The 112,416-nt window shown below is 58.9% G+C and carries 109 protein-coding genes and 11 pseudogenes (1 of these 120 only partly in view); 71 read left to right on the top strand and 49 right to left on the bottom strand.

Features of this window, described 5'->3' with window-relative positions; all coding sequences use genetic code 11:
- From NKH59_RS17425 to NKH59_RS17415, 3 genes are all read right to left on the bottom strand, one after another.
- Window positions 1-613, bottom strand: partial view of an OmpA family protein gene (locus NKH59_RS17425; protein ID WP_353022561.1) — the 5' end (the start) only. The gene continues 1,451 nt to the left of window position 1, outside the view; the window shows 613 of its 2,064 coding nt (coding positions 1-613); it begins with the start codon at window positions 611-613; the stop codon falls past the left edge of the window.
- A 577-nt stretch (window positions 614-1,190) separates the two neighbouring features.
- A complete protein-coding gene (locus tag NKH59_RS17420; RefSeq protein ID WP_353022559.1) occupies window positions 1,191-2,372 on the bottom strand; it encodes a S1 family peptidase in 1,182 nt (393 codons plus the stop codon).
- Window positions 2,372-3,550: a branched-chain amino acid ABC transporter substrate-binding protein gene (locus NKH59_RS17415; protein WP_353022557.1), complete on the bottom strand. Its 1,179-nt coding sequence runs from the start codon at window positions 3,548-3,550 to the stop codon at window positions 2,372-2,374. The genes NKH59_RS17420 and NKH59_RS17415 overlap by 1 nt, the downstream gene beginning before the upstream one ends.
- A 93-nt stretch (window positions 3,551-3,643) precedes the next feature.
- Between NKH59_RS17415 and NKH59_RS17410 the strand changes: the two genes are divergently transcribed.
- The 16 genes from NKH59_RS17410 (at window position 3,644) to NKH59_RS17335 (ending at window position 19,472) form a co-directional block, all read left to right on the top strand.
- Window positions 3,644-4,894 carry a S8 family serine peptidase gene (locus NKH59_RS17410; protein ID WP_353022555.1) on the top strand — a complete coding sequence of 417 codons (1,251 nt, stop codon included), beginning with the start codon at window positions 3,644-3,646 and terminating at the stop codon, window positions 4,892-4,894.
- A 1,238-nt stretch (window positions 4,895-6,132) separates the two neighbouring features.
- Window positions 6,133-6,306: a Y4oE-related protein gene (locus NKH59_RS17405; RefSeq protein ID WP_167434551.1), complete on the top strand. Its 174-nt coding sequence runs from the start codon at window positions 6,133-6,135 to the stop codon at window positions 6,304-6,306.
- A gap of 139 nt (window positions 6,307-6,445) precedes the next feature.
- Window positions 6,446-8,710 (top strand): ParB/RepB/Spo0J family partition protein, encoded by a 2,265-nt coding sequence (locus tag NKH59_RS17400; RefSeq protein WP_353022552.1) that lies wholly within the window; start codon window positions 6,446-6,448, stop codon window positions 8,708-8,710.
- Complete coding sequence (locus tag NKH59_RS17395) at window positions 8,676-8,933, top strand: hypothetical protein (RefSeq protein ID WP_353022550.1); 258 nt, start codon at window positions 8,676-8,678, stop codon at window positions 8,931-8,933. The genes NKH59_RS17400 and NKH59_RS17395 overlap by 35 nt, the downstream gene beginning before the upstream one ends.
- Window positions 8,934-9,417: 484 nt before the next feature.
- A complete protein-coding gene (gene repC / locus NKH59_RS17390; protein WP_353022549.1) occupies window positions 9,418-10,686 on the top strand; it encodes a plasmid replication protein RepC in 1,269 nt (422 codons plus the stop codon).
- The gene (locus NKH59_RS17385) at window positions 10,686-11,201 is read left to right on the top strand and encodes a thermonuclease family protein (RefSeq protein WP_353022548.1); all 516 of its coding nucleotides are present in this window, start codon (window positions 10,686-10,688) and stop codon (window positions 11,199-11,201) included. Before repC (NKH59_RS17390) ends, NKH59_RS17385 begins: the two co-directional genes overlap by 1 nt.
- 397 nt (window positions 11,202-11,598) lie before the next feature.
- On the top strand, window positions 11,599-11,931 hold the full coding sequence (locus tag NKH59_RS17380; RefSeq protein ID WP_292412976.1) for a DUF736 family protein: 333 nt from the start codon (window positions 11,599-11,601) through the stop codon (window positions 11,929-11,931).
- A gap of 119 nt (window positions 11,932-12,050) precedes the next feature.
- Window positions 12,051-12,257: an antitoxin VbhA family protein gene (locus NKH59_RS17375; RefSeq protein WP_353022546.1), complete on the top strand. Its 207-nt coding sequence runs from the start codon at window positions 12,051-12,053 to the stop codon at window positions 12,255-12,257.
- A gap of 69 nt (window positions 12,258-12,326) precedes the next feature.
- Window positions 12,327-12,971 carry a Fic/DOC family protein gene (locus tag NKH59_RS17370; RefSeq protein ID WP_353022544.1) on the top strand — a complete coding sequence of 215 codons (645 nt, stop codon included), beginning with the start codon at window positions 12,327-12,329 and terminating at the stop codon, window positions 12,969-12,971.
- Window positions 12,953-13,381: a hypothetical protein gene (locus NKH59_RS17365; RefSeq protein ID WP_353022542.1), complete on the top strand. Its 429-nt coding sequence runs from the start codon at window positions 12,953-12,955 to the stop codon at window positions 13,379-13,381. Before NKH59_RS17370 ends, NKH59_RS17365 begins: the two co-directional genes overlap by 19 nt.
- A gap of 226 nt (window positions 13,382-13,607) precedes the next feature.
- The gene (locus NKH59_RS17360) at window positions 13,608-14,495 is read left to right on the top strand and encodes an ArdC family protein (protein ID WP_353022540.1); all 888 of its coding nucleotides are present in this window, start codon (window positions 13,608-13,610) and stop codon (window positions 14,493-14,495) included.
- A gap of 342 nt (window positions 14,496-14,837) precedes the next feature.
- Window positions 14,838-16,043, top strand: coding sequence for a plasmid partitioning protein RepA (gene repA / locus NKH59_RS17355; protein ID WP_353022598.1), 1,206 nt, complete (start codon window positions 14,838-14,840; stop codon window positions 16,041-16,043).
- A gap of 79 nt (window positions 16,044-16,122) precedes the next feature.
- Window positions 16,123-17,109, top strand: a complete 987-nt coding sequence (repB, locus tag NKH59_RS17350) for a plasmid partitioning protein RepB (protein ID WP_353022538.1) — start codon at window positions 16,123-16,125, stop codon at window positions 17,107-17,109.
- A gap of 157 nt (window positions 17,110-17,266) precedes the next feature.
- Window positions 17,267-18,472 carry a plasmid replication protein RepC gene (gene repC / locus NKH59_RS17345; protein WP_353022597.1) on the top strand — a complete coding sequence of 402 codons (1,206 nt, stop codon included), beginning with the start codon at window positions 17,267-17,269 and terminating at the stop codon, window positions 18,470-18,472.
- A gap of 89 nt (window positions 18,473-18,561) precedes the next feature.
- The gene (locus tag NKH59_RS17340) at window positions 18,562-18,993 is read left to right on the top strand and encodes an Xre family toxin-antitoxin system antitoxin (protein WP_107652811.1); all 432 of its coding nucleotides are present in this window, start codon (window positions 18,562-18,564) and stop codon (window positions 18,991-18,993) included.
- Window positions 18,990-19,472 carry an RES family NAD+ phosphorylase gene (locus tag NKH59_RS17335; RefSeq protein ID WP_353022536.1) on the top strand — a complete coding sequence of 161 codons (483 nt, stop codon included), beginning with the start codon at window positions 18,990-18,992 and terminating at the stop codon, window positions 19,470-19,472. Before NKH59_RS17340 ends, NKH59_RS17335 begins: the two co-directional genes overlap by 4 nt.
- 29 nt (window positions 19,473-19,501) lie before the next feature.
- Here the strand turns inward: NKH59_RS17335 and NKH59_RS17330 are convergent.
- From NKH59_RS17330 to NKH59_RS17320, 3 genes and pseudogenes are all read right to left on the bottom strand, one after another.
- Window positions 19,502-19,722 (bottom strand): annotated as a pseudogene (locus NKH59_RS17330) (integrase); the annotation flags it as partial.
- A gap of 65 nt (window positions 19,723-19,787) precedes the next feature.
- A complete protein-coding gene (locus NKH59_RS17325; RefSeq protein ID WP_353022534.1) occupies window positions 19,788-20,972 on the bottom strand; it encodes a site-specific integrase in 1,185 nt (394 codons plus the stop codon).
- 352 nt (window positions 20,973-21,324) lie between these two features.
- Window positions 21,325-22,425 carry a tyrosine-type recombinase/integrase gene (locus tag NKH59_RS17320; RefSeq protein WP_353022532.1) on the bottom strand — a complete coding sequence of 367 codons (1,101 nt, stop codon included), beginning with the start codon at window positions 22,423-22,425 and terminating at the stop codon, window positions 21,325-21,327.
- A gap of 127 nt (window positions 22,426-22,552) precedes the next feature.
- On the opposite strand from NKH59_RS17320, the gene NKH59_RS17315 reads away from it, so the two are divergent.
- Both NKH59_RS17315 and scpB (NKH59_RS17310) read left to right on the top strand, forming a co-directional pair.
- Window positions 22,553-23,566, top strand: a complete 1,014-nt coding sequence (locus NKH59_RS17315) for a DUF1403 family protein (protein ID WP_353022595.1) — start codon at window positions 22,553-22,555, stop codon at window positions 23,564-23,566.
- 3 nt (window positions 23,567-23,569) lie between these two features.
- Window positions 23,570-24,310: an SMC-Scp complex subunit ScpB gene (gene scpB / locus NKH59_RS17310; RefSeq protein ID WP_353022530.1), complete on the top strand. Its 741-nt coding sequence runs from the start codon at window positions 23,570-23,572 to the stop codon at window positions 24,308-24,310.
- Here the strand turns inward: scpB (NKH59_RS17310) and NKH59_RS17305 are convergent.
- Both NKH59_RS17305 and NKH59_RS17300 read right to left on the bottom strand, forming a co-directional pair.
- On the bottom strand, window positions 24,252-24,749 hold the full coding sequence (locus tag NKH59_RS17305) for a hypothetical protein (RefSeq protein ID WP_353022528.1): 498 nt from the start codon (window positions 24,747-24,749) through the stop codon (window positions 24,252-24,254). The genes scpB (NKH59_RS17310) and NKH59_RS17305 overlap by 59 nt on opposite strands.
- Window positions 24,750-24,989: 240 nt before the next feature.
- Window positions 24,990-25,691, bottom strand: a complete 702-nt coding sequence (locus NKH59_RS17300) for an IS6 family transposase (protein ID WP_353022526.1) — start codon at window positions 25,689-25,691, stop codon at window positions 24,990-24,992.
- 159 nt (window positions 25,692-25,850) lie between these two features.
- Between NKH59_RS17300 and NKH59_RS17295 the strand changes: the two are divergent.
- Together NKH59_RS17295 and scpB (NKH59_RS17290) are read left to right on the top strand one after the other, a co-directional pair.
- A pseudogene (locus NKH59_RS17295) lies at window positions 25,851-26,139 on the top strand (DUF1403 family protein); the annotation flags it as partial.
- A gap of 47 nt (window positions 26,140-26,186) precedes the next feature.
- Window positions 26,187-26,806 (top strand): annotated as a pseudogene (gene scpB, locus NKH59_RS17290) (SMC-Scp complex subunit ScpB); the annotation flags it as partial.
- Between the two features lie 114 nt (window positions 26,807-26,920).
- Here the strand turns inward: scpB (NKH59_RS17290) and NKH59_RS17285 are convergent.
- Window positions 26,921-27,157 (bottom strand): annotated as a pseudogene (locus tag NKH59_RS17285) (TniB family NTP-binding protein); the annotation flags it as partial.
- 80 nt (window positions 27,158-27,237) lie between these two features.
- On the opposite strand from NKH59_RS17285, the pseudogene NKH59_RS17280 reads away from it, so the two are divergent.
- The 3 genes and pseudogenes from NKH59_RS17280 to NKH59_RS17270 all read left to right on the top strand — a co-directional run.
- Window positions 27,238-27,854, top strand: a pseudogene (locus NKH59_RS17280) (aldehyde dehydrogenase family protein); the annotation flags it as partial.
- A gap of 519 nt (window positions 27,855-28,373) precedes the next feature.
- Window positions 28,374-29,375: a dihydroxyacetone kinase subunit DhaK gene (locus NKH59_RS17275; protein WP_353022524.1), complete on the top strand. Its 1,002-nt coding sequence runs from the start codon at window positions 28,374-28,376 to the stop codon at window positions 29,373-29,375.
- An 11-nt stretch (window positions 29,376-29,386) separates the two neighbouring features.
- Window positions 29,387-30,091: a dihydroxyacetone kinase family protein gene (locus tag NKH59_RS17270; RefSeq protein ID WP_353022522.1), complete on the top strand. Its 705-nt coding sequence runs from the start codon at window positions 29,387-29,389 to the stop codon at window positions 30,089-30,091.
- Window positions 30,092-30,466: 375 nt separating this feature from the next.
- Here NKH59_RS17270 and NKH59_RS17265 read toward each other — a convergent pair.
- From NKH59_RS17265 to NKH59_RS17250, 4 genes and pseudogenes are all read right to left on the bottom strand, one after another.
- Window positions 30,467-30,847 (bottom strand): annotated as a pseudogene (locus tag NKH59_RS17265) (transposase); the annotation flags it as partial.
- Window positions 30,820-31,324: pseudogene (locus tag NKH59_RS17260) on the bottom strand (IS4-like element ISMmg3 family transposase); the annotation flags it as partial. The pseudogenes NKH59_RS17260 and NKH59_RS17265, both read right to left, overlap by 28 nt.
- 227 nt (window positions 31,325-31,551) lie before the next feature.
- The gene (locus NKH59_RS17255) at window positions 31,552-32,388 is read right to left on the bottom strand and encodes an IclR family transcriptional regulator (protein ID WP_352641326.1); all 837 of its coding nucleotides are present in this window, start codon (window positions 32,386-32,388) and stop codon (window positions 31,552-31,554) included.
- A 52-nt stretch (window positions 32,389-32,440) separates the two neighbouring features.
- Window positions 32,441-33,790 carry an MmgE/PrpD family protein gene (locus NKH59_RS17250; protein ID WP_353022520.1) on the bottom strand — a complete coding sequence of 450 codons (1,350 nt, stop codon included), beginning with the start codon at window positions 33,788-33,790 and terminating at the stop codon, window positions 32,441-32,443.
- A 147-nt stretch (window positions 33,791-33,937) separates the two neighbouring features.
- Between NKH59_RS17250 and NKH59_RS17245 the strand changes: the two genes are divergently transcribed.
- The 9 genes from NKH59_RS17245 (at window position 33,938) to NKH59_RS17205 (ending at window position 42,119) form a co-directional block, all read left to right on the top strand.
- The gene (locus tag NKH59_RS17245) at window positions 33,938-34,255 is read left to right on the top strand and encodes a (2Fe-2S)-binding protein (protein WP_353022518.1); all 318 of its coding nucleotides are present in this window, start codon (window positions 33,938-33,940) and stop codon (window positions 34,253-34,255) included.
- The gene (locus tag NKH59_RS17240; protein ID WP_352641333.1) at window positions 34,245-36,761 is read left to right on the top strand and encodes an FAD-dependent oxidoreductase; all 2,517 of its coding nucleotides are present in this window, start codon (window positions 34,245-34,247) and stop codon (window positions 36,759-36,761) included. Before NKH59_RS17245 ends, NKH59_RS17240 begins: the two co-directional genes overlap by 11 nt.
- A 33-nt stretch (window positions 36,762-36,794) precedes the next feature.
- Window positions 36,795-37,685: a substrate-binding periplasmic protein gene (locus NKH59_RS17235; RefSeq protein ID WP_353022516.1), complete on the top strand. Its 891-nt coding sequence runs from the start codon at window positions 36,795-36,797 to the stop codon at window positions 37,683-37,685.
- A 79-nt stretch (window positions 37,686-37,764) separates the two neighbouring features.
- Complete coding sequence (locus NKH59_RS17230) at window positions 37,765-38,550, top strand: amino acid ABC transporter ATP-binding protein (protein WP_352641336.1); 786 nt, start codon at window positions 37,765-37,767, stop codon at window positions 38,548-38,550.
- Window positions 38,547-39,194: an amino acid ABC transporter permease gene (locus tag NKH59_RS17225; RefSeq protein WP_352641339.1), complete on the top strand. Its 648-nt coding sequence runs from the start codon at window positions 38,547-38,549 to the stop codon at window positions 39,192-39,194. The genes NKH59_RS17230 and NKH59_RS17225 overlap by 4 nt, the downstream gene beginning before the upstream one ends.
- 1 nt (window position 39,195) lies before the next feature.
- Window positions 39,196-39,930 carry an amino acid ABC transporter permease gene (locus NKH59_RS17220; RefSeq protein WP_353022515.1) on the top strand — a complete coding sequence of 245 codons (735 nt, stop codon included), beginning with the start codon at window positions 39,196-39,198 and terminating at the stop codon, window positions 39,928-39,930.
- A 112-nt stretch (window positions 39,931-40,042) separates the two neighbouring features.
- Window positions 40,043-41,434 carry an amidase gene (locus NKH59_RS17215; protein WP_352641342.1) on the top strand — a complete coding sequence of 464 codons (1,392 nt, stop codon included), beginning with the start codon at window positions 40,043-40,045 and terminating at the stop codon, window positions 41,432-41,434.
- A 66-nt stretch (window positions 41,435-41,500) separates the two neighbouring features.
- A complete protein-coding gene (locus NKH59_RS17210; protein ID WP_353022514.1) occupies window positions 41,501-41,818 on the top strand; it encodes a dihydroxyacetone kinase subunit DhaK in 318 nt (105 codons plus the stop codon).
- 13 nt (window positions 41,819-41,831) lie between these two features.
- Window positions 41,832-42,119: a dihydroxyacetone kinase subunit DhaK gene (locus NKH59_RS17205; protein ID WP_353022512.1), complete on the top strand. Its 288-nt coding sequence runs from the start codon at window positions 41,832-41,834 to the stop codon at window positions 42,117-42,119.
- A 462-nt stretch (window positions 42,120-42,581) separates the two neighbouring features.
- Here NKH59_RS17205 and NKH59_RS17200 read toward each other — a convergent pair whose 3' ends face one another.
- Together NKH59_RS17200 and NKH59_RS17195 are read right to left on the bottom strand one after the other, a co-directional pair.
- Entirely contained in the window at window positions 42,582-43,406 is an 825-nt protein-coding gene (locus NKH59_RS17200) for an IclR family transcriptional regulator (protein WP_352641346.1), read from the bottom strand.
- A gap of 235 nt (window positions 43,407-43,641) precedes the next feature.
- Complete coding sequence (locus tag NKH59_RS17195) at window positions 43,642-44,799, bottom strand: hypothetical protein (protein ID WP_353022510.1); 1,158 nt, start codon at window positions 44,797-44,799, stop codon at window positions 43,642-43,644.
- Between the two features lie 231 nt (window positions 44,800-45,030).
- Here NKH59_RS17195 and alr point away from each other — a divergent pair, with 231 nt between their 5' ends.
- From alr to NKH59_RS17180, 3 genes are read left to right on the top strand one after another with little or no spacing between them, the layout of a single operon-like run.
- Window positions 45,031-46,284 carry an alanine racemase gene (gene alr / locus NKH59_RS17190; protein WP_353022509.1) on the top strand — a complete coding sequence of 418 codons (1,254 nt, stop codon included), beginning with the start codon at window positions 45,031-45,033 and terminating at the stop codon, window positions 46,282-46,284.
- On the top strand, window positions 46,284-47,255 hold the full coding sequence (locus tag NKH59_RS17185) for a DMT family transporter (protein WP_353022507.1): 972 nt from the start codon (window positions 46,284-46,286) through the stop codon (window positions 47,253-47,255). Before alr ends, NKH59_RS17185 begins: the two co-directional genes overlap by 1 nt.
- A gap of 28 nt (window positions 47,256-47,283) precedes the next feature.
- On the top strand, window positions 47,284-48,144 hold the full coding sequence (locus NKH59_RS17180; protein ID WP_353022505.1) for a TIGR01459 family HAD-type hydrolase: 861 nt from the start codon (window positions 47,284-47,286) through the stop codon (window positions 48,142-48,144).
- Between the two features lie 87 nt (window positions 48,145-48,231).
- Here the strand turns inward: NKH59_RS17180 and NKH59_RS17175 are convergent.
- Window positions 48,232-48,411: pseudogene (locus NKH59_RS17175) on the bottom strand (IS3 family transposase); the annotation flags it as partial.
- Between the two features lie 454 nt (window positions 48,412-48,865).
- Here NKH59_RS17175 and NKH59_RS17170 point away from each other — a divergent pair.
- From NKH59_RS17170 to NKH59_RS17160, 3 genes and pseudogenes are all read left to right on the top strand, one after another.
- Window positions 48,866-49,075 (top strand): annotated as a pseudogene (locus NKH59_RS17170) (winged helix-turn-helix transcriptional regulator); the annotation flags it as partial.
- Window positions 49,076-49,171: 96 nt separating this feature from the next.
- A complete protein-coding gene (locus NKH59_RS17165) occupies window positions 49,172-50,104 on the top strand; it encodes a helix-turn-helix domain-containing protein (protein ID WP_353022503.1) in 933 nt (310 codons plus the stop codon).
- Window positions 50,101-50,649 (top strand): ATP-binding cassette domain-containing protein, encoded by a 549-nt coding sequence (locus tag NKH59_RS17160; RefSeq protein WP_353022501.1) that lies wholly within the window; start codon window positions 50,101-50,103, stop codon window positions 50,647-50,649. The genes NKH59_RS17165 and NKH59_RS17160 overlap by 4 nt, the downstream gene beginning before the upstream one ends.
- Here NKH59_RS17160 and NKH59_RS17155 read toward each other — a convergent pair.
- Window positions 50,591-50,875 carry a hypothetical protein gene (locus NKH59_RS17155; protein ID WP_352625640.1) on the bottom strand — a complete coding sequence of 95 codons (285 nt, stop codon included), beginning with the start codon at window positions 50,873-50,875 and terminating at the stop codon, window positions 50,591-50,593. The genes NKH59_RS17160 and NKH59_RS17155 overlap by 59 nt on opposite strands.
- A 50-nt stretch (window positions 50,876-50,925) precedes the next feature.
- On the opposite strand from NKH59_RS17155, the gene NKH59_RS17150 reads away from it, so the two are divergent.
- Together NKH59_RS17150 and NKH59_RS17145 are read left to right on the top strand one after the other, a co-directional pair.
- Window positions 50,926-51,057: a hypothetical protein gene (locus NKH59_RS17150; RefSeq protein WP_352641367.1), complete on the top strand. Its 132-nt coding sequence runs from the start codon at window positions 50,926-50,928 to the stop codon at window positions 51,055-51,057.
- Between the two features lie 97 nt (window positions 51,058-51,154).
- Window positions 51,155-52,318 carry an RHE_PE00001 family protein gene (locus NKH59_RS17145; RefSeq protein ID WP_502908707.1) on the top strand — a complete coding sequence of 388 codons (1,164 nt, stop codon included), beginning with the start codon at window positions 51,155-51,157 and terminating at the stop codon, window positions 52,316-52,318.
- Between the two features lie 222 nt (window positions 52,319-52,540).
- Here NKH59_RS17145 and NKH59_RS17140 read toward each other — a convergent pair whose 3' ends face one another.
- Window positions 52,541-53,284: a hypothetical protein gene (locus NKH59_RS17140; RefSeq protein WP_353022497.1), complete on the bottom strand. Its 744-nt coding sequence runs from the start codon at window positions 53,282-53,284 to the stop codon at window positions 52,541-52,543.
- A 309-nt stretch (window positions 53,285-53,593) separates the two neighbouring features.
- Between NKH59_RS17140 and NKH59_RS17135 the strand changes: the two genes are divergently transcribed.
- Genes NKH59_RS17135 through NKH59_RS17120 form a run of 4 tightly spaced genes read left to right on the top strand, consistent with a single transcriptional unit; the run spans window position 53,594 to window position 58,545 of the window.
- On the top strand, window positions 53,594-54,433 hold the full coding sequence (locus tag NKH59_RS17135) for a hypothetical protein (RefSeq protein ID WP_353022496.1): 840 nt from the start codon (window positions 53,594-53,596) through the stop codon (window positions 54,431-54,433).
- A 2-nt stretch (window positions 54,434-54,435) separates the two neighbouring features.
- Window positions 54,436-55,755 (top strand): ParB N-terminal domain-containing protein, encoded by a 1,320-nt coding sequence (locus tag NKH59_RS17130; protein WP_353022494.1) that lies wholly within the window; start codon window positions 54,436-54,438, stop codon window positions 55,753-55,755.
- Window positions 55,752-57,644, top strand: coding sequence for a DEAD/DEAH box helicase (locus tag NKH59_RS17125; RefSeq protein ID WP_353022492.1), 1,893 nt, complete (start codon window positions 55,752-55,754; stop codon window positions 57,642-57,644). Before NKH59_RS17130 ends, NKH59_RS17125 begins: the two co-directional genes overlap by 4 nt.
- Window positions 57,637-58,545 carry a protein NO VEIN domain-containing protein gene (locus NKH59_RS17120; RefSeq protein WP_353022490.1) on the top strand — a complete coding sequence of 303 codons (909 nt, stop codon included), beginning with the start codon at window positions 57,637-57,639 and terminating at the stop codon, window positions 58,543-58,545. Before NKH59_RS17125 ends, NKH59_RS17120 begins: the two co-directional genes overlap by 8 nt.
- Window positions 58,546-58,665: 120 nt before the next feature.
- Here NKH59_RS17120 and NKH59_RS17115 read toward each other — a convergent pair whose 3' ends face one another.
- The 4 genes from NKH59_RS17115 to NKH59_RS17100 all read right to left on the bottom strand — a co-directional run bounded on the left by NKH59_RS17115 (window position 58,666) and on the right by NKH59_RS17100 (window position 62,526).
- Window positions 58,666-59,211: a hypothetical protein gene (locus NKH59_RS17115; RefSeq protein WP_353022489.1), complete on the bottom strand. Its 546-nt coding sequence runs from the start codon at window positions 59,209-59,211 to the stop codon at window positions 58,666-58,668.
- On the bottom strand, window positions 59,208-60,779 hold the full coding sequence (locus tag NKH59_RS17110) for a hypothetical protein (RefSeq protein WP_353022488.1): 1,572 nt from the start codon (window positions 60,777-60,779) through the stop codon (window positions 59,208-59,210). Before NKH59_RS17110 ends, NKH59_RS17115 begins: the two co-directional genes overlap by 4 nt.
- 498 nt (window positions 60,780-61,277) lie before the next feature.
- Window positions 61,278-61,694, bottom strand: coding sequence for a hypothetical protein (locus NKH59_RS17105; RefSeq protein ID WP_353022486.1), 417 nt, complete (start codon window positions 61,692-61,694; stop codon window positions 61,278-61,280).
- 406 nt (window positions 61,695-62,100) lie between these two features.
- Window positions 62,101-62,526, bottom strand: coding sequence for a very short patch repair endonuclease (locus NKH59_RS17100; RefSeq protein WP_353022485.1), 426 nt, complete (start codon window positions 62,524-62,526; stop codon window positions 62,101-62,103).
- A gap of 96 nt (window positions 62,527-62,622) precedes the next feature.
- On the opposite strand from NKH59_RS17100, the gene NKH59_RS17095 reads away from it, so the two are divergent.
- From NKH59_RS17095 to NKH59_RS17075, 4 genes are all read left to right on the top strand, one after another.
- Window positions 62,623-63,825: a DNA cytosine methyltransferase gene (locus tag NKH59_RS17095; RefSeq protein ID WP_353022483.1), complete on the top strand. Its 1,203-nt coding sequence runs from the start codon at window positions 62,623-62,625 to the stop codon at window positions 63,823-63,825.
- Window positions 63,755-64,534: a GIY-YIG nuclease family protein gene (locus NKH59_RS17090; protein WP_353022482.1), complete on the top strand. Its 780-nt coding sequence runs from the start codon at window positions 63,755-63,757 to the stop codon at window positions 64,532-64,534. The genes NKH59_RS17095 and NKH59_RS17090 overlap by 71 nt, the downstream gene beginning before the upstream one ends.
- A 572-nt stretch (window positions 64,535-65,106) precedes the next feature.
- Window positions 65,107-67,443 carry a Z1 domain-containing protein gene (locus tag NKH59_RS17080; RefSeq protein WP_353022480.1) on the top strand — a complete coding sequence of 779 codons (2,337 nt, stop codon included), beginning with the start codon at window positions 65,107-65,109 and terminating at the stop codon, window positions 67,441-67,443.
- A gap of 485 nt (window positions 67,444-67,928) precedes the next feature.
- The gene (locus NKH59_RS17075) at window positions 67,929-70,520 is read left to right on the top strand and encodes a 3'-5' exonuclease (RefSeq protein WP_353022479.1); all 2,592 of its coding nucleotides are present in this window, start codon (window positions 67,929-67,931) and stop codon (window positions 70,518-70,520) included.
- 381 nt (window positions 70,521-70,901) lie between these two features.
- On the opposite strand, the gene NKH59_RS17070 is transcribed toward NKH59_RS17075, so the two are convergent.
- The 4 genes and pseudogenes from NKH59_RS17070 to NKH59_RS17055 form a co-directional block, all read right to left on the bottom strand.
- The gene (locus NKH59_RS17070; RefSeq protein WP_353022477.1) at window positions 70,902-71,432 is read right to left on the bottom strand and encodes a hypothetical protein; all 531 of its coding nucleotides are present in this window, start codon (window positions 71,430-71,432) and stop codon (window positions 70,902-70,904) included.
- A gap of 48 nt (window positions 71,433-71,480) precedes the next feature.
- On the bottom strand, window positions 71,481-72,287 hold the full coding sequence (locus NKH59_RS17065; RefSeq protein WP_353022475.1) for a hypothetical protein: 807 nt from the start codon (window positions 72,285-72,287) through the stop codon (window positions 71,481-71,483).
- Between the two features lie 99 nt (window positions 72,288-72,386).
- Window positions 72,387-73,502: a DNA polymerase IV gene (gene dinB / locus NKH59_RS17060; RefSeq protein WP_353022474.1), complete on the bottom strand. Its 1,116-nt coding sequence runs from the start codon at window positions 73,500-73,502 to the stop codon at window positions 72,387-72,389.
- Between the two features lie 239 nt (window positions 73,503-73,741).
- Window positions 73,742-75,059: pseudogene (locus NKH59_RS17055) on the bottom strand (DUF2130 domain-containing protein).
- A gap of 749 nt (window positions 75,060-75,808) precedes the next feature.
- On the opposite strand from NKH59_RS17055, the gene NKH59_RS17050 reads away from it, so the two are divergent.
- The 3 genes from NKH59_RS17050 (at window position 75,809) to NKH59_RS17040 (ending at window position 80,193) form a co-directional block, all read left to right on the top strand.
- Window positions 75,809-76,885, top strand: coding sequence for an AAA family ATPase (locus tag NKH59_RS17050; RefSeq protein ID WP_353022472.1), 1,077 nt, complete (start codon window positions 75,809-75,811; stop codon window positions 76,883-76,885).
- A complete protein-coding gene (locus tag NKH59_RS17045) occupies window positions 76,878-79,145 on the top strand; it encodes a S8 family peptidase (protein ID WP_353022470.1) in 2,268 nt (755 codons plus the stop codon). Before NKH59_RS17050 ends, NKH59_RS17045 begins: the two co-directional genes overlap by 8 nt.
- A 490-nt stretch (window positions 79,146-79,635) precedes the next feature.
- The gene (locus NKH59_RS17040; RefSeq protein WP_353022468.1) at window positions 79,636-80,193 is read left to right on the top strand and encodes a hypothetical protein; all 558 of its coding nucleotides are present in this window, start codon (window positions 79,636-79,638) and stop codon (window positions 80,191-80,193) included.
- A 67-nt stretch (window positions 80,194-80,260) separates the two neighbouring features.
- On the opposite strand, the gene NKH59_RS17035 is transcribed toward NKH59_RS17040, so the two are convergent.
- The 4 genes from NKH59_RS17035 to NKH59_RS17020 all read right to left on the bottom strand — a co-directional run bounded on the left by NKH59_RS17035 (window position 80,261) and on the right by NKH59_RS17020 (window position 82,583).
- Window positions 80,261-80,758 carry a helix-turn-helix domain-containing protein gene (locus NKH59_RS17035; protein WP_353022593.1) on the bottom strand — a complete coding sequence of 166 codons (498 nt, stop codon included), beginning with the start codon at window positions 80,756-80,758 and terminating at the stop codon, window positions 80,261-80,263.
- A gap of 282 nt (window positions 80,759-81,040) precedes the next feature.
- Window positions 81,041-81,406, bottom strand: coding sequence for a hypothetical protein (locus NKH59_RS17030; protein ID WP_353022466.1), 366 nt, complete (start codon window positions 81,404-81,406; stop codon window positions 81,041-81,043).
- A gap of 30 nt (window positions 81,407-81,436) precedes the next feature.
- The gene (locus NKH59_RS17025) at window positions 81,437-81,877 is read right to left on the bottom strand and encodes a hypothetical protein (RefSeq protein ID WP_353022464.1); all 441 of its coding nucleotides are present in this window, start codon (window positions 81,875-81,877) and stop codon (window positions 81,437-81,439) included.
- The gene (locus NKH59_RS17020; RefSeq protein ID WP_353022591.1) at window positions 81,870-82,583 is read right to left on the bottom strand and encodes a ParA family protein; all 714 of its coding nucleotides are present in this window, start codon (window positions 82,581-82,583) and stop codon (window positions 81,870-81,872) included. The genes NKH59_RS17025 and NKH59_RS17020 overlap by 8 nt, the downstream gene beginning before the upstream one ends.
- A 713-nt stretch (window positions 82,584-83,296) precedes the next feature.
- On the opposite strand from NKH59_RS17020, the gene NKH59_RS17015 reads away from it, so the two are divergent.
- Genes NKH59_RS17015 through NKH59_RS17000 form a run of 4 tightly spaced genes read left to right on the top strand, consistent with a single transcriptional unit; the run spans window position 83,297 to window position 86,595 of the window.
- Window positions 83,297-83,698: a MobC family plasmid mobilization relaxosome protein gene (locus NKH59_RS17015; RefSeq protein WP_353022462.1), complete on the top strand. Its 402-nt coding sequence runs from the start codon at window positions 83,297-83,299 to the stop codon at window positions 83,696-83,698.
- Between the two features lie 3 nt (window positions 83,699-83,701).
- Window positions 83,702-86,149, top strand: coding sequence for a relaxase/mobilization nuclease domain-containing protein (locus tag NKH59_RS17010; protein WP_353022460.1), 2,448 nt, complete (start codon window positions 83,702-83,704; stop codon window positions 86,147-86,149).
- Between the two features lie 6 nt (window positions 86,150-86,155).
- Window positions 86,156-86,362 carry a hypothetical protein gene (locus NKH59_RS17005; RefSeq protein WP_352631075.1) on the top strand — a complete coding sequence of 69 codons (207 nt, stop codon included), beginning with the start codon at window positions 86,156-86,158 and terminating at the stop codon, window positions 86,360-86,362.
- Window positions 86,363-86,406: 44 nt separating this feature from the next.
- The gene (locus tag NKH59_RS17000) at window positions 86,407-86,595 is read left to right on the top strand and encodes a hypothetical protein (RefSeq protein WP_353022458.1); all 189 of its coding nucleotides are present in this window, start codon (window positions 86,407-86,409) and stop codon (window positions 86,593-86,595) included.
- Window positions 86,596-86,626: 31 nt separating this feature from the next.
- On the opposite strand, the gene NKH59_RS16995 is transcribed toward NKH59_RS17000, so the two are convergent.
- A complete protein-coding gene (locus NKH59_RS16995; protein WP_292328535.1) occupies window positions 86,627-86,848 on the bottom strand; it encodes a hypothetical protein in 222 nt (73 codons plus the stop codon).
- Between the two features lie 450 nt (window positions 86,849-87,298).
- Here NKH59_RS16995 and NKH59_RS16990 point away from each other — a divergent pair, with 450 nt between their 5' ends.
- Window positions 87,299-87,766 carry a Ros/MucR family transcriptional regulator gene (locus NKH59_RS16990; protein ID WP_353022456.1) on the top strand — a complete coding sequence of 156 codons (468 nt, stop codon included), beginning with the start codon at window positions 87,299-87,301 and terminating at the stop codon, window positions 87,764-87,766.
- 34 nt (window positions 87,767-87,800) lie between these two features.
- Window positions 87,801-88,091, top strand: coding sequence for a hypothetical protein (locus NKH59_RS16985; RefSeq protein ID WP_353022454.1), 291 nt, complete (start codon window positions 87,801-87,803; stop codon window positions 88,089-88,091).
- A gap of 137 nt (window positions 88,092-88,228) precedes the next feature.
- Here NKH59_RS16985 and NKH59_RS16980 read toward each other — a convergent pair whose 3' ends face one another.
- Both NKH59_RS16980 and NKH59_RS16975 read right to left on the bottom strand, forming a co-directional pair.
- Window positions 88,229-88,408 (bottom strand): hypothetical protein, encoded by a 180-nt coding sequence (locus NKH59_RS16980; RefSeq protein WP_353022452.1) that lies wholly within the window; start codon window positions 88,406-88,408, stop codon window positions 88,229-88,231.
- Complete coding sequence (locus NKH59_RS16975; protein ID WP_352486530.1) at window positions 88,405-88,698, bottom strand: hypothetical protein; 294 nt, start codon at window positions 88,696-88,698, stop codon at window positions 88,405-88,407. Before NKH59_RS16975 ends, NKH59_RS16980 begins: the two co-directional genes overlap by 4 nt.
- Window positions 88,699-88,791: 93 nt before the next feature.
- Between NKH59_RS16975 and NKH59_RS16970 the strand changes: the two genes are divergently transcribed.
- From NKH59_RS16970 to NKH59_RS16950, 5 genes are read left to right on the top strand one after another with little or no spacing between them, the layout of a single operon-like run.
- Window positions 88,792-89,070 (top strand): hypothetical protein, encoded by a 279-nt coding sequence (locus tag NKH59_RS16970; RefSeq protein ID WP_353022450.1) that lies wholly within the window; start codon window positions 88,792-88,794, stop codon window positions 89,068-89,070.
- A 9-nt stretch (window positions 89,071-89,079) separates the two neighbouring features.
- Window positions 89,080-89,784: an SOS response-associated peptidase gene (locus NKH59_RS16965; RefSeq protein WP_353022448.1), complete on the top strand. Its 705-nt coding sequence runs from the start codon at window positions 89,080-89,082 to the stop codon at window positions 89,782-89,784.
- An 18-nt stretch (window positions 89,785-89,802) separates the two neighbouring features.
- Window positions 89,803-89,988, top strand: a complete 186-nt coding sequence (locus NKH59_RS16960) for a hypothetical protein (RefSeq protein WP_353022447.1) — start codon at window positions 89,803-89,805, stop codon at window positions 89,986-89,988.
- Window positions 89,985-90,185 (top strand): hypothetical protein, encoded by a 201-nt coding sequence (locus tag NKH59_RS16955; RefSeq protein WP_352486534.1) that lies wholly within the window; start codon window positions 89,985-89,987, stop codon window positions 90,183-90,185. The genes NKH59_RS16960 and NKH59_RS16955 overlap by 4 nt, the downstream gene beginning before the upstream one ends.
- Window positions 90,182-90,427 (top strand): hypothetical protein, encoded by a 246-nt coding sequence (locus NKH59_RS16950; RefSeq protein ID WP_353022445.1) that lies wholly within the window; start codon window positions 90,182-90,184, stop codon window positions 90,425-90,427. Before NKH59_RS16955 ends, NKH59_RS16950 begins: the two co-directional genes overlap by 4 nt.
- On the opposite strand, the gene NKH59_RS16945 is transcribed toward NKH59_RS16950, so the two are convergent.
- Complete coding sequence (locus tag NKH59_RS16945; protein ID WP_353022443.1) at window positions 90,424-90,651, bottom strand: hypothetical protein; 228 nt, start codon at window positions 90,649-90,651, stop codon at window positions 90,424-90,426. The two genes, NKH59_RS16950 and NKH59_RS16945, sit on opposite strands and share 4 nt — an antisense overlap.
- Window positions 90,638-91,529: pseudogene (locus tag NKH59_RS16940) on the bottom strand (ATP-dependent DNA ligase). Before NKH59_RS16940 ends, NKH59_RS16945 begins: the two are co-directional and overlap by 14 nt.
- A 378-nt stretch (window positions 91,530-91,907) precedes the next feature.
- Here NKH59_RS16940 and NKH59_RS16935 point away from each other — a divergent pair.
- Entirely contained in the window at window positions 91,908-92,405 is a 498-nt protein-coding gene (locus tag NKH59_RS16935; protein WP_352486540.1) for a hypothetical protein, read from the top strand.
- Between the two features lie 156 nt (window positions 92,406-92,561).
- Here the strand turns inward: NKH59_RS16935 and NKH59_RS16930 are convergent, their stop codons facing one another.
- Genes NKH59_RS16930 through NKH59_RS16870 form a run of 13 tightly spaced genes read right to left on the bottom strand, consistent with a single transcriptional unit; the run spans window position 92,562 to window position 105,546 of the window.
- Complete coding sequence (locus tag NKH59_RS16930; RefSeq protein ID WP_353022441.1) at window positions 92,562-94,700, bottom strand: type IV secretory system conjugative DNA transfer family protein; 2,139 nt, start codon at window positions 94,698-94,700, stop codon at window positions 92,562-92,564.
- Window positions 94,697-95,713: a P-type DNA transfer ATPase VirB11 gene (gene virB11, locus NKH59_RS16925; RefSeq protein ID WP_353022439.1), complete on the bottom strand. Its 1,017-nt coding sequence runs from the start codon at window positions 95,711-95,713 to the stop codon at window positions 94,697-94,699. The genes NKH59_RS16930 and virB11 overlap by 4 nt, the downstream gene beginning before the upstream one ends.
- A complete protein-coding gene (gene virB10, locus NKH59_RS16920; protein WP_353022437.1) occupies window positions 95,694-96,920 on the bottom strand; it encodes a type IV secretion system protein VirB10 in 1,227 nt (408 codons plus the stop codon). Before virB10 ends, virB11 begins: the two co-directional genes overlap by 20 nt.
- Window positions 96,920-97,729, bottom strand: coding sequence for a TrbG/VirB9 family P-type conjugative transfer protein (locus NKH59_RS16915; protein WP_353022435.1), 810 nt, complete (start codon window positions 97,727-97,729; stop codon window positions 96,920-96,922). The genes virB10 and NKH59_RS16915 overlap by 1 nt, the downstream gene beginning before the upstream one ends.
- On the bottom strand, window positions 97,726-98,418 hold the full coding sequence (locus tag NKH59_RS16910) for a VirB8 family type IV secretion system protein (protein WP_353022433.1): 693 nt from the start codon (window positions 98,416-98,418) through the stop codon (window positions 97,726-97,728). The genes NKH59_RS16915 and NKH59_RS16910 overlap by 4 nt, the downstream gene beginning before the upstream one ends.
- Before the next feature lie 38 nt (window positions 98,419-98,456).
- Window positions 98,457-99,488, bottom strand: a complete 1,032-nt coding sequence (locus NKH59_RS16905; protein ID WP_353022431.1) for a TrbL/VirB6 family protein — start codon at window positions 99,486-99,488, stop codon at window positions 98,457-98,459.
- Between the two features lie 15 nt (window positions 99,489-99,503).
- Entirely contained in the window at window positions 99,504-99,728 is a 225-nt protein-coding gene (locus NKH59_RS16900; RefSeq protein WP_502908706.1) for a hypothetical protein, read from the bottom strand.
- The gene (locus NKH59_RS16895; protein WP_353022429.1) at window positions 99,718-100,422 is read right to left on the bottom strand and encodes a type IV secretion system protein; all 705 of its coding nucleotides are present in this window, start codon (window positions 100,420-100,422) and stop codon (window positions 99,718-99,720) included. Before NKH59_RS16895 ends, NKH59_RS16900 begins: the two co-directional genes overlap by 11 nt.
- 11 nt (window positions 100,423-100,433) lie before the next feature.
- The gene (locus NKH59_RS16890; RefSeq protein WP_353022588.1) at window positions 100,434-101,459 is read right to left on the bottom strand and encodes a lytic transglycosylase domain-containing protein; all 1,026 of its coding nucleotides are present in this window, start codon (window positions 101,457-101,459) and stop codon (window positions 100,434-100,436) included.
- A gap of 56 nt (window positions 101,460-101,515) precedes the next feature.
- Window positions 101,516-103,930 carry a VirB4 family type IV secretion/conjugal transfer ATPase gene (locus NKH59_RS16885; RefSeq protein WP_353022427.1) on the bottom strand — a complete coding sequence of 805 codons (2,415 nt, stop codon included), beginning with the start codon at window positions 103,928-103,930 and terminating at the stop codon, window positions 101,516-101,518.
- A 3-nt stretch (window positions 103,931-103,933) separates the two neighbouring features.
- Complete coding sequence (locus tag NKH59_RS16880; RefSeq protein WP_353022425.1) at window positions 103,934-104,233, bottom strand: VirB3 family type IV secretion system protein; 300 nt, start codon at window positions 104,231-104,233, stop codon at window positions 103,934-103,936.
- Window positions 104,234-104,235: 2 nt separating this feature from the next.
- On the bottom strand, window positions 104,236-104,583 hold the full coding sequence (locus NKH59_RS16875; protein WP_127241580.1) for a TrbC/VirB2 family type IV secretion system protein: 348 nt from the start codon (window positions 104,581-104,583) through the stop codon (window positions 104,236-104,238).
- A gap of 12 nt (window positions 104,584-104,595) precedes the next feature.
- Entirely contained in the window at window positions 104,596-105,546 is a 951-nt protein-coding gene (locus NKH59_RS16870) for a lytic transglycosylase domain-containing protein (protein WP_353022422.1), read from the bottom strand.
- Between the two features lie 157 nt (window positions 105,547-105,703).
- Between NKH59_RS16870 and NKH59_RS16865 the strand changes: the two genes are divergently transcribed.
- The 6 genes from NKH59_RS16865 (at window position 105,704) to NKH59_RS16840 (ending at window position 108,818) form a co-directional block, all read left to right on the top strand.
- On the top strand, window positions 105,704-106,312 hold the full coding sequence (locus NKH59_RS16865; protein ID WP_353022586.1) for a hypothetical protein: 609 nt from the start codon (window positions 105,704-105,706) through the stop codon (window positions 106,310-106,312).
- Window positions 106,309-106,851, top strand: coding sequence for a thermonuclease family protein (locus NKH59_RS16860; RefSeq protein WP_353022421.1), 543 nt, complete (start codon window positions 106,309-106,311; stop codon window positions 106,849-106,851). The genes NKH59_RS16865 and NKH59_RS16860 overlap by 4 nt, the downstream gene beginning before the upstream one ends.
- Complete coding sequence (locus tag NKH59_RS16855) at window positions 106,848-107,561, top strand: thermonuclease family protein (protein WP_353022419.1); 714 nt, start codon at window positions 106,848-106,850, stop codon at window positions 107,559-107,561. The genes NKH59_RS16860 and NKH59_RS16855 overlap by 4 nt, the downstream gene beginning before the upstream one ends.
- 90 nt (window positions 107,562-107,651) lie before the next feature.
- Window positions 107,652-108,191 (top strand): hypothetical protein, encoded by a 540-nt coding sequence (locus tag NKH59_RS16850; RefSeq protein ID WP_353022417.1) that lies wholly within the window; start codon window positions 107,652-107,654, stop codon window positions 108,189-108,191.
- Between the two features lie 12 nt (window positions 108,192-108,203).
- The gene (locus tag NKH59_RS16845; protein ID WP_353022415.1) at window positions 108,204-108,620 is read left to right on the top strand and encodes a hypothetical protein; all 417 of its coding nucleotides are present in this window, start codon (window positions 108,204-108,206) and stop codon (window positions 108,618-108,620) included.
- Window positions 108,621-108,644: 24 nt separating this feature from the next.
- Window positions 108,645-108,818: a hypothetical protein gene (locus NKH59_RS16840; protein ID WP_353022413.1), complete on the top strand. Its 174-nt coding sequence runs from the start codon at window positions 108,645-108,647 to the stop codon at window positions 108,816-108,818.
- A 255-nt stretch (window positions 108,819-109,073) separates the two neighbouring features.
- On the opposite strand, the gene NKH59_RS16835 is transcribed toward NKH59_RS16840, so the two are convergent.
- Window positions 109,074-109,385, bottom strand: a complete 312-nt coding sequence (locus NKH59_RS16835) for a hypothetical protein (protein WP_353022411.1) — start codon at window positions 109,383-109,385, stop codon at window positions 109,074-109,076.
- Window positions 109,386-109,497: 112 nt separating this feature from the next.
- Between NKH59_RS16835 and NKH59_RS16830 the strand changes: the two genes are divergently transcribed.
- Together NKH59_RS16830 and NKH59_RS16825 are read left to right on the top strand one after the other, a co-directional pair.
- Window positions 109,498-111,111, top strand: coding sequence for an RcgA family putative transporter (locus NKH59_RS16830; protein WP_353022410.1), 1,614 nt, complete (start codon window positions 109,498-109,500; stop codon window positions 111,109-111,111).
- Entirely contained in the window at window positions 111,101-112,108 is a 1,008-nt protein-coding gene (locus NKH59_RS16825) for an RcgR family putative quorum lactone hydrolase (RefSeq protein ID WP_353022408.1), read from the top strand. The genes NKH59_RS16830 and NKH59_RS16825 overlap by 11 nt, the downstream gene beginning before the upstream one ends.
- Window positions 112,109-112,416 lie beyond the last annotated feature (308 nt).

Here is a 112,416-nt window from a genome sequence, read left to right as displayed (position 1 = left end):
CAACACGTCGGTCGGCGGGAATGGGAGGAAGCGAAACGGCCGCCAATTCCATTGTTTCTGCTGTACTTGAGGCGCAGTCGTCGGGGCGGTTGGGCCAGGGATCGAACGTGCTTCTGCCCTCGACCTGGAGATCCAGGCCGATCCTGCCGCCGCCGGCATTGGATATCTTCGCCCGAAGGAGTTTGGCGATGGTGAGAGCCCGCCTGTAGGACAGAGCCGCGTTGTAGTCAGGCATGCCTTCAGGTGTGCGCGAGTCCGCGTGTCCGATGATCCGGATACTGATCGCGCCTCCAGAGGTCCCACTTTCGCGGTTTGCGTCGACAATACGGCGAGCGAGCTCGCCAACAGCGGTTTCAATTAGCGCACGCCTTGCTGCTAGCTGCTTGCGCCCCTGGGGATTCTTGCCCTTTGTCGGATTGGGAAGTGAGTCTTCGTTGGTATCGAAGCAAAGAATCGGGACGGCGGCCGACGCGCCTTCCATCGCCTTGTCGCCATTCAGTTCTGCGACAGTGTCGAACAGATCGGCGACAGGAGCAATCTGCCTGGCTGCCGCGTCGGCGCTCCCTACGGCTATCAGGCACAAAAATACAGCTGCAAGAAATGCCTTAGTCATGACCATTCATCCCCCGAGAAAAGGTCAGGAATCACAACTGGATCAAGGGCTCTAAATACTATCAGGCTTCTGGATGGGTCGCGTGAGCGTCGCGTCAGCCTCGCAGATTCATAGTCCAAGCCACGGCTAACGTAAAGGGCATGCAACTAAGAACTGACAGCCGAAGTAGTAGGATCGAACGAAAGTGTCGCGGAGATCCGCGGTATCTATGCGCAACCAGGCCGGCTCCCTATTGAATTAATTCGACAATGATCGCACCTGGCATATTGCTGTTCGCTAACTAGGCTAGAGTTTGTGCTATCAGTCATGCCAAAAGTGCAGGGTCGATCAACGGCAGGTGTCCAGCTCTTTGCGGCCGCGTGCTATGCCTTCTGGTCAACATGGAGCCATGGCTCCAGGTTGAGATGTTTTTCCTCCCGTCCCGCCCTTCGCAGGCGCAGCGTCGCACGTCGGGCGAACGCCGAACGACCGCATTCTGCCTAGTCGATCCGAAAGCGGACTGTTGGCAACCGGCCAAATCGAGATCAATGATCTGGTCTACGCGACGAGATCCTCGCGTAACACAAGTCAAATCTGCCTAGTGGCAAATTGACGAAGCATTGCCTACGTCGCGGCAAAGTTGATTGCGCTCTCCGTCACAGACGTCTCTGAGGAAACGCTCCATATTCACATCGACTCTATTATTCATCTTTTTCTCGATCCCAGACCAAACTCCCTGATATTGATGATAAAAATTCCATATACGAGGGTAAAGAGCCACACATACTTGGCCGTCGAAGCATAATGATCCGAGAAAGCAATCAGATGCTTTCTCATATATGTTAGCTAGCTCCAGCACATTTTTGAGATTGTCCGGATGTTGCTCCATGAAAGGATAAATATCTTTGCTGAAAGAACCATCGGCTTCCTTGTGTTTATCCAAAAAGTTCTGGCCCGCCGCGCTCAGCCAAAACGCGGTTTCCGCTGTGTCGAGTTTGTCAAAGTTGGGATCCGAAAAAGCGGTCATCATTTGATTGAAAGAGAGCATTCGTTGACCCGTCACGACGCAGGTTGCGACTATGAAAAATAAAGATACGGTCACAATTGCCACTTGAACGGAATTCGAAAATAAAGCTCGTATTCGGGAGCGGAACCACCACGACCACCTGGTAGCAGCTGGTAGTTGATCTAGCTGGTCCGAAATGTGGAACAGCGGGAAGGCTAGCACCGAGTTCCATTGGGGTCCTACCTTGGCCTCAGCGGCCTCGGTTTGGAGCGCGACCACACCACCTTCCTTGATTGAATAGACTGCGCTACCGCTAAAGCCAGGCGCGCCCGCTTGATCCGACTCGAAATGAAACAATCGATTGGCAGAGCTTCCGGCCACATTGATGATTCCCAGAAACTGCCCGTTTGCTGTGCTTTGCTCTCCAATGACGGTCGGATACCCTCTTTCGGACATGGGGCCAGAACAAGTTTTGGGAAAGCGAAGCGAGAGATAGGGGAGAGGTGATGGGGCGGAAGCCTTGCAAATTGCGAGATCCTTTCCCGTCGCACGGTCATATTGAGAGCTGGCTACCATGAGGGGCAGGGGATCCATACCCTGAAATACAATCTGGAAGATATTATCTGGCTTACAATTCGTAAATAGGTGTCCAGCAGTTAAAACATACCCACTAGGCGAAATACAAAATCCGGTACCGAGTGGTTCAGTAGATGTCGCCGATACGACAAATATCTGCCCGGTGGACCGCTCAAGCTCATTTCGGTAATCTAGCATCAGTTTTTCGGACAGCAGCTTCGATTGCCTTCACGACAGCAAGCTGACGGCATCTCGACGATGATATATTTCCCATCATTGTCCTTCCCCCATTCATACATTACGAAGCCCGGCCACGTCGGATCGCCCTTCGCGTCATAACTGATGTCCCCGATCGCGGTCTCCCAAGGGCCGCCCGCCTTGATCTCTGCTGCGACCCTCTGCGCGTCGTCGGTCGAGCCTACCTTGGCGGCGGCGGCGGCGACGATCTGCACGGCAGCGTAAGCGTAGAGCGTGTAGGCTTCCGGCTCGAAACCGGCGGCACGGAACTTCTCGACGAGTTCCTTGGCGTTCGGGTTTTTGCGCGGATCGGGAGCGAACGTCACCATCGTGCCAATGACGGCGTCGCCGGCAATCGAGGCCAGCTCATTCGACACGATGCCGTCGCCGGAAATCAGTGTCGCCTTGAGACCTTGGTCAGCCGCTTGGCGCATGATCAGGCCGGCTTCGGTGTGCAGGCCACCGTAGTAGACGAGGTCGACGCCGGCTTCCTTCATCTTGGTGATCAGCGCCGAGAAGTCCTTGTCGCCGACATTGATGCCTTCATACAAGGCTTCGGTGGCGCCGCCGGCGTTGAGCTCCATCTTCATTTCATCGGCAAGGCCCTGGCCATAAGGCGTCTTGTCGTGGACGACTGCGATCTTGGCGTTCTTGAATTCCGCGGCAAGATAGGCGCCGGCAACCTTGCCCTGCTGGTCGTCGCGTCCGCAGGTGCGGAACACGTTCCACAGGCCGCGCTCGGTGAACTTCGGGTTGGTGGCAGCCGGGGTGATCTCGACGATGTTGTTTTCGGCATAGACTTCCGACGCCGGGATCGAGACGCCCGAGTTGAAGTGCCCGACCACGAACTTGACACCGTCGCCGACGAACTTGTTAGCCACTGAGATGCCCTGCTTCGGATCGGAGACGTCGTCGCCGACCTCCAGCTTGATCTGCTCGCCGTTGATGCCGCCCTTGGCATTGATGTCGGCGACGGCCTGCTCGGCGCCCTTCTGCAACTGGGCGCCGAACGCTGCGTTCGGACCAGTGATTGGGGCTGCGACACCGATCAGTATGTCTGATTGTGCATACGCGGAAGAAAATAAGACCAAGATGGCCGTGCAGATCAGCGTGAAACCCCTCGCTCGATGGGCTTTCATTGCGTTGCCTCGCTGTGCATATTGGGGTAGCATGACAAGATCGACTTAAAATATATCGTGAAAGTTGCTTTGGTACAATGGGAGAGTTGGTGCATGGCGATTGAGTACTTCGTCTTGAAATCTACTCCGGGTGACGGCGGGGTTCGAACGGGATTCAAAAGCCGCAGGTTTAAGACAACCAGTGCCGACGGGGTAGAGACGCTAGATGTAAGTGATCATATGGCAGATATTTCATCTGAACGCCTATCGAAAAAGGAATTTACGGAGGCATTGGCTGACCCGACGCTGCATCTATTTCCGGTTATGCCAGTATCGTTGGTTTCTCCTGTTTCCAAACAAGACTATGGTATACTCGGTGACAAAGATCCCCTTTCAGAAGCCCTGAACCTAAAAGCATCATGGGGCATCTCGGCAATGCTAGATGGCGACGGCGGGGGCGCGACGGGCGCTAACGTAAATGTCGCCGTTCTTGATTCCGGTATTTTACGCGGACATGCTGCGTTCAGCGGCATAAAAAGCTGGATCTGCCAGGATTTCACTGGACAAGGGGGAGAAGATGTCACCGATGAGCAAGGCCACGGTACTCATTGTGCTGGAACTATATTTGGCCAAGACGTCAACGGCACGCGAATCGGCGTGTCCAAAGGAGTACAGACTGCTATAGTTGGCAAAGTAATCGACAGTGCTGGTCACGGAACTGCTTCGTCTCTCTTGAATGGCCTAAAATGGGCAAAAGATAAAGGCGCGAATGTAATCTCGATGTCGATCGGATTCGATTTTCCTCGAATGCAAGAAAATCTTGTAGATGACGGAGTTCCAGCCAAATTAGCGACTTCGATCGCCCTGACGGCATACAGAGAAAATTTGAGGCTCTTTGAAGGTGTGCTTAGCGAGCTGTCGCACGAAAGTTCCTATCTGTCGATGACCGGCCTGGTTGTGGTTGCGGCAGCAGGCAATGAAAGCATGCGGCAGGTCAACGAGCGACTGGTAATCGACTGCAGTTTTCCAGCCGTTTGTTCCCCAGACATTATTGCCGTTGGTGCAGTATCATATGCCGACGACAAATATAAAGTGGCGCCTTTCTCAAACGCAAATCCGACTGTCTGTGCTCCAGGCGTCGACATCGTATCAGCTGGACGCGACCAGCCGCTGTCCGCCATGAGCGGGACTAGCATGGCTTGCCCCCACGTCTCCGGAGTAGCAGCCTTGTGGTGGGAGCGCCTAGGTTCTGCCGCAACCGGACGCAGCGTCAGAGCGAAGATCCTCGCGTCAGCTTCTCGGGCTCGCTTTCCCGAAGACTCCAAGTCATCGGACATTGGGCTAGGTCTGGTCAGTTTTCGTTAAGGCTGAGCAGTTCCGGAAGCTCGATGCAGTTGTTCGCTTCCGGCCCAACCGCAGTCATGCAAGAGCCGATCGCAGTACTGCCCTGAGCGCTCAGTGGGAATTCGTTATTACGCTGGACTTCACCGAACGCGCAAGCATTGCTGTCTGGACCGGGCGACGCACATCGCCTCGGTCAAAGCCCGCCCAATGTGGGCTCCTTTCAAACAGCCATGGCTATGATAATTCAGTTGCCGGTCTGGCATCGGCGATAAGCAGCTTCGAGACCATAGATCCTGCTGCATTGATCCTGCGGCGGTGCTTCCAGGGGGCTTCACCTTCGGAAAACAGCGCCCCACCACGCGGTCCAGGGGCTGGAAAAATCGAGATGCGAGGCCGGCAGCGGCAGCCATTGCGCATAGTCTTCGTATGCGCGCAGACCGTCGAGGAACAACGGCGTACCCTTGGGCGACCTCCGACATCTTTTTGTAACGCTCGATGATTTCCCTGCCGGTATGTCCATCAAGCAGCGGACCGATTTTCTCGTGGATCTCCTCGCCGGTCAGCTTCTATCCCAACGGAGCTGCCATCATCTCAACTATCAATAGGCATGCATTTCTCGTTTGAGAGCTGCAACCTTCAGAGCTTTGATCAGCTCACATACGGAACAAAAGCTCGGCGTGCATCTTGATGCTCTTCGACCCTTTCACCAAGCCCATGTCTAGCTATCGCCCCCAGATATTTGGATACCTAACCAGCAACGACCGAAAAAAAGCTAAATATCCGCTCGCGCCCGCCCTCAGGCGACACCAGATGAACGTTGTACGGCAGCCATGCGGCGTGAAGCCGACGTCTAGGAGGAACCGCGAGCATCGTTTTTGGGCCATGGGCGTGAATTCGGCCGGGGCCGAACGAGCTTCCGCAATGGGTCGCGATTTGCCATTGGAGTTTCCCCCGGAGCGATAGTTTGAAGACCGTCGGAAATGTTCTCTACGCCGGCCGACTAATGCCCAGTCGCCTCACTTTTCCATAAACAGTGGGGCGGCCAAGACTCAGTTGCCTTGCAGCTTCAGCCGGCGACCCTTGGGCGTTGATCAGTTTGATCGCGACCTTGATGTTCGTACTGGTCGGCCTTCATCACGATTGGCGTGACCGTCGAAATGCAGGGGTGACGCAGGACCGCCCAAGCATTAGATTTCCGTGGACAGGTTTGAGAGGTCACCTTGGGAATTCACGGCAGCGTCATTAGAGGATGGGAGTTCTTGGCCGAAGACGAGGCAATTGACGCTGCTATCGACAAATACGGGAAAGGCCCAACGACGTCGGTCGCGTATTGTGCGTTCGAGACGCTTGGCGATCAAGGTGGAGCCGAGTATCGGTTTTGGTTCGACCTGTTTCTAAAGCTCGCAAAATCGGATCACGTGGGTTGGGCGTAGCGCTCAGCCTGCGTCGCCACCAACCCATGGCCCGCGCCGCTGATGGAATACGAAATCCCCGAAGCGCACCCATCGCGGGTATGAAGCTTATCAGGTCGGTCAGGCGGTCCACAACTCCCTGTGCCGCGCCTGCTTCCACATGGCGCGGCCCACAGCCGACCCAGGGATATTCCTGAAAAGAGGGGGAAAGGCGGCTCTGCCCCCTCTCCCCTGCAAGGCGAAAATCGGTCTCCCCGTCCTTCCTCCGCGCGGCCAGGGCCGCGCTTCGTGCAGGATCGACGCAGGTCCGCATGCGCGGATCGGCGCCGACCCTCGGCTTCGCCTTCGGGCGGGTGATCCCCCTCCGATTTGTCCCCTTGCCCCCCTCTCCCCCGCTGTTCCGCACGAGCTCGGGAGCAGGAGCGGGGCTCCTGCCCCTTCGGGCAGGATTTCCGCTTCGCGGGAAACGGGAAAACAGGAGAGAAAAGCCATGACCGAGACAATGATCATTCCCCTTAGCAAGCTGGATTTGGACCCCAAGAACGTCCGTAAAACCTATAGCGCCGAGGGCATCGCAGCGCTGGCAGGGAGCATCAGGGCCGATGGCTACAGGCTGTTGCAAAACCTTGTTGTCAGGAAGGGCGACAAGAAGGGCCGCTATTTCGTGACCGCTGGCGGGCGACGCCGCGCGGCGCTCAATCTGCTGGCCGAGAAGGGAGAGATCGCGAAGGATTTCGCCGTTGAATGCAAGGAGCGCGCGGGCGAGGACGCGAAGGCGACCAGTCTTGCCGAAAACGTCTTGCGCGAGGACATGCATCCGGTCGACCAGTACGAGGCGTTCCGCGATCTGGCGGACGAAGGCAAGTCGGTCCCCGATATTGCCGCACGGTTCGGCACGACCGAAACGATTGTGCGCCGCCGCCTTGCCCTTGGTCGCGTGTCACCGCGCCTCTTGGAGGCTTACCGCAACGAGGACATGACCTTTGATCAGCTTTCGGCCTTCACGATCAGCGACGATCACGAGGCGCAGGAACGGGTATGGAATGAACTGCCAACGTGGAACCGCTACGCATCAAACATTCGTTCCGCACTTGCTGGCGAGGGCGTTCGGGCAAGCGACAAGCGGCTCAAATTCATTGGCGGGCTGGACGCCTACGAGGCGGCAGGCGGAACCGTCAAGCGCGACCTGTTCGATGACAAGGAAGGCGGTTTTGCGGTCGATGTCTTGAAGCTGGATGCCCTTGTCGCAGTCAAGCTTGAAAGCGCGGCCAAGGCCGTAAAGGCGGAAGGCTGGAAATGGGTCGAGATCATGCCCGATGTATCCTATGACACCTTCCAAGCCTACGGGCGGCGCTATCCCGAACAGGTGCCGTTGTCCGAGGCCGAACAAGCCGAACTTGACCAGCTCACCGCAGAATATGACGAGCTGGCGGAGTTGATCGAGACTGAGGCCGTCGATGAAGCGGCTGACGCGAAGATCGAGGAAATCGACAAGCGGATCACCGCGTTGCAGGATCGCACAGAAGTCTATGCGCCGGAAGTTTTCGAGATCAGCGGCGCGATCGTCACGCTGACCAACTACGGCGATGTGCGGATCGAGCGTGGTCTTGTGCGGCCCGAGAATGAACGGGATGACGAGGCCGATGGCGACGACGAGGGCGGCAACGCCGTTGAAAACCCACAGGAGGCCAGACAGCCGAGGGTGACGCATTCGGCGGCGCTCGTCGAGGACCTGACCGCTCAAAAGACGGCGGCGCTACGGGTCGAACTCGCGAACAATCACGATATAGCCTTGGCGGCCGTGGTTCACGCGATGCTGTTGAGTGTGGTCTATGATTACTGCTCGAACGTAGATAGCGCGCTGCAAATCAGGCTGACACATGAGCATATCGAAACCAGCATGAAGCGGCGCGACGCCTGCCGAGCCGTGGCGGAGTTTGAAAGCCTTCGCGAGACATGGGACGATCATATCCCCGGCAACCCTGCCGATCTGTGGGAATGGTGCTTGCAACAGAACCGCGACGAACTGTTGTCGCTTCTGGCTTTTGCGGCGGCTCATTCCGTCAACGCGGTGCGGAAGCTTCACTGCCATGACAGGAAAGGCGCTTTCGAGCACGCAGACCGGCTTGGACAGGCTCTTGCGGTGAACATGACGAAATGGTTCGAGCCGACCGGCGATAGCTATTTCTCGCATATCAACCGCCAGAGCATCGAGGCCGTCATTCGTGAAGCGAAGGGCGCTCAAGCCGCGCTTGCCGTCAAGGCGGCGGGCAAGAAGTCGGAAGCCGTTAGCATTGCAGAGCGGATGGTCACGGATAGCGGCTGGCTTCCTGAGCCTGTGCGGATTTCCGTTCGTGCTGCCGAGACGAAGCGCGACGACGCCGATTTCGATGAAGAAACACCGCATCCCGTTGCGGCTGAATAATCATCATCCGCTTGCCGGTCGCGCTTTCTCCGGCGCGATCGGTTTACCGCGCCCTGCCTGCTGCAAGCTCATCAATGCCTATGTCGAGAACCCGCACATGTCGATTGTGCAGACATTCAGGACGCGCTTACCGTGGCGCTTGAAGCCTTCGGCCTTCCGGGAACGTTCATCGACGGCCGCTGATGCGATCGGGGCCGGATCGATCGGCCCCGATCCGCATTGAGGGAGGCCCCTTCCCCGCCCCTTCCCCCTCCCCTCAAACTCCCCCTTCCCGCCCGCAGAAAAACCGGCTTGGAAACCAGGCCGGTTTTGCTGCCGTTTATATATCCGAAAAGGTATAGCAGATAGAGCGCACAACGGAGAGTGTCGAGCGATGAAGTGCCTGAAAGCCTTTGGAGAGTGGTGTTGTCTGCTACCGGTGGTAGCGCAGTTGTTGCGCCAAAATGGATATTCGGGTTATGGTTCTGCAAATCACCCGGGATCATGATTCCGAGTCACGCGAACTAACGCCTACGACGGAGAAGACGAACCGACCAGAAAAAGAAAACCGCCCCGAAACGAATCCCGGAAGCGGTTTGCGAATAATCATTTTAGCAAAATCTTTGTCGCAAACCTCCCTTCCTCTGTCAACCTGAAAAACACCGTTTCGGTGAACGGGATTGTTTTGTCTGGTCTCCACGACAAAGGAGACGAGAGTGGGAGAACCTATGCCACCGAAGCGGCCGATCGGCCGCCGAATGACACCGCAACGCGCCGAATATCGGCGACTGGCACAGTCCGCCGAGATCGGAGTGGTGACGCGCGGTCAGCTCGCCGTGCTCGCGCACAACCTGCCCTGCACAGGCTTGATCAACGCGACCGAAAGCCATCTTCTGGTCACGCTGATCAACACTGCGCCGGGCGAGGCCTTCGAGAAAGCCGGGAGGCCGATCATCTTCAAGTCCAACCAGCAGCTTGCCTTCGAAATCAATCGTTCGGCCGGCCGGGTGAGCCGCATGCTGTCGAGCCTCTTCGACACCGGCCTTGTCACTATGCAGGATAGTGGCAACTACAAGCGCTATCCGGTGCGCAGTGCCAGCGGCTCGATTGTCGATGGTTGCGGTATCGACCTGCGTATTCTTATCGTCCGCTACCGCGAACTCGACGATCTGGTGCGACAGGCGAAGGCGGAGAAGGCGACCGCCCGCGCGGCGTTGCGGCGATATCGTGGCGCACTGCGCAATCTCCGGTGCGCTTTGGCGACCGTTACCGACCTTTCAGAGCGCGCCCGAGCACGGCAAGAGGCGCGCCTTGAACGGGTCGTTGCCCTGGTCGGCACAGCCGCAAAAGCCTCGAGCGGCGTGTTGCGCCGCGCAACGGCGCTTGTCGAGTGGTTCATCGAGCGGGTCTTGCAGCTTCCACGTCGCCCGCAAGTCGCATCGGAAGCGGAAGAGTCGACATGCACGTATGCCGAAAACGACATGCACAAACAGACTACAACCCCTGATCCCATTGTAAATAGTAATGAGAATCGGCGTTCTGCTGCCGCCGAACAACTCAATCTGTTAGAGGCTGGCTCCGCCAGCCAATGGGCTTATGAAACAAGCCTGGGGCGAGGTTCGTACCAAGTCAACCAGCCGAAGCGCCTGCCACATGTTGTTGTGGCGTTGCAGGACGTTTTGCGGGCGATACCGGCGTTGAGAACTTACGGGTTTGCTCTGCCCCGGACCTGGGCCGATTTGGCGCGGCTCGTGCCCCAAATGTGCTGTATTACCGGCATTTCCGACGACGCACGGCGCTGCGCTGTCGCCCAAATGGGTGAGCAGCAGGCGGCCGTTGCAATTGCGGTGACGTTGCAGAAATTCGACCGGCAGGAAGTTACGTCGCCAGGCGGCTATTTGCGTGCCTTGACAGACCGCGCAGCCGCCGGCGAGCTCCACCTTGCCCGGTCGGTCTTCGGGCTCGCTGCTCGCAATCTCATGGATACGGTGAACTGATGTACCTCCTGCGCTATTTTCTCGCGGCCGTTGTTTGCATCAGCGTCGGCGCGGCCGATGCCGATCCGGCCACCTGGTCTGGCACGGCCCGCGTGATCGACGGAGACACGATCAGCGTGCGCCAGCAGCGCATTCGGATCGCGGCGATCGACGCTTGCGAACTCGACCAGACAGGCCTTCGCGACGGGGAGGTCTGGCAATGCGGCCTTGCAGGTCGGGCCTTTCTTCGGCGAATGATCGACGGGAAACACGTCCGTTGTCGGATCATCGACCGCGACCGCTATCGGCGCCTGGTCGGACAGTGCTTCTACGATGAAACCGACATCGGCCTGGCAATGGTCAGCGCCGGCCTTGCCGAATCCTTGCTTCGATATCTGCCGTCGTCCCATGCGATCAACTTGGTCGAGTATGGCGAGGCCGAGAACAGCGCCCGAGACAGAAGGCTTGGCATCTGGTCGGCCGAGATTGAGAGTCCGCATCTCTATCGGCGCGCCAAGAAGTCTCCGGCGCCTTGAACTCTCATACCCAAATCGGCTACACGACCTTTCAGCAGCAGTGAAGCAATTTGCTTCTCGAATCTTGCGACGAACGGCGTGAATGCGTTGCTTCGCCGCGAAAGATGTATAAAATGAGACCAGCTATTGCCGCTTCAGGCCGCCAGCGAGCCGGTGAGATATAGCCAATGATGTTCATCCATCGCCCCTCCAAGGCGGTTGCTTTTGACGCTCGTTCGCACGTCGACGCGGTTTGCGCAAATCCGGCGTCCGCAAAAATGTCCCCGCCTGCGGCTTCCTCGCGCAGCAAATTTTTCCGGCCTCCGGCTTCCTCCGCTCTCGCTTCGGCCTGCGGTGCGCACCGCTTTCCGCCGTGCCGGTGAACGATCATTGCAACCACCAAAGAGGAGTGACTGACATGACCACCACCAACTTCATCCAGTTCGACACCGACGAGCTGGACGCGGCCAAGGGCAACGGCCTTATCTCCACCATCGATCGCGACCTGGACATCCACGTTGTCCCGTTCGACTCGAGCAACGAGAAAGCCCCGACGCACCGCGTCTATGCCAAGTCGCCGCGCGGCTATGACATCGAGGTCGGCGGCATCTGGAAGAAGACCAGCGAGGCGAAAAAGCCCTACTACACGCTTTCGATCAAGCGCCTCGGCTTCAACGCCAATCTCGGCCGCTACCCCGGCCAGGACGATCCCACCCTGCAGGCGATCATCGAATGGGATCCCCGCGATTGATTGACGTGAAGCGCCCGGCCTCGAGCCGGGCGCATTCCTCACAAGGCCGATAAATGCCGCAAACCGCTCGATTTTCAGCGGTTTTTCTGCTAATGTTTGTCGCTATTGGAGATCTGTTGATGAATATCCATTCGACCCGTCCGGACCGCTCGCCGGAAGCCGTTGCAAAGCGCCGGAAGGCGACAGATCAGGCACGCGCGGCCAATATCCGGCAGGGCTACACTTTCGATCCGGTACTGGAGGAAGCGACGGCGGCCTACGTCGTCGGCGACATTACCCGCGAAGAGTATCGCCTGCGTGTCGTGCGGCCAGCGAAACGGGCATAGCCGAAACACCAACTGTCAAAGGCGAAAGGCCGCCTGCCCTACGCAGGCGGTTTTTTGTTGGCCCCGCCGATGTCCGACAGTCCTGCCCAAGGTTCCTATTTCTATCCGAACACGTTGGACGATCCCGATCGTACCGACGTGTTGCGCAATAGGTTCGGCATCGAGACTCATTCCGAACTCCGCATCGAAGAATACCGCGCCACGGCTTTCCGCATGGCGGAAAGTGCCGAAGGCGACGGTCCGACCGGCCTGTTCGACAAGGCGCATTTGAAAGCCATCCACGGTTATATTTTTCAGGACGTTTACGAATGGGCCGGGCACACCCGCAACGAAAGCCCGATCGTGGACGGGGTGCGCGTCGACCCGATCGGTGGCCTGTCCAAAGGCGGCACGGCATTCCTCCATGGTTCGCGCATCGAAATGGGGCTGGACGAAGCGTTGAAGCTTATCCGTGATCCCGACGTTTTGCGCAATTCAACGCCAGAGCAGTTTGCCGAATGCGCGGGCCAGGTCATGGCCGAACTCAACTATGTGCATCCGTTCCGCGAGGGCAACGGTCGCACCCAGGAGGTGTTCATTGCCGAGCTTGGGCGCAACTACGGCCATGAAGTCGATTTCACGGTCATCTCCAAACCGCGCATGATCGAGGCCTCGATCCAAACCACGAACGACCCGTCAAGTGCGGCCATGAACATGTGCTCGAGGACGCGGTAGACCCGAACCGCCGCGAAGCCCTTCGCTCCGCGTTTTCCGACCTCGAGGCGCGCGGCGAGAGTCCGTTTGAGCATAACGTCCGCACAGCCCGCCCAGGCGAAGAAGTGACCGGCCAGGTGCTCGGGCACGACGACCGTGTCGCCAGCATCGTCTCGGACGAACGGATCATGGCCGTCGATCGCGCGGACCTACCGGAGCGACTGCCCGATGACGAGGCGGAAATCACCTTCACCGCCCGATCCGACTTTTCCCGCCTTGGCCGTGAGCCACAGGCCATCGAGGCGCCCGTGCAGGCCGAAGGAGCCGAAGCGACCCTGCAAGGCACGCCGCCCGTTGAGCTGAAGGCCATCGAGACCGATATCGCGGCGCAGCGAGCGCGTGAGCGCGATAGCGGTGACCGCGAACGGTGACAGCGTCCGCAAGGGGCAAGCTGCTCAGCGACCGTAGTTGACCGGCCAGGCGTGATCGATGCGGCCGGCCGTCTCCATCCGTTGGGTGATTTGACGGACAAGCTACGACAGCCCCTCCCCCATGCAACCGCTGGCGCGGTCCTCCTCTCCGTTGCGGCCCTACGGGTGCATGGGCTCGTTTCGGCTATCTCCGGTCTTTGCCGTCAACCAACGGATGGAGACGGTCATGCAGAGCATCAAGGACACCTACCAGCGCATCACGGACACCATTGTCGAGCAGCTTGAAGCCGGTACCAAGCCGTGGATCCGCCCCTGGCGCGGCAATGCCCGCCGCAGCGCGATCATTCCGCGGCGCGCTACCGGCGAAGCCTACCGCGGCATCAACGTCATCATGCTGTGGGTCGCGGTCCAGACGTTCGGCTACGAGGAAAACACCTGGATGACCTACAGACAAGCGCAGGACTTCGGTGGTCAAGTCCGCAAGGGCGAAAAAGGCACCCTCGTCGTCAAGTACGGCACGTTCACTCCGAAGGATCAGAACGACGACGAAGAACGCGCGATTCCATATCTGAAGGGCTACACCGTCTTCAATGTTGAGCAGATCGAGAACATGCCGGACAGGTTCTTCAGCCCGGCCGAGGAGCTGCCGGGCAATCCTGTTCCGCACATCGAGACCGTCGAAAGCTTCGTCCAGAACACCGGCGCAAGCGTCAGCTACGGTGGCACCAAAGCTTGTTACCGGCCCAGCATCGACGACATCCTCATGCCTGACCGCGGACGTTTCGACAGCGAGGTGCACCTTTACTCGACTTTGCTGCATGAGGTTTCGCATTGGTCCGGCGCAAAGCATCGCCTGGACCGCGATCTGACGGGCAGGTTCGGCAGTGAAGGCTACGCCGTCGAGGAGCTCGTTGCCGAGCTCGCAGCATCGTTCCTGTGTGCCGACCTGGGCGTGGCGCATGATCCGCGCGACAACACAGCCGCCTATCTGGCGAACTGGCTCGCCGTCCTGAAAAATGACAAGAGGGCAATCATCACGGCCGCTGCGAAGGCGCAGGCCGCTGCTGAGTATCTCACGGCCCTGCAGCCGGACGCCGGACAGGAAGCCGCCTAGTCTTGCAGAGGCGAGCAGTTAACCAGAGCGGCCCCGAGGAGGGCCGTCGAGAGCTTGAACCCAAGTTGATCTTTTGACAGCCGTGCAGAATCAGCTTTTATCATTGCAAACCAAAACGATAGCGCATACTGCGCGGGTCCATGCCAGGGGAGCAGCTGCCAATTTGTTCGGACTGGTCGGACTTAGGCGCTCACGCGCATGGTTCCCCCAATGTTTTTTGGACCGGAATGCCGTTAACCTTTCGTTAACTGAAAACTTGTTGCCGGAGCAAAAGAATCAGGCATTATTCACGCTTGCAAAGTGATTTGCGTGAGAAAAGCGTTATTCTGGATTCCGGAAAATATGAATTTGCTACCTGACCACGATCTCGAGTTCGATTTTGACGAGATGATCCTCAAACAGGGGGAGCTTATCTCGGACAAACTGAATTTGCTTCGCTTCGAGCAGTATCCGCCCGACGCCACAAAAGGGCTACGGCAATTCACGCTCGCCGAGGTCGCGGAATATCTCGGGGTCACCCAGAACCACATCAAGAAGCTGCATTTGGAGGGCAAGGGGCCGATCCCGGCGACGACGCCTTCAGGCAGGCGGACATATACTGCCGACCAGATGCTGGAGCTTCGGCAGTACCTAGACAAACACGGACGGGCTGACTTCAAGCGCTATGTGCCGTACCGACGGGCCGGGGAGCCGATGCAGGTCCTGGCCGTCGTGAATTTCAAGGGAGGCTCGGGCAAGACAACGACTGCGGCGCATCTGGCGCAGTACCTCGCGCTCACTGGGCATCGGGTGCTCGCCATCGATCTCGATCCACAGGCATCGCTTTCGGCGTTGCACGGCATCCAGCCCGAACTCGACAAGAACCCGTCACTGTATGAGGCTTTGAGGTATGACGGAGAACGCAAGCCGATCTCCGAAATCATCCAGCGGACGAATTTTCCGGGACTTGATATCGTGCCCGCAAACCTTGAGCTGCAGGAATACGAGTATGAAACTCCGCTGGCCGCTTCGAACAAGAACTCGCCAGAAGGCCGGATGTTCTTCACACGCATAACGACCGCTCTCAGGGAGGTGGACGAGCGCTACGATGTGGTCGTCATCGATTGCCCGCCACAGCTCGGTTACCTCACGCTGACGGCCCTGACGGCCTCGACTTCGGTCCTGATCACCGTTCATCCGCAGATGCTAGACATAATGTCGATGTCTCAGTTCCTGCTGATGCTCGGGAGTATATTGCAGTCGATCAAGGCCGCAGGGGCTGCCGTCAAGCTTAAGTGGTTCCGATATTTGGTCACGCGCTACGAGCCGACTGATGGCCCACAGGCACAAATGGTGGGCTTCATGCAGGCAATGTTCGCGCGCCACCTGCTCACGAACCAAATGCTGAAATCGACGGCAATCTCGGATGCGGGGATAACAAAGCAGACCCTCTATGAGGTCGAAAAGTCGCAGTTTATTCGCACGACATACGAGCGCGCGATGGAAAGCCTGAATGCCGTAAATTCCGAGATCACGGGCCTCATCCACAAGGCGTGGGGGCGCAGATGACGGAGAAATTGACAGCCGTGCAGATCACGGGTTTCGCACGCGAATTCAATGAATTGCGCTTGGATTCCGGAGATAGTTGATGGCTCGGAAAAACCTGCTCACAAGCGTCACGGCCTCGATAGCACCCGCCAGGGACTCGGAAGGCAGGGCCGAATATGCGAAGCGCGGGGCCTCGCGCTCGATGATGCAGTCTCTCGACGAAATGGCCGAGAATTCCATGCGGTTGCTCGACGGCGAGACAGTTGTGAGCCTCGATCCCGCGTTGGTCACCGCGTCATTTGTCTCCGACCGCATCGAGGAAAGTGACGAAGAGTATCGCGATCTGCGAGAGGCAATCCGGACGTCTGGGCAAGCGTCACCCATTCTTGTGCGGCCGCATCCCGAGATCTCCGGTCGCTATATGATTGTTTTCGGGCATCGGCGGGCAAAAGTCGCGCGCGACCTCGGGATCAGTGTCCGAGCTGTGGTCAAGCCTATGGCCGATATTGCTCATGTAATCACCCAGGGGCAGGAGAACACGGCACGGGCGGACTTGTCATTTATCGAGAAAGCCTTGTTCGCCAAGAAGCTGGCGGACAGCGGAATGACAAAGGATACCCTCAAGGCTGCGCTGACCGTGGACGACACGTTGTTGTCGCGGATGCTGTCGGTTGCCGAGACGGTTCCTAGTGCGGTTCTCGACGCCGTCGGTGCCGCCAAGGGTGTCGGGCGCGATCGCTGGGAGGATCTCAAGAAACTCGTTCGGGTGCCGGCGAACGCTGCAACGGCAGTGGAGTTTGTCACGTCTAACGGGTTTGGCGCAGCGCAATCCGACGAGAGGTTCAATCTTCTTCTTAATTCCCTGAGCGTTTCCAAGAAGCCCAAAAAGGGTGGAGGGGATGCCAAGGCCAGAATCTGGGCCCCTCCCGACAAGTCGGTTACGGTTGTCGCAAAAAGTACTGGAAAGGCGTTCTCATTGGCACTGAGGGCCAAGGACGGACCGCGTTTCGGTGGATGGATCTCGGAAAACCTTGAGCAGCTCTACCGAGCGTTCAGGGATTCGGAGAAGACAACAACAGGAGACTGAAACCGCAAAAGAAAAAGGCCCCCGAACGTCACCGTAGCGGAAGCCCTTCTCGTATCTAGACAATCCGAGAATCTCATTTCCGCGAATCAGTGTCAAGAGTTTTAAGCGTCGATTCGGCGGACGGATTTCTTTTGCCTAATTGAAGGCGAAGGAAGAAATGGTCACGGGTATTGCAACGACGCCCTTTGGGCGGCGGCCGATGTCGCTTGCCATGCTGGCAGCGCAAAACGAGTCACGCGAGATCCCCAAAGGCAGGGTTGTCGACAAGTGGCAGATCTATCGCAACCTCTGCGAGGGCAAAAGCATCGTCGGCATCGGCGATCGCGCCCTGGCCGTCCTGAGTGCGTTGCTGTCATTCTATCCTGACAGTGAGCTGAGCGAGGAAAACGGCCTCATCGTGTTTCCCTCGAACGCACAGCTGTCCCTCAGGGCGCACGGCATGCCCGATTCCACCTTGCGGAGGAACCTGGCGGAACTGGTGGCTTGCGGTCTAGTCATCCGTCGGGACAGCCCGAACGGCAAGCGTTATGCACGGAAGGGCAGGGGTGGGGAGATCGAGGAAGCATTTGGCTTCTCGCTGGCGCCGCTGCTGGCCCGTGTTCAAGAGTTCGAGGCGGCGGCCGAGCGTGTTCGCGCCGACAACAGGGCGCTCAGGCTTATGAGGGAACGCATTACGCTACACCGCCGCGATATCCAGAAGTTGGTCGAGGCGGCCGTTGAGGAAGACGTGCCGGGCGACTGGGGAGGCCTGTGGAGGCGTTTCCGCGCCGTTGTGGAGACAATTCCGCGCCGAGCCCGCATTGCCGAGCTTGAACCTATCGTGGCCGATCTGGCCGCGTTGCGTGACGATGTGGATAAGCTGCTGGAAATCCATATGGAATCTACGAATCCGAGCGGCAATGAGTCCCAGAGCGAGCGGCAGCAATCTGATTCAAATACCGACTCCACTTTTGAATTTGAACCTGCTTTCGAAAAAGGCGGGGCGGCGGCCGAGCCACTAACGAGGACCGCAGAGCCGCCGAAAACCTATCCGCTGGGGCTAGTGCTGAAGGCCTGCCCCGAAATCGCGGACTACGCCGTCGACGGGATCGGCAACTGGCGCGATTTCATGATAACCGCCGCCCAGGTGCGGGGATACCTGGGTGTTTCGCCGTCTGCGTATGAGGATGCCTGCCAGGTGATGGGTCAGGAAATCGCCGCGGTGGTGATTGCCTGCATTCTGCAGCGGGCACAGCACATCGAGTCAGCGGGTGGCTATCTGCGCGTGCTGACCGAGAAGGCGAGGGCAGGGGAGTTTTCGGTCGGGCCGATGCTGATGGCGGCATTGCGAGCGAACGGCGCGACTGCAAAGATGACAGGGTAACTGTTGGCGGATCGGTTCGCGCTGATGCCGGGGCTTGTATGTCGCATCATGTGAGGCTATATTTTGCCTCACATGGAATGGAGAGTGAAATGCTAGCGTTCGGAAATGTCGCCGACGTGTTGGGGCTGCCCGTTAAGGAGGTGGCGTCACGGTCGCCTTTCGGGCTGATCTCCCGGATCGAGAATGGACTTCCCATCGGGGCACTCGAGCGCGTTGCGCATCTTCTGGCGCCTGGCGATGCTCAGTTCAAATACCGGCTGATCCCCAAAGCGACCTATGAGCGGCGCAAGACGGTGCATCGTCTCTCGTCGGACGAGGGCACACGACTGGCCCGCGTGGCGCGCGTCTGGGGTCTTGCTGTCGATGTCTGGCAGAACGAAGAGGAAGCGCGCGATTTCTTGTTTCGGCCGCACCCGATGATTGAGGACAAGCGACCGATCGACGTCGTTATCCTGAGCGAGTTCGGCGCCGAAATGGTGGTCGATATCCTCGGAGGTCTGAAGTACGGCAGTGCTGCGTGACGGCGCCGACTCTCGACCGCACGCTATCGTCCTTTCGCATCGGCGATCCGGCCGGCAGCTACCCGATCTTCGACGCGACCGGCTCGACAATCGCGCCAGGGCGATGGAACACGCCCGGAAGTCCTATAATCTACACGAGCGAGCACTATTCGACGGCCCTGTTGGAAAAGCTGGTGCACGGCAGCGGCCGACTACCGCCTAACCAGCACTACATCGAAATTACAATCCCGCGCGGGCTGAGCTACGAGGTCTTTTCCCAGCCGTCACTGCCCGGCTGGGACACGATGCCGGCAACGGTGAGCATGGGATTTGGCGAGACCTGGTGTTTAGAAAGGCGCAGCGTCATCCTGCTGGTGCCGAGTGTCGTGGCGCGTCTCGATAGCAATGTGCTGATCAATCCGGCGCATCCGGAGTTTTCAAGGATCCAGACGAGCCTGCACCAGCCCGTCTATTGGGACCGGCGGCTGTTTGGCGCGTAACAGGGGGACGGGAAGGGGCTTCCTGTCGGCTACAACCCCGAGGCCTTGGTGAGAATGACGCGCAGCCGGTCACGTCGGCGCTGATATTTCGGCGTCATCTCGGCTGAGGCATGGCCGAGATGCTTTTGCACATAGCGCTCATCGACCTCGGCCGCCGAGGCTAGCCCGGCGCGCAGGGAATGGCCGGAGAACTCTTGGCCCCGTTCGCCTTCTGACAGGTCGCCTTGCGCACGCCGGCGGCAAGCGCGGCCGTCTCGGAACCAATAGTCCTGGAGCTGACGCTGCAAACTGTGATGCGTCGGATCGATCTGCGACTCAGACGATTATCCGCGCCGCCCGCCCGAGCGTGCGTTCGGCATCGTTGTAGTAGTTCGACGCCTGCTGCACGGAGCGATGCTGCGACTGCTGCATGGCTTCGGGCAGCGGAATGCCGCGGCGCGCGGTTTCGGTGAGGTAGCCGGAGCGCAGGCCGTGGGCGGAAAACGCAGTCGGGTCGAGCCCGGCCTCGGCGATGCGCCGCTTCAGGATCAGGTTGACCGCCTGCGGCGTCAGCGCGCGTTTTTCCAGATTGCCCCAGCGGTCGACGGCGCGGAAGACGGCGCCTTCCGTGATCGCGGCCCGCTCGAGCCAATCTTTCAAGGCCAGCACCGGCCGGCCGACAAGCAGCACGAAAGCGTCGCTGTCGGCCTGCGTCGTTTTTGTCCGGCCGAGCCGGATCGACCGGCACGGCAGTTTGTCGCCGTCGGGAGCTTTGGGATCGGCCGGCACCGGGTCTTCTTCGATGATCTGCTCGATCCTGAGCGACGCCATCTCGCTGCGGCGGCGGCCGCCGGAGGCGAAGGCGGTGATGAGAAGTGCGCGGTCGCGCAGGTCGACAAGGCGGTCGCCGGCGCAGGCTTTCAGGACGGCGGCCAGAATATCGCCGGTCACCGCCTTTCTGCTCTTGCGTCTGCGGGGACGGGCGCTGGCACGGACCGCCAGTTTTATCGCGCTCTGCAGCCCCGGCGCATTGAATTTTCCCCTAAGACCGCGCCATTTGGTCAGCGTCGACCAACTCGACAGCCGCCGCCGCACGGTGTTGGGCGCATGGGGCCCGTCGCTGCGCAGAAGCCCTTGGGATTTCAGCGTCGCCGCGACGTCAGCCGGCATGCCGTGCGCCGGATCCGTCTCGCGTTTCGCAAAATCCCACAGGTGGTGCGCGACGAATTTGATCAGTAGCGCCTCCGACGCCGGCCAAGGGAGGGGTGAGCTTGTGGCCGCCTGACACCAAGCTTCGAGATAGCCGAGATCGGAGGCCAGCGCGCGGAGGGAATTTTCGCCGATGCCTTCTTTCGCCAGGTGGCGCAGCGTCTCCACGTCGTCGTCGGTTAAAAGCCCGGCCAGAAAATCGCGGCGGTCGAAGGGCAACACGGAATCGAGCGCGTCCAGGGCTTCGGCCCGCCGCGCCACAAGTTCGGTGCTTTGGCGGCCGCCAGTGGGGGCAGGGGTCGTTTTTGGCATTAAGAGATCTTCGAGGCGGGTTTCTATGGCCTTCGCGGCCGTGCTCACGCCGAGTCTAGCGCCTCTTGGCCGCCAGATCCATCACTATCGATAAGAGGTCATTATCGATAGTGAGCTTTGTTCTCAGGATCGTCGCCTGTGGCAGAAGTGAAAGGGAAGATAGCTTCCGTTACGCGAATCGGCTACAAAGGAATCAATGGCTTACGATATTTCCTGCCTGCCCCTGAGCAGCCTGATCGGGCCGCTTGCCCACGCCGATGTCGGTTTTACTTCCCGATTTCAATTGAAGCGCTAAGGTGAAATCCCGTACTCCCTCGACCGTCATTACAGCTTCGGACGGGGGAGGGGGCTTTCAAAGGCCGGAAGCTTTTGTGAGGTTGGTCCGGAACCGATCGCGTCGGCGCTGATACTTGCGGGTCATCTCGGCCGAGGCATGGCCGAGATGCTTTTGGACGTAGCGCTCCTCGATATCGGCCGAGGAGGCAAGGCCCGCGCGCAGCGAGTGTCCTGAAAACAGCAGTTCTCGCTCGCCTTCGGGAAGATCTCCGCGCACGCCAGCAGCGAGCGCCGTCCGCTTCACTAGGCGGGCCACATGCTTGTCGGACAGGCGCTCGACATCGACGGTCTTGTTGTCCTTGAAGATGCGCCGGAAGAGGGGGCCTCGAGCGATGCGGCCGTACCTGATCCAGGTTTCCAGAGCGACGACCGGGCAGGTCTGGTCGGAGGCGCCGCGGCCGACCTCGACCTCGCGCCAGCCGGTCTTGCCGCGTAGCGTCACCAGAACGCCCTGGTCAGGAAAGATCTCGATCCAGCCGGCACCATCACTGTGCTCCTCCCGGGCGACGTCGAGGCCAACGATCTCGGAACGCCGCAGCCCGCCGGCGAAGCCAAGGAGCAAAATAGCGCGGTCGCGCAAGCCCCTGAGATCATGGCCAAGCGTATTGACCATCGCCTTGATGTCGTCCCCAAGCACGGCTTCCTTTTGCCGGGGCGGCTTTGCATGCTTGCGACGGACGCCGGCGAGAACGGTTGAGATATGCCGGTCCGCACGATCCATCGGCTGGCCACGCTGGGTGAAATTCCAGGCGAGGCCGGAGAGGCGGCGCTCGATCGTCGCGACGGAGAGCGATGGCAGGCCGCGTTTTGGATCGCCGGCGGCACAGGCGCCGATGTAGAGGCCGATGACCTGGCTGGAGGGCGGCATCGGGTCGAACCCTTCGCGGCGGCACCAGGAGGAAAAGTGCCGCCAGTCCTTGGCGTAGGCGTCGCGCGTGTTTTCGGAGCTGGCGGCGTTGGCGTAGCCTGTGGCGGTCTCGACGAGGGCTTCCAGACGCGTTGGCGCCCGCGGGGCGGGGGGTGAGGCGCCCATTTCCATGACCAGGTCGACGATGTCCGGCAGATCGTCATGGGTTGGTGCGTCGATTTCGGGCGGGTTTTCCGGGGGATTTTGCATGGTTTGGGAGCCTATCACGATACGTCCGATAATGCAACCTTACCGGACATTATTGTCCCGCGACAGGCGCGGCGGTTTTTGCGGTCATGCCTTGCAAAAAGCGCCGCGTCGATTCATCCTGTCGGGGATGATTCTCCGCCCCAAACCGGCCCCGCGCCACCATGCCCAGTCTCCCGGGCTCGGGCTGTCCGCTCTCGCGGCATCGGTGCCGTCCTGGCTGCGCCGGGCGGTCGCGGCGGCGCAAACCGTTGAAGATGCTGCGATCGCATGCGGCGCCGCGATCGCCGCGCTCGATGCTCTCGTGCGCCGGGACGAAAAATGGGCCGGCGCCTGGCGGCAGCGCCTCGCACTCGGCGCGGCCGCGGCGACGGTGCGGCAGGCGGGCCGCACCGAGGATGAGGCCGCGCTGCGCGACGCCGTGCTGCTCACACGACCGGGCGACAATGCCGGGCCCGCCGGTCTTTTGCTCCTCGCCTGGCGCCGGCTGGCAGCCCGGCCCGCGGCGGAGCTTCTGACGGAGCAAAACCTCGCCGCGGCATTGGAGGAATTCGGCTTTTTTGCCCGCGACGGCGAGGCGCTCGGCGATCTGGCGGATGAGCTTCGGCAGCTCGGCGCCAGCGTCGGGACGCTCGACATGCTGACCGGTGCTTTCGCGAGCGCCGGGCGCCATGGCTTCGGACGCTATTTGGGTTCGTGGCTCGCCGACGCGCTGCTCGCGCAAAGATTGGGATGGCCGCATGCGGTGCCGCTTCTGGGAGCGCAGCCGGGATCGGGCGGCAGCCTGCGTGGCGTGCCTCCGAAAACGACCAGCCTGACGGAGAGGGATCAGGCGCCAGGCGGGGAGAGGGTGCAGAGCCTGCTCGTGGCTCAGGCGCGCGCAGCGCTGCGGGCGATCGATCTCTCGGCCGAGCTCGGCCGCCGCGCCGAGCGGCTCAGTGCCATTGCGCCAAAACTGCGGGCGAAGGGTGCGGACCTTGTCGTCGACCGTTTGCTGAACGACGATGCGCTCGTCGCGTCGCGCGGCGACACAAGCACCGTGATGAGCGACCGCGGCCTGCGCCGCCTGTTCGACCGACTGGTCGATCTCGGCGCCGTGCGCGAGCTGTCGGGCCGCAGCACGTTCCGCATCTACGGGCTGTAGCCGATGGTGGAGGGCGCGCGCACGAGACGTGGCAAAGGCCGATCGGATGACAATCGGTCAGACGGCCGTCGTTCAAATGACCATTTGTTTGACCGCGATCTCGACCACCTGCCACCGGAGGCGCGCTGGCGTGAATGGATGAACCGCGTCGAAGCGACGATTTTCGCGGCCAGCGAGCCGGTGACACGTGACACCCTGGCGCGTATCGTCGGCAAGAGCTGCAATATCGATCTCATCATCGATGATATCCGCGAGGACCTGCGCGGCCGGCCCTATGATCTGGTGGCGGTCGCCGGCGGTTTTCGGCATCTGACGCGGCCGGCCTATGCCGACGCCATCCGCAGTGCATTTGGCACCGCCGTCGGCGGGAGCGGACGCGCGGCAGAGCTAACGCAGTCGGACGTGCTGGTGCTGATGTGCATCGCCTATTTCCAGCCAATTACGCGCGGAGAACTGTCGTCGTTTTTCGGCAAGGAAATCAGCCGCGATTTTATTGGTCATTTGCGCGGCGCCGGCCTGATCGCTTCCGGCCCGCGCGCACCGCAACCCGGGGCGCCGTACACCTATGTCACGACCAAGGCGTTCCTGCTTGAGTTCGGGTTCGACACACTGCGCGATCTCCCCGACATCGAAGCGCTTGAGGATGCAGGCCTGCTGTCGAAGGAGAAGCTGCTGGCGGGCGACATCATGCCGGGGTTTTCCAGTGACTGGGAAGAAGATGCGGGCGTTGCCGGTGATGAATAGCATGCTGCTCACCAGGGATGGGTGGTTCGCGGGCAGCAATCCTATCCGCGTGGGACCGCAAGAACACGGTGACGCTTCGTTTTGATCGCATCGTCAGTGGCGCGCGAATAGGCCTCGAGCAGAGCAGCAAGGTCGGCGCCGGTCGGGGGTGACCGCACAGACCTCGGCGATCCTTGATGCTGTCCATGAAATCCGAGAAGTGCGCAATCAACCGGTCATGGCCGCCTGCAGCCAGGACGTGCCGACGCCGCCGGGCAACAGCATCGTCCTCATCTGTCATCAACCAGCTGACAGGCTTGTCCGCCAGCCATTCGAAGCAGCGGATGCGCGAGGACGTGGACAGGTTCGTGAGCGTCTTCCCCAATGAGACGCCTGCAACGACAGGCGCGCCCAGCAGGCGCGAAGTCAGGTCGCCGATCATCATCGATCCCTTGGCCATCTCCACCTTGCAGATATCGTCGATCGACCGTTCCAGCCGTCATGCCGACGTTTTGACGAAGACCTTCGATGCCGTGCGCAGATCGAAGGCGCATCGGGCGCAGAAGTGCTGCGGCATCAGTTCGGTCTGGTCGAAGGATGCAATCCCGCTTCGACAGGCGGGACATCGATCCCGAAGACCGCGAGGCATCGTAAACTTAAAGAGCGCGAGGCGGTCGTAGCCCGCTTGCCCCACGACGGTTCATGCCCGAGCGATTTTTGCCCACAGGTTCATTGCCTCTGAACGCAGTTCGCGATGATGGCTGGAGGAGATTTCATGGCGGGGGATGTGGAACAGGTTGGCAATCGGATTATGGATGGAGACGAAGCGCTGCAAATGGCGTTGTGACTTGAAGCGTTTCATGATCCGTTCCCGTCGCCGGACTGGCTGATGGGAATTCTCCGCCCGATTGTTCAAGCCTTTATGCGAACGGTGTTCGACCCCCGGCATGATCTCTCGCTTTGCAGCGTCGTAAGACCGAAGCTTGTCGGTGATCATCACGCGCGGCGCGCGGCCTTGGCCCTTCAACAGCTTGCGCATCAGACGCTTGGCGGCCTTGGCATTGCGACGACTTTGCACCAGAACCTCCAGGACGAAACCGTCCTGATCGACGGCGCGCCAGAGCCAGTGCTTCTTGCCGCGGATCGAAACGACGGCCTCGTCGAGATGCCACTTGTCACCCAGCCGACCCGTTGAGCGGCGGCGGATCTCGCTGGCAAAGGTCCGCCCGAATTTCTCTGCCCAAAGCCGGACTGTCTGATGCGAGACAATAATCCCTCGTGCCGCCAGCAAGTCCTCGACCATTCGCAAACTGAGAGGAAAACGGAAATAGAGCCAGACAGCATGGGCGATGATCTCGGCGGGGAAGCGATGGCGGCGGTAGAGTGGGTCACGCTCTGTCATAGCCCGTCATCGCACATCGGTATCCACGCTTCGTTAAGTTGACGATGCCTGCGGTGCCGCTGCTGGGAGGGCAGCCAGGATTCGGGCGGGAACACGCGTGGCGTGCGACCGAGAATAAATAGACTGGCGGAGAGGGACCAGGCGCCAGGCAGGGAGAGCGTTCAGGGCCTCCTTGTGGCTCAGGTGCGCGCCGCGCTGCGGGCCGTCGAGCTTTCGGCCCCGAGCTCGCTCGTCGTGCCCAGCGGCTCATCGCCGTTGCACCGAAGCTGCGGGCAAAGGGATAGGATGCTGTTGTCGAAAAACTGCTGTCCGACGACGCAATTGTCGCGTCCCACCCGTTCGTGGCATGAGCGACCGCGGTCTGCGGCGCCTGTTTGACAGGCTGGTCGACTTTGGCGCCGTGCGAGAATTGTCGGGTCGGCCGACCTTCCGGCTCTATGGGCTGTAGCGATGGCGGACCGGACGGGAACTCAGCGAAAGGAAAATAACCAGCGCATGCTGGTCGATACCGAACTCGAGCACCTGCCGCCGGAGCTGCGCCTGGCGTGAATGGATGGGCCGGATTGAGGCGGTCATCTTCGCCGCCAGCGAGCCCGTCATGCGTGAGACGCTGGCGCGGGTCGTCGGAAAGAGCTGCAACATCGATCTGATCATCGACGACATCCGCGAGGAACTGCGCAACCGGCCCTATGAGCTCGTGTCGGTCGCCGGAGGCTGGCAGCACCGAACCAGAAAAGCGTTTGGCGATGCCATTCGCGGTGCATTTGGCACAGAACGGGCCGGGGTTCGGATAGCGGACCGGGGTCAAAACCCTCTCGCAGTCCGAGGCGCTGGTGCTGATGTGCATCGCATACCTTCCAGCCGATCACCCCTGGCGAGCTGTCATCCTTCTTCGGCAAGGAGGTTTCACGCGATCGCGTACTGCGCGGGCAAGACTTCATCGCCTCGGGACCGCGCAGCCCACAGCCCGGCGCGCCCTACACCTACGTGACGACCAAAGCCTTCATGTCGCATTGGGTCTCGACAGGCTGCGCGACCTGCCGGATTTCGAGGCGCTCGAGGACGCCGGACTGCTCTGCAAGGAGAAGCTGCTGGCGGGCGACATCATGCCGGGCTTTCCAGTGACGAGGAAAAGGAAGCAAGCAGCGTCGGTGATGAATAGAATCTCCTCGCCATGCGTCGGCCGGACTCTATCCATGCAGGATCGCAAGAACACGACGGCGCTTCTCTCTCGCCAGTTTCTCATCGGAGAGATTGGAACCGCGCGCGAGCGGCAGGGCGCCTTCGAGGTTGTCGAGCAGCGTGAGAAACTCCTCGCCATATTGCCATCGTGGCACCGCGAGCAGGTCGAACCGGCTCGCCATTTCGTCGGTCGCGTTGATGAAATCGTAGACGGCGACGTCGCCGATCAGAACAGGAGAGATGTCGTATTGGCGGCCGATCCGTCTTAGGAACGCAAGAACCGCGTTGTCTATCAGGTGAGGAAGCGCAATTAACGGTCATAACACGTCTGACGCCAGCGACATGCGAAGAGATCCAGACCCGCAAGTACCGCAACTCCGGCCAGACCTGCGTCTGTACCAACCGCTTCTTGGTTCAGGCCGGTATCTATGACAAGTTCGTCGAAAAGCTCGCCGCAGCCAGCAACCGGCTGAAGGTCGGTTCGGGCCTCTAAGAAGGCGTCCAGCAGGGACCGCTGATCGACGAGAAGGCGGTGGAAAAGGTCGAGGAACTGATCGCCGATGCTACCTCGAAGGGCGGCAAGGTGGTCGCCGGCGGCAAGCGCCATGCACTGTGCGGCTCGTTCTTCCAGCCGACGGTCATCGCCAACGTGACACCCAAGATGCGCTTCATGAAGGAAGAGATTTTTGGCCCGGTCGCGCTCGTGTTCAAGTTCGAGACCGAAGAGGAAGCAATAGCGCTCGCCAACCACACCGAATTCGGCCTCGCCTGCTATTTCTACACCGGCGATCTCGACCGCGCCTTCCGCGTCATGGAAGGGCTAAAATACGGCATGGTCGGCGTCAATGAAGGCCTCATCACCACGCCGGAGGCGCCGTTCGGCGGCGTCAAGGAACCCGGTCTCGGCAAGGAAGGCGGACATCAGGGCATCGAAATTACCTCGACACCAAATATGTATGCATCGGCGGCCTCGACCTCTAGTGGGGCCGGCTTTGCCAGAGGCCCCCACACCCCCTCCGGCGACCAGCCCGCTTTTTAGGTATCCCCATTTCCTCATACCTTGCCGGACTTGAGTGCCAATTGATCATGAATAGCGACCGCTCGATCCTGCCGAGCGCCTTCGCGAATTAGCTCTCCTTCGGAGACGCTGAGAGCTTCTTCATCATCCCACGCCCCGATGAAATGCGAGCTTCAATTTCGGATCGATTTCCAGGCTTGCGCAGAAAGGAAATCCGTTCGGTCAGCCCGATTCGTGGCTTTGCATGGGCGCTCTAGTCTGAGACTTTTTAACCCACATCGTGGATTAGAAATGGCATTGACATCCATAATGCGGAAGTAGTACTGCTGGCCGCCTGAGGGAGTTGGAATAATGCACGCGCGCCGAAACCTAAGTCCTGCCATGTGCACTCGAATTCGGCGTTCACCATTGTGTCAGTTACCTCCCGCAGCCGGAGGGCTATGCCAGTGGTGGCCAGCGAATTAGGAACTTGGAGGAAGCCCATGAAGAAGTTCCTGAACGATCCCGTTCATTTTGTCGACGAGATGCTACAGGGCATCTACAAGGCGCATCCGGCTGTTACGTATGCTGCGGGCGACATGCACTGCCTTGTGAGTGCAAGGACGAGGGGCGCTAAAGTGGGCATAGTAACCGGAGGAGGCTCCGGACATCTACCACTGTTCCTGGGCTACGTCGGGGACGGTATGTTAGACGGTGCGGCTGTCGGCGGCGTCTTCCAGTCACCGAGCGCCGAGCAGATCTATCAGGTCACCAGCCATATCGATCAGGGCGCGGGCGTCCTTTACATCTACGGCAACTACACTGGCGATATCATCAACTTCGATATGGCGGCAGAACTGGCAGACCTCGACGGCATCGCCGTACAACAAGTTGTTGGCAACGATGACGTGGCTTCCTCGGTCGTTGGCGAGGAGCACAAGCGTCGCGGCGTTGCTGGCGTTTTCTTCGTGTTCAAGGCTGCCGGCGCCGCGGCGGCCGAAGGGCTCTCTTTGGACGAGGTGACGCGGCTTGCCGACAAAGCTCGCTCGCGCACTCGCACTGTCGGTGTCGCTCTCTCGAGTTGCGTCGTTCCGGAAATCGGCCATGCGACCTTCTCAATCGGTGAGGATGAAATGGAAATCGGCATGGGCATACATGGCGAGCCGGGGATCAGCCGAAAGAAGCTGGCATATGCCGACGCGGTCGTCGACGAAATGATGGAGCGAATATTTGCAGAGCAGGCCTACAAGCTGGGTGACAGCGTCGCCGTGCTCGTCAATGGTTTGGGTGGCACGCCAATGGAGGAACTCTATATCCTGTTCCGTCGTGTCTCACAGCTGCTCGAAGCGCGGGGCGTGACGGCCAAGCACGTCTGGGTCGGAGAGTTTGCGACGGCCATGGAGATGGCAGGCGCATCGATTTCTATCCTGCACTTGGACGAGGAACTCGAGCGCCTTGTTGCCGCTCCGGCCAACACTCCCTTCTTCAAGCATCTTGGCGGTTGAGGGTCACTTCCATGCAGACATTGGATGCCGCTAGCCTCATCGATCTCTTCAACAGCTGGAAAGAGCTTTTCGCTGAGCAGAGGGAGTTCCTCATTGCGCTTGACGGTAACGTGGGCGACAGCGACCTCGGGATCACGATGAGCAAATCGTTTGCAGCTGCTGCTGAAGCACTAAAGACGGAAGGCGAAACGGTCGGGCTCGCCAAGCTCCTGCGGACGGCCGGCGCGACGATGGCACGAACTGCGCCCTCCACCATGGGCACCTTGACAGCGACAGGCTTCTTGCGCGCGAGCAAGGCGGTTGAAGGAATCGAAGCACTTGGAACCGCGGAAATCGCTGCTTTTTGGCGCGCCTACCGCGACGGCGTAGCCGAGCGGGGCAAGGCGAAAGTCGGTGATAAAACGCTTCTCGACGTCCTCGATGCGATAGCGGTCATGCTTGAGGCGCAAGTTTTAGTTGATGCTGCCTTACCTGAGGCCATGGCCGCCACCGCCGAAGCGGCCAACCAAGCGCTTGAAGCCACCAAATCCATGCTTGCACAGCATGGAAAGGCAGCCGCGTTTCAGGAAAAGACTGTGGGCCTGCAGGACGCGGGCGCAACAGTAGGTTATTTCCTGATTCAGCGTATGGCCGAATTTGTTGCAACTCCCTGCGATCGCCTGCGGTGTCTCGATCAGCCAGCTAGCTCTTATGACGTGGTCAAGAATGATGAATGACCTTTTCGGCCTATGCCTTTTGCCCCAGGTTTTGTTTGCCATTGATGAGGGCAGCACGGAGACGGGATGGGCCTTGAGACGACGGTTGATCCAGCTTCTCTATTCGGCGGGTTGAGGTCAAGCGCTTTCGAATTTCCGCTTTGCCGGCATCTGACGTCTTTCGCGGGGTCTTGCTTCTCTCCGGGATCGGCGCTCAGACCCTACCTTCATGGGGTAAGAACAATGAGGTGGAACAATCTCTTATGCGTCCTGATCGCGGCAATGCGATCGGTACTGCTTGATCAGCGAACTCACACTCATCCATCGTCCCGCGAAGGACATCTTTTCCACCGGCAAGTGGAACTTTGTTATCTCCTTCTTGGCTTACGGACCAAATCAGGCCGCAACTGGCATGATTTCCTTCCTGGTCCATCGTAACTGTGTACCGTCGCTCCAGATACGATGCATGATCACTGCTAGCCGCCTTGCCAGTGCGACGATCGCTTTTTGCCGGCCGCGCCGCTTGGCGACATTCATCGCCCAGGCTTTCAACCATGACCATTTTTTCACGTTGTTCAGCAGGGCCTGCGCGGCTTCATAGAGCAGCGTTCGCATTATGGTGTCGCCGCATAATGAGATCCGGCCGAACCGTCGGCTTTCATCCGACTCATTGAGCACCGGCGTCAACCCCAAGATCGGTCAGACTGCTTTCGAGTTGCGGAAGCGGGCCGGGATGTCGATCGTCGCGGTATACGCCAGAGCCACAACTGGGCCCACATCACCTGCACTTTCTCAGGCAACAGGGCGGCGACGGCCTCCAGGGCTTGGCGCTGCACGCCAAAGCCGATCGCGCCTAGCGTCTTCTTCATGCGCCAAGCCAGCGGCAGCGCCCGCTCGCCGACGCGCAGCGAGACCATGATCATCTGATGCGCGTCGTTGACCTTGCTCTGGTCGATCATGACGACGATGGTGCGCCCGCCTTGCCCGGCGCGCCTCAGAACCTCGCGCGCGAACGGCGCCATCACTTCATCGACATCGATCAGCTCATTGCCGAGCACGCGGCTGATCCATTGATAGCGCATGTCGAGCCGCTCGGCCGTGCGCGGCAGCGCCGCCGCGAGCTCGATTGACGCTGCGCACCTGCAAGCTCGTGGCCACCAGCAAGGCCAACCCTTCGCGCTGCTTCTTGTTCTGCAACGGCAGCCGTTCAAGCGACGCCGCGATCGTCGCAGCGACCGCTCCAATTCCACCCATGCCAAAATCTCCGCCGAATCAAAGGCGGATTCTCTGAATCACGGCGTGATTCCCCGGCGCAAGATCTTTTTTGATGGGTGGTAAGGTGGCAGGCCGTTCGTAGATCGGCCCGTGCCGCATGACCACGATAGGGTCACACATCGCTTACCTCGACAGCCAGTTCCAAGGGGTGGCGTTTCCGCACTAACAAACTGGTTGGATACGGTCAGCGCGTCTTGTTTCTCTCCTTACACTCGTAGACCTGCCGGTTTGTTGAGCGGAGCTATGCGGTGTCCCTCAAGTGGATTAAGAGCCTCTTCAATTTGCCGGACCTCCGACCGCAACAGACCAAGTAGTTGCTGGAGACGTTCGGGAGGCAGACGAGGGCTGGTCATATTGATTGCAATCGCGGCCACAGCGTCCCTGCCTTGTGGGAGGATGGGGATCGCCATGGCAGCTATGCCCGCGACAAGCTCGTCTTGATCGACGGCATAGCCTTGTTCACGCACCTGCGGAAGCGCTGCCCTGATCCTGTCTGCGGAGAGACCCTTGTACATGTCGTAGCGGCTGGCGTTGGCACAGACAATTGCTTCGGCCTCATCGTCCGGAAGAAACGCCAAAATTGCGAGGCTTGCCGGGCCGACCCCTAGTGGAATTTGCCCGCCAACATACCCGGTAAGACTATCGAGGAAGTAGGTCCCTTCCTGACGATCCACGCACACAGCGTTAAACCCCGCACGCGCCATAAGGAAAAGTGTATCGCTAGTTTCTGCGGAGAGCCGCACGAGTGCCGGCCGGGCGAGGCGCCGCAGACCCGTACCGTCTGCGGCAGTCGCGCCCATGGCGAAAAGCGTGAGCCCCAGCCTGTAGCGCTTTGTGTGGAGTTCGCGATCGATAAGTCCATGCCGTTGAAGCGCTGTAACGATGCGATGAGCTGTCGACTGTTTTAATCCCAGCGCCTCCCCAATCGCTGCCATGGAGGCCCCCTGCTGACCGACATCTCCCAGGTACCGCAAAACAGCAACGGCGCGGTCTAGAAGTTGGGTGCCAGTGGCGCTGTCATTGGCTTCTTTCGTCTCCTGCATTTACCATCCTTTTGGCGAAACTTTCGGGGAAACTGCCCTTGTTCGGGCAACATCATAGCGGAGCACTCGAATCCTGCTTCACTCCAGTTTCCATAGCCTGAAATAGGTGATCCGTCTTCGCCTTGGCGTCAATTGACCAAAGCGCGGACCGGAGACGTTCCGCTGCCGGAGTGGCCATCCGGCCTTGTGCGATCGACATGAATTTATCGTGGAGATCCTCATCCGACAGTGGGTTAGATGGATCGCCCCTAGGTGCCGATATATCCATATGGGCGGTTCGACCTGCGTGGCGTATGCGGATGCTGGCCGGTGTCATTGCAGGAAACGACTGATCCATATCGGATCGGTGCACCAGTCTAACCCGAGTTGCCAGGGACGTCACACGCGGATCGTGAAGGTATTGATCTGTGACCGGCAAGAGAGCTTTCGCCCCGTGTACCATCGCAAGCGCAACCGAGAAAGGAGTACTGTATTGTGCTGCGGCAGTCGAGTCCGGGTCCGTTTTGTTGAGCAGAGTTAGCCCACGCGCAAACAAGCCGATCTCGATCTCCTCGATTTCGTCAAGCTTTATGCGGTGTTCAGTCTGAAGGGCAAGTGCGGCATCAATCGGGGCGTGGATCCACCTGCATGCGCTATAGATCTTGAAGTATCCGCTTTCTATTTCCCACTTCGTGCCGAGGTTCGAGGTGAGGCGGCCCTGGTCGAAACGATCAGCATCATCCAGGAGGTCGAGCGGCCCCGTATAACCAACCCGGGCAAGATCAACAGCCATGAGGGCACCAGCTGTTGCGAATGGGATACCCTCCTTGACAGTGTGGCCAAGTTTCGTCCATCCGGTAGCGGATTGACCACTGGCTGTGTGCCCGGCAATCGCCATAGCTTCGGCGATAGTTGTGGTTGGTAGCTGTTTCAACCAGCCCGTGGCCGCGGCCACGCCGTAACCGCACCATTTGCCTGTATCGGTAGTCCGGATCGCGTTGATATCTCTCGCCGCAGACACGCGCAATGCCACCTCATAGCCGACCGCAATCGCGGTAAGAACGCGGTCGGGAGTGGCTTTCACTATGCGGGCAATTGTCAATACTGCGGGAACAATTGCAGCGCCGGGGTGGCCGGCAGCTGCCCGATGCCCGTCATCGAGGTCCAGCATCGAGGCATAGGCCGAATTAACGAAGGCCGCTCCTGCAGGTCTCAGCCGTTCGCTGGAGAACCACACGGCGCTTTCGCCTTCGCCCCAGGACGTTTTAGCCCCTTGCAGAGCGGCCGCGCCTCCCTGGGTGGCGACGCCGGCGATACCCGCGCCGACAGTGTCAAGAAGTACGCGTTTGGCGGCTCGTTTGACCGTCGAAGGCACATCGGTGACGGATGAGACGAAAGAGGCCAATTCAAGTGTGCGGTGCATAGTAATCCTCTCATATGAAGTTGCGTCGGTCCTAGCACGAAACCCACAATGTGGGAATATAATATTATTGACTTCCACATTGTGGGATAATAATGTGCGAGGTAATAAGACGCGGGGATCCACACTCGCGAGATAATAAAAGCGGGAATGAGAGTTATGGGCATGGTCCATCAGTTTCAGAGACTGCAGTTGCCTGCGCGTGAGGTTGTCCGCTGTGCGGTGGATGACATGCCCCTGGAGGTCTTCGCCGGAGACACAGTGCTGACTGCTGTTTTGACTCATCGGCGCAATCTTCGGCCATTCGAATTCGCGGATGCGGCGCGAGCTGGCTTCTGTCTGATGGGCGCCTGCCAGGACTGCTGGGTTCACCTAGAGACTGGCGAGCGCGTTCGAGCCTGCTCGACGCAAGTCGTCGAAGGGATGCGCATCGCCACCAATCTGGGGAGGTGCTTCCATGCGAAATGAGAAAAGAACCGTTATTGTAGGCGCCGGTCCGGCAGGGATGAGGGCTGCTCTGATGCTGGTTGCCAATGACGCAAGCCCTGTTGTCATCGACGAAGGCTTCAAGGGCGGCGGCCAGATCTACCGCCGACCGCCAGCTGGCCTCGATGGCGTGAGAGAGCCTGAGAAGCTTTACGGTTTCGAAGCAGCAAAGGCGACGCGGCTTCACCGCGCCTTTGACGCCCTCCATGGGAAGATTGAATACCGGCCGGCTGCAACCATCTGGTCTGCCGACGAAAGCCGGATTTCGTTCATTTCGAATGGCCATGCCACGCACATCGAGTGGGATCGACTTATCCTGGCAACAGGGGCGATGGATCGGATCATCCCGGTCAAGGGCTGGACCCTGCCGGGGGCCTATTCGCTTGGCGCCTCACAGATTGCACTGAAAGCGCAAGCGGTTGCCATCGGCAGCGAAGTCGTCTTTTTCGGCACGGGCCCGTTGCTTTATCTCGTCGCTTATCAGTACGCCAAGGCCGGGATCCGTGTCGTGGCGGTTCTCGATACCTCGCCGCTTCCTCCTCTTCGTGTCACGCTTGCCCTGTTTCAGGGCCGCACCACCTTCGCCAAGGGGCTCTACTACCTTGCTTGGCTGACAGCGCACGGCATCAAGATCGAGCGCGGAATCAGGCCTCTCGAGATCGTCGAAGGACCGGATGGGGCGGTCGCCGGTCTTCGATACACCAGTGCCAGCGGCGGGGAGAAGGTCGTTGATGCGCCCGCAGTGGCGTTCGGCTATGGCCTGAAGGCCGAGACGCAGATTGCGGATTTGCTGGGTCTCGATTTCACTTTTGACACTCTCCAACGCCAATGGATTCCAGTTCAAGACTCAGATGGCCGCAGTTCCCATCCGCATATCTACCTGGCTGGTGACGGCGCCCGCATCCGCGGAGCCGATGTCGCGGAACTGACCGGAGAACGCGCCGCGCTGACCTTGCTCGCGGATGATGGAAAGCAAGCATTGCGCCCACGCGTAGAGGCCCTGAATAGACAGATCGGCCGTGCCGGTTCGTTCCGGAGAGCGCTGGAAAGAGCCTTTCCGTTTCCAGCCAATTTGGCTCGCGACGTTTCCGATGACGTCATGCTCTGCCGCTGCGAGGGCCTCTCCGCAGGTTTTATTCGGGCGGCAGTCGCGGAATCGGGCGAATTCGAGATCAACCGGCTCAAGGCTTTCACACGTCTTGGTATGGGGCGTTGTCAGGGGCGCGTTTGCATGCCGGGCGCGCTGGAAGTGGCCGCCGCAGCGGGCGGCGTTTCAATCGAAGGTGCAGGTCGCATTCGGGGCCAGGCACTGATTAAGCCGGTGCCGCTCTCTCAACTGGCGGGATCCGGTACGATGAGGCGCTACGATGTTGCGATTATCGGAGGCGGGTTGGCGGGTTGTTCGGCCGCGCTTCACATCGCCAAGCGTGGAGCGTCCGTTGTCCTCTTTGAGCGAGGCCGTTGCGGCGCCCAGGCGAGCGGTGTCAATTTTGGTGGTGTTCGGCAGCAGGGCCGGCATCAGGCGGAATTGCCCCTGTCACGACGCAGCCGGCTTCTTTGGGACCGTCTTTCGGAGATCGTCGGTTCGGATTGTGAATTCGTCGCGACCGGCCATTTGAAGCTGGCACGCACAGACGCAGAGATGGCAGAACTGGAAGCCTATCGGGCCATGGCACAAGGTTTCGGTCTCGACCTTGAACTCGTCAGCCCAACGGAGATTCGGCAGCGGTACCCGTACCTGGGAACCGGTCTTGCAGGTGGATCGCTTTGCCGCGAGGACGGACAAGCCAACCCTCGCCTCGTCGCGCCTGCCTTCTCCCGAGCTGCGCGCCGGGCCGGAGCCGACATTCGCGAAATGACCGAGGTGAAAGGGGCTCATCAAAGCGGTGAAGAATTCGAGATTGATGCAGTTGGAGAGACCATCAAGGCCGGCAAGCTGATCAATGTGGCGGGCGCGTGGGGAGCCAAAGTCGCCTCCTGGTTCGGCGATCAAGTCGAGGAAGGTGTCATCGCGCCAAATATGTGCGTGACCGAGCCCTTGCCGCTTTTCATGGGGCCGAACCTCGGTGTTTGCGGCGGTAACATTTACCTGAGGCAGATCCCGCATGGCAGTGTCATTTTTGGAGCAGGGATGGGGATTGCCGAGCGTGAGAAGCTGCGAGCTCGACCGCTTGCGGAAATTACCCAGGAGGGCGCGCGGCTGGCAATCGAGATGGTGCCACGGCTCGCGGATGCCCTGCTGGTGCGAACCTGGACGGGTATTGAGGGATGCATGGCCGATGGAATCCCGGTGATGGGGCCAAGCCCACGTGCCCCGAACCTCTTCCACGCCTTCGGCTTTACGGGTCATGGATTCCAGCTCGGCCCCGGTGTGGGTGCGGTGCTTAGCGAGCTGGCCCTCGATGGCGAAACCGAAACAATAATCGACGGACTGTCGATGACGAGGTTCACGCGGGACGTCCGCGTGACAAAGGCGACGAACGCCTGATTCACCGAGTGGAACAAGAAACTGGAGGATAAAATGAACATCAGAAAAATCACCGGAAAGCTCGGCGTGGTCTGCGCCATGCTCGGTGCGACGCTCCTTGCTTCGCATCCTGGCGCTTTCGCTGAAGAGAAATACAAGACTGTCGAGCCCGGCGTACTCACGGTCGCAATTACTGGTGACATGCCGGGTCTCATTGCCCGCGACGGCAAGTTGATTGGCTATGACGGCGAGATCCTTCAAAGGGCTGCCGAAAACCTCGGACTGAAGGTCAATCCTGTGCCTACGGAATGGAGCGGCGCCATTGCGGCGGTCCAGTCAGGCCGCGTGGACCTGATCGGCGGCACTGTCGCTTGGACGCCTGAGCGCGCCAAAGCGCTGTCGCTGACCGACCCAACCGGTTACTTTCAGAACGGCATTACGCAAAAGGCATCAACCCAGTGGCAAACGCTGAAGGATATCGAAAACCGCAAGGTCGGATCGATGACAGGATTTTCGTTCCTGCCGGAGCTGCGAAAGATCCCTGGGATCGAGCTGACGCTCTACGATACGTCTGACGCGGCGCTGCGTGACCTTATGAACGGCCGCGTTGAGGCTATCATCGGTGATCCGCCTGTCATCGACTACGCCATTGCGCAGAATCCGGGCTGGGGGCTCGCCAATCTGGCCTTCGCCGACAACAACGCGTACTTCCCGCTCCTAACCAGCGTTGGACGCCAGTATATCTTTGGCCTCAGCAAGGAGAACAAAGATCTAGCCGACGCAATCAGCGGCGAAATTCGCAAGCTCTGGGCCAACTGCGAGGTGAAGAAGATCGGTGCCAAGTACGGCTTTACTCATGAAGCCCAGTACACCCCGTCACCGGTGAACTTCCGCGTCGGTGTCGACCGTCCCGAGGGTTGGACGCCGCCCGTTTGCCAGAAGTAAGCCTGGCGGACGGCAGCCGTTGGACCGGGCGATGGCTCATCCGCCGGTTGTCGTCCTGACTACCTAAAGGAGTTTCCAAATGAATGCGTCGCCAATCCTGACGGTTACCAACCTCAAAAAGTCCTATGGTACGTTGGAGGTCTTGAAGGACGTTTCCTTCGATCTTCGCCGCGGCGAGCGTCTCGCAATCATTGGGCCGAGCGGTTCGGGCAAGTCGACCTGCCTCAGGGCAATCAATTTCCTAGATCCGCCGACCGGCGGAAAAATCGAGCTAGAAGGTGAACTGATCGGTTTTAAAGCCAAGGCGGACCACCAGCGGCTGATGTCCGACCGGGAATTGGCCCCGCAACGCGCCGAGATCGGGATGGTGTTCCAGCTGTTTCATCTCTGGCCACATTTGACCGCGCGCGAGAACGTTGCCCTTCAGCCGCGCAAGGTGCAGGGGTTGTCGGCTCGGGAAGCCAACGAGTTGGCGGACGCAATGTTGAACGAGGTTCATCTGGGGCACAAACTCGATGAATATCCCAGCCGTCTTTCAGGAGGACAGCAGCAGCGGGTGGCAATAGCCCGCGCGCTCGCGCAAAAGCCGAAGCTATTGCTCTTCGATGAACCGACGTCGGCGCTTGATCCCGAACTCGTCGGCGAGGTGCTCAATGTTATCCAGGAGCTTGCCGATGAGGGACGCTCGATGGTGCTCGTCACCCATGAGATCGCCTTTGCGCGCCGCATGGCCGACCGCGTCATCTTCATGGATGGTGGGGTGATCGTCGAACAGGGCCCCCCGGACCAGGTTCTTGACAATCCGAAAGAGCCCCGGCTCCGCAAGTTCCTGTCCATCGTTTCACACGGGGAGGCCGTGCCATGACGCCGGAGACCTTTGGACCGATTGCGCAAGCTCTGCTCGCCGGTGTGGTCGTTACGTTGGAAGTGTCCGTTGGCGCGCTGATTTTTGCGGTTGCTTGGGGCGGGTTCCTTGCCACCATCCGTTTTCTCTATCCAGGCCGCGTGTTGGATCTCGCTATCTCGGCCTACGTCGAGGTCTTTCGAAATATTCCGACGTTGACGCACTTGCTTATCATCTATTTTGGGCTTGCCTATTTTGGCATCACGCTACCATCGCTCGCAGCGGCGATCCTTGCTCTAGGCTTGATCGGCGGCGCCGTAATGACGGATATCTTTCGTGCCGGCTTCCAGGCTGTACCAAAGGGGCAGACGGAAGCGGCACTTGCTACGGGGCTTCCGCCGGTTCTTGCCTTCCGACTCGTGGTGTTCCCCCAGGCACTTCGCATCGTCTTGCCTCCGATGGGAAATTACGCAGTCGGTCTGGTCAAGGACACATCCCTCGTCGCCGCGATCTCGGCGCCGGAGATCATGTTCAACGCGCGGCAGATCGTCAACGTCTCGTTCCAAACTGGGCTGGTTTATGGCACCGCGGCGCTGATCTATCTCGCGCTGACCTTCGCAATCACCGGTCTTTTTGCTCTTCTCGAGAGAAAGGCGGCGTACTGAGATGCTCTCCTTTTACGAAACAATTGCCGCGTATTGGCCAGACTGGTGGCCACGTCTTCGTGACGCAGCCTGGGTCACCATCTATATAACAGCTTTTTCGTTTGTCGTTGCCTTTGTCGTCGGGCTTATCCTCGAATTCTTGCGTACCCGACGGACGGCGGTATTTCGGCATGCAGCCAGCGTCTACATTCTTGTCTTGCGCGGCGTTCCGATCCTCGTCGTTCTCTACCTTCTCTATTTTGCGCTTCCGGGCTATGGGATCGTCATTTCGGCGGTTGCCGCCGGCGTCATCGGGTTGGGCGCGGTTCACGGCGCATTCCTCGCGGAAGTGTTTCGGGCAGGATTGATGTCGGTGTCGTCAGGACAACGCGAGGCGGCGCTTGCCGTCGGCCTGACCCCATTCCAGACGTTCGTCCTCATCCTGTTTCCGCAGGCGATCAGGATCGTCCTGCCGCCGCTTCTGATCAGCCTGATCTCGCTCCTGAAGGATAGCGCGATCTGCGCGCTGATCGCCGTCCCTGAATTGACGCTCGCCGCCCGGGCAATCATGGCGGAGACCTTCCTTCCCATGCATGTCTTCGTTCTTGTCGGCCTGTTTTATTTCGGGATCGCGTTTCCGGCCTCCCTTTTCGTAAGAGCGCTGGAGAAAAAGCTGACGCGAGGCCAAGCCAAAAAGCCGCGCGGGGGGACCCCCAGCCTCGCGGCGGTCGCAGAGATCAACGGAGTGCGTGAATGACGTCAGCTCCCTATGTCATCGCTTTCGATAACGTCGCCGCCACTCACTCTTGGATGCGATTTTCTCCGATCGTCGGGCGAGGTCCGGGTTACGACGCTGAGAGGCAATCTCAATGACACTTGATACTTTTGCGACGGTTGAAGAACTGGCCGAACGTTTGATCCGTCGCGAGATCTCCGCCGTGGAGCTGACCCGTGCGCATCTAGAACGGATCAAAACGTTGGATCAAACGCTCAAGGCATTCTGTGGCGTGGATGAGGATGCCGCGATCGGCGATGCGATGAGGGCCGATGCGCTGCTGGCGAACGGTGCATCTCCGTCCCCACTTTGTGGGATCCCGTTTGCAATCAAGGACATTTTTGACCAGGCCAACCGGCGCACCAGGGCTGGCTCCAATGCGCTGAATGACCGACTTCCGGACCGTTCGGCTGCCGCTGTCGCGAAGCTTTCCGAAGCGGGCATGGTCGCACTTGGCCGTACCCATATGGTCGAATTCGGTTTTGGAGGATGGGGGACGAACCCGGTTCAAGGAGCTCCCTGTAACCCTTGGGGCACGGATGAGCGCCTGGTTGCCGGCGGCTCGAGCAGCGGTTCGGCGGTGGCCGTCGCAGCTGGTCTTGCGCCAGTGGCTCTTGGCACTGATACCGGCGGATCGATCCGCACGCCGGCAAGCTGGTGCGGCGTCATCGGGCTGAAGACGTCACTTGGCCTCGTCAGTCGCCGCGGCGTGGTGCCGCTTTGCCCGACCCACGACAGCGTTGGGCCCATGGCGCGCAGCGTGCGTGATGCCGCACTGCTTCTGGAGGCGATGCTGGGATCCGATGAGAGGGATCGCTCAACGCTCTGCACACCGCTGATCAAGCCGCTCGAAGGCATCGAGAAGGGGATCAGGGGATTGCGTATCGGCCGCCTTGGCGAGCGCGATCTCGTCGGCGTCGAACCTGATGTCAGGGGCCAGTACGAACGAGCCGTGGCTGACTTCGCAAAGCTCGGCGCCGAGATCCAAGAGATCACCCTGCCCTTGTCCGCAAGCGCCTCCCTGGCAGGTGGTGGCGACATCATGAGCGTCGAGAGCAATGCGCTCTTAAGCCATTACGTCGAGGCTCCCGGAAGCCAGGTTGATCCTGTTATCGCCGAGCGGATCCGCCGCGGCGCCAGTATCAGCGGTCCGGCCTATTATAGGGCCCTTGAGCAGCGGCGGGAGGCTCAGCATGACTTTGCCGAGGCGGCCGCGAACCTTGATGCCTTCGTCACGCCGGGATCACACCGAACCCCCGTACCGCTTGCGGCGGTGGATCAAAACCTGCCTTCAAACCAGTTCGGTCGCCTCGTCAATTATCTTGACCTCGCCGCGCTGGTCATTCCCGTCGGGCTGACAGCCACGGGGCTTCCCGTGGGCTTGCAGATCGTCGTGAAGCGTTTTGACGACGCCCTGGCGCTCCGCATTGGCCGCACGCTTGAGAGAGAGCGTGATGGTCTTTTCAAGCCACCCCCCGGTTTCTGACGCCGCGCCAGTCGTCACATCGCGTACGAGACTGCTTCGTCGAATTGCAGGCCACGAGGAGGAACAATGAAAAAGCTGATTAACAACCCCGTCGACTATGTCGACGAATGCCTGGATGGGCTGATGCTTAGCCACCCCTGCGTTCTCGATGGCCGTCTTCGCCGGGTCGCGCGCACACCCGATGGTGTCCGAAAAGGCAGGGTTGGAATCGTATCGGGCGGAGGCTCTGGGCATCTTCCACTGTTTGGCGGCTATGTCGGCCACGGCTTGATTGATACCTGTGCTATCGGCAAAGTCTTTGAGGGACCTGCTTTGCACGCGTGCCTCGAAGCGACTCGGCCGGCCGATGGCGGGGCAGGTATCTTGCAGTTGATCGGGAACTAACGGCGGCGAACGGATGAATCTTCCCACCGCCCGCGAAACTCTCCAGGACGGAGGTTTCCAGGTCGAAACAGTGCTTGGCACAGACGACATCGCCAGTGCGTCGGCCGAGGAGAGCAGAAAACGGCACGGTGTTGCCGGCTTGATCTGCGCTTACAAGGCAGCAGGCCCTCGAGCCGAGGAAGGCGGAAACCTTCAGGAAGTCCGTGACACGGCGGTGCGGTTGAACGCACTCGGACAATCGGCGTGGCGCTGCCAAATTGCGGGTTCGGATCGACCAAGCTTCGCCCTGTATGATGCCTAGATCGAGATGGGCTTCCACGGCGAACCCGTATTTGGCGCGACGCGCTAAAACCCGCCGACAAGGTCGCGACCGAGATGATTGATTGACGCCTACTCGCAGAACGATCGTTAGACGCCGTCGACAAAGTCGCAATCCTCGTCAACAGCATGGGGGCGACGCCCGTGATGTGCTCTGATCCCTCTGGCCGCTTGGCAACGACCAAGGAAGCTGCAACAGTATGTGTCAGCCGTTGCGGCTCCAAACTCAGTCGAAATTCCCCGATCCCGGAGCGGGCTTACCTTTTAAAGGTCCGAGTCATGGGCGACGGGCTAAAATAGACTTGGGCACGCCGCCGCCGAAGCTCATCATGTCCTTGCATCAGAAACCCAGAGAAGTTGAATGAAGGAGCTTGCGAACGGTGTTCACTGACGTCGCCACCGCAGACTTCGGCGTTCATCGGAAATGCAGTCGCTTCATGAATTGTCATGCCTCATTGACCATCCCGCCAAGGCGCGGGCCGATATCGCACTTGCTTTCGATGGTATGGACCTCCCGCTTTATCAACCTCAGGAGCTTCTGAATCCGCTCTTGCGGCATTCGTGCACTAGTAGCGTTGATGACCAGTGCCCCCATAACATCTCTTCGCTGCGGCCGGATTGGCAGCGCAAGATATGAAATTCCATCGATTGGATGATCCTGATCTAAAGCATAGCCTCTCTCACGGATGGCGGGCAGTTGATTACGGATGTCATCTGCACTTAGTCCGCTGAAGGCGCTGTAGAGGTGAGCATTGGCGCCTATGATAACATTGGCTTCTTCAGGCGGCACAAAAGCGAGGATTGCGAGGCTTGCCGACCCGACGCCCAAGGGCACCTGGCCACCAATGTGACCGGTCAGACTGTCAATAACATAGGATCCCTCTTGCCTATCGATGCACACGATATTGGAGCCGCTTCGCGCCATCAGAGAGACGGTACTCTCTGTTTGAGCCGCCAGCCGCAATAGCGCGGGACGACAGCAACGACGCAAGCCCACGCCGTCGGCTGCTTTGGCTGCCAGCATGTATAGCGACAACCCTAAACGATAACGCCTCGTGGAGGGCTCCCTCTCGAACAACAGGTGCCGTTCAAGCGCACTTGCGATACGATGCGTCGTTGATAGAGTGAGGCCCAGAGCTTTCGACATTTCGTGCACACGTGCACCTTTCTCCCCAACTTCGCCAAGGTAGTTCAGTAGGGCTACAGAGCGATCTAGTAGCTGCGTGCCCTTTATTTCTTCAGTGTCATTCTTTTTGGTTTGGGTTCTCAACCAGGGGACCCTCCAATATTCGTTTCGACTTGCCGGCACGTCTCCTGGAGAAGGAAACGGTGTTGAAGCACATTTGCATGCACGCAGACGGGTAGCTGCGACGACAACCGATTAGATTCTTCACACCATTGAATTGCCTATGTTCAAAGTCGTCACGCTCACACCTTCTGGCCGCGCATCTATCACGAACTCAAAGGATAACTTCGCAAACTGACGCCGCCGATGTCCCTCTGAATCAATTGGCCCGAACAGCGCCCGATTGTTCAACGCGATTGCTATATTCAGCGAATTTTGCCGCCAGTTCCTCCGCGCGTTCTTCGCAATCGCCCAATGCCATTGCTTCGCAATCGTATCCGAGGAGTTCGCGCATAATTCCTGCCGACTCCTTAGTGAAGCGGACGGTTCCGTCGCTTTCCACTTCATCAATCCCATCATATCTCTGACATTGCCTGTTGATTTCCACCGCATCCTCGAGTGACAGGCCTTCAGGCAAATCGATCGAAATACCTGTTGGAGCAATCTTAACGGGATAGCCTCCTACGAGACCTAACGGTCCCGGCGCATGAACGATGCCCTCTACGTTGTCGGCGAACGCCCGCAGAACAGCTGTCGCCGACGATGCAGTCACTGCCTGTCCCGCGATGCCTCTTACTCGCCGAAAACGTCCGGCAACCGTCGCGAAGATTTTATCGTGGCTCAGTTCCTCAGGACTGATTCGATGGCCATCCCGATATACGGACAAATGGTAGGGTGCTCCGTTTGCGGAGCCGGTGCTCGGCATACGGTAACCGAAATAGTGTTGGGCAAACAACCGGACCTCGATCGCTTTCAGTTCGCAACCTAGCAGATGCGCCACGGCCAATCTGATGACAGGTACGGAATTCGCGATGTTACCGATTCCAATCGTCGGCGAGAGACCCTCAGCGGCAAGGGCGGCGTTTGTTACATCAGGGTATGATGCGTTCACGACCACGCTCTCAAGTCCGGCCTCTCGCACCGCTCTCATTAGGCGTCGCACGAGAACGAGATGCATAGGAGTCCATACACCGCCGCGTGCTTGATCGATCTGCTGGTAAGCATCCGGCGGTAATTGCGTTATGACCCACCATGAATGCAATGTCGTTGCATTGAAAATGATATCAGGATCGAGAGCCGCCAGTTGCTCTGCGGTAGCCTCTATATTCATAAGATCAATTGGCACCACCTCGATGACCGGATGGTGGCCGAAGTTAACGGCGGTGCACTTCGACAGATTGGTCCTTAAAGTGCCTTTCTGAACGTCTTTCACTCCGACGTGTAGATCGTAGGGCCTGCCGCTCTCACTAAGAAAATCAAGAACGGCCCCGCCAAGTACGCCGTGCCCAATAATCAGTATTTTTGTACGATCGCGCATATAAATTCTCCAAATCCCGCGAGAGAACGGCGAACGTATCATTGTCTAAAAGGAATATAAGGAGATTGTTGTGAATTATTGTTACACAAATGTCACGACTTTGTGTCTGAAATTTAACACTACGCCACAGTGTTTCGCCAATAAATTACAAATGGTGGAATGATATTCGCTACAATGTCCATGCCGGGAAGCGATCGTTGGCGGTATTGAACTGTAACTGAGCTTGTCGACATGACGGCGAACATGCCGGTTGCGGGATTGCGAAGCTTCTTGAGCGAGGCCCCGCAGACCTGGGAGAAGAAGATGTTGTCCTTAGCACCGCGCGCCGATGTCGTGTTCGAAATCAATCTCAATGCTGTTCAGGCGAATTTCCAGACCATTTCGGCAGTGGTCGGACCATACGTGAGGGTGGCCGCCGTCGTCAAAAGCGACGGCTACGGGCTTGGTCTCATTGAGATTACAAGGGCGCTGGTTACCGCCGGATGCGATCTACTCTTCGTTGGAGATCTGCACGAAGCGCTGCTTCTAAGGTCTTCCAAGATAGGGGCGGCGGTTGCAGTTCTTTGCGATGAGTTTACGAGGCTTCGACAATACTACCGATCCGACCGCCTCATACCCGTGGTGAACAATTGCGGTGAATTGGACACCATTAGCGCATCAGGGGAGGCGCAAATATACTTTCTCAATGTGGAAACCGGGTTCTCTCGCCAAGGCCTCACTTTCAACGACATACGACGCGGGTATCTTTGTGGCACTTTCAAACAGCATCCCCCTTCAGTTGTCATGAGCCACCTCGCATGCAGCGATCGTGTTGCCGACGCAACGAATGTGCTGCAAAGGAACCGCTTCCGCGCGATCTCCGATCTGCTTGAACCTGCCCGTTACAGCCTCGCCGCCTCCGCTGGTGTATGGCTGGGCAAGGCCTATCATTTGGACATAGTTCGAGTGGGCTCAGCGCTGTATGGGCTCAACAACGCCGGCATTCAACCGAACCCTCTTCAGCCCGTCGTCAGGCTTCGGGCGAAAATACTCGACGTGCGCAATGTGCCAAAGGGTGAGGCGGTTGGGTATGGCGCGACGTTTCGTACAATCCGAGCCAGCCGCATAGCGATCCTCGGAATCGGTTACAAGCATGGCGTGCCATGGGCCTGCGGGAACAAGATATACGTCAGGCTTGCTGAATATTCGGCTCCTGTAATCGGAAGGATGTCAATGGAATACGCTGTGGTTGATGTAACAGATTTTCCTGAGGCACTTTGTGGGCCGGGTGTCTTTGTGGAATTGCTGGGTGAAACTTTCACCGTCAATGATCTCGCTGCGGCGGCTGACGTTTATCCCCAGGAAGTGCTGACTCGGCTTGGCGCGGGTTGCACAAGACGATATGTAAATGATTCGTCTGCAACTGCCGGATTCCGGGCTGGTCAGCCAGTGCAGACGACGGGCCCGATCAGCTCGCGCTCCTGTCCAGAGTTAGGACCTGAGTAATGGCGAAGCCGGTTTTTCAAAAGCAATCGGCTCAGGATCCCAGCACCCGTTCCCAAGCAGAGACCGGCTCACTAAGTATTCCGAGTGCCCTGCTTCAGGGTAGTTATACGAAAGGGGTTCTCTTTATCACGATCTCTGCAGCAGCGTGGAGCACCGCAGGCCTGTTCGTTAGGGTTCTTCCACTTGACGCTTGGACAATTTTGTTTTGGCGCAGCGTTTTTGCGGCTGCCTTCCTGGCAGTTCACATATTCGCGGTTGGGCCAAAATACAGTTTCCGCTCAACGGGGCCCGGAATGATCGTTGCAACGTGTTGGGCGATCGCCATGTTGGCGTTCATCCCGGCGTGTCAGTTAACTTCGATCGCGAATGTAGCAGCAATCTATGCTGCGACACCAGTCTTTACTGCCATTTTGGCGTGGCTGTGGTTGCGAGAGAAGTTTCGCGCTGGGACCCTTTTGGCGATAGCTACGATACTTGCAGGGACCTGCGTGCTTGTCTGGGGAGCAGGATCTGGGGCCAGCCTCCTTGGCAATGCATTGACTATCGTCATGACCCTCACGACGGCGGTTGTGACAGTGCTTATCCGACGGTACAGAGAAGAATCGCTTCTGCCTGCCATCTTCCTGGCCAACATTTTGGTCTTGTTGGCGAGCTTTCGCTTCGCGGCGCCGCTTTCGCCAAATCTTCGAGATCTGGCGTATCTTGCGCTGTTCGCCCTCGTGCAAGTGGCGCTGGCTTTTGTGTTCTTTTCGGCTGGCGCTCGCCGGGTTCCAGCATCACAAGTTTCTCTGATTGGAGCGCTCGAGACGCCGCTTGCTCCATTTTGGACGTGGCTCGCATTCGGTGACATGCCTTCCACGTCTGCCCTCTTTGGAGGCGGCATAATCACCGCGGCAACGATCGGGTACCTTCTAAGTAATGTCGGCGCGCTAGGTCGAACACTTCCGTTCGACGGGCACACAAACCTGTAGCTAACGATCTTGAAGGGAGTGAACCTGCATGAATTTGCCACAGTTTACAAAAATCGATGGTGTTTCAGAGGTCGCGGACCAGTATCGCGCAGTAATAGTGGATCTTTGGGGCGTATTGCACAACGGTGAAGTCGCTTTTCCTGATGCAATCTTCGCGTTAGATGCGCTGCGGTCTAATGGTCTCGATGTTTGCCTTCTGTCAAACGCTCCCCGGCGTGCACGGCAAGTTGCTGAGAGGCTAACATCAATGGGTATAGGCTTATCACAATACAACCACCTGATCACGTCCGGGGAATTGGTCTACGAAGCTCTCGAAAATGCACCTGATCAGTGGCATGCTGCGCTCGGGCGGCGCTATTTCCACCTCGGACCATCTGATTTGAGAGGCTTGCTTTTGGGGTCGGACCGGTCAGAGGCCTTGTTGCCTCAGAACGCCGACTTTATTCTGAATACTGGGGTAAGCGACCCAAGAGTGATAGATGGAGCTGCAGAAGTGCTTAGAGAATGCGCGTTCCATAAACTGCCAATGATCTGCGCAAACCCGGATCTGGTCGTTTTAGTTGGCAATCAGCTGGTTAATTGTGCGGGGAGGCTGGCAGAGCAATACGAAGCGCTTGGAGGAGACGTTCGCTACCATGGAAAGCCATATTCACCCGCTTACCGACGTGCACTCGACCTACTGGGTCACGAAAGAGAAGAAGTGCTCGCAGTAGGCGATTCGTTGCGGACGGACGTTGCAGGTGCGCTAAACCAGGGCATGGACGTGGTCTTTATTGCCAGCGGCATCCATCGTGCCGATGCAGGAAAATTCTCTTTTGAGCAGCTTCAACAATTGCTTGCTGGAAAGCCCGTCCTTCCCACGTTTGTCGCCTCCCATTTTAGATGGTAGCAGGCGCACAAGAGGAGGAAAAGGGCTAGCGCGGTCGACGCCGCTCATTGCTCAACGTGGCCTGCTGCCGGTTCCGTGGACAGGCACTTAAGCTAACATCGCTATTTCCTCGAACTCAACTGGGCTGAGATAACCCAGCGTCGAGTGGCGCCGCTTGGGATTGTAGAAGCGCTCGATGTAGTCGAACACGTCCGCCCTGGCTGCGTCCCTCGTCCTGTAGACCTTGCGGGCCGTCCTCTCGGTTTTGAGCGACGAGAAGAAGTGCTGGTCCAATCAGCGCGCCAAACGGGATCGCTCGCCCAAAAGCCAGGCGACGCCTCGTCGCGGTCTTGCGGGGCGCTGTAGCGGGCGGAAGCAACCAACCCGCGTGTGACCGAAACATAGCGTTCTCGCCGGCCATTTCGCCGCGACCGCGGCGCGCATTGCGGCGAGCGAAGGTCCGATCCTCATCCTGCAGGACACCACCGAGCTTATTTACAGCCGCGCGCAGCCGGGCAAAATCGGCTTCACCAAGACCATCAACGCCGGGCGCTACAAGGCCGGGCAACCGCATAGACGCGGCCGGCGACAAGATGGTCTCGGAGGAGTCAGTAATTCGCGGACAGCGATTCCGCTAAATCCCGGACAGTTTTCGGGAGCGGATTTAGCGGTCGGTTCTTGGCTGCGCCCCTCTCAACATCATCGTGAGAGGCCAAACTGCCAGAACCGGCGGCAAGATCGCTTGGATATCCCTCACGCTCGTTCGTCTCGCTTGCTTCCGTCTCGGCATGGCCGCCTGACGGATGAGCAGGGTCTTTCGGTGCGTGAGTTGTCGGAACGGCTCAAGATCAGTAAGACGACAGTATCGACCTATTTGCTGCGGGCGCGGGAGGCCGGGCTGTCATGCTGGCCGCTGCCGCCGGGCCATGACGACGCGACGCGCTTCGTTCGACCTTAGCGTACGATTCTGAACAGCTCTTGTTCTGACCCCTATTACTCTGCAGCTCAGCCGTCTGAGATTTGGGATCGTTGGCAGGCTGGCCAGTCGATGAGTTCGATCGGGCGACGATTTGATCGGGAGTCCTCGTCGGTCTTTTCGGTGATCTCGCCGACAGGCGGAATTCGTCCGGCCGCTCGGAAACGGGCAAGCCAAGCGCTCAGTCTTAGTGAGCGGGAGGAGATTTCCAGAGGGCTGAGCACCCTCTGTTCGCTGCGTTCGATTGCTCGCCGGTTGGGTCGCTCGCCATCCACGATCAGTCGTGAAGTCCAGCGCAATGGTGGCCCGGATAGGTATCGGGCCGCACGGTCCGATCAGGCTGCCTGGGGGCGGGCCCTGCGCCCTAAACTCTTGGCGAGCCTGGAGCGTGATCTGATCGGTTTCGTGTGTGGCAGTGCGGCGGGAATCGCGCTTGGTTTTGGCGATCGGGTTTTCCCGCCTCGTGAAACGCTTGCTCGGGCCGGTGCTGCTGGTACACCGCCAGATCGCTCTCTTCGCTTGGGTGCCCCTGATCTCGATGTGGTTCGGCGGGGCGAGGCCGGCAAGGTCGTCTTCATCGCGCTGGCGGCGTTCCAGCCGACCTTGATCAACACCTGGCAGGGCGTATCCGGCATCCCGCGCAGCTATCGCGAGCTTGCCAACGTGCTGACCTTCGGCTGCTTCGACTTCGCCCGGATCATCGCCATTCCGGGAGCGCTGCCGCAAATCTTCATGGGCCTTCATGCCGCGCTGATCTATGCCTGGACCGCGACGGGGGGCCGAGCTTCTGCTCAACATCGCACCAGGGATCGGCGGGCGCATGAACGAGGGCCAGCAGCTGTTCCACATGGATCTATTGCTGCTGTGCATTCTTCTCCTCGGTGGCGTCGGAGTGGTCTTCAATGTCATCGCCGGCTCCGTGGAGCATCACTTTCTGCGCTGGAGGATTCCATGAGCGGCCCTGTCCCCATTTCTGAACGGGGACGTGGCCAAAGCCACGCTTGAAGATTGCTGACGTCAGCAAGAGATTCAGTGTCGCCGGCCATCAGGTCCAGGCGCTGTCGCATATCCATCTTGCAGTCGACGACGGCGAGTTTGTCAGCATCGTGGGATCCTCTGGTTGCGGCAAGTCCACCTTGCTGCGACTCGTCCTCGGCCTCAACACTGATTGTGACGGCGACATCCGGGTTGATGGACAGAGGGTGGAACGGCCGGGTCTCGACCGCTCGATCGTTTTCCAGGAGCACAGGCTTTTGCCCTGGCTCAATGTCGAGGCCAATGTCGCCGCGGCGCTACGCCAAAGTCGGTTGGGCGCTGGCGAGAGAGGCGAACTCGTTCGCGATCATCTGCATCTCGTCGGCCTCGACCAATTTGCCAAAGCCTATCCCGCCCAATTGTCGGGTGGGCCCAGTGCGCACGTCGCTGCGAAAACGGCCAACAGAAGGTCAGCAAAGTGCGCGGGCATGGACTTGCCGGAAAATCTCGGCTTAGTTAGGCAATGGTTTCCACGATCTCATAGCGCTGGATCAGCGGCCCAATCCCCTCGTTGAGCAGGGTCAGGACGTTCTGGGTCGTCGGTGCGAGAAGTTCAATCCGCTCGATGCGAACCGGACTCCATGAAGGCTCCTCATCCTCATCCGAGGTGACTTCGTCGCGGAGCTCACGGACGACCTGCCGCACCTCCTCCAGTTCTGTAAAGAAGAAACCTGGGATTCCGGTGTCTTTCCAGCGGTCTTCGCTCGGCTCAGCCTCAAGTGAGTAGGTATATAAAATCATGGTTCAGATGATCTGCATCCTCTACAGTACGCCTCCGCCGGATGCTACACTTGCCTACCTTGCCGCCAAAAATCAAATCCCTTTTGCCGCAAACGGTCGATCTTGGATCATCCGAACGCGCCACCGGCTTCGTCTTCTTCGGCAAGGGTGGCGAGGTGGCGACCAAACGGCTGCATGGATGAACGCATCTTCGTGGCTGATTATTGCAATGTACAGCAGGCCAAAACTCGCGCACCGCCTAAAACGCTATTGTTCCACAAGGCGCTGTTGAGCGTTTAAATGTCCGGCGAGACTGAGAAGCAGCCGATCGAGACTTCAAGCCATGGGTTCTCGAACGATGGTTTACGGCAATACAATTTCAAGATGATCCACATCCCTGAGCGCTATGAAAGAGCCTGGACGACAGTCTGGCCTCACACGGAAGACCTCGTCCTGCACGACCCCCATATGGACATCCGCACCCCGACCCACGAACTCACCCGGGCGCATGCCGTGCTGCGGACCCGGCGCCGGATTCTTGCGCAAAAGCCGGACTGGGCGCTGTCGCGCCCCGGCCTTTTGGTCCTGCGCGGGCGCGAAGGGGAGGGCGGCGACAACGCGGCGAGCGCGGCACGGGCCGGCTCCGGTGCTGATGCCGCGACGGCGGCCGCCGGGCCGGACGACGGCTCTGGCGACAACGCCTATGGCGACGACATCGACCAGGCGGATGCGCTGGCGCAAGAAATGGCCGAGATCGACGCCGTGCTGGCCCGCTCCAGCCGGCTGCTGGCGGGCGAAAATTTTGCGCCGCGCGCGGCGGACAGCCCGGAGGTCGACACGGCAGGGCAGGGGGCAAACGCGCGGGAGGCCTTGCCGAACAGTCTCGGGCCGCTCATCCGCGATCTCGACTGGGACGAGGACCAGCGGCTTGCCGACTGGCTCGCCGTCATCGACCGGCTGCGCGGCGAAACCATGCCGGCCGTGCTGGCCGCGGCGATCGCCTGGGAGGCATGGCAAGACATCGAACCGCTGCAGCACCAGCACTGGCTTGGCAATCTGCTAGTGGCCGCGCTGCTCAGGGAACGCGGCAAGGCTAGCTCGCATCTTTTTGCTCTCAACTCGGGGCTGCGTTTGATTGCCCGGGAACGGCGCAACGCCCCGGTCCGGATCACCCGATTGCTGGCTGTCCTCGACGCGTTTGCAGAGGCCGCCGCAGCCGGGCTGAAGGAACTCGACCGGCTGGTGCTGGCCAAAGGTCAGATGGAACGTCGGCTCAGGAAGCGGCGAAAAAACTCGAGCCTGCCAGCGTTGATCGAGCCGGTGCTGACGCGGCCGCTGGTGTCGGCGGGTCTGATCGCGGCCGAGCTGAAAGTCAGCCAACGCGCCGCGCTCGGTCTCGTCGCCGAACTCGGTATCCGCGAGGTGACGGGCCGGGGGCGCTACCGGGCGTGGGGGATTATGTAGGATCGCCCGAACTTGTCTCCGGCAAATCCAAATCATGCAGCATCAAGCCATTGAGCTACACGGCTTTCGCAGGTCGGGATTTTCGTCCCCTGGATTCATCGTCTGTTCTACGGACCCTGCCGGGCGCCGTGCCTGCAATGTCCGTCCTCGCCTAGGGCTGCTTACGCTCACGGGGTTCGATCCGGTTCAAGGCCGTGCCTCCGATTTGCCGTTCCGCCTAAGCTACCACTTTGGCTCCGGCTGATAGGCCATTTGCGAAACCACTTTCGTTGCGTCGCCGCGCCGTTGATACTTCCCGATCAAAGCTGCCTCGTCCTCCTCCGAGACCGAATTGACGCGATAGAGGTTCCACATCTTGTCATTGGTTGGCGAAAGACGATATGTCCTGCCGTTGGCGCGGCAATACCAACGCGGGGATTTCTGCAGCTGCGTCCACTTGCAGTCAGCGCCTGACAGGAGCCGCTGTTCGCGAGCTATTCGGTCTGCTTCACGCAATCTCTGATAGCGTTTCTGCTGCTCCGCCCGAAGGCGCTCCTCTCCCCGTTCTACGCGGTCCCTGAGTAGGCCAATGATGGCTGGAAGCTCGGTCTCGTTAGCCTTTTCCTTCTCGTAAAGCGCGAGACAGCCCTTTTGAAGCTCCTCTTTGGGATATGAGTAGTATTCCTCCTCCTCAAACGCTTTCAGGCGCTGGCCGACGTCTGTCGCCGTAACCCGTGGCCCCGGCATTTCATTGATGAAATCACGCAGAGCCTCGACCGGTATCCAACAGCCCACGGCTGACTTGAGCAGGACCTCGCGTTGCCCATCCCACTTCCTCCAGATCGAGTTGCCCCGGTCAACCCGCCTAACTATCTCCTGCGCCAATCTGATCAACGAATATGGGTCGCGGATGTGGCGCAGGGACGGGCTTTTCACGTAGTCAAAGAGGAGTTCCTTAACGACCGAAATGCGTTCGTCTTCTCTCATTGTATAGTTCCTGCTCGTGTATGATCCTCCATAAAGCCTTCGGCGAAGCGGGCGGGCAGTGCGACCGGCATGACCGTGCAATTGCGGATCGTTTGGTCTTGGCGGTGCTGCGGCCAGCGCTGCAGTGCTCTCTCCCGCATCGGTGTACCCGTTGTCATGAGAGAGGCGGGCGCGAAAGCCAGAACTCCTGACAAATCATAGCCGCGAACATCGTTTTGTTGAGGCCGACTCTTTGCAGTCCGTCCCTCACATCATTATAACGCTTGAACACATCGCGTCAGCCGGCGCGTTAAATACCGGGGTTGATTAATGGCTGGTGAAGAAGCTGCACCATGTCGCCATCGGGGGGCGCCACCGGAGGAGGTGGTAAATCGCGTTGCCGAAATCGTCAGCGGCATCGCCGATGAGCCGCAATACCTTTATCAGCGAGGACTTTCGGCGGACGAGTTTAGATTGGCCCTTCCTGCCGCGATCGAGAAGCTTCGCGGCAGCACGGCCGCCAGCAATGCCGATCGGCGTGACTTTCTGGGTATGATCTTCGATCATATGTTGGCTGTGGGCGCGATAGCCAGTGTGGTTCGCCCAGTCTACGGAAAGGATACGGTTTACCAACTGGCCGTGCCTGACATTGGTAACGTAGCCATCATCCAGAAGGGGTGTCCCGACGGCGCTCACAGCAGCGTTGCATGGTCTGTTCCCTCATGGGCTGTCGAGACCTACCTTTGGTGGTTGTGCCCGAGTCTGGCCTCGGAACCCGGAGAACATGTTTTCAAAGGGGTCAACCGACTCCGCCGTCGCTTTTTCTCGGATGCACCAGATACGCTTGATGGCATCATCTTCCACAATGACCTCTGCGGGTCAGACCTTCGACCGTGCCCGAAGATGGGCCGGGCGGTGGAGATTGGCGGAAACCGCATTCCTCCTCCGTGTATCTGGATCATGCCGGAGCGGGGCCAAGGACCTGCCTTCAACTGGGACGGTCGCCGCCAGCGGCGTTTCCCGGCAGTTCTGCTCTCGGCGTTCAATGTCGATGCAGGCAATGCAAGTGTTTTGACCGGGTACATCGGGTTTCACCAAGGCGTCCGCGGCATCAGGACCACAATCGCCTCCCGGTTTGGTCCGGGACGGTTAACGACCTTCAGGAGCTAGTAATGATGAACCCTGTATTAGACCAGGAACGAGTTCAACACCTTATCGCGCGCCAGAGCTCGTCGAAACGACGCGCGCTGCTGGCCGCCTGGTCGCGGCCAGATCGCGAACTGCCGCTGGTGGACCTGGAGGTGACGTGGGTGCGACTCTCCACTCTGAACCACCGGACTAAGGCTGAGCAGATGCGAGAGATTGAGACGAAGGGGCGCCCAGACCTGTTTTCGGCGGACCCGATGGGGTCGGGAGCACAAGCGGCACAGCTTCGTATCTTGAGATCTCAGCCGGGCTTCGATGATCTCAAGGCTGATCTGAGAGAACGTGGTCAGCAGGAGCCGGCCGTAGCAACTGCGGAGGGCGTTCTTGTAAACGGCAACCGTAGGTCCGCTGCGCTTCGTAGCCTCTATTTAGACGATCAGCATGCGCCTTCTCGATATGTCCGCTGCCTCGTCCTTCCGGCCGATGCGACCATGGATGAACTCGTCGATCTCGAGACTGAGCTGCAGATCGCACGTGACTTCCGCGAGGACTATTCGTGGGTCAATGAAGCGCTCTTGATCGAGGAACTGTTCAACCGCGAAGCCCAGAACTGGGATCGAGTCGCGGCGAGGATGCACAAGGATGTACCCAAGGTTCGGGCACAGTATGAAAAGCTGCAGCAGCTGCATCAGCTGGTGGCACTGTCAGACGGCACTCGCCACCACGCCGACTTTGATGAGAACGAGTCGGCTTTTGAGGAACTCACTAGGCACATCCGAACTAAGCCTAAGGCTGAGGCCAATTCCGTTCGCGGCGCCTACTTCCTTGGCACGCTGACCGGGGTCAACTACCGCGATCTTCGCCACCTTCAGCGGCCGGATGCCGCCGCACTAGTCAGGCAGGAACTGGAATCGGATCCGACAATCGCACCGCTGCTTTGTGCCATCAGGCATGATGTGCCCAACAACGGCGGCGATGTTCTCGATGACGCCCTCGGTGATGCGGCACAGGAAGAGGACCTTTCCGATATCCTCGCCTTCTTCGCGCGCAAGCGCGGCGAAGAGATAGTGACTCTCGCAGATGGCAAGAGCGCTGTCGTATCCGATCTGATTGCTTCCGTAGGGGCTGCCGTCGCCGTCGCGGCACAGGAAGCCGATGAGGATTCTAAGGACGTAAAGGCGCTCGTGGCTCCATTGAGCCGGCTTGCCGCCGCCAAGGAGCAGGTTGGCCGCGCAGCCGCTGCGCTTGAACGGGCGCGTAGCTTTGACGGATGGAATGAAGCCGACTTCCAAACAAAGGTGGCCGCGCTCAAGGCCGAAGTGAGCAAGCTCGAGGCACGCGGATGATCCGTGCCGAGCTCTATCGGCAGGACCGTCCGACGGTCGTCGTCGATCGTTTGGACGACACGAATCCTGGTGCCTGGGCCCGGCTGCAGGAAGCATTTGCTCGCGGCATCCTCACTGGATCGGCACGACAGTCAGTGGTGCACCCGGATGTGTTCATGGCGGAACTCGATGTCCTACGCGACATTCGGGCAGTGTTTGCAGAGCGGGTTGAGTTAGGACCGACCCTCACATCACAGTTGCGATTAATGGCTGATGATCGCCGTGCCCGTTCCGTGGCGATCGAAGCCGGTGAAGCAAGCGAAACCGAGCTTGAGGCCCTCGCGGCCGAGCTTGAGGCCGCCGGGTTCAAAAGAAATTTGAAGCCCTTTCAACGGAGAAATCTCGCCCGCCTCATGCGTCTGCCGCATGCTGCGGACTTTTCGGTTCCTGGAGCGGGTAAGACGACGGTGGCGCTGGCGGCATTTGCTTTGGGTCGCGCTCGAGGAAGTATCGACCGCCTTATGGTCGTTGCGCCAATCGCCGCCTTCGGAGCCTGGGATGAGGATGCAGTCGCTTGCTTCAAAAAGCCACCGCGCGTTGTAATCTTTGGGGGTCCCGAAACAATTATCCCGCAAGACACGGAGATCCTGCTCTCAAATTACAATCGCGTCGCAAGCGACTATGACATCATCAGAGCCTTCGTAGCGAATGGGGCTACCAAGGTTGTGCTCGACGAAGCCCATCGCGTAAAGCGCGGCGCTTCGGGGGTGCACGGTCGTGCTGTGTTGGATTTGGCCTATGCGGCTCATCGCCGAGACGTGCTAACTGGTACGCCGGCCCCCCAAGGCGCGCACGATCTCGTGGCTCTGGTGAAGTTCCTATATCCGGGTCAGGATCGCCAGATTCTTCCTAGGTCTGCTTACATCGAAAGGCTGGGGCGCGATCCGAATGTTCTCGGTGAGACTCACGCAGCGATTACGCGGTACTTCGTTCGAACTCCCAAGAGCGAGCTGGAGCTGCCTCCCACAACGTTCGAGGTTATCCGCAGACAAATGGGTCCCATCCAAAGCGCGATCTATGATGCGCTCGTGGGTCGCTACCGCGCCACATTTTCGCTTCCCGACCGCGGTCGGCACGAGATGCAGCGCCTTGGCCGCATAGTAATGTACCTGCTCGAGGCCGCGACAAATCCCATGCTGTTAACGGCCGGTTCGGATGAGAGTGATGATCCAGGATTCCTTCACCCGCCGCTCGAGTTGTCGAGCAGCGAGCCGCTCGTCAACCTGCTACAAAGCTACAAAAGCTTTGAGACGCCGTGGAAATACCAACAAGTGCTTTCCATTGTAGCGGCAGCAGCCGAACGCGGCGAGAAGGTCCTGATCTGGTCCAATTTCGTGCGCAACCTGAAGGTGTTGGCTCGAATGCTTGCGCAATATCAGCCGGCGATAGTGCATGGAGGAGTTCCCTCCGACGACGGTGCTCCCCCCGGCGACCTAACGCGCGAGAATGAATTTCGGCGGTTCCGACATGATGTCCATTGCGTGGCGCTCCTGGCAAATCCTGCAGCCTGCGGCGAGGGCATCAGCCTCCATCACTGGTGTCACCACGCTGTGTTCTTGGATAGGACGTTCAATGCGGGCCACTTCCTGCAGAGCCAGGATCGCATTCACAGGCTCGGGCTGTCGGCGGATGTAAAAACGCGTTTCACGCTACTCATCAGCTCGAACACCATCGACAATACGGTTGACGGAAGGCTTCACGACAAGGTCAGGGCGCTTTCCCGTTTGATGGATGATCCCGGCCTAGTCCAGATCTCACTACCTTCTCCAGATGAGGGCGAAGGCGGTGCACCTGCGTTCGAGGATGACTGGCAGGCCGTTGCCGCACACGTCGGAACCATAGATGTATGAGTTGCCAAGTCGCGGACGCTGTCATGCTGCCTTCCTGCTGGCCTACAGTGCGCGGCTTAGGCCTTCAGTTGACTTCAACTCTTGGGTGATATCCGCGAGCGGGAAGTCGACCATCATGGCCGCCTCAACTGACGTCCTAGGTACCGCGAGGCTGCTCGTAGATATCAACCTCGCTAGCATAACCGATGTCGTCGCGATCAATCCCGTCCTTGCCGCTTTCGACAGCAAGGCTGATCGACGTTGTCTGTTGGGCATTGCCCGTCTCTTGCTGCAGAGATGCCCTCCGGCGTGGATTGGAGCTGCAATTGTCGACGGGCGTCTGGCCCCAGAATTCATTCCCGATAGTGACCTAGAAGCCCTTTCCTGGCTTGGGCAGGACCTGGAACCGCTGCTCGTCGAGATACATCATCGGCTAACACGTGCGGCCTTTGACGAGCGCAGAAAGATGCTCGGCAATGCTGGCGAACTCGCAATCATGTCGGCCCTTCGTTATGAGAGATACTCACCGGTGCATGTGGCGCTCCTCTCTGATTGGTACGGCTACGACATTGAGAACCGTCGGGCCTCTGCTACCGAGCGCTTGGAGGTGAAGGCGTGCGTAAGAGCCACCGCAGACCGCGTATTCGTGTCGCGCAACGAATTCGACAAAGCAGCAAAGTTCGGGTCCGAATGGCGACTCATTCAGGTGATATTTTCGTCAAGTGTAATGGTGGAACGAACCATCGTAGCCGCTCACGTAGAGGAGGTCCGTGAACTTAGCAGCGGCGCGCTCCAAGCGTTGGCTCCTGATCCATCGCCGACGTTCCAATGGACCGATTCCGCTGAATTTCGCCCGACCCCCGATATGTGGATTCCAAGCGCACTGCGCGTGGATAACACCTTTTCGTCGGAGTGTAGGTAAGATGTGCGCGCCTCGTAGTCGCTTGCGCGTCCAGAGAACTGTAAGACCAGCCATCCGGAAAGACCGCACATTCATAAAAGACCCCGTGCGTTGCCTTGCCGGCGACGGTATGGGCCGTGCTCAGACCGTCACAGATGAATGAAGACCTTTTTTCGCTTTGGGCCAAGGTTTGCCGAAGACTGTCAGGAAAAGGGCATTTGTCGCATTCATTATCGCCATGAGGCAGTTTTCGGCATCCGTCACCGTGAGCTCTACGCCAACTTTCGGATGCATTATTTGATTCCGCGCTGTGATCGCTCCGGAAAGTAAGGGCCACCATGCCTGATTTGTGTCGAATTGTTTGTGCGAAAAACGCCAAAATAGAAAATGCAGCCTTTCATCAATTGAACGGTACTTTGCGCCTCGGATTGTTGGCTCTCCCTTTACGATCTTTATGTCGGTTTCCGTCATGACGGAACGTTCAAAGACATCGAATTGTTTGGTCTCGGCAAAATGATTGAAGACGTAAGCAAGTGTCCCCTCCAAGAACGAGAAAGCCAACGCGAAGCTGACTTCTATCATTGTCTTCTGGTCATCGGGCTCACTGCACTCGAGCGCCTTGAGGTAAAACGCCTTCGCGTATTCAAATCGCCGATTGAGGTCTTTGCCCAGGTCCGGACCGCTCATTCCATCGCCTTCTTCTTTTCTTCGGCATCTAGGAGAGCCTGTTTGGCGTGGTACGCGGCTATTGCAGCACTAATCATTTTGTCGCTAATCCCGCCTCCTTTCTCCGCTTGAAGCCAAAAAAGCTCGACAAATCTCCCACGCTCCTTCGGGTCGGTTCGATAGCCGAGGCCACGGTAGTTCTCCGGATCGGTCTGATGACGTCCTTTCGCCAAGGCTGCCGCTCGAAGCGGATCCGGCTTGCCCGTGTCGGTCAGCCCAAAGTGCCGCTGCAAGCGGATATCGTTGTCCTTAAGGAGGCCGGCGACGTACGGCCAAGCCGAAAGAACCGCGTCGTTCATAGCCTTTTCCGCGAAGTCCGGATTTCCGGTTTTGGTTCCAGGTTTCCTCGCAAAACTCTCGCGCTGCTTATCGACCAGACGCTTAAACTCTTTTCCTGCTCGCAAGAGTTTATCGTCGGTCCAAAGATCGGGATGCTGCTTCTTAACGCTATCCCACTCGGCGACGTTGGCGGTGCCTGACTTCGGGACAACAGGTGTCGTGTCCGATTTCTCAAATTCATTTGCGGCGCTTTGGGCGCCGAGATAGTAGTTGATGATAAAGGACCGAGCTGCCCTAACCGATATCGGACTACCTCTTTTCCGCTTGTCGGTGAAATCTTCTTTTGGGCCAAGTAGGCCGACCTTTTGGCACCACTCCCGCAAGTCCGCTCCGGCAAGAGTTTCGTACATTCGATCTAAGAGATCGCGGGACACCGATATGTTGGTGTTTGATATCACTTGGACGTCAAGACGCTGGTCGGAATCGAGATCAAAATAGACCTTTATTCCATGCTCTTTATTGACGCTCGATAGGTCATAGGCCGTCTGAATTGCGGTGTAACGGTGCTGGCCGCCGATGATTTTCAGCGGCTTCGGGTCCCCGGTGATATATTCGGAAACGATGTTGCTGAATGTCCTGCCAGCATGAGCATCCAGCACCATCTGCTTGTAGGCTGTGTGGTCCTCAACGAGATCCCGATTGGCGCGGTATTCGGGCTGGCCTTCTGGGTCTAGCGCGGTGTCGATTGTTCCAAGCTCGACAAGTGCCTTCGCGGAAACGTGACATTCCGAAAAAATAGCGCCAGTTCGATCGTCTGAAAAAATATGGATTGTAGTTTCTGTTGGCGAAAACTGTTTGACGAACTTTGCTACTGTTTCCTCAAACGCGTCGGGATCTGACGGTTTCGCGCTGCCGTTAAGTTTGATCTCTACCAATCTAATCACCCTCTCTCCGTAAAACTGCGCCACACGTGGCAAGGTGCCGTTGGAGCATCTTCGTGGAACTGCCGCAACGGCCGAATTTAACGACCGCCACGACACTTCCGTTAGAAGGTATTCGCGAATGATGCTGCGAACGGTCATGCCGTCCGTCTCAATGACGGCGAAGACATAGATGTCCGGCTGGACGATGATCCAACCATCCGCCATGTCAATTCCCTCGTACACCCGCTGGAGCAGTCGACGTCCGACTTCGGGCCACGCGGAGCCCAGATCGACGGTCAGGAATTCGGCAAGGCGGCTCTTCGTCAATCACCTCCAAGGGCACAATCAGTATGTCGTCAGGCTTTTCGAACATGGGTTGGCCAAGCTCGTGGAAGGCGTGTCCGCGCGCATTCTTCACAACGACACGTCGGATTCGGTCAAGGTCAGGGAGCCAAACGCGCCGGAGGCTCCTGTCTGCCTCGGCCCTCTCTATCCTTGTTGCCTGGATCTCGCGGCGGAGCTTGGCGTTCACGGCCAAGTGCCTTGCGCGTCGTTTCGAACACCTGGGCGTCGGGATCGGTCGAGCCCGACATGGCTGTCCCCAAGAACGCGGCGAAATACTCCTCGTCGGACGAGAACCCGTTGTTGCACTAAACGAAGGTCTTGACGACGTGAACGTTGGCGGGAAGCGGGCGATCGAGGAGAGCCTTCGACGGAATGTGGTCGTCGTTTGCTGGCTTCGATTCCAGCGCGGCACCGCAATGAAGTCAGGTCCCTTTGTAGCGGTCATCCGAGAAGTCCTTGATCTGCTTCATCCCGGATGCCCTAAGCGCATATGGCGATGCCGACGCCTATCAGGCCGAGGACAACCGACAGGGCACCAAGCCAGAGCGAAAGCGTGGCCACCTCCGCGGCGACCCGCGCTGCCGGATTGCTGGCGTGACGATACCACCTCAGTTGCTCACGACGTGTGGCTTCCCGAATGTTGGCGGACTCAATCTCGCTACCCCTCCGGATGCCGAGCTTTCGGCTCGTGACTTCGTCCATGTAGATCATGGGCGCGTCGTTCCTGCCAGGCAGCCCGCGTCCGACCGCGAAGACATGCTTGCCGTCGTGCTCGATGCGAACGACATTGCCGTTCTCTATCTTCTCCCCGTTCGGGTGCCTGCGGTAGTCACCGGGAATCCTCACCATGTCCGAGAAGATATCGTCCCAATCCGCTTCCTCGACCCTAAGCTTCATCCGCCCCTCCCCATCGCCTGAATTTCTTTTGCCAAATGGGGAACAGACCCCGATGTCTCGACGAGAGTGGCGTCAGTCAGACAGCTTCACCCAATATCGATCCCACACGGGTGTGCCTCATCGCCACATCACTGCGAGTGGCACCCGGAATATAGCCCAACCTGTCAAGCTTTCGCGCCATTCGCGATGATTTTCCATGTGCTTCATACGCAGCTGTTCGAGTGTACACCGCAAGGGCGCGACGGCGATGTCCGTCGAGAACAATCGGTTAGATCATCCTCCGCCTTCTCGACCGCGCGCAGACTGGCACGATATGTCGCCGGTGCCTTTCTTACCTCGGTTTCAAGATCTAACATGTTCGTCACTAATCGTCGGCGGCCTTCTCCAAGGTCAGCCACTCCGGATTTTAAAGCGACCCGCCGCAAGGCTTGCCCAGGAAGTCGACGAGTCGGCGAGCAAGGCCGTCCGCGTCTTTCATCTCGCATTCCCAGATCACTAGGACCCGCCACCCGTCGGCCTCGATCGCTGCGACGCTCGCGGTGTCGCGCTCGACGTTCCTCGCGATCTTCGCCGACCAGTATTCCCGGTTCTCTTTCGGCATACGCGCGCCGCGCTTGCAGCCATGTCCGTGCCAGAAGCACCCATGTACGAAGATGACGGCCTGTCGCCGGGGGAACACCAAGTCGGGCTTCCCGGGCAAGTCCTTGCTGTGCAGCCTGAAGCGATAGCCGAGTGCGTGCGCGAGGCGGCGGACGGCCATCTCCGGTTTTGTGCCGGTTGACCGGACCAAGGACATTTGTCGGCTTCTGGCAGGATCAACGTTCGCAGTCATGGAAAATTCATGGTGAGCATGTTACGGATGAGAACAAACCGTAAACCATTTTCGGCGTGGGGTATGCTAGCATCACGCGCGAATCACGGGGAGATCATGCCGACATTTTATGAGTTTTTCGCCGGCGGAGGGATGGCGCGTGCCGGACTTGGTCCAGAGTGGCAGTGTGCCTTCGCTAACGATTTCGATGTAAAGAAAGGCCTGACGTATCAGGTCAACTGGGGGACCGGCGGCGAGCTGACTGTCGGTGATATTCGGCAAGTCAAGATCGACAAGCTCCCCGGCACTGCCGACTTGGCTTGGGGGTCATTCCCCTGTCAGGATCTGTCGCTTGCCGGAGGCGGCGCGGGATTGAAAGGCGAACGTTCGGGAACCTTCTACCCGTTCTGGACGATCATGAACGGCCTGATCGCAGAGGGCCGCGGTCCGAAGATCATCGCGCTGGAAAACGTTAACGGGACTCTGACTAGCCACGGAGGCGCTGACTTCGTGGCGATCGCCGAGACTTTCGCGGAAGCGGGCTACCGCTGTGGCGCTATGGTCATCGACGCAAAACTTTTCGTCCCGCAGAGTCGCCCAAGGCTCTTCGTCATCGGCGTCCGCGGGGATTTCGAGGTCGACGAGGCCATGCTATCGCCGGAGCCGGTGGCGCCCTTCCATTCCCGCGGCCTTCAAAACGCGGTCGCAAGGATTCCTGCAAAGGCGCGGAAGCGGTGGCTGTGGTGGAATCTTCCTTCTCCGCCTGTCCGCAACACATGCTTCGCCGACCTCGTCGAAGAAAATCCCTCGAGCGTCGAATGGCACACCACGGAACAGACGGCGCGGCTGATCGCCCAGATGTCCCCGGTGAATATCGCGAAGCTTGAGGCCGCGAAGCGGGCCAGGCGCCGCATGGTGGGGACCGTTTACAAGCGGACGAGACCGCAGAATCCTGACGGGAAAGCTGTAAGAGCGGAAGTGCGCTTCGACGAGATCGCGGGCTGCCTGCGCACACCGACGGGAGGGTCGTCCCGGCAGACGATCATGGTCGTGGACGGCACCCGTGTGCGGTCGCGCTTGATCAGCGCGAGGGAGACCGCACGGCTCATGGGACTTCCGGACGACTACAAGCTGCCTCGCGCATACAATGAAGGCTACCACCTTACAGGGGACGGGGTGGCAGTTCCGGTCGTTCGCTTTCTGGCGCAGCACCTGTTCGAGCCGGTCCTCCGAGCGACCGAGGGACAACATGGCGAAACTCCCGAACAGCACAACGGACAGCACGAAAACACCGCCGCTCGAAACGGACGAGCTGCGTAAGGCCATTCGGAAGTTCTTCCGCGAAACGCTCTACGACGACCCCTCGGGCGAGAAGCGTCCCGTCGGCGGCTATCGCTGGGGAGTATACGCGTTCTACGACTACGACGGCGAGCCGATCTACGTCGGCCAGACCAAGGAGAAGGTTTCCGGCCGCGTCGGGCGCCACCTCACGAACCAGCGCACCGACGCTGTGGCGATGTCGGTGTTGGACCCTTTTGAGGTGGCGGAGATACAGGTCTGGCCACTGCCACAGTTCGAGGCCGTGGGGTCGAAGCACCCTGACTTTAAAACGGCGAATGCGCACCTAAACGCGCTCGAGCACCTTGTCTTCACTCGGCTGCGCAACGAGAGCAAGTTCAAGGCGATCTTGAATGAGAAGGACCCGCCGGCGCCGACTGTAGAAATCACCGAGCCGCCTTCCATGCGTGGTTCGATTGTCTCCGACCGGATCCAGGAGTTGCGCGGCCATCCGGACACCCGTTTGGCACGTCGGGCGCTCATCGTGTCCAAGCTGTCGCAGGTCATCTCCGAACGCGAGGTGAAGATGGGCCTTCGACGTGTGCTCGTGACTCAGACTAGGCGCATGAACTGGCTGGCGGAAAGGCGCTTCGAGAAACTCGGCGGCGAGAGCCTAGTCGAGGAAGGAGCCGAGGACGAAGAGGACACAAAGGGAGACTTGGACGGGGACGGCACTGCGATTTCACACTGACGAACTGAGGGCATCGCGTCGAAAGTAGGTTAAACAACAATTATGCCCGACACCCTTGGTCACCGTCGGCGTCGAGTTTTATCTGCTGTCAGGGAAATTGGGCGACATCGACCTTGGCGACGTCGCCGATCGTCAATCTCTCGCCACCCCAGTTGGCGGCGTAGCCCCGCGGCTTTCTTCGGATCGAAATCATTGGCGAATAGGCACGACCACCCGGAGCCCAATCCGGCCCGCGCCATCCTGCCCCGCAAAAAATTCATAGAATGCGCCAATATGCATTGCGTCCCTCTCGCCGGCATTATCGTCAAACAACACTGAAGTGCTTACAAAAACTGTTGGGGCCGGCGCACATCCATGGGCCACGGATAGTCTGCGAACCGAGCCCCAAGCTTGCCACACCCCTGCCGTTGTTCTCAATCTGATCCCTACGTTTCCACGCAAAATTTACAGCCACGGCCGCGCACACTATAACGCCGTAACGACCTCATCCACACAGCTGGATCAACAAGCCTGTTGACGACGTACATGTGTATGGAGTACACATTTGTTTATGATGTAAACAGGAGGGATCATTGGAGCACGAAATTGTAGGGATTAATGAGATTGCGGCGATGGCCGGAGTGTCCAGCCAGGCCGTAACGAACTGGAGGGTGCGGTCTCCGGACTTTCCCCAACCGCTGAGCGAACTGGCGTCGGGTCCCGTCTTTCGCAAATCGCAGATTCGCGCCTGGCTGAAGCGCAACAATCGCAAGCTCGTGGAATTGCAGGAAGGCTCGAACTATTACGGGCGGCTTAAGAGCTTTCGCAACGATGACGAGCCCCTGTCCGCCTGTATCGGGAACGTCGTCGCTAAATTGGAGACCTCGGCGACCACAGACAAAAAACCGGGGATGCTTCTCGGCAAGATTCAATCAGGCAAGACGAGGGCATTTGTCGGCGCTATCGCGAAAGCCTTCGACCAGGGTTTCGACATCGCGATTGTCCTGACCAAAGGCACGAAGACCCTCTCGGCTCAAACCGTTCGCCGCTTGCGCGCCGACTTCGCCGAATTCATCGAAGATGATGAATTCATCGTGCTCGATATTATGAAGCTGCCCGGCAAGCTCACCCGAAGCGAACTTCGGCGAAAAATCGTGGTCGTCGCGAAGAAACAAGCGCGCAACTTGGATAGGCTGATCGAATTCATGGAAACCCATGACGGGTTGCAGAATCGCAAGGTTCTGCTGGTGGACGATGAGGCCGATCTCGCTAGCGTTCGGTTCGTTCGGAAGAATGGCGAGAACGACATCAAGCAAGGGACTATCGCTGATCAAATAGACCGGCTGAGGGACATTTCGGGAGATGTGGCTTTCCTTCAGGTGACGGCGACGCCGTACTCGCTCTACCTTCAGCCCGAAGGCTACGAAGATGCCTCGGATGGCGGCGATTACGTCTTCAAGCCAAAGCGCCCGGCTTTTACCGAGTTGCTGCCGATCCATGACGCGTATGTCGGCGGCGACGACTACTTTGGCACCTTCGATGAATCGGACCCTCGCTCGCGGCTGATCGTCGAAGTGTCAGAGCAGGAGCAGGACGCGCTAAGGAGGATCGACAAGCGGCGCATCAGCAAGGACAATGTTCTTGACACGGCCAATACGGTCGGGTTGCGTCGCGCGATAATTACCTTCGTGCTCGGCGTGATTGTACGGCGCTGGCAACAGCGCAAGGCTGGCGAGCGTCCGAAGAAGTACGCCATGGTCATTCACAACGACATCCAGCGGGCGGCGCACGCCTGGCAGGATCAGGTTATTGATTGGATTTTTGCGGCGATCATAAACGCCGCCGAAAACAACCCTTCGCGCCTGCGGCCGATGTTCGATGAAGCGTTTAGCGACCTCGAAATGTCGGTCACTGCGGACAAAGGCCGCATGCCGCCCCGCGACGAGGCTTTTGAAGACTTGATTGACGCCCTGCAGAGCGACGATGTCGTCGTCGAAAAAGTCAACTCTGACACTGACGTGTTGGCGCTTTTGGATGACAACGCCGAGCTTAAACTGCGAACTCCCTACAACATCTGGGTGGGCGGGAACATCCTCGATCGTGGCATCACGATCCCGAACATGATCGCGTTCTACTATGGGCGGAACCCCAAGACGATGCAGGCGGACACTGTGCTCCAGCATTCCAGAATGTACGGCAACCGTGATCGCCGCGATCTTGCGGCCACGCGTTTTTACACATCGCGAGCGGTTTATGATCGACTCTACACGATCAACGGCTTTGAGAATGCGTTGCGCGAGGCGTTCGAAACAGGCGCCCATGACGCCGGCGTAGTTTTCATTCAGGCGGACGCCACGCGCCGCGTGAAGCCCTGCGCGCCCAATAAATTGTTGCTCAGCGATGTGGTCGCCGTGTCGCCCAGCGATATGCTGTTGCCCACCGACTTCCAAACGAAGGCCGGCTCCACCATGGCAGCGATTCAGGCGAAACTAGAGCGGCTGATCAAATCGGAATGGCGCGACGCTGGCGATTTTGTCGCCGTCGATCGCAGGACCGCGTCGGATATCATTGATGCGATTGAAGAAAGCATGGAGTTCGATAGCGTTGAATTTGAATGGGACGCCATGCGAGGCTTGATCGACTACTACACCGGTATTGACAAAGGCGGTGACGGTACGATCCTCCTGCTCGCGGAAACAGGCAGAAAGCTGTCGCGAGCGGGTTCTGGCGATAAGTCTGGTCGCTCGATCCTTGGCACTGCGCTTCGCCGGAAAGTTCTCGACGAGCCGCGCTCCAAGCCCGCGCTTATCCTGCTCCAGCAGCAGGGCGGCAGAGACCTGGGTTGGAGCCAGCACCGGTTTTGGTGGCCGATCTTCGCCGCTCCGACCGACGCAGAGCCTTGCGTGTTTGCAACGAAGGTTGCAGCCTGAGCACCTGCCAACAGACTTGAATGAACCGACAGCAGGCCAATGACCACGTCCGAGCGGCAGGCGGACGGTCGTACGGCGCAATTGAGCGCGAAGCAGCGGGCGACCGTGGCCTGCGTCGCGCTCACATCTTGAGGGGATGGCGTTGAAAGCCCGTGAGCGTCTCGATTCTCAAATTTGCTGCAATAATGAAACTTCGGATGAGTCGTGTTGCCTGCGGTCTGCAAAGGCGATCCTGTTGAAATAGTTTTTTCTAAATAGGGATATCAGCCGACCGGTCGCATTCTCACGTGCTCGGTAGTATCGAACAAGAATCAACATCGCCTAGCGGTGTGACAGCCGCAACGAAGCGCGCACCGAGGCAACCTGGTGCGTGAGAGACATAGTGCGGCTCTGATATGAAAATGACGGCGTTTCAATACTGCTGAAAGTTTGTATGTTTCGGGATAGGTCTCGTGCGAGTGGGCACGAGAAGGATGGGGGAATTCGTGAATATCGCATCGGGCATCGATGCCGCCGGCAGCGCCGTCGGGCAAATCGCTTACTTCACCACAAAGGAATTCGACAAGTCGCTCAGCAGGGCCTTCCTGGGAGGCGGCCAACTGCACAAAAAGGCGATCAAGGTCAAGGCCATCCTCGGCAGCCTGCGTGACCCAAATCCCTTCGTCGGGATTCCGGTCACCAAGCATGGCGAAAACCGCATCAAAAACGCTGTGAAGTATGACCTCGGTGATGGTTGGCGTCTGATTACCCAGCAGACCGACAAGACATGTCTTTTCCTATTTGTCGGCGATCATGAGGACGCCGACAAATGGCTGGACAGGCAGAAAGGCATGAAGCCCGCCGTCAGGGACCTGAGGACTGTTCTTGTGCCCGGTTCGGGCCAGCAGGTCGTTCACGCAAACGACTTCCGGGCGGACCACCACGACATGCCGGTGGTCGAGCGTCTCGACACAGAGGCGATGGACCACGTACTGGACGGCCTTCCGCGCAGTGTCGCGAGGAAGCTGGAGGCGCTGGACGCCCGTTCGACCACCACCGATCTCGAATCCTTGGTCGCCGAGATTCCCCATGCGCAGAAGGCCGAACTCGTCCACGCTGTTTTCAATCTACTCCTCTCGGGTAATTATGAAGGCGCACAGGCTCATGTCGACCTGAGCATGGGCCGTATCGGGCTCCTTGAGGATGTCGATGAAGCCGAGATGCTCGAGGTGGCCGACGGTGAGGACATCCGTCGCCTACGCATTGGGTCGCCGGAATACGAGGCCTGGCTCGCATCATTTGAGAAGCGGTCAAGCTGGTACGAATGGTTCCTGTACCTTCATCCCGAGCAGGAAAAGGTAGTGAAGGCCGATTACTCTGGTGTTTCCCAACTCTCAGGGGTTTCAGGATCAGGCAAGACTTGCGTCGCCGTTCGCCGTGCGCTCCGCTTGGCGGAAGCACCGGATTCGAGAGTGTTGCTTCTCACGCTGAACCGCAGCCTCGCCGGTCTTCTTGGTCAGCTCGTTGACGCTGCTTGCACCAACGACACCGTCCGAGGCCGCATCGAGGTCACGTCGTTTTTTGAGCTCGCCCAGCGTCTCCTGAATCAGTTCGAGCCGCACAATGATCGTCATTATGTAGATGTGACTTGGAAGTCCGGCGAGCACGTCGACCTGGTCTTTCGGGAATATTACCGCCAGTGGCTGAATAACGATTCTGCAAAGGTGCTGCTCCCCTTGCAAAAATCGATGACTGCCCGAGGCGTCAGTGGTGAAGCCTATCTTTGTGAGGAATTTGACTGGATACGCAGTGCCGTCACGCCGGATTCCCGCTCGTCATACCTCAGTCTGGAACGCAAGGGACGCAAGTTCCCAATCGCAGCGGATCGCCGGTCGGACATATTGAGGGGTTTGGACGGCTGGGAGCAGAAGATGCGCGATGTGGGCGTCGTCGACTATTTAGGACTCACCTCAGCTCTAGCGAGGCATCTCAAGGATATCCAACCGCTGTATACAAATATCCTTGTCGACGAGGCGCAGGATTTTGGGACCACCGAGATACGGGTTATTCGCAGGCTCGTCGAACCCGGATCCAACGACATTTTTCTCTGCGGCGACATTGCCCAGACAATCCTTCCGAAACATCGCTCCCTGCCCGAAGCAGGCGTCTCAAGCGTGACGCGCGAGCGAATTCAGAAAAACTATAGGAACAGCCGGGAGATCCTGAAGGCCGCCTATGAAGTCCTGAGCAATAATCTAAATGACGAAATGTTCGACAGCGACGATCTAGAAATTCTCGACCCCCAGTTCGCAAATTTTAGCGGTTCCGTTCCGATGGCACTTGCCGCGGGTACGCTGGAAGAAGAAATTGCCTACGCGCGAGCCTATGCGGCCACTGCCCTGCAGAACGATGCTAAAACCGTTTGCGTCGCCTTTGCTGGCTTTTCGGGCCGGGACGTAAAGGGCTTCGCGGAGAAGTGCGGTGTCACCGCCCTCGACGGTGCGTATGATCCCAGTTCTGATCGCCTCGTTTTTTGCGACCTAGAACAGACGAAAGGGTACGAATTCGACACGCTGATCATTCTCAATTGCAGAAATGGCGTTCTACCGCCGCACGATGCTCCGGAAGAAGAGGCATATCGCGCATCCTGCAAGCTTTACGTTGCAATGACGCGCGCCAAGCGCGAACTAATCCTGTCATTCAACGGGGAGGCCAGTCCCTGGGTTGCGGAGGTGACAGACACGATCGGAACAGCCCTCTGGAGCGAATTCGAAATCTTGGATCCGGCGCTTCTTCAGGGCATCCCTGAACTCCTTCCTGAAATTGAGCCGGACAGGGAAATTGATGATGTCGGGAAGCTAACAGGCCTCCAGTTCCTGTATACTGCCCATGGGCTGAGCTCGTCGCTGGAAGCGCAGGACAAACTGATCGAGTTAGTCGACGGCCGCGGCCTGCGGGCGGCAGGTAGCTTGCGCCGCCGCAAATGGCAAAATATGCGTTCGTTGATCACCGATCTCGTTGAAAGTCGGCGTCATGACTTGCAATTCGGCCCGAACGTGGCAGCGGAATTGCGACGACTGACGCGAATCCTTTCCTAAGACCGACGACTGCGGCGGCCTGCACACATATCCGCAATACGACGAGTGTCGCGCTCTGCGTCCACCATACCCGTCTTTAACGTTTGGGCTCTGGCGGCAGCCATTCTGGAAAGTGCCTGATCACGCTGCGCGATGACTGCCGAGTCCTTTGTGAATCCGTCTTCTTGCGGGCTGGGCTAGCCGCTGACGAAATCCAAAACATCGAGTCGGGTCTGAGGTACAACAAGGGGCTATCGGGATCGGATCGCGAGATCGCTGTCCCTACCGCTTTGTGACTGATAGTCGAAGCATTGAACCCTGCGCTTCCGACCAGATGGATGGAATGTTGGATGGTGCTGCCGACATCGTTGATTCCCTCCCTGAGAGGATACGGCCTCAAGGTCACTTTTGCCTATTTTCCCTCCGCTTGCCTTCGTCTTCGAAAGACAGCGTCAGCGTTTCGTGCAACTTGCCGAGTGTGCCGTCCTTGCGAAAACGAATCCCCTGGATGACAAACGTGACATGCCCGTCGCTGGCGTAGAGTGAAGGTCCGGTCACCGAAAGCCGTAACAGCCGGCCACGGCTCTGCGACGTGACGATGTCTCCCAGCCCGATTTCGAGGATTGATCGGGCTAGGGCGGATCGCTCGGCCTCAAGCTCCCTTTCCCACCGTTCCAGCTCATCCTCAAGGTGCCGCCAGGCCTCCCGCGCGGCCTGGAACGGTCTCTTGTCTCCAAACAATATCCGGTCCGCCAATGCCAGCATCTCGCCGGGCACGTCCCGCTCCATCGAGTAGGCGGCATGGCTCATCATCTCATGAACCCGCTCGGCTTCCAGAAGTGCAAGAAGGCGCTCGCGATAGGGTTCAACCTTTGCAGTGGATACCACCGGAGAAAGAGTTGCTTCCCGTACTGGCATGAAATCGATCGGCATGACCGCACGTAGATTGATCCGACCGGTCGTGAACCGTTCCGGCGGATCTTACTCGCGCCATGCCTTGCAGCTCCATTCGACCCAGATCTCGCTTGCGGATACGCAGAGCCAGCTGACCAGGAACATCTGCGAACCCGGTGCATAGAGATGATGCGCCGACCAGGCATGATCGGCCGCCGTCAGCGGCATCACCACATGCTGGAGCTTGTGGTCCCGCACCATTCCGGTAAGGGCCACTATCCGACCCTGCAGGTGCGCGGTCAGGCGGATGAAAATGACTGGCCCGCTCGCAACGTAGGTGTGTCGGCGGCCCTCGGTTTCGAATACCAGCAATTGCGGTCGTGCGAGCGGTAGCAGCCGGTCTACAAGGCTGGCCACGCTGCTGCGGACTGAAGAACCCCAGCGTGTGGCGATCTTCCCCTCTCCGACCCAGTCCTGGCAACGATCCTGGATGGCGACCAGGAGTTGTGCCGCAAGGTCTGGATCAATATCCGGCAGCCTGCTTCCCCGAGGTTGTGCCGCATCGACATCGACGCCGCGGCTGGCGAGGTCGGTCAAGGCAGCTTCATAGAATTCCCGCTGAAGCTTCGAAAGCGAGCCTGCTGCCTTTGCGCGCAGTGCGTCCCGTCGCTTCGCTTCGAGCTCCTCGCGGAAGGCCGCCAACGGCGGACGGCGCGGTGTCTGCCCGGCCTCTACGCGGGCCCAATAGCCGCGTGGAGGCTTTGGCACCTGCAGGCGCGCGCACAGTTTCCCGATCGCCACATCTGACAGGCCAAGATCCCTGGCGATCTCGAGGGTCGGTTTCTCCCAAACCAGCGCAAACAATTCCTCTCGGGAGAGTTCTCGTCGTGCCATGCTCCCTCCATCCGGCAACGGCGCGCGCTAGCCGGCAGCGCGCATGTCTGCAACGAGCTAATCGGCTGTCGCGCGACGTTTCAAGAAAAGATCGAGTTGTCAGATTGCAAGACTCATCTGAACCTCTTCCGAGACCAGTTCAGCCTCAAGCGAGGAGATCGTCACGCCAAGCAGCCGAATTCCCTTCTCGACCGGGAAAACAGGGTCGAGGAGGCCAAATGCCATATTCTGTAGCTCAGCTTGGCTGCGGATGATCTGGTGACTGGTTCGACGCCGCGTAATCTGGCGGAAGTCGGCATACTTGACCTTAAGCGTCACCGTGCGCCCATGGATTTCGTTGTTTTCGCAATACCGCCAGACCTTTTCTATGAGCGGACGCAGCCCTTCGTGCGCCTCCGCGATCATGAACAGATCCCGCGCAAACGTATCCTCCGCTCCTACGGACTTGCGGACGCGATCAGCGTGCACCGGTCGCTCGTCGATGCCACGCGATATCCAGTAATAATATGGTCCGGCCTTGCCGAAATGTTCCTGCAGGAACGGCATTGTCTGCGCCCGCAGATCGGCGCCGGTATGGATTCTGAGCCGTTCCATCTTCGAATTGGTGGCAGGACCGATGCCGTGGAATTTCTTCACCGGGAGCACTTCGACGAAGCTCGGCCCCATCTTCGGCGTGATAACGAATAGCCCATCAGGCTTGCCCTGATCGGAGGCCATCTTGGCGAGGAACTTGTTGTAGCTGACACCGGCTGAGGCGGTAAGGCCGGTCTTCGCCTCGATCTTCGCCCGGATCGCCTCGGCGATCTCGGTTGCCGTGGCGAACCCGTGCATGTTTTCGGTCACGTCGAGATAGGCCTCGTCCAGCGAAAGCGGTTCGATCAGCGGCGTGTGCTCGGCGAAGATCTCCCGGATTTGCTGCGAGACCGCCTTGTAGACGTCGAACCGGGGTTTGACGAAAATCAGATCAGGGCATTTGCGCCTCGCCGTCACGGAGGGCATCGCCGAGTGAACGCCGAACTTGCGAGCCTCATAGCTCGCAGCTGCGACCACGCCACGTTCGAGGGGGTGCCCGACGGCGACCGGTTTGCCCCGCAGCTCCGGGTTGTCGCGCTGCTCTACCGAAGCGTAGAACGCGTCCATATCCACATGGATGATCTTGCGCTGCAGCGCAGGCCTCTCAGCCCCGGCAGCTTCGCTTGTGACTGCGTCTTCCATGACTCGTCTGCCTCGATTGCCGGCTCACCTCCATATGCCTCTCATCCGCGCGCCGACGTCGCCCTTGACCTGCCGTACCTCTGAGCGGCCGGTCTGACAGGGCACAGCGATCGGCCGACGACGTTTGCCTTAGGTGCGGCGGGCTTCTTTTGCTTACGCCATCCGAAGGAGTCCGATAGTTACGTCGGGGGAAGCCGCTCCAGATTGCCAATCGTCTTCCTGTTGAGCTGCATGCCGGTCTATTCGGAATCTGGCCGGGATGCTTCTATTGCCAGCACATCCAGGGCCTCAATCTCCTGCATCACCTTTCCGGCGATACCCTGCAAGTCGCCGTACATCCCGACCGTCGATTCGATCACGCCCTGGATCTGAGCCTCCCGCTTGGCCCACAGGCGTGTTGTGGCCTTGCGTTCCTTGGCCAGGTCCTCCTGCATATCAGAGAATTTTTCGACGATCGCCTCGACGCGGTGCCGGAACCGGGGACCGGTCAGATATCCATAGACCTGCTCCATCTTGGTAGCTTGACCGTCCTGGGCGAGGCGGGAGTTCGCCAGCTCGATGGGATTGCCGGAGCATAATGGCGATCGGCATCGCGCATTTGGGATGAGCGACATAGACCCCGTCCAGAAGATCGAAGGTTTCCACACCGGAAGGCAGAGCTTCCGAGATCATCAGCGCGATATCCGCTTTGGCGGCCCGTTGATCCGCCCTGAGCTTCCCCAGCCAACCCTGGCTCCAGTTCTTGGTGCGTTTCGATTCCCACAAAATGGCGCCGCACGGCTGGCCAGCCGGTCCGACCACGCGGTGCAGGACATCGCCGCCGAACTCACCCTTGGCAACCGGTTCAATGATGTCCATCGGGAACCGGCTGGCAATCAGGGATTCCAGCTCGAGCTCCAGAACTTCACCCTGCAGCTGCTGAGAACCCTGTTCCGCACGGCGCTTCAGCTCCTCAATCTGACGCTGCATGCCGGCGATCTGTTCTTCTTTTTCCGCAACCTTCATCTTGAGGCCGTCTTCGGCTTCGGACCTCGCCTTGACACGAACGGCGTCCAATCCCTCCTGGATCTTCCTTTCGATCGTCAGCGCCATCTCCCGCTTCTCGTCGTCAAGCGCACGCTGCTTTTTCAGGAATTCTGCCTGTTGCTGCTGGGCCTCGGTGAGCTTTTCGTCGCGCGCCTTCAACGTCGCCTCGAGCTCGGCAAGCTTCTTGTCTTTGTCCTCCAGGTCTACAGAAAGCAGCAATTTTGCCTTGCGAGCCTCCTCGACCGCGATTCCGGCACGCTCAAGCATAACTTTCTCGGCCACCTGGCTGTCGATGTCCTCTTTGGCGGCAGCGATCGCCGCCTGCTGGCACCTAAGCTCCTCCTCTCTGGCCGTCATCGACGCGTTGCTCTGCGCCAGGCGCGTTTCGTATTCTTCGCGCGTGGCGGCAATCAAAGGGGCCGCGAGCGACTCATTGAGCTTGATTTCCGTCTTGCAGCTTGGGCAGCTGATTGTCGGTTCATTGAGAATCCTGTCCCCCTGCAGCATGGCATTAGTGGGCTGGACGGTCATCTGCGCGCTGCCTCCCTGAGGAATCTGTTGAAGGACACGCCAGACTATATCGCGCCAGGCGTTTTCGGGAAAGAACAAAGAGTGAACTGAGGGGTTATCCCCTGCCGCAAAGCTAGGGGAGGCGCTTCTTACAATTGTTTCCGAAACGTCGAAAACGCGAGCAATGCCGAATTCCGTCTTTTTCGCCTGGACGTAGCTTAAAGCTCGCGGGACTGATTCTTTTATGCACTGGCAGTTCTGCCAGCCATTTCAGCTGCCCGTTTCTGTTCGAAACTTTCCGCGCTGATTGAAACCGTTATGTCGTCGAATTCACGCCTTTGACCCAACGAAGACCTTCGCTATTTTCCTCGCCGAACGGCTGCTACGCGCCGCAAGACCATCTACGGCCCCAAAGCCGTGCTCCGAAAGCGGCCGGTAGTAAATTTGGAGCAGCAAGGACCCTAGAGGCTCTCCAACGCGGGGAACACACTGGCGTAAGTGAATTTACAGCGGCGGACTTCTCGACTGGGCGCTTGCGTATTCCGCCTCGGATACTCGCTGTCCCAGGAAGCAGCACTGAGACGAATTGGCACGGCGGGCCACAAACTCGACGACCCCGATCTGCAGTCGCAAAAACCCTATGGACTAGTTAGACCATACATGCGTATAACTAGTCCACACGCAGGTTGGCAGATTTTCGAGGTATATGAGCAAAGATGGACTTGCCTACAAAATTATCAGAAAATATCGTCCAGCTTGCGCGGCTTGGCTTGCAGGGTCGGCCGCAAGACATACAAGCCTATATTCGCCAGTCCATCCGCCGCTTTCGACAGCACGATCCCAAGCTCGCGAGCGCGCTGTCGGAACTCCTTGCATTGGCACCGACGTCGCTGTCTCCGTTGCGGGACGTGGGCGGGGCGATCGTTCCAGTCGACGCGGATTCGCGGCTGGCACTGGCGAAGAGCGAATATCCAGTCGTGCTGACCGGCGCCCCGATCCTAAACGCCGATCTCGCGCTGCGTCTTGAGCAGGTGATCGAGGAAAGAAGCCATCTCTCCGCGTTGGAGCACCAGGGATTGGGTCCGACGCGTTCGCTTCTCTTCGTCGGACCGCCGGGCGTTGGCAAGACGATGAGCGCGAGGTGGGTGGCAATGCGTCTGGACCGGCCGCTGATCACGCTCGATCTCGCGGCCGTCATGAGCAGCTACCTTGGCAAAACCGGATCTAACATTCGTTCGGTCTTGGACTATGCCAAGAGCGTACCGTCCGTTCTGCTGCTCGATGAATTTGATTCAATCGCCAAGAAGCGGGACGACGAGGGCGACGTCGGCGAACTGAAGCGCCTTGTGACAGTGCTGCTCCAAGAAGTCGATGACTGGCCGGCAACGAGTCTGCTGATCGCGGCGACCAATCATCGCGAGTTGCTCGATCCGGCGGTATGGCGGCGCTTCGACGACGTTCTTGAATTCGATCCGCCTTCTGCCGGGGAACGGGCCGCCGTGCTGCACAGTCTTTTCGGCGAAGATATCGGGCTACTTGAACCTTGGATGCCTTTGCTGGTCAATCTCTGGGACGGCCAATCGTTCAGCGACCTGACCAGGATGGTCCAGTGGATTCGTCGGCGGGCTACCATCACCAACGCGAACGTGCTTGACGTCCTGCTCGACCGCGTCAGTCATGACCTGCGAGCCGGCTCGGCCCAGGACAGGAAGCGGGCGGCCAGCCTGCTTGCCGAGGCCGATTACAGCGATCGTAGGATCAGCGAACTGGTCGGGATTTCTCGCGACACGATCCGCAAGAGCCGAGTGAAGGATTCCGACCCGAAGAGGACTGTGAACAATGGCTAGTCCACGATATCTGATAGGGCAGGGGGAGAAGCTGTCCGAAGAGATTGCTCGTCCGCCGCGCGGCATGGGCGACAAAGCCCATCCCTATTCCTTTGCCGAGGCGCGCCGCCGCCTCGCACCGCAGTGGAAGAAGACTGGGGCAGCGATCGAGGCCTTACCCTCACTAGCGCTGCCTTGGGGCCAGGCTGCGCTGGAGGTAACGCTTCACCCGAGCTACCTCGCCAAATCCTATTATCCGGCAAACCTGATCCGGGATCTCGGTCTCTGGCACTTAGGCAGTCGGGCGGTTCATATAGTTCCGAACAAGGTGGTGGCCGCCCGGGCGGAGGAGAGCGGCAAGGCGCAACCCGCACCGGTCCTGTTTCTTGCGGGATCCGCCGCTGCGCTCGTCGAATTCAGCGAAGCGGCAGAATCGTGGTCGCCTGGCGACGAACGGGTCGAAGATGATTTCCGTCGGATCGAAAGCGTCACTACGCCTGGAAAAAGTCGCCTGAAGAGCCTCACCGACCGCTTCGCCAAGCGTGACGCCATCCCGCTGGAGGTGGTGCTCCACAATCCCGATCATGACAGCAACAGCGACGTCGTCGGTGCCTTTGCCGAGTTTATGCGGTCGCTCGACATCTGGTATGACCTGGATCGACGGCGCCAAGTCGGAGGCCTTGCGTTCCTGCCGATCATCGCGCCGCGCGAGCAACTGGACGACGTGCTCGATTTCGCGTTCTTGCGCGTCTTGCGGGAGGCACCGCGGATCGTCCCTTTCGATCCAGTCACCCGCTCGATCGGTAGCGAGTTTCCCATTACTCTCAGCGGTGAGGATGCGGTTGCACCCGACCTGTCAGTCGCCATTTTCGATGGTGGGCTCCCCGATGGGCATGGACTCGAAAAATGGGTGACATTGCACGACGCGCCGGGCGTGGGCGCGCCAACTGCCGCTGGGCAACGCCATGGTCTCGCGGTGACATCAGCCTTCCTGTTCGGACCGATCGAGCAGGGCGCGGCCCTCGCCCAGCCCTATGCAAATGTAGATCACTGGCGGGTGTTCGGCGAAAGCGACGGTGATTTCGAGGCGTTCGATCTGCTCGATCGCATCGAGGACGTACTAACTTCACGCCGCTATGATTTCATCAACATCAGCTTAGGCCCAAGCTACGCCATCGACGATGACGACGTGAGCCCGTGGACGGCAAGGCTCGACCAACTACTCGCAACCGGCGAGACTGTCGCAACCATTGCCTGCGGCAACAACGGCGAAGACGATCGCGCCGGTGGCCTGCATCGGATCCAACCGCCGTCCGACGGAGTGAATATGCTTGGCGTCGGCGCGAGCGACGGGTTTGGAGCGGGCTGGAAGCGCGCGGACTACAGCGCATGCGGCCCGGGACGCAGTCCAGGCTATGTGAAGCCGGATTTCGTGACGTTCGGCGGGTCGCATGGCGCGCCGTTTTTAGCGCTGAGCACGGTTAGCCCCCACAAGGCGGCCGGTACCATGGGCACGAGCTTCGCAGCACCGGTCGCGATGCGATCTGGGGCGGGCGTGCGCGCGCAATTTGCCGAGGCGCTTTGGGCGCCGGCGGTCAAGGCGCTGTTGGTGCATCACGCCGCGGGCGACGAGTCGCTTAGAACTGAGATCGGCTGGGGCTTGGTTTCGCACCGCCTGGGCGACCTCGTCCTGTGTGACGATTATGAGGCGCATATCGTCTATCAGCGACAGATGCCCACGACCGGCGCGGTGCGGCTCTATCTGCCAATCCCCGACGGATTGATTGGCAATGTCGAGATCAAGGCCACTTTCAGCTTTTACTGTGAAGTCGATCCCGAGGATGCGATCAATTATACGCGGGGTGGTCTCGACATCCAGTTTCGACCTGACACCACCCGGATCCCGCCGCCTTATTACAGCGGAAGCAAGCTAATCACGCCGACCGTGCCAGCGTCAGATTCCTTCTTTTCCGCCAAGAACTTCTATGCGACCGAGCATATGCAGCGCGATGATGCGCAGAAATGGGAAACGACTCTAACCCGCGCGAAGACGAAGCGCGCGTCGTCTCTTGCCCAGCCAGCATTCGACGTGAGCTATATCACCCGCGAACATGGCCATAGCGGCCGGCGCCCAACGAATATGAAGTTCGCGCTGGCACTCACGATCCGAAACCGATCCGCCCGGGATCTCTACGACCGCGTCATCGTCAGTTCGGGGAATCGCCTCCAGCCCATGAGGCCCCGCGCCGGCGTTCAGGTGCCGGTCCGACTGCCAAAATAGGATTGACGCCGGCAAACCGCGCAGGAGGGTTCGTCGCAAGTCATTTACTCGGAAGCGTAAGCTGCCAACTGCAGCGACGCCTCTTTTGCGAACTACTGTTATCGCGGCGCCGCATCTCGAAAGCGGACGGGCGGGATTCGGCACCAGACCTGACGCCCATTGTCTAGCCCTGAATGTCGGCATTTGGCGCAGCACTTGGCGCATGGTGCTGTTTCGGAACCGGGTGGACCTTGGGCAGGATCGCAGGTGTGGAACTCGAACATTCCGCTCAGGGCAGGCGCGCGGCCGCGAACTTGGGTAGGTGCTCGTTGCACAATATCCTGATCGCCCAGAGTGCCACGTTGTGGCCATGCCTAGCAAAGGCGGAAAGATGTCGGCCTCCACGCGTTGGCCAGACTGTAACTGCCCCCTCTGGCGTGCTCGGAGGTTAGGGCAAGTGGAACGATGTGCCCATCGCGGTGTTAAATGGCGAAAAGAGGGAGGCAGTACGGTGGCTGATCTCAAAGAGACGGCATTGGTCGCGCGGCTGGCGGCGCGGCACGGGTTGTCAAGGGACGCGGTAGAAACCGTGCTGCGTGCCCTGCGCTCGGGCGGCGGTTCCATGGCGCAGTTCAGCCATGCCGAATTCGGCGGCATGTCGCAGTGGTCATCAGGCATGACAATGGTCGGCGACATGTTCAACGATGCGCTGAGGGCGAAGCTGAACGCGGTGGCCACGGATCTAGTAGCTTATCTGCGGGAGAATCCTGAGGTTGCCCGTAGTGAGCCTGCCGAAGTGAGCTATAGATCGCAGCAGCAGGTATCTGAAAGTTGGCCGGGCGGACTCGGCACACCCTCATCGACCGGATCGCAGAACCATTTGCGCTACGCGATCTATCCCGACACACGGCGACTGGTCATCGAGGATGCCGGGCAGCGTACGATCTACGACACCGGCAATCACGTTATTTCGGGGATCGCCCAGGCGCAAAGTACGGATGCGACACTGACATTCCGCAGCCAGAACGGCCTTGTGCGGCTCTCGGAGCTGAAGAAGGTCGATGCTTAAGGTGTGCCCCTATTAATGCGTCGCGGTGATGCTCGTGCCCCGCGCCATTCACAGCAGCGCAAGGCGTCTAAAGACGTCCTTCTTCGCCCTTTTGCGTTTCGGCCGCCACTCCGTCTGCGGCACGCTCCAGGGCGACCATTTTCTTGACCAGGGCCAGCAGATCGCGCTTGGTGCCGTGCGGCAGAGACACGACCTGTTGGGCGAGCTCCATGGTGTCGCGCGCTTCCTCCGGCGTGCGGCCCCATAGATGCGGGGCAGCGCTGAACAGCATTTCCATCGGCATGAATCCGAGGATTTCGCACAGGTGGATCATCCTGGTTACGTGCATTTTTGAGAATGCGCGCTCATAGCGGCCGTAAACTTGCATCGAAAGGCCAAGCAAGGGCGCGAGTTCGGCGCGCGTCAGATCCTTGTCGTCGCGCGCCTTGCGGATGAAGGCGGCAATTCTTTCGTCGATTTCGCCGAGGGTCTTGATGCCTTCGAACCCCGGGCGGCGGAAAACAGGCTTGTCGATCTCGGGATCTTTCGTCTCAACCAATTCCATTTTGTTTTTATAGGCGTCCATATCCTTAGGCACGTCCTCTCCCTTCTTGCTTTTTTCCAGTCGCGGATAGGGCGACGACCTCAGTCAAACATTTGAAAACGGAATTGACCCAAGCACGCCCCAGCACTCTCTTGCACAGCGATTTTCCAGAAGCGGGGAGTGAGGACAGCGCTTTCCGCTACTCGCAATAAACAACCATCAGGGCCGTGTTGCGCTCGCCTTGCATGGTTCTTTCTGGCGGAAGCCTGCATTCATAACGCCCTTGAGCTGGCGCGGGGATAGCCACAGCCCACTGAGAGAAAATCAGCGCGCCCTGGCTGCAACCATTCGCCAAGTACCCGGTTCGCCCTCGAACACAGCTTCGACAAGTTTTTCCTCATCGACCCACCCCAGATGCGCCAGGAGTTCGCACACGATAGAATCTTTGCCAAGACTAATACATCGCTTCACGGTAACCGTCGATCCAGTCCCGTGCACTGAGATATCCCAATTGGATAAGCGAAACAGCTCGCCTTTGGCGGTTTCGTCGGATGGCCGGATGGTCGCATCGACAGCGGATTCCATAAGCCCGTTCAAGGAGGAAGCGGCTTTTGAGCCTTCACCAAAGTCGAAGCCGTCGCGACCGACGAACGGTGCGGCGTAGATGCCAATAAGGATACCGATCGTCAACCCGAGCAGGAAGCTTCGACCGCTCAGGGATCAATAGCCGTTGTCTCGGAGAAACTGGTCGATGGCTGCCTTTATGATCACCGTCATCTTGATGTCGTTGTCGAAGGCGGCCTTCTGCAGTCGCATCTTCGTGTCGTAGTCCAGCGGGCAATTGACATAGTGCTTGGCTTCTCGCGTGTGCGCTCGTTTCAGGTCGCGGAGACGATAGCGTCCCTCCTCCTGAGCCAGAGCACGTTCGATCGACTTGCTCTTGCGCTCTTCACCGCTTGGGTTCGGCAGACCGCGCCGCGGCCGTTCTCTTGTCGCATCCGCTTCTGAAACCGGCGCCGCTGTTGGTTTCCGCGCAGTCATTCCAGCCTCTGCCTCTTCCGACACAGAAGCTGGTTTCATTGTGGCATTGGATGTGGCCGGCTTCGGCCGCCGCGGTGCGATCGGAAAGTCAGAGACGGACAGTTTGCCTGGTTTAGACATTTCCCACCTTTTCCCGGTTTGCCGCGAGATGGCGATCCAGCTCGGTCACAAACGCCGCGACCTCCGCGCGACCCTTCATGACCGGGTCGGTCAGCTCGAGCATCTGCAAGGTGCCGAGGCCGTTACGGATTTCGCGGTAGCAATTTCTTTCGGTGAGCTCGGTATCCATCAACGTCGATTCATAGCCATTGTCGCGAAGATTGGCGATGAACGGACGGATCAGCCTGTAAGCCTCGAGAACGCGGCCCGGAAGGGCGATGCGCGTCACCACGTTGACGTGGGGAATAGTGCGCCCCTCCCTGTCGCCAATATCCGCCGTGATGGTGGCGGCTTCGCCGGCCGCCTTAATTTCATCCTGGTTCGGCTGAATTGGCGTCAGCACCAGGTCGGAGTTGCGGATGATCGTATCGCGGATAACGCTGTCGACGCCCGGTGAGTCCATCAGGATTACGTCATAGACGCCGTCTTGGTCGGCAAGCACGGTTTCAATGCTTCGCTGGGTTGCCGCGCTGTGCAGCTCGATGTTGGCCGGAAGATTGTCCTTGGCCTCACAACGCTTCCACCATTCGGCGAGGTTCTGGCGCGGATCGGCGTCGATCAGAAGAACCTTCTTTCCCTGAATAGCGTACTCGCCGGCAACGAGGATAATGGCCGTCGTCTTGCCGGCGCCGCCTTTTCCGCTGATCGCGCAAATCCTTCGAGACATGGTCTGATCCTCTTTTGACGCCCCCAAAGCCGAACGCGGCAGGCCGTCGCCACGCTCATGCCTCCTCTTGGGCAACAGCATTTCCAAACGAAGTGAATGCTTGCGTTCGCATGGCGTTTTTACACGATGCGATTAAGCCTCACTACCCTAGCGTGTGATACTTCAATCACATCTTACTTTCACATCGTAACGTCATGGCATGTGAACACATCGTGTGAACAAGTCGTGTGAAACTAGAATGGTGCGCGCGCTGGCGTTGAGCAAACCCTGGAGCCCTCGCCAGACGACGCAATTTCCCCCGTTTGGCCAAAGAGGCTGCGTCGGCGCCGCCGCTGGCCTTCCCGCTCCTTTTGTGGTGAACCCCGGAGCCGCGCGAAGGCCGTCTGTGACGCTCGCACGCAGCCAGCCAGGGCGAAGAGCGGAGCGTCCCTTGCGGGCGAGTACGAGGGGCAAACAAAGGCCGACAAAGCGGTCCTGGAGGTGAACCCTGGAGAGCGTTTTATCGTTTGATGGGCAGGGGCGAAGGCCCTGCTCATGGTCGCGATAAAGTCGAGCGAAGTGTGGGCCGCTCGAAAAGTTGGTTTTATTAAGTGTGAATTTCACGTTTATTGATGGTGGCAGGATACGGAAAAATGTGCGACATTTTTCCCGACGATCGAGGAACAAGCCCTCGATGCTTGCCGCAAGCGCCAGTGAGAGGGGGCCCAAGGCCAATGGACGACGCGAAATTCGAGGTCCGGCTCGAGCCGGACCGGAAGGATCGAATGGTGCATGCCCGCGTCAGCGCGGACGAATATGCGGCGATCGAAAAGGCCGCCAAGGCGGCCGACATGACGGTTTCCGGATTCTTCCGGTCGCTGATCATCGAGGGAGCGGGCGCTCGGCCATTCCTTACCGAGGAAGACCGCCTCGTGATCGCATTGCTTCTGGAGGATATGCGCGCGATCGGCGTGAACCTCAATCAGGTCGCGCGGGCGCTCAACAGCGGCAAAGGCGTTCATCCGAGCGACATCGATATCAATCTGGGAAATGTGCAGCGCGTCCAAGCGGCCGTTATGACGGAGTTACGATCGCTGGCGAAGCGTGCCGGCCACAAGCGGCGAGGGGAGGGGTAAGGCGTGGAAATCTTCTTCGGCGCCTTCACGAGCGAATGGGAGCAGCGCCGCGCGGCGTTGCTGCATGAGCTATCGCTTGGGCCAAAACGCCGGTCGTCGGCCGAGGACGAAATGAAGCGTCGACTGAAAGCGATGGCCGAGCTAGGCGGCGGCGGTGGTGCTGGTGGCGGCGGTGGTAGCCGGCCGAAAATGCAGCGGGCGGCCGCCAGGCCGATCTTCGCGGCCGAGACGCGGGCAGCAGCGGTTTCCCGTCCAATAGAAGCGCGGCTAGCGGCGGTGGCCCAGGGCAGCCAGCCCGCGGTTGTCAAAATGGCATCCTATGGCGGCGGCGCGAGGGTAGGGGCGATGCTGAATTATGTGTCGCGCGGCGGCGAGCTCGCCGTCGAGAACGAAAATGGCGAGCGCATCAGTAGCCGCGAGGATCTGGCGCGGTTGCGGGGAGACTGGAACCATCTCTTTCAGAACCGCGCGGAGAGCCGCGATATCGGCAGCTTCACCGTAGAGATTGCGACTGCGGCGGTTTCGTCAGACGATGCGATGCACGAGCTGGTCAGGAACAGTTTGACGAGCGCATTCGGCGATCGACGCTACGCTTATGCGGTCACGCGCCAGGCCGACGGCGCGCTGACGGTTCAAGGGGCGGTCGTGCTCAGAAGCGGGCAGGGCGAGCGGCTGACTGGCGACGACAAGGCTGCCAGCATCATTCAAGCGCGATATGGCGCCAGTGCAGCCGCGCAAGGCGCAGCACGGTTCTCGTTCCAAGGCTACGGCAACGGTGTCGAGTATGGCGCCAGCATGTTGCGAAGCCTGGTTGAACGTCATGACGGCGACGTTCGCGACGACCGCGGCCAAATCGTTGGTGACGAAAAACAAGCTGGCGATCTGGTGCAAAAAGAATGGCGCGGTGATCTACACAGCCGCAAAGGCCGCGACGTGATGCATCTGATCATGTCGGCCCGGGCCGGCACGAATGTCGAGGCGTTTGAAAACGCTGCACGCGAGTTCCTTGCCGAGCAGTTCGCCGGTCATCGCTACGTGTTTGCCATGCATGATCCGGCCAATGATCCGAAGGAAGAAGGCGATGGAGGCAAGCGGCCACATGTCCATGCGCACGCGATCATCACCATGCGATCGGAATCGGGTGATCGGATCGAGACGACCCCTCAGGTGTTTCGGGAGTGGCGGGCCACAATGGCGGAGAAGGCCCGGGCGCAGGGAATAGCGATGGAGATGACCGATCGTCGCGAGTTCGCCAGCCCGCCCGCCTTTACCCGCAATCAGGTGAGGCCGGTGAGCAGGGAAGGGCGGACCGAGCACGTCGGGACCAGTGAGGCGGCACAGGGACGGTATGACGCCAAGCGGGGCGGCCGGCGCAGTCTGGCGAAGGCCGAAAGAAGCCGGGAGTATGCCATAAAGGCAACGCAGAGTTGGCAGAAAATTGCGCTCGCCAGCGGTGATCGGCGTGTTGTCGCCTATGCAGAACAGCAGCGGGATCACTTGACAGCAAGCCTTTCGGCGGGTCAGGCGGGAGCGAGCGTAAATGTCGTCCATGCAGATTTCGGATCAAAATTCCGCGCCAATCTGGTAACCTTGCAGAAAGTCGTTTTGGAGGGCCAGGAAATGCGCGAGACAACACGAGCAGAGTTTGAAGCCTACGAAAAGAAGGTCGAGACGGCCTTGTTCCGGCTGGAGCGGAGCGTCGGGCCGGACGAGCGAGACGACTTTGATGAAGTCGCGTCTGTCGCCCGCGAGCATGTGAACGGCAGGCGCGAGCTCATGGAGCTTTACGAGATGAAGGGCCAGGCGCAGGCGGAGCAGGGAACTGAGACCGAGCGAGACAAAGGCCGGGAGCGTCGAGACGATGCGAATGAACAGTGGGATGCGGCAGCCGCCAAACACGGTAAGGCGGTTGTCGAGGCGGCAAATGACGTTCTTGTGGACATAGAAACCAGTCGCGAGGGTTCGGATAGAATTGAGGCCGGTGAGCTTTCCAACGATCCAAGGGTATTCCGAGCTGATATTGAGCGCGGACTGGCTCGCGCGGCGGAGCTTGCCGTTCAGGGCAACACCTATATGCGCGAGGTAGCCGAGAAGGATCCGGAGCTCAAGCGCGCCATCGAGGCGGCAGAGCAGACCCAAGAGCGGCCGGCAGAAGAGCAGGGCAAAACCCCTGCAAATGTCGATGCCGTGACCGAACAGCAGCGAGATCCTCGCCCCGAGGAGGCCGAGCGCCGGCCGGACGAACCGGCCGAGCAGGCTCACGAACTGGCGTCGACCGTAGATGCTACAAATCGACTGCGGGATAAGTTAAACAGAGACAAGGAGGCCGCACAACGCGGCGGTGAAACGACGCGGACCGATCTGGCGCAACAGCATATTCCTCGCCTCGAGGAGTTGGAGCGCGAGGAACTAGAAAGAAGGGAACGCGACCGCGACGACCGGGACCGTTAGAGGACCATGTTTAATCGACAGGATTACGTTTACCAGAGCAGCGACCCGAAGGGTGACGAGGGGTTTGGCAAGGTATTTGCTATCGTCATCTGTTTCGTTTTCTTCCTAGGTGCCCTGCAGGTTGCTTATGAAACGGTGTCTGGCTGGTACCAAAGCTTCATGCAGTGGGGCGGCGAAATGCTGGCTTTTTTGACCGGCTTTTGGCCGTTCTGATAGTTGCGGCCCCTGGCGCTCAAGTCTTATGCAAGGATAAGAAAATGGCAGACGAACCGAACCGGAATCCGACTGCTGACGAAATAGCCGGTATGCAGTGGTGGAATTCACTCACCGAGGCTGAGCGCGCGGACTGGCTGGCCCGGGCGGATTCGGCAGTGCCCGCCGAGGCTTGGGCAGCATATAAACGTCAAGGACGGCTCGATCTACAACCTGCTGCAGGGATCCACTGACCGCAATGAAAATCCGCGGCAAATCACCCTGCTAATAGCGCCAACCTTGCTTGAATTCGTCAATGAACCATCGCTCGACGTCGTCCCGCACCGAAGTACTGCTGCGGAATTTCAAGTGGCCCGGCGACTTCTGCTCAAGCCAAGAAAAGAAATCGGAAAATCTTGGATTCTCTGGCTGATGAGGAAGCCCACGCTCTTCAGCCCATTTTGTGCAAAAGTAGCGAACACCCTGTTCTGCTTCATCCTTGGTCATGAGGGATGATGACAAGGTGATCACCCAAAGGCAAGTGTTCTGCTCCGACACAAAAGCAAGGCACCGACGACGCCGGTCCGTCCGAATGGCACGTATGACAGCCATCCGCGTCGCCACGTCCCGCCGATCAATCTGTGACGGCAATTGAGAGCGACAACCCGCCGAGCTTTACAGCCAAAAGGAAAGTCGGCGGCCCATCTTTCAATGAGCATTGCCTGAACCCGCCGACCTGCGGATTGCCAGTGGCCCCGCGATTCGCAGCTTTGCCGGAACGAAGGCGTGCCGTCTAGCAATGTAGGCGTGTACAGTTCCAGGTGCGGAAGTTTTCAAGACTCTGCCTTAAACCGCAGCGGCCGGCCGATGATCCCGAGTATTCCGTTTTGTGGACCTGCTTCTTGCGCTATCCGACTTTCCGCCATACGAAAGCGGAATAGCAATAGGAGTTGATGAATGACCGAAGTGAACAATCGCCAGAACGCGGAATTGATGGAATTGACTGCGGATATTGTCGCGGCGTTTGTCCAAAATAACGCAGTACCCGTAGCAGGCCTGCCCGATCTTATTTCTTCGGTGAATTCCGCTCTTGTTAGCCTAGTCACGCCAGCTGTAGTTGAGCAGCCAACACAGACCCCGGCGGTCAATCCCAAAAAATCTGTGTTTCCCGACCATATCATTTCCTTGGAAGATGGGCGCAAGTTCAAGTCGATGAAACGGCACTTGGGCTTGCTTGGCATGACGCCTGACGAGTATCGAGCCAAGTGGGGGTTGGCGCGGGACTACCCTATGGTGGCACCAAGCTACGCTGCACAACGGTCAGAGCTGGCGAAGTCTATCGGACTTGGTCGCAAGGCGAGCGCAAAAATGCCCACCAAGAAGGCGCCAGCCAAGAAGGCACCAGCCAGGCGGGTGAAGGCCTAAGAAGACCCTGCCTCAGGCAAGCGGGCTCGATGCGATGACGCGTCAATCTATTGCCGTAGAGCTTGAAAGCGCGGCCGATCGCATCGGGGACATGTCACGTGCGGATCTGCAGATTATATTGCGTCGAGCTGCATTGATGCTCAGAAACGTGACAGGCGTGCCGCTGGAACCGGCAACCGAGGATGCGCTCAACTCGATTGCCGCCGAGATGAAAATTGGCCGCGCGGACCTCATTCAGATCGTGCTTCGGGAGTGGCTGGAAACGAACGCCTATCTGCCGGTGCGGATGATCGATGAGGAAAGCGAGACGGACGGGAGCGCCTGAGTGGCTTCCGCGATCACACCATAGGTCCCAGGGACCCGATCGAAGGTCGGTTTCCAGTCTCGGTTGCGCTCCCGCTGCTGGCCTTCGTAATCAGGAATGACGGTGAAGAAGGCGGGCCGGCGGTCGCGGCCGGCGGTCTAGCATGATGCGCAGCCGAAGAGCCCGACCAGATCCCAATGCATTGAGCCGTGATCCGGGCCGAGCGTGTCTATCAACGCCCTGATGTCGAGCTTGGTGGATTTGCAGCACATCGGGTGCCCGCAATTGACATACATGGTTTCGCGGGCGGCCAGGGTGTCGGCGAGGGTCTTTTTCACCCTCGGAACCGCTCTGTGTACCATGTGATCTTGCCGTCGACTTTCATCGGCTTGTGGATCATCAGGCGCTTTGGCAGGTGCTCCGGATGCACCTCCATCAGGGTGATTTTCACCTGCGGTTTGCAGCGACTGCAGTCGAATTTCAGGGTCAGGGGATCGACGCCACCGCCGTACACCATCATCAAATCGGCAGATCTGCAGTAGCGGACATTGCCGCAGCTGCATTCCGCCTTCACGAGCATATTGTGCCGGGTCGCCTTGCCCAGCGTGTCGATCGGATCGTGCGCCATGCACTAGAAAGAGGAACATATTCCTGTTTCGTCAAGAGCTATTGACTCTGGTGTTCTCATTTTGTTCACTGCGGGCAAAATGGAGACACTCCCATGAAACCTCTCGTCGCCGACCCGACTAAGCACGCGGACATTATTGCTACCGTGACGCGTGAACGGCCCGTCATCCACAGGACCGTCAGCAAGATGGCCAAGCAAATGCGCGGCCTCTCCGATGTCGGCCAGAAACAAGCCATCGCCGAACTGACGGCTGTGTGGATCCTGGCCGTCTATCCGGAAGACCTCGATCTGGCGTTGTCACTTTCGGACGCGATGCGCCACCAGACTGACATTTACCTGAGAGAAAGCAAGAAGGCTGACGTACGCCACTAGAGGCAAGACATGTGCAATCTCTACAACATCACCACGTCGCAAGAGGCCATTCGGCAGTTCACAGGTGCCCTGCGCGACATTCTGGGCAACCTGGAACCGTCGATAGACATCTACCCCAACCAATTCGGACCCGTAGTCCGCAACGCATCCGACGGCCAACGCGAGTTGGCGAACCTCCGTTGGGGAATGCCCACACCAGTAGAACGAGTTCGAGGCAATTCGGACCCAGGCACCACAAACATACGAAACCCGCAATACGGCCACTGGCAGCAATATGTCGGCGTTGAGAATCGCTGCGTTGTGCCTGTCACCAGCTTTGCCGAGCCGTCCCCTACTCCCGGTGACAAAGACCCTGAGACTGGCATTCAACGCAACTATTGGTTTGCGCGGAACGAGGACCGTCCGCTGTTCTTTTTCGCTGGCCTGTGGACGCCGTGGCACGGGGTCCGCAAGGTCAAGGATGGCCCAGGCGACTTCGAGCTTTACGGCTTCATGACGACAGCGCCCAACGCGTTGATCAAGCCGATCCATGAGAAAGCCATGCCGGTGATCCTGACCACGCAGGAAGAGATTGAGACCTGGCTGACCGCGGCGTGGCCGGAAGCGAAGAAACTGCAGCGCACTGCGCCCCACGATGCCCTTGTGATCGTCGAGAAGCCGGCAACCCAGATCAAAATGCCGCAACGGGCACCGACGCAGGGCTCATTGTTCTAAGCAGCGGGAGTTTTAGCCATGGATCACATCATCACGCTGGACAGCCGCCAGGAGGCGGCATTGCAGGCAGTCGCCGACAAGTTCGTGGCTTTGCACAGAGGCGATACGATGAAGGCCCTGAAGGAAATGATCGTGCTGAATGGCCGTCTTCAGGATCAGCTCGACGCGCTGAACGCGCCGCCCCTCGGCAAGCGATACGGATGAGCGACGAGCCGGCCAGACTTGCGGAAGGCATGACGGCCGTCCCGCGCGAGCGTGCGCGCATCGAAAACCATGTTTGCGAGTTCACCGGATGCGCCATGCGTGCTCCGTTTGGCTTTGCCAAGCCAAGGCAAGAACCGCACTGGTTCTGTTTCGGGCACCGAGAGCACGGCGACCGCTATTTGCAGGGGGCAAGATGATCAGTCCGCCGAAAAGACAGGAAGAATATCAGGACCGCGACATTGATTGCCAGGAGGCCATGGAGCCCGGCTTTCAGGCGATCGTCGATTGCATGCTTGAGGTCGGCTGGACGCGCGGCGAAATCCTGCGATCGTTGAAGCGGCTCATTGCCGCCGACAACATGACCCTGAAAGAGAATGCCAGGACGGAAGCGCAGCTCGCGATCGCGCGCGCCATGATACGCGCGGGCAAGCCGCTCTAGGCTTTGCTAACGCCTGCCTCGTCGACCTCCGCTTCCATTTGATCGCTGATCGGCTTGGCCTTGCCGGCCCCGGCCATTGGCTCGCCATCAAAGCCCTGCAGCCACGCGTCGGCAAATTCCTCCCAAACGGCTGGGACATCGCGTTCGTTGCCATCCCTGCGGGCCTGTGCGCCATACATCCATGCGTAGGTGATGCGCTCCTGGTCTTTCTTAGCCACGGCCATTGTCGTCTTCCTCCCGGAAATCCTGCAGCGAAGCGTGCCGCAAATCTTCCTCCCCGCGCAAGTGCTTCACGCGCCCGATGATGCCCGGCTTAACCCATTGGGTCGCCGGCCGCTTCATGCCGTTCGGCGGCGGCCCGGCGTATTCCTGGACGCGTTTCCACAGCCGGTCTCGGATGGCGCTGCGCGCGTTGATGAAGGCCGAGCCGACGTATTTCCCTGTCGCGCGATCCGCCATCAGAGCGAACGCCGGCTTGCCCGCTTCGCGCTCAACTCCGAGCAACTCGTATTCGTCGATCGAATAGCATTTTGCCTTCAGCCAGTTGGTCGACGGACCGCTGCGGTATTTGCTGTCGCGGCGCTTCGATACCATGCCCTCAAGGCCGGCCTTGTCCAGCAGATGGAAGATGGCCTTGGCTTCGCCTGGCAGCGCTGCACTGAACTGGATGCGCCCGCCGGGCTCAATCATGCCAGCGAGGATCTCGCGACGCTCCTCCAGCGCCATGTCGCGCAGATCGTGGCCGTTGAGGTGCAGCAGATCGAAGGCGACGAAGTAGAGGTCATGCTGTCGTCGCGTGATTGCTCGCCGAAGCGCGGCGAAATCCGGGAGGCCGGCATCGTTGGTGACGATCGTTTCACCATCGACGATCGCCGTCTCGACATCGAGCGCTTTCGCAGCTTCGACCAGGTCACGATATTTTTCAGACCAGTCGAGGCCCCGCCTGGTGTAGATGCGAACATCAGGGCCGTTGATGACGATCTGCGAGCGGTAGCCGTCGAGCTTGACCTCGTGAATCCAGTCATCCCCCTCGGGAGGCTTCGCAACCCAGGGTCGGCAACATCGGTGGAATGAACGCCAGCCGGCCGGTGCCGGCACTCATTTGTTTAGGCACGGGATCGAGTCTAGGCCCGGACAATCTGGCGGCTAGGGGAACGGAACATGATCATTCTATTAAATTAGCAAGCAATGATGTATGAGAGAGCCTATATTCACCTCAGCCGGTAAAACTACCCCCGTAAGCCGGTTAGGCTCGGCGCCAGTCCCCCCTCGATGAGACGCCGGGCCGCTGTTCTGAAACCGAACGGCGGCAAAGAGTCCTCCGGATAGAATGGCGGTCCGGCTATGACTGCTCTCGACCGAGACCCCATGCAATCGAGAGCAGACGCAATGGACGGCTGGATTGAGCCCGAAGCGCTCATACTTGACCGCATCTTGCTGATCGGCTTCCGATACAGTACGGACTTCCAAGGGGTGTGAAATGGAAGTTGATGTCTGGGATCGGGCCTTCTATGACGATGGAGAGTGGGTTTCCTGGTCCGACGTGGAAGAACAGCTCCGATACCAGGAATGGCGAGCAAAGTATCCTGATGCGATAAGATCTTTGATTCCGTATTTTCAGGATCTCTTGTCGCTGGCAGAAAGCTACCACGTTGAGACAGGTCGTCATCTAAATGTGTACGGAGACATTGGGGAGCTCTTCGGCGCTGTCACCTACGGAATAAAGCTGAACAAGAACTATGCGCAGGGTGCTGATGGTAGGCTTGGCAACGATCATGTTGAGATCAAGACCATCACCCCGTTCAAGTCCAAGGACGAGGTTGTCGTGAAGGTATCAGGTAACTTCAGCAAGCTGCTCGTCGTGAAGATCAACGCGGATTTTGAAGTATCATCCCGGATGGTCGATCGCTCGAAGCTTCCCAAAACGGCGAAGCCTTTCCTCAGGATAAGGTGGGCGGATCTGCACGTGGCCAAATGACGGCTTGGTCCGCATTGCAGGCGTTCCACGTGCCAGCCGTGGGTGACTGGTCACCACCTTTCCGCGACATGACATTCCCTCCGCCGCTGGCATTGTACTTATCTTCTGAGCGAGTTCCCTCATGAATTCGCATAAAGACCCGCAATTCGCGGCTCTTTATGCTGGGGCTTCCATGGCCTCCAGGCCGAGTTCGACGGGGTCGGGGACCGTCGTTGCGAAAATGTCGAGATAGTTTCGCCGTTTCGTGGGCGATGCCTGGACGAGCTTTTCGACTTTCTGAGAAACTGTTTCCTTGAGGCGTTCAGCGCTAGGTTTCAGGCCTTCTTCGGCAACCTTAATCCTGGCGTCGATCGCCGCTACCTCCGGTTTCTCCTCCGCTTCGTTTCCAGATCCGCCACTCGATGCCTTAGCGTGTTTCGGTTTCGGCAGGCTAACTTTGCGATTCACGGTGCGAGCTGCGGACTCCTTTGTTGCCGGCGCCGGTTTCACGGCCGCAGCGATAGTTGGCATCGCCTCAGCGCCATTAACTGGTGATGACATTCTCTTTTCGAAACCAGCCATCCCGGTAGTCGGGGCACCGGCATCTTCGGCGGGCTGGCCTGCCCGGTTATAATCGTCGGTCAAAGCCGGAACCGGCTGTACCGGGAGATATTCGATCGGTGGCACATCCGGCATGTGAGTCTGCGAAAAGGCTTCAGCGGACTTGAATGGCTGTGTCTCGAAAAATCGCAGCTTGTCGCCGAAGATCGGGCGCTGGCCTTCAACAAGCAGTACCATCTTTCTCTCCGGCATCTGCCGGATTTCCTGCGGCATCATCAGGTCACGCTCGCGAATCTGTTCGACCTTCGTGCGCCTTGGCAGGCCGAAGAGCTCGATCGTGCGGGATTCCGACTGGTAGCGGATGGTCCGCTTGCCGAGCGCACGGGATGCATAGTCGGCGGTCGCCTGATCATTCGCGCCTAGAATGAGCTGATAACCACAATTGCCGAGCAGCGAATGCCGGGAGGTCTCGCCGTAGATCTCGTCGAGATTCTTCAAGTCCTGGATGATGATGGCGAGCTTGATGTTATACCCTGCCACATAGGGCAACTTGGTCATGATCTCGTCCATCTTCTTCAACTGCCGAAATTCGTCGAGCAGGAAGTAGACCGGCAGTGAGTTCGGATCGTGCTCAAGGGTAAGAATGTCCATTGTCTGTTGCACGAACAGCGTCAGGAGCGGCTTGAGCAGCGTGATATCCGTGATGTTGGGCGCGAGGTAGACGGAGATCGGCCGACGCTTCATCGCACGGAGATCCATGTCGGTGACGTTCGTCGCGGCGACGACACGCTCGTTCTTGAACGGCCGCATAGCCTTCTGAATATCGAGCAAGGCCGAAGCGGCGGCGCGCTCGGAAAGCGCCAGATACGCGTTGAAGCTTTCTAATGTGAATTTGGACAGGTACGGCTCTTTTGCCTTGATGAATTTCATCAACGCCTGCAGGTCGACGCCGCTGTTGAAGAACGAGTTGACCTCCCCGAGATTGCGCCGGCCGTTATAAAACGGGCTTTCCAGCACATAGCTGATAGCGCCCGCCATGACCTGTTGAGCGGTCGCCTGCCACACCGAGTTTTCGGATTCCGTGTTTTCGGGAACGAGAATACTCGCAGTGTTCTGGATATCGGTCGTGCGATTTCCGCGTTCCTGGCGAATGAAGTCGAGAGGGTTGTAGCGGTTCGTCCGCTCCGCGCCTGGCGCGAAAAGGAAGACCTGGCTGCCGCTGCGTCGGCGATAGCCGGCCGTCGCCTTGAAAATCTCTCCCTTGAGGTCGGTAACAATCATCGACCCTTCATGCATCAGAGCATTGGGGATGACATAGCCGGCGCCTTTGCCCGATCTTGTCGGCCCGATGATCAGATGGTGACGATCATCCTTGGTGCGCAGGATTTTGCGGCCGACGCGACCGAAGACATGGCCGGCTTTGCGAAACCACTTGCCGCGGCGGAGAGAAGCGATGTCCTGAAAGGCCGCGTCACCGAGTGGGCTGCCTTGTGGCCGAAGGCCGAGCAATGCAGCTAGGCCGCCGGCAAGGAGGGCAGGGACGAGCGCCCCGATTGCGACCATCTGCAATGTGGTGTTGCTCTTGTAGAGCCAGAATTGTTGCAATGGGGCGAATGGATTGGTGGTGATCGTCGCTTCGAGAATGCGGCCGTCACGGAAAAAAATCTGGAGGCCAATGCCATAGCCGAGAATCCAGACTGCAAAGACGATTCCGGTGCAGAAGAGCAGGTAAAAGGCCTTATAGCCCTGGCTCATGATTCATCCCGGGCAAAGAAGATTTCCGACACGCCGCGCTTGCCGCCGTCGCGGCGGAGCTGGATGACGATCGGGATGACCATCTGAATGTAGGACATCAGATCGGCCTTGGAATAACCTGACGACATGCCAGCCTGTTGCATCATCATGGCAAGTTGCTCGTAGGCACCCATCGGCGTGTCGGCATGGACAGTAGACATGCTGCCGGGGTGGCCGGTGTTGATCGCGCGGAGGAACGAGAAAGCTTCGGCGCCGCGGATTTCGCCGACAAACAGGCGGTCGGGGCGCATGCGAAGCGATGCTTCGAGCAGGCTTTGAATCGTCACGTCAGCAGTGCCCTGATCGCCCTTTGAGGCGACGAGGTGCACCTTGTTGGCCTGGGGCGGTAACAGTTCGCGTGTGTCTTCAAGCGTCAGAATGCGCTCATTGGCATCGATGCTTTTCAAGCATGCGTTGAGAAACGTCGTTTTGCCGGAGGAAGTGCCGCCGCTGATCAGGATCGACACGCGTTTCGTGATGGCCGTATGGATGAAGTCATAGATACGGCCGGCGCGCAGATGGGCAATCAAGTCGCGATCGATGTCGCTTAGGCCGCCGACAGCGACCGATACTTTGTCGAGCGAACCGCTGTCGCGATACTCCTCGAGCGTGAAGTTGTTGACCACCTGCTTGCGGATCGAGATTGAGCCGCCTTCCGGAGCGGCCGGCGGCAGGACGACCTGAATGCGTTCGCCTGTCGGCAGCGCGGCGCTGAGGATGGGCTTGGAGCGGCTGATAAACTGACTTGTCGCGCCGGCGACGCGCTCACCGATGTTCTGGATTTCGGCGGCAGTCAGCTTATGAATCTCGTGGTGCTCCATATGGTTGGAGCCGAGACGTTCGACATAGACGTGGCCCGGCTTGTTGATCGAAATTTCGACGACGCGCGGGTCTTCCAGGAATGGTTTCAGCGGAGCCAGCGCGCGATCGAGAAAATGATAAGGGTTCGGGGCTCTACCTACGGCGACGTTCACGTTGGATTTCCTTCATCGCTTCGGTGACGGGATCGTCGTACATGGCGCTGAAATCGAGATCCTGTCGGACATAAACAAAGATGCGCTCGCCTTGACCCACGCTGATGGTCGGGGGGATGCGGAGATTTTCGCTCAAAGCCTGGTTGGCCATGTCGCTGAAGGTTTGAGCGATTGTATCGCGCGCCAGTTCCTCGCCACGTTTGGCATCGTCGTTGTTCTGCCCGTACGCTTGGTCGCTTCCGAAGCCGGTCAGGTAGCTGTCGCCGGCGCCGACGATGGAAAGGACGATGGCCGACCCGAACCGTTCGCGCCATTTGTTGTCGACATGGCCGGTGAGACCGGAACGGCCGAGACTGTCACTTCCGATCGAGTTCAGCCGGACACTCACGCCATCATCACGGATAAGCCGCGTCCAGATGACGAAGATGCGTTTTTGTCCCCTGGTCACGTCGGACTGATACTCACCGATCAGCCGCGTTCCCGTCGGAATGAGGATGCGGCGGCCATCGAACGAATAAACATCCTGAGACGTGATCGCCCGAATCTGCCCCGGTAAGTCGCTGTTGATTGCCGTTTCGAGGATGCCGGGAACGAGAGTGCCTTCCGGGATCAAGGCATCAATGCGCTTGAGTTGGGTGGCTTTCGCACCACGGTCGGCCAGGCTCGATGCAGCAGCAAGGAACTTGCTATTGCGATCTTCGCCAGCGACCGTAGGGCCGTTGCCATTGATGCCGCCAAGCCCGCCGGCGCCGTCCTCAGCCTTGGCCTGGTCGAGCGAGATCAGCCCTGATCTGTAGCGTTGCGGAAATTCTTCCGGTGGCGGTTCGTTCGCGGGGGGGGGCGCCATGGCCGGCTCGGCAACCGGAGGAGGCGGCGGTGGAACGTTGAATCCCGTCGTATCGACCTTCGGTTCAACCGGTTCGGGCGGTGGCGGAATATTGATGATCGCCGGGTCAGGTTGCGGCTCCGGCTTATCCTGCTCGCGCACGAATGACGGGGGACGGAACGTCGTGGTCCGAAACTCCTCGTCGCCCTGGGTGATGTCATGAGAGGTTTCCTTGGCGGGCGAGAGGACGAAATAGGCGGCGACAACGCCACCGATTAGCAGCGCAGCACCGCCGAGCAGCTGATTGCGTTTGGCATTCTTGTTGGCAATGGCCGTATCGTCGCCGGCAAGCATGGCCTCTAGTTCTGGAGATTGCTTCATCAGTTACCGCTCCTCCAGCGCTTCTTAGCGTGGCGATCGGGAGCCGGGCCGAGGATGTCGGGGTCTGGGGTCCCGAAGTCGGGCTTTCGAAGGTTGAAAATGCACGTCCACCGATCGCCGTCGCGCAGCGTGTATTGAGTGGCGACGCCATCGACGATGAGATATTCGCCCTCCTTGCGGAAATTGCGCAGCGTCTCGGAAAAATCCGATTGAACGGCAAAGATCGCCGGCACGCGGCCGTTGAATTTGAAGAAGGTCTTCTTGCCGTCATCGAAGACCATCGACGGTTTCAGGGCCGCGTCGCCCGAGAACGAGTAGTCAATGTTGACGTTGGCCTTGTCGATGTTCGAAACGTTGGGGTTTGCCGCCCTATATTCCGCCTCCTTGCGCAAGGCGGCGTTCAGATCCTTCTCCGGATAGACAAAGCGCACGCCGAAGACCTTGTGGCCTGCCTCTGGCGCATAGTCGTGCAGCTCGATGAAATAGATTCGTTTCGTCGTCACCACGTTCATATTGGTGGTGACGTTCTTGGCGACCGGTTTGACGAACAGGATGTTGCCCTTCTCGGAAGGCGCAACCTGCCAGCTTTCCGTGTCGCCGAGCGAGATCGTTTCGAATTTCTCGTCTTCGTCGAAAATGATCATAGTCGAAATGCCATACGTGGCATTGACCGTGACCACGTTGTTCGGCTGATACACGGCGCTGGTAACGCGCCCGTCGAGGTTGCCCGGACGAGGCGTTTGCGCGCCATGGGCGTGAGTCTGGATGGCGACGGAAAGCGCCGCCGAAAACAGCAGGCGTTTTATCATCCCTTGTCCCCCGGCGTAACCGTTTCCTGGTCGCGGCGGTAGTTGTAGACCTGGAATCCAAGGGGGTTTTCAAACCGCCATTCATTCGTTTCCGGCGTCTCCGTATACCGGTAGCGCACAACCGAAATGTAGTGCCGGACGATCGACTCCGTGTCAGACTTTTCCGTTGTCGAGAACCTGACCAGCGCCGTGCTGGCATTCGAGAACGTCACGGACTTGACGTCGACCAGCACGCGCTTGTTTTTGCCGTAGACTTTGGTCGGATTGTTCGGGTTGGCTGCGCTGTACTGCTCTGCCAACTCGCGTGCCGCATCCCCGGTCGACAGCAGAGCGGCGATGCCGAAGGTTTCTTCGATGGCGAACGGATCATACCCCTCGCGGTGGCGGATATAGCGGACCACATTGGCTTGCGTGATGGCTTGCGTCTCTGTCAGGGTCAACGGCTTGGTCAGGCCTGTCTTGACCTCGATATAGCCGGTGTTTTTGTCGACCTCGACGATATACGGCTCGAAGCTTTTCAGCGGGACCAAGAGAACGAGGGCTGCGAGCGCCAGCAATGTGATCGCGCCGAAAAGCAGCGCCACGAACCATGCAAACGACCGGGAGCGCTTCGCCTTCTTGACGATCTCGTTTTCCCATCGATCGCCGTCCTGAAAATAGCTCCTCAGCGCACCTTCGTTGTCTGCCATCTTGATCCAGTCCTTACTTTGCCTGCCAGCGAGCAGCCTCAGCGAGGCATGCTGTTGTTGGAGATTCTGTTCTGCATGGCAGCGCGCTCATTGGCCGCGCGAATGTTGGCAACCATGCCGGATTGGATACGATCGCGTGCACGCATACCGGCATTGCCGACCACGCCTGCCGTGCCGCGCGCAACGTCGAGTGCCTTCGTTGGCGCCGTCATGCCGGAGTATTGCGCAACAGCCCTCGCGACGTTGCCGATGCCCGCTGAGACGCCGCCGACGATGCTTTGCGCCAACACCTGGATATGGAAAAGAACGAACGCGCCTGCGCAGCACAGCAGCAGGAAAGCCGACACGTCGCTGAGCTGCAGCCGGCGTTGGTTCGCTGCATTCGTCACCTTGGTTAGTTCGGGATCCATGGCGGCGATGAGGAAGGCGGCAACCACATAGATGAACAGCGGTATCAGCGCGTAGAGAAGGACCTGTTGGAACCACGACACGCCAAGGCGTCGCGTCTGCTCGAACAGCATGCAGGCTATGAAGATCGGGGCCGTTCCGATCAGCACCCACATCATCACCTTCGCCAGCAACAGGATCGCCAGCGCGACGGCGATAAACACTGCCACGCAAAGCATGATGAGAAAGCCGATCATGGACGGCAGAATCGCGAAGTAGCCCGACTGTTCCGCAAACGCCGCCGCTGCCTCATTGGCGGTCTTCCAGATCATCGACAGGCCATTTGTCGGTTCGGTGATGCCGGTTCCCGTGGCAGTCAGAATCGCGCGCCCGACATCCTCGGGCGTGCTGTTCAGCCAACTGTAAAACAGCGTGTCGAAACTGCTCCATTCTCTGACGATCAGCAAAATGATCACCATCCGGGCGACACGGCCGATGACTTCGGCAACGCTGACCCTGGACGTTCCCATGAAGAGCTGCAGGCCGTAATAAGCGACATAGGCCAGGAACAGGACATTGAGCAGCGGCGTGACTTCGCTGCCGACAATCCCATATGCCCTTTCCGAGAAGGTTCTGCCTGTGTCTTCAATTCGGTCGAGGAGGTTGCCTAAGAAATCTTCCATTGCCGCCGATCGCCCTTACTGCGTTGCCATCGCTTTTATCTCGGCCATGGCCGTGGCCGGGTCGCCGTTGACGTACGACATCGGGCCGCATTCCTGGCGAGGATCGGCAGCGTAGGACGTCAGATTTGCGGGTCGCTTGCAGGGGGCCGTTTTCTCTTTGGCCGTACCGCAGCCGGCAACGCCGGCCGCGATCACGACCACGAACAAGGCCCTGACTATGTGAGCAGGCTTAGTTGCCACCGTAGGTCAACGCCTTCTTCGAGTTGGAAATGTCGGTGAGCCGGCGCTGGTTATCGGCCTGCAGGGAGCCGACAGCACCGTTCATCACGCCGATCAGCTCGTTGATGGTGAGGCCGGCCTGGACTTGCAATTGGGTGTTCTGATCGATCGACCCCTTGATGTCCTGAGCCTGGCCGATGCTCTGTCCTGCTTGCTCAAGGGCGCTCCGGCGCGTTGTCACGGCCTGCTGCGATCCGGTCACAAGGGCCGAGACGCCAAGGACCGTGTTCATCAGCTCTTCATAGGACTTGTCGCTGGAAAAGCCGCTGTTTGACTTGCCAGAGAGACTTTTCACAAGCTGCAGGCCATTGATGAAGGTGGTAGCGATCTTGCTGATGTCGCCACCCATGCCACCGAAGTTTGGCACACCGCCTGACATGATGCTGTCGAAGGACGGCATGGAGGACACGCTGAAACCGTTGCCAACAGCCAGATTCTGCATCTGGTCGGCGTCACTGCCGCGATCGCCGGTTACGGCCTTCAACGTGTCTTCGACAGTCGACAGAATGTCCTTGTTCGTGTTCAGGATCTTGTCGGTGGTCATGGCCGTTTCCTTGGCCACCTTGAGATTGGCGCCGTCGATGACGGGCACGCCTGATGCCCATGCCGCGGAAGCAAAGAGAACCGAGCACGCAGTGAGGATAGAGCGCTTCATAGAGGGTCTCCTTATTGAAGCTTGAGTTGCAGGTTGAGGGCGGATTCACGCTCGCGCTTCTGGACGCAGGCCTTGTCCGCCGGGCTCCATTCGAACCCTTCGCGCGGGTCGCACAGACCAGTGGTTTCGCGTGGCATTTCGCCTTTGTTTTTGTATCCAGATGACTGAGATGAGCCTGACGTTTCAGTCAGCTGCATCGTGTTTCTTGAATTGAACAGGTCTGCCGTTGTCGTCCCGAGCAGGATGACCTGGTTCATCATTTCGAGATTGGCGTTTCGCGCACCGGAATTGTGGTCCCAACTGTCCTGAATGGTTCCAGTGGTCAGGCCGCCGAGCTGCTGCAGCCATGACGCGACGTTGGCGCCGCTCTCCTGGGCGGCTTGCGACGTCGCCATGGCGTTGATCGTCGAATCCCGCATGCCAGTGTACGATGTGCTGCCGCCGCCATAGTTGATCGGAATGTCCGCCCCGTTCGCCCCACCGAGTGCTGGCAGCCACTGTTGCGTGATCTTTTTGACGTAGCCCTGTGTTTCCTTGAACGGTGGGATGCCACCGTACTTCTGGACGTTGCCGTGACCAGAATTGTAGGCGGCAAGTGCCAGATTCACGTTGCCGCCGAACCGCCTGAGCTGCTGTTTCAGATAGCGGGCGCCGCCACGCAAATTGGACTCGATATTGTAGCGATTGACCCCGAGATCGCTGGCCGTCCCAGGCATCAGCTGTGTGAGGCCATATGCGCCGGCGCCGGATTGGGCGCACGGATTGAAACGGCTTTCCTGGTAGACGAGAGCCATAAACAGGTTCTCGTCAACGCCTTCTTCCCTCGCGACCCTTTTGACCAGGCCGACGATTTCGGGGTTGGCTTGCGCGGCCGCGATCGGATCGTCCTTGCGACCTTCCCTGAAGACGGAGCAGGTCACCCCTTTGTTGATCGAAAACCGGTCCTTGTCGGTCTTTTCGATTTCGCCGGTCTTGTCCTTCCGATCCGTTTTTGTACCGAGGTTCGCTCCGTCGATGACGGGAACACCGGACGCCATTGCCGGAACGGGGGTGGCGAGTGTTGTCACCAGCAAGCCAAGGGCAAGACGATTTCTCATTGAGCCTTCTCCCATCCGCAAAAGTCAGCCAGCCACTTTTCCGGCTCGTCGCCGTATTGTTCCCGAAGTGCTGCGCACTCCTCGATCGTCTTCTTTCGGCCCGACAGGACCTTGACCAGGTCGGGCATCGACGACAGATCGAGCCGGGCAATGACCGAGTCATTCCCGTGCTTGACGAGGAAAGTGCGCTTCTCAGGCGGGGTGTTTTTGATGAAGTTGAATTCCTTGACCGTCAGGCCAAAGCGGGTGATGTAGCTTTCCTCGTCCGCGCGCGGATTAGGGAAATGGATGTTCGTTGCCGATTGCTCGATCAGCGTGTGTGATGCGCGGGCCTTGGCGATGTCGGCCGCCGACTGCGTTCCGAAACCGACAATGCCGTTGAGCTTGCGGATGGTCTTCATCTTGTCGACGATGAACGCCGAAAAGGTCTCATCCTGGAGCAGCTGCCAGCCTTCATCCATGAAGAACATCACAGGATCGCCGTTCAGCAGCTCATCCAGCCGATGGTAGAGGTACATCAGCGCCGGTGTGCGCAACTCCTCATTTGCGAGGATGTTGGTCATGTCGAAGCCAAAGACACGATGTCCTGAGAACGACAAAACGTCGTGCTGAGCGTTGAACAGCCATGCCTTTTCGCCGTCGATCCATGGCCGCAGCCGTGCATGAAGGTCGTTGGCGTCTGCGCGAGAGCGGCCGACGAGCAGGGTCGACAGGTTCACCAAGTTACGCTCAGCCGCAGGCTCTTGCATGAGCCGAGCCAAGGCCTTTTCGAGTGTGTCGTCGTCTTCCTGGCTAAAGTCGCGACGACGATCGCTGGCGCGAAGCATTGCCTTTAGCAGCCGCAGGAGAAAATCCCGGTTCGGTCCGGTGTTCTCGAGCTGGAGAGGGTTGAAGCCGGTGGGTGTTTCCGGGGACAGTACCTCGTAGGCGCCGCCAACCGCCCGAATGAAGATCTCCGCACCGCGATCTTTGTCAAAGAAAACTGCCTTAGGCGCGGGATTGATACGCATAGCCTGGGCAAGCAAGAACGTCAGGCCGACTGTTTTGCCCGAGCCGGTTGGACCGGTGACGAGAAAATGGCCAATGTCGCGTTGGTGAAAGTTGAACCAGTACGGCGTTTGCGAAGTCGTTTCCAGGATCGTGATCGGCAGGCCCCAATGCGCGCCGTCGGATTGCCCCGTCGCGAAATTGTGCATCGACGACAAACCGGCAAAATTGCCGCTCGACAGCAACGCCTTGCGGGCGATGTAACTGTGATTTCCGGGCAATTGCGCCCAAAAGGCTGCTTCGAGGTTCATATCCTCGCGCAGCCAGTTGATGTTCATGTCGGTGAGGCATGCCCCAAGCTCGGAGACCGCCTTGCTCACGCCCTCCAGATCGCGCGACAGGCACAACAGTGTCAGATGGTGGAAGCCGAAAACGGCTTCCTGGTTCATCAGGCTGTTAACTGCGAAATCGATGTCGTGTTCGACCGAGCTACCGGCTTCATCCGAGGCCTGGATTTGACGCTGCAGGCGGGTAATTCGCTCTTGAGCAATGGGCTTGTCCGCGATTGTGAACGATTGCGTCAGGATGAACTCGTGATTGACTTGCAAAAGGCCGTCGAGCATTCCCGGCCCTGTAAAGGGGGGATATTCCTTTACCGACAGAAGCGCGCCGAAACGGCTGTCCTCGTCGACAGCAGCTTGTGCCTGCATAGTCCGCTTGCTGAAATGTAGGCGAGACGTGCCGACATAATTGCTGATGCCCATGCGCGGGAGCCGCATCTTACGTGGCACGCCGCAGGTCAGGATTGTGTTGAAGAACTCGCAGGGTTCGGAATATGGCTCGCCGTCGCGGCGAGCGATGCCGAGCGCGCGCGCGCCGTATTTCTCGAGCTCGCGCGTGACGTTGGTGACCAGCTCCTCCAGTTCCGTCACGTCCTCGCGTGACTGCTGAGAGCGGCCGTCGCGGCTGGCGTTGTTGAGTATCCGCTTAAGGGTGTCACCGATGCCGAGCGCACCCCTCATGCCTGACCTGACGATGGTCAGGTAGATCTCGTTCGTGAACATGCGCTTGTGGCGCAACTGTTCCATGTAACGCTTGTTGAGCAGGTCGCAGAACGGGTCATCAAAAGCGCCTCCGATTTCGGTCTCAACCGCGCGGCGAATGACCGTCGACCACAGCGAAAACCGGCTGGAACCGAGCGCACGGATCATCGTGTTCTGCACGACGGAGCGCATGTTTAGCGTGGCCTGGTCCTCAGTCTGGAAGAACAGGCCATCGAGCTTGATGACGCTGATCAAGGCGCCATTTTCCAAGCCGATCACCGTATCGGAGACATGGCGCAAATACGGGATATGAGTCGACATAGGTCGCTCGTTTTGAGCGGCCTTGCCAAACCCAAGCTCATCTGTGACGACTTTCAGCATCGGCTATGGTCCGTATGAATTGGCGCCCCAAAAGCTCTTGTTGAGCGTGCGGGGCGTCTTGCGCGACGCAACCTGCATTACGTCGAGGATCTTGCTGTCCCAGGTGCACAGCGTGAAAAGGACGAGGTAGGCGATTGGTGCGGTCAGCAGTGCCCACAGGGAGTTGGAGCCGAGCCACCCTATGATCGTGCAACCGACGACGATAACGACAGCCATGTACGGCACGCCCCAAAGCGTCGGTGAACGGGTCAAGCCGATCACCAGCGGCGTCAGGGCAGGCTTTTCGTCCTCGAACTCAGCCATCGCTATTTGCCGACAGCGGCAATCATTTCATCGACGATGGTGGGCGCGCCGAAGACCAGGCCAATGCCGACGATGACGGCGCCTGCCGTGAACCACGACAGCCGACCGGCGAAGGCGAGGAAGCCGAGGCCGATCACCGCAATGATCGCTAGCAGCCGGCCGAACGGACCGGTGATGAAATCCACGATCATTTGAACGGCCGTCTGCAGTGGCGCGAAAGCGCCGCCGCCACCACCACTTTGCGCCAAGGCTAGATCGACGCCGGCCATGTGCACGGCCGCAGCCAATCCAAGAACGGCTGCCAGCTTCCAGGCGCCGACCCTCGGTCCCTCAATTGCATTGCACTTCATGCGTTCTCTCCTTCAAAAGTGCATCACTCCACCGACAAACTTGCCGGTCTTCTTCACGGCGATGACACCGACGTCGCCGTCTTCACCACCGCCTGCGATTGTAGTGGTCCCGGATGCATTGGGCTTTGCCCTCGCCTTCGGCATGGGCAAACCGAGCTGGTAATTGACCACCTTGGCGACGTAGCCGACGGTCTCCCGGAACGGCGGGATGCCGCCGTACGCGTAGATCCGTGGCTCGCCGCTGTTGTAGGCAGCGGCGACGAGCAGAGGATTTTGGAACTCGTCGAGCAGGACCCGCAGGTACTTCATGCCGCCTTCTATGTTCTGCTGCGGATCGCAGATGTCCTCGACCTGGAATCGTTCGGCGATGGCAGGCATGAGCTGCATGGGGCCGCGCGCGCCCTTGTCCGAATTGCGAGTTTGGTCGAAGCCGCTTTCCGCCCAGGCAATCGCCGTGGCGAAAACCTCGTCGACCTTGTGACGCCGCGCCGCATCGACAACTAATTTCTTGATTTCCGAAGGGCTTAGCGGTGACGGACCGCAAGCCTGCACGCCTGCCGTGCTGTCTTGAGCCGGGTTTTCCAAGCCATTTTGGGTAATCTGTTCTGTCGGTATCTTACCCACAATGGTATTTTCCGGAGTGTCGTCTCCCGTCGTGTAAGCCCCCTTCAGTGTACCAATATGGGTGTCTGCCTGGCGGCCCTTTTTGGCTGTCTTCTCTGGCGTGACAACGCCGTTCTCGCTGACGACGTAATGACCGCCGCTCAGGCTCCATCTAGAATCGAAAATTCTACTGATCGCAGCGTCATTGACGCTTTCAGTTTGCGCGAAAATATTCACGAAGTTGGCGGATTTCGGCGCTTCCTGGGCCGTTGCGGCGCCAGTGGCGAGCACATTCAGCAGGGTCGAGCAAATCAGACCCCCGCTGCCTGCAATGCTGCTCGTTCCAGCCCTTTTTGTCATCGCGACCCGCCCCATTTGCGGTGTTGAGATTGTGGTGAAAACCGATTAAGTTCGCCGTTGTATGAACCGATTTGGTGTAGCGATACAAGTTTTTGCGCCACACTTAAACCCCCCAAAAGTGGGATTCGGCATGAACCAATATGGTAAAGGGCTGGAAATGAAACGGACCATCCTTGCTGCATTCGCAGGTTGCGTTATCGCAACGCCGGCCTGGTCGGTGGACAGCGTCAACAAGGACTACATCAAGTCGCTGGCGGCACCGGGCAAGACGGTGCTGGTCGTCGAATACTACGACGGCAGCGGCAAAGCCGTGGACCGTAAGGGCTACGCGTCAGCATCCGGATATGTGGCGGTATCGCCCACGGATTTCCGGGTCGATGGTAAGACCAATCTTCACCTTTACGGCCTCCAGCCGTGCCAAGGTGAAGTGGTCAACCGGAAGGAAGGCTTTGCCGGCACTTGCGCCGACTTCGCGCAACAGCAGCTGCAAATCATGCTGAAAAGCCCGAAGGTCATCTTCTGCCGGGCCTTCGTCAGCGAGCAGTCGTCACCGACGCAGAATGCCACCTGCTATGGCTACTACAATTATCCCGGCAGCCTCGATTCCGTTGATATGTTCGAGGAGCAGCTTTTGTCCCTTGGCGCGTTGCGCCTGACAAAAAAGCCCGATGGCTCCTATGACCGGCCGGACCTCGCGCAGGCCGAAGATGTCGGCAAAGAAGGGTCCTACGGCATGTGGGCCGATCCGCGAGTGAAGGCCCAATGAGGTGTTCACTCGCCCTTACGCTCACCGTGGCCAGTGTTGCAACGGCGCTTAGTGCGCCTGACGGCTATTTTGACCTGGAGCCGGGCATAACACTGGAAACCGGCGATACCTGGGTTGCAGAGGGGCAACGCTATCGCCTGCTTGGGGTTCAATCCTGCCTTCGCGGCACCAACTACACCGACTTGAAGGGGCAAAAGCGCGATTGTGGCGATGCGTCCCTGGCAATGTTTGCTGCCTATATCAAGGACACCAAGCCGGTTTGCGCGCCGGTCGCCAAGACCGCGGACCTAACCTACGTCATCTGCTATGCCACCGTTGGCAAGGATCGCCTCGACCTCGCCACCATGATGATTTCGAGCGGCTACGCCTTCGCTTCGCTCGATGATCAGGGCATGCCACTTCATCCGCCGTACTCCGTGGCCGAGCTGGACGCCCGCGAACGCAAGGCCGGTCTCTGGCAGTTCCGCGATGTTGTGCACCCGGCAGTCCTGTTGGCCAAGACAGCCAACGAGCGCGCCAAGAAGGAGGCGAAGCAATGAAAGCCCAACTCCTCTTGTCGGCAGCAATGCTTGCCCTCACCGCTGAGGCCGTCGAAGCGGCGGATGTCATCAGGAATGAGCCTGTCCGCAAGGTCTACCGGCCAGCCGTAGAACCATCCGCCGCCCAGGTGACCCGGGTGCATCCTGTTCTAAGGGGGCGGGTCGCGGTCATGGACGGGCGAACGCTCTGGTACCCTCAGTACGCACAGAGCGTCCAATTGGCCGACATCGACGCTTGCGAGCTGCCGCAATGGGCACTCGATCCCAAGTGGGAAGACCGTGAGCGCGTGAAGGCTCCTCCACCCGTTCCGTGCGGACCATTTGCCAAGGCATGGCTTAAACGGACGGTCGGCAACAAGTCGGTGACCTGCAACGTCGTCTCCTACAGAGTCGACGGTACGGCGATCGCGCGTTGCACCACCGGCGCTCGAGATCTTGCCCTGGAAATGCTTCGTGTCGGCTGGGCGCGAGTTGCCTCGCCCTATCTCGTCAATGGCCAATATGCCGCCTATCAGCGTTACGCCATGGCCGCGCACTACGGCATGTGGGCAACCTACGTGCTCGACATGAATGAATGGCGCCGCAAGGCGGTCGACCAGACGCCAGATCGCCGGCCGATCGCTGATTTCAATCTGCTGGCCGAACGCGAGAGTGAAATATCCCCGCCTTTTGCCGATGCCCGCAAGCGACCGTTGAGGACAGACCGATAGCTGCCGGACTTCGTCTACGTGGCAGACGCAGCGACACACCGTCTGTCGTCTGGGCGACGCCCACAATCATCATCGAGAGGACCGCCTGACATGAAACACCTGATTTATGCCGCCGGCATCGCCGGCGCCGCGCTCCTTCCAGCCACAGCGGCCAAGGCACAAGACGCATCCTGGGGCTGCCAAGTCCTGCTTTGCGCAGCCTCGCAAAACCCTTCCTGGCATGGCGTGGAATACTGCGTCCCGCCGATGATCAAACTTATTGCTGCCATGTCGAAGCCTGACTTCTCGTGGCCCATCTGCAACGAAGCAAAGTCCGGTGCACCGGGTCGTGAGGAATATGCCGATTGCCCCGAAGGGACCAAGATCGGCTATAGCCGATATGGCCGGGACGGAAATCGCAGCGCACCGGATCGTTGCGTCAAGACCCTCAACACCTGTCAAACGCACCCCGGTCTAAACGGTCCCGCCCATCAACCCGGCGTGATCTTGAGCCGCCGTGCCCGTGACGGAGAAAACTCTTGCATCAAGCAGATTTCCTCGCAGCGGCCGAGACGCGCTGACCCCTGGTACTTCGACATTCCGAATGATCAGGGCGTCAAGCAACGCCACTGGTTCAATCTGAATCTCTAGTGGGTCAGAGCGATGAACAATGCCGTCCTACTCGCCATAACAGCCGGCGTCGGCCTTGCGGCCGGCGCCGGCGGAACCTGGCTGGCAATTCCACACCCGACTGTCGAGGCAAGGACCATTGCCAAGGCCGAGCTCACGGCGGCGATAGCCGCTGATCCCTCACTGTGTCCTCTGCCAGTCGTGGAGAAACCGTCAGAGGGTGAGGCCCTGGCTGCCTATCAGAACGCGCGATCCACCTCACCGTTGGTCTGGGATCGCAACGACCTGCCGAAGATATCGCTTTCCCTTGGCCAGTGCGACAAAAACAACAACGGCCCCGGCGTTTCGTGCATGACCACGGTCAAGATGTCGCCCAAGGCACAGCCTCTCAACCGTGTTGTGGGCTTCGCAAAGTCAGCCAACGGCGGATGGGTTGCCACAATCTTTTAGGCCGATACGGGAAAGGTGTTCGTTATGGAAGATCAATTTCTCGACTGCGTGACGGCCCTTGCAACAGCGGTGGTTTGCTTCGTCATCTCACTCTGCTTCGGCTGGAACTTGCTGGCTGCGTTGCTTTTTGGAATCGTCACCGGCGCGGTACAGGCCGGACTCATCCGCCTGGTGCATGGAAGGCCTGACTTGCTGTGACAGGCCATCAAGGAAACGTCTGCGCTACAAAAGAGCCCGCCTGGGCGGTGGGCCTTTTCCCTTCATGTTGTGCCATCAATCAGCACATGAATTTTTTGGCCAGAACTGTCCCGAATGACCGGAGTCGACCCGTTGCTGTCGTCGAAGATACGTCCCTCTAAAGACTGCTTCGGCCTACCAGAGCTTTAAGCACCTGTGGCATGCCAAAAGCCCGCTTTTCAGCGGGCTTTTTTACCCCCATGATGGCTGATCACCTCACCCAAACGGCGCCGCTATCTCCATAACCGTCGCCATTTCCCTTTCCTCGAGACGCTCCCGCCTCGCGATCAAATATGCCGCGATGTATACCAGCTTCCCGATGGCTTCCCGGTGATCGGTGGGCTGATACCCAATCACGTTGCGCCGCGCCGCGGCCTCGTCCAAGGCGATCACGTCGCCAGCCCCGGGCCCCTTCTCAGCCTCTCGGAACGCTTTGGCCGCTCTTTGAGCTGCGACATGTCGTTCGGTTATGTCGGCCAGCCGCGCATAGCGTTCATCGACATCCCACAAACCCGTCTGTCCCTTCATTCGATCCTCTCTCGCCGGCCAAAATCGAGTTGATAAAAACGTTGATCAAGGACGAGAGCACGATAGGATACGAAGGCTAGCGAAACGAAACGAAAGCAGCGCCTGTAAGCCATTGATTAAGAATGAAAAAATATTTCTCCCTCCGCCGGGAGACGAAAGTGATTTCAAAGAATTATTCAAGCGGTTGGCCGCGGCGGGTGCTGGTCGGCCATTGGGCAAGGACGGGTTTCCTGCAGGCCCATGGACGCCCGAGCTACTCGCAGAGGCGATTTCACAGATCGATTCCAACCGGATTGGGGTCGATCTGCGAACGGTGCAGCTTTGGTTTCAAGAGAACGAGAAGGGAATTAGCACTGCCAACATTCGTTGGCTGGCGAGGGTTTTTGGGTGCGATGATCCGGTGGCAACTAGCGAATGGCAGATGGAGCTTAGTGCGGCGCAATCGCGGCTATCGGCCAAGAGAAGAGAATGGAAAAGAGCCGGAAGCAGCGTTGCACAGGAGTTTCCAGATACAGCACTGGCTGCGACGTTCGATGACGACACAGCGTCTCCGGCAGAGCTAAAACGGAATACTGACGCCAAGGGGCCGAGGCGGCGTTTTAGTTTGGCGAGGAAATCGGAGGCTTTTTTTAGTCACGGATCTCCCCTGAATTTACCGGCGTCGGTGTTTGCGGGTGTCACCGCTCTTGGGTTTTTGTCGTATATTGCGGGGATTCACAGCGTGACATATGGCCGGGCGGATGGCGTCGTCAAGCAGGTTGGGTTTCTTTGGACAGCGAATTGGACATTCGTCTTCATGGTGTTTTTGCCACTGTTTTTTGCCTTCGTGACCGAGCTAGTGACCTTTTGGAAAGATGAAGGCCGCCCAAAGCTTGTAGCGCACGGCGACAAGATGGAAAGCGACGATGCCTGGGCGCACAGCGTAGAAGCTTCTTCGTATTCATATTGGGCGGTTTTTTTGATTTGTGTGCTGTTCGCCGGTCTTTTTCAGTGGATCGGCGTGTCATTGATGCCGTTGATGAAAGGTGGTGGCAACTATGCGACGGATTGGGGCTCGTTAGCGATTGTGCGCCCTGAGGTCATATCGGTGCCAGAAGCGGTCGTATTCACCGGGCTCGCTTACCTGTACATGTGCCTGTGCTTTTATCTGTTCTTCGTAGGTCTCATTTTGCTCTATACGGTGATCCATGATCTTTGGAGAATCGGAGAAGCAGCGAGTAATCGGCCGGAGATGGATTATCAACACGAGCTCAGTGAAGCCAGCCTCAGGGTTATGCGTGGGATTTTTCGGTGTACTGTTTTGGGGATTCTGATCGCCATAGTCATGAAGGTCCAGAGTGCTTACCTGACATCGCGTGGAGAGAATGTTGTGGCTTGGTTGGTCGGAGATATGTCTTCCGCCTTCTATGGGCGCAATGATGTGAGCGCCGGGATCAGCTATCGTAGGCCGACCCACTACAGTAGCCTTCTTATCGCTATTTCGACCTGTGTTGTATTTCTGTACGGCTCCATCCGTTTAGGTGTCGAACGTCGGTTTTGTATGCCTTTGTGGAGGATGTCAGCGATCGTCGCGTTACTCGTGGCCGGCTACTTGCTGATCGATGCATTTGCCGGCTTTTCGATCCTTCTGGGCGTTGGAGTGCTGCTCGCAATATACGGCCTGTTTGATCCAGGATTGGGGCGATGGCGAGCGAGTAAGTTAGGAAACAATCAGAGTGTATCATAGTTGGCTTGATCATTGGGATGAGCGGCGGGCGCGACGCGGTGAGGAAGGGAAGAAACCAACGGATTTCGTCCTTGACGCAGAACGCGCCTTTCCAGGCGCGAAGAAGATAACAAGTATCGAGGAGTTCTGTGCCCTTGCGGACCAAGCCGTGGCTGATCCGGCCTTTTTCGATGAGCCGAGTGTGAGTGATCAGGGTTTTGAAAGGCTAGATGGGTGGCTCAAATTTCCATCGGACATTTCTACTGATATCGAACAGAACAACGTCGTCTCGGCGAAAATCACAGAAAGCGGGTCGTTCGATCAGGCGATGGTAATTTTTCACCATTGGAATGCAAGCGCCCGGAATCGTCAGATTGCCAACTTTTTCTCGCAGCGTGGCATCACGGTTGTCGAGATTGCTATGCCTTATCACTTCGAACGCAGCCGTCCCGGCTCAGTGCACGCCGACTATATGCTTAGCCCTAGTCTCGGTCGAACGATCCAATCTGTAAGGCAGGCAGTGTTGGATGGGCGAAAACTCATACGTTGGTTGAAAAGCGAAGGCTATCGAGAGATTTCGGTTCTCGGAATGAGCTTAGGTTCCTGGGTAGCGGCCATAGTCGCGGCACACGACTTGGCTGTGTCAAAAGCCTCGTTGTTTCTGACGGCGGGGAGTCTAGCGGATATGGTTTGGACGGGTCGCGCGACACGATCGATACGCGCCAGCCTTGAGCCTGAGATTGAGCTGACCGATCTCAGAAGGGCCTGGGGTCCACTTAACTTGGAGAATTACGCGCATAGTTTGGCACGGCCTGATCTCGATCTTCAGGTTGTGTTGGCTAAGAGAGACAAAGTGGTGTTGCCAGCGCTATCGGAGAGGTTCATGCAGAGGCTGAAGGACGCCGGGGCTAGGCCAAATATTTTGGAGTTAAACTGTGGTCACTATTCGCTCGCCATTCCACCTTACATTTTGTTGGCCGGTTTGAGCTTGAAGCGGCTACTGAGACGCGGCCGTTGAGCGGTTTCTGTCGTCTGCTGACAAGTCGGCCCGGTGAGCATGAGTTTGGCGTTCGCCGGTCAGTTCACCAGCAAATTCTCTGGTAGGCGTCACGATACGAAAGTGATGAATCCGGGGTCGCCCGCCTACCGGAACCGACCCGTGCCGCTAATCCTCGCTTCAATCATCGCCGATCAGGCCGGTGCTGCAGGCCCAAGGTGTGGCTACCGTACACAGATGCAGATTGGCCTGCTGCCGGTTTTTCGGACACGAGGTTAAGCTAACATAGCTTGTTCCTCGAACTCCACGGGGCTCAGATAGCCCAGCGT

It is taken from the genome of Mesorhizobium sp. M0998 (assembly GCF_040318885.1).
GTDB lineage: Bacteria > Pseudomonadota > Alphaproteobacteria > Rhizobiales > Rhizobiaceae > Mesorhizobium.
The sequence above is the reverse complement of the archived record's forward strand: the minus strand, read 5'-3'. Positions and strand labels throughout refer to the sequence as shown.

Coding starts and splice junctions, on each gene's coding strand:
- NKH59_RS17145 (WP_502908707.1), top strand. CDS start 51,155: ATGTCCGGCGAGACTGAGAAGCAGCCGATCGAGACTTCAAGCCATGGG.
- NKH59_RS16945 (WP_353022443.1), bottom strand. CDS start 90,651: ATGGCCGTGGCTAAGAAAGACCAGGAGCGCATCACCTACGCATGGATG.
- NKH59_RS16930 (WP_353022441.1), bottom strand. CDS start 94,700: ATGAGCCAGGGCTATAAGGCCTTTTACCTGCTCTTCTGCACCGGAATC.
- alr (WP_353022509.1), top strand. CDS start 45,031: ATGACGGCGAACATGCCGGTTGCGGGATTGCGAAGCTTCTTGAGCGAG.
- NKH59_RS17220 (WP_353022515.1), top strand. CDS start 39,196: ATGCTCTCCTTTTACGAAACAATTGCCGCGTATTGGCCAGACTGGTGG.
- NKH59_RS17210 (WP_353022514.1), top strand. CDS start 41,501: ATGAAAAAGCTGATTAACAACCCCGTCGACTATGTCGACGAATGCCTG.
- NKH59_RS17065 (WP_353022475.1), bottom strand. CDS start 72,287: ATGGCACGACGAGAACTCTCCCGAGAGGAATTGTTTGCGCTGGTTTGG.
- NKH59_RS16950 (WP_353022445.1), top strand. CDS start 90,182: ATGATCAGTCCGCCGAAAAGACAGGAAGAATATCAGGACCGCGACATT.
- NKH59_RS17115 (WP_353022489.1), bottom strand. CDS start 59,211: ATGAGCGGTCCGGACCTGGGCAAAGACCTCAATCGGCGATTTGAATAC.
- NKH59_RS17255 (WP_352641326.1), bottom strand. CDS start 32,388: ATGCAGGAGACGAAAGAAGCCAATGACAGCGCCACTGGCACCCAACTT.
- repC (WP_353022597.1), top strand. CDS start 17,267: ATGGTCACGGGTATTGCAACGACGCCCTTTGGGCGGCGGCCGATGTCG.
- NKH59_RS17385 (WP_353022548.1), top strand. CDS start 10,686: ATGTACCTCCTGCGCTATTTTCTCGCGGCCGTTGTTTGCATCAGCGTC.
- NKH59_RS17155 (WP_352625640.1), bottom strand. CDS start 50,875: ATGATTTTATATACCTACTCACTTGAGGCTGAGCCGAGCGAAGACCGC.
- NKH59_RS17180 (WP_353022505.1), top strand. CDS start 47,284: ATGAATTTGCCACAGTTTACAAAAATCGATGGTGTTTCAGAGGTCGCG.
- NKH59_RS17270 (WP_353022522.1), top strand. CDS start 29,387: ATGCAGACATTGGATGCCGCTAGCCTCATCGATCTCTTCAACAGCTGG.
- NKH59_RS17395 (WP_353022550.1), top strand. CDS start 8,676: ATGAAGAAACACCGCATCCCGTTGCGGCTGAATAATCATCATCCGCTT.
- NKH59_RS17315 (WP_353022595.1), top strand. CDS start 22,553: ATGATTCTCCGCCCCAAACCGGCCCCGCGCCACCATGCCCAGTCTCCC.
- NKH59_RS16880 (WP_353022425.1), bottom strand. CDS start 104,233: ATGGCTGAGTTCGAGGACGAAAAGCCTGCCCTGACGCCGCTGGTGATC.
- scpB (WP_353022530.1), top strand. CDS start 23,570: ATGGTGGAGGGCGCGCGCACGAGACGTGGCAAAGGCCGATCGGATGAC.
- NKH59_RS17225 (WP_352641339.1), top strand. CDS start 38,547: ATGACGCCGGAGACCTTTGGACCGATTGCGCAAGCTCTGCTCGCCGGT.
- NKH59_RS17420 (WP_353022559.1), bottom strand. CDS start 2,372: ATGCTAGATTACCGAAATGAGCTTGAGCGGTCCACCGGGCAGATATTT.
- NKH59_RS16890 (WP_353022588.1), bottom strand. CDS start 101,459: ATGGCGTCCGGTGTTCCCGTCATCGACGGAGCGAACCTCGGTACAAAA.
- NKH59_RS17015 (WP_353022462.1), top strand. CDS start 83,297: ATGGACGACGCGAAATTCGAGGTCCGGCTCGAGCCGGACCGGAAGGAT.
- NKH59_RS16840 (WP_353022413.1), top strand. CDS start 108,645: ATGGAAGATCAATTTCTCGACTGCGTGACGGCCCTTGCAACAGCGGTG.
- NKH59_RS16870 (WP_353022422.1), bottom strand. CDS start 105,546: ATGACAAAAAGGGCTGGAACGAGCAGCATTGCAGGCAGCGGGGGTCTG.
- NKH59_RS17340 (WP_107652811.1), top strand. CDS start 18,562: ATGCTAGCGTTCGGAAATGTCGCCGACGTGTTGGGGCTGCCCGTTAAG.
- NKH59_RS17230 (WP_352641336.1), top strand. CDS start 37,765: ATGAATGCGTCGCCAATCCTGACGGTTACCAACCTCAAAAAGTCCTAT.
- NKH59_RS17105 (WP_353022486.1), bottom strand. CDS start 61,694: ATGAAGCTTAGGGTCGAGGAAGCGGATTGGGACGATATCTTCTCGGAC.
- NKH59_RS16865 (WP_353022586.1), top strand. CDS start 105,704: ATGAAACGGACCATCCTTGCTGCATTCGCAGGTTGCGTTATCGCAACG.
- NKH59_RS16955 (WP_352486534.1), top strand. CDS start 89,985: ATGAGCGACGAGCCGGCCAGACTTGCGGAAGGCATGACGGCCGTCCCG.
- NKH59_RS16885 (WP_353022427.1), bottom strand. CDS start 103,930: ATGCTGAAAGTCGTCACAGATGAGCTTGGGTTTGGCAAGGCCGCTCAA.
- NKH59_RS17025 (WP_353022464.1), bottom strand. CDS start 81,877: ATGTCTAAACCAGGCAAACTGTCCGTCTCTGACTTTCCGATCGCACCG.
- NKH59_RS17305 (WP_353022528.1), bottom strand. CDS start 24,749: ATGGCCAAGGGATCGATGATGATCGGCGACCTGACTTCGCGCCTGCTG.
- dinB (WP_353022474.1), bottom strand. CDS start 73,502: ATGGAAGACGCAGTCACAAGCGAAGCTGCCGGGGCTGAGAGGCCTGCG.
- NKH59_RS17320 (WP_353022532.1), bottom strand. CDS start 22,425: ATGCAAAATCCCCCGGAAAACCCGCCCGAAATCGACGCACCAACCCAT.
- NKH59_RS17195 (WP_353022510.1), bottom strand. CDS start 44,799: ATGCGCGATCGTACAAAAATACTGATTATTGGGCACGGCGTACTTGGC.
- NKH59_RS16985 (WP_353022454.1), top strand. CDS start 87,801: ATGACGCGTCAATCTATTGCCGTAGAGCTTGAAAGCGCGGCCGATCGC.
- NKH59_RS17240 (WP_352641333.1), top strand. CDS start 34,245: ATGCGAAATGAGAAAAGAACCGTTATTGTAGGCGCCGGTCCGGCAGGG.
- NKH59_RS16835 (WP_353022411.1), bottom strand. CDS start 109,385: ATGAAGGGACAGACGGGTTTGTGGGATGTCGATGAACGCTATGCGCGG.
- NKH59_RS16990 (WP_353022456.1), top strand. CDS start 87,299: ATGACCGAAGTGAACAATCGCCAGAACGCGGAATTGATGGAATTGACT.
- NKH59_RS16935 (WP_352486540.1), top strand. CDS start 91,908: ATGGAAGTTGATGTCTGGGATCGGGCCTTCTATGACGATGGAGAGTGG.
- NKH59_RS17370 (WP_353022544.1), top strand. CDS start 12,327: ATGTCCGACAGTCCTGCCCAAGGTTCCTATTTCTATCCGAACACGTTG.
- NKH59_RS17250 (WP_353022520.1), bottom strand. CDS start 33,790: ATGCACCGCACACTTGAATTGGCCTCTTTCGTCTCATCCGTCACCGAT.
- NKH59_RS17325 (WP_353022534.1), bottom strand. CDS start 20,972: ATGCCAAAAACGACCCCTGCCCCCACTGGCGGCCGCCAAAGCACCGAA.
- NKH59_RS17070 (WP_353022477.1), bottom strand. CDS start 71,432: ATGCCGATCGATTTCATGCCAGTACGGGAAGCAACTCTTTCTCCGGTG.
- NKH59_RS16915 (WP_353022435.1), bottom strand. CDS start 97,729: ATGATAAAACGCCTGCTGTTTTCGGCGGCGCTTTCCGTCGCCATCCAG.
- NKH59_RS16845 (WP_353022415.1), top strand. CDS start 108,204: ATGAACAATGCCGTCCTACTCGCCATAACAGCCGGCGTCGGCCTTGCG.
- NKH59_RS16855 (WP_353022419.1), top strand. CDS start 106,848: ATGAAAGCCCAACTCCTCTTGTCGGCAGCAATGCTTGCCCTCACCGCT.
- NKH59_RS17130 (WP_353022494.1), top strand. CDS start 54,436: ATGATGAACCCTGTATTAGACCAGGAACGAGTTCAACACCTTATCGCG.
- virB10 (WP_353022437.1), bottom strand. CDS start 96,920: ATGAAGCAATCTCCAGAACTAGAGGCCATGCTTGCCGGCGACGATACG.
- NKH59_RS17135 (WP_353022496.1), top strand. CDS start 53,594: ATGGCTGGTGAAGAAGCTGCACCATGTCGCCATCGGGGGGCGCCACCG.
- NKH59_RS16860 (WP_353022421.1), top strand. CDS start 106,309: ATGAGGTGTTCACTCGCCCTTACGCTCACCGTGGCCAGTGTTGCAACG.
- repC (WP_353022549.1), top strand. CDS start 9,418: ATGCCACCGAAGCGGCCGATCGGCCGCCGAATGACACCGCAACGCGCC.
- NKH59_RS17185 (WP_353022507.1), top strand. CDS start 46,284: ATGGCGAAGCCGGTTTTTCAAAAGCAATCGGCTCAGGATCCCAGCACC.
- NKH59_RS16960 (WP_353022447.1), top strand. CDS start 89,803: ATGGATCACATCATCACGCTGGACAGCCGCCAGGAGGCGGCATTGCAG.
- NKH59_RS16850 (WP_353022417.1), top strand. CDS start 107,652: ATGAAACACCTGATTTATGCCGCCGGCATCGCCGGCGCCGCGCTCCTT.
- NKH59_RS17005 (WP_352631075.1), top strand. CDS start 86,156: ATGTTTAATCGACAGGATTACGTTTACCAGAGCAGCGACCCGAAGGGT.
- NKH59_RS17000 (WP_353022458.1), top strand. CDS start 86,407: ATGGCAGACGAACCGAACCGGAATCCGACTGCTGACGAAATAGCCGGT.
- NKH59_RS16910 (WP_353022433.1), bottom strand. CDS start 98,418: ATGGCAGACAACGAAGGTGCGCTGAGGAGCTATTTTCAGGACGGCGAT.
- repB (WP_353022538.1), top strand. CDS start 16,123: ATGGCTCGGAAAAACCTGCTCACAAGCGTCACGGCCTCGATAGCACCC.
- NKH59_RS16965 (WP_353022448.1), top strand. CDS start 89,080: ATGTGCAATCTCTACAACATCACCACGTCGCAAGAGGCCATTCGGCAG.
- NKH59_RS17165 (WP_353022503.1), top strand. CDS start 49,172: ATGAGTTCGATCGGGCGACGATTTGATCGGGAGTCCTCGTCGGTCTTT.
- NKH59_RS17120 (WP_353022490.1), top strand. CDS start 57,637: ATGTATGAGTTGCCAAGTCGCGGACGCTGTCATGCTGCCTTCCTGCTG.
- NKH59_RS16895 (WP_353022429.1), bottom strand. CDS start 100,422: ATGAAGCGCTCTATCCTCACTGCGTGCTCGGTTCTCTTTGCTTCCGCG.
- NKH59_RS17245 (WP_353022518.1), top strand. CDS start 33,938: ATGAGAGTTATGGGCATGGTCCATCAGTTTCAGAGACTGCAGTTGCCT.
- NKH59_RS16975 (WP_352486530.1), bottom strand. CDS start 88,698: ATGGCGCACGATCCGATCGACACGCTGGGCAAGGCGACCCGGCACAAT.
- NKH59_RS17205 (WP_353022512.1), top strand. CDS start 41,832: ATGAATCTTCCCACCGCCCGCGAAACTCTCCAGGACGGAGGTTTCCAG.
- NKH59_RS17035 (WP_353022593.1), bottom strand. CDS start 80,758: ATGGACGCCTATAAAAACAAAATGGAATTGGTTGAGACGAAAGATCCC.
- NKH59_RS16995 (WP_292328535.1), bottom strand. CDS start 86,848: ATGACCAAGGATGAAGCAGAACAGGGTGTTCGCTACTTTTGCACAAAA.
- NKH59_RS17415 (WP_353022557.1), bottom strand. CDS start 3,550: ATGAAAGCCCATCGAGCGAGGGGTTTCACGCTGATCTGCACGGCCATC.
- NKH59_RS17400 (WP_353022552.1), top strand. CDS start 6,446: ATGGCGCGGCCCACAGCCGACCCAGGGATATTCCTGAAAAGAGGGGGA.
- NKH59_RS16875 (WP_127241580.1), bottom strand. CDS start 104,583: ATGAAGTGCAATGCAATTGAGGGACCGAGGGTCGGCGCCTGGAAGCTG.
- repA (WP_353022598.1), top strand. CDS start 14,838: ATGAATTTGCTACCTGACCACGATCTCGAGTTCGATTTTGACGAGATG.
- NKH59_RS17410 (WP_353022555.1), top strand. CDS start 3,644: ATGGCGATTGAGTACTTCGTCTTGAAATCTACTCCGGGTGACGGCGGG.
- NKH59_RS17235 (WP_353022516.1), top strand. CDS start 36,795: ATGAACATCAGAAAAATCACCGGAAAGCTCGGCGTGGTCTGCGCCATG.
- NKH59_RS16970 (WP_353022450.1), top strand. CDS start 88,792: ATGAAACCTCTCGTCGCCGACCCGACTAAGCACGCGGACATTATTGCT.
- NKH59_RS17095 (WP_353022483.1), top strand. CDS start 62,623: ATGCCGACATTTTATGAGTTTTTCGCCGGCGGAGGGATGGCGCGTGCC.
- NKH59_RS17300 (WP_353022526.1), bottom strand. CDS start 25,691: ATGACAGAGCGTGACCCACTCTACCGCCGCCATCGCTTCCCCGCCGAG.
- NKH59_RS17215 (WP_352641342.1), top strand. CDS start 40,043: ATGACACTTGATACTTTTGCGACGGTTGAAGAACTGGCCGAACGTTTG.
- NKH59_RS17360 (WP_353022540.1), top strand. CDS start 13,608: ATGCAGAGCATCAAGGACACCTACCAGCGCATCACGGACACCATTGTC.
- NKH59_RS16905 (WP_353022431.1), bottom strand. CDS start 99,488: ATGGAAGATTTCTTAGGCAACCTCCTCGACCGAATTGAAGACACAGGC.
- NKH59_RS17375 (WP_353022546.1), top strand. CDS start 12,051: ATGAATATCCATTCGACCCGTCCGGACCGCTCGCCGGAAGCCGTTGCA.
- NKH59_RS17380 (WP_292412976.1), top strand. CDS start 11,599: ATGACCACCACCAACTTCATCCAGTTCGACACCGACGAGCTGGACGCG.
- NKH59_RS17140 (WP_353022497.1), bottom strand. CDS start 53,284: ATGAGAGAAGACGAACGCATTTCGGTCGTTAAGGAACTCCTCTTTGAC.
- NKH59_RS17045 (WP_353022470.1), top strand. CDS start 76,878: ATGGCTAGTCCACGATATCTGATAGGGCAGGGGGAGAAGCTGTCCGAA.
- NKH59_RS17125 (WP_353022492.1), top strand. CDS start 55,752: ATGATCCGTGCCGAGCTCTATCGGCAGGACCGTCCGACGGTCGTCGTC.
- NKH59_RS17020 (WP_353022591.1), bottom strand. CDS start 82,583: ATGTCTCGAAGGATTTGCGCGATCAGCGGAAAAGGCGGCGCCGGCAAG.
- NKH59_RS17275 (WP_353022524.1), top strand. CDS start 28,374: ATGAAGAAGTTCCTGAACGATCCCGTTCATTTTGTCGACGAGATGCTA.
- NKH59_RS17100 (WP_353022485.1), bottom strand. CDS start 62,526: ATGACTGCGAACGTTGATCCTGCCAGAAGCCGACAAATGTCCTTGGTC.
- NKH59_RS17090 (WP_353022482.1), top strand. CDS start 63,755: ATGGCGAAACTCCCGAACAGCACAACGGACAGCACGAAAACACCGCCG.